Consider the following 112,244-nt stretch of genomic DNA (forward strand, 5'->3'; position numbering starts at 1 on the left):
CGACCACGGCGGGCAGGCCCAGGGCCCGGGCCAGGATCGCGGTGTGGGACTGCGGGCCGCCGCCGGAGGTGACCAGGGCCAGGACCCGGGCCGGGTCCAGGGTCGCGGTGTCGGCCGGGGCGAGGTCGTCCGCGGCGAGCACGAACGGGGTCGGGGAGGCCGGGATCCCCGGGGCGGGCAGCCCGCGCAGCTCGGCCACGATCCGGGACCGGACGTCTAGGACGTCGGCGGCCCGCTCGGCCATGTACCCGCCCAGGGACTTCAGCTTCTCCGCCACCGCGGCCCCGGACTCCCACACGGCCCGCTCCGCGGTCCGGGCCGGCCCGTGCGGGCCCGGGGAGAGCAGCTTCACCGCGCCCTTGACCAGCATCGGGTCCGCGGCCATCAGCGCGGTGGCCTCCAGCACGTTCCGGGCGTCCCCCGAGGCCGTCTCGGCCCGGGCCTTCAGCTCCGCCTGGACGGCCTTGGACGCGGCCCGGATCCGCTCGGCCTCCGACTCCGGGCCCACCCCCTCCGGGATCGCGACATTCGCGTGCGGCTCCCGCACCGGGGCCGGCATCTGCCGCACCGGCCCCACAACCCGCCCCGGAGTCACACCAACGCCGTGAAACTGCTGCATCTTCGACCTCGAACTTTCTCCGCTCGTCAGGCGGCGACAGGCTCAGCTTCGACGGCCTCCGGGGCCTTCCTGCCAACGTAGCGCTTGAGGCCGATGGTGGCCAGAGCGGTCACGACCACGCCGACGGCAATCGAGACGACCCACAGGAGGAAGTTGTCGATCGCGAAGAAGACGAAGATTCCGCCGTGCGGAGCCTTGGACGTGATGCCGAAGCCCATGGACAGCGCACCCGTGATCGCGCCGCCCAGCATCGAGGCGGGGATGACGCGGAACGGGTCCGCTGCGGCGAACGGGATGGCACCCTCGGAGATGAACGCTGCGCCCAGGAGCCAGGCGGCCTTGCCGTTCTCGTGCTCCGTTGCGTTGAAGTTGCGGTGGTCGAGGACGGTGGCGAGAGCCATGGCGAGCGGCGGAACCATGCCCGCGGCCATGACGGCGGCCATGATCTGCCAGGGCGCGTGGTTCGTGGCGGACGCGGCGCCGAGGCCGGCGACGGCGAACGAGTAGGCCACCTTGTTGACCGGGCCGCCGAGGTCGAAGCACATCATGAGGCCGAGGATGATGCCGAGGACGATCGCGGCAGCACCGGACATGCCGGACAGCCAGTCGTTGAGGGCCTTCGTGACGAAGGCGATCGGGCCGCCGAGGACCACGAACATGAGGCCCGACGAGATGATCGATGCCACCAGCGGGATGATCGCCACCGGCATGAGGCCACGGAGCCAGCGAGGAGCCGAGAGCGAGGCGAGCCAGTGCGCGGTGTAACCGGCCAAGAGGCCGCCGACGATGCCGCCGAGGAAGCCGGCGCCCATGAAGCCTGCTACCGCGCCGGCGGTGAAGCCGGGGGCGATGCCGGGGCGGTCAGCGAGGGCGTACCCGATGTAGCCGGCGAGGGCCGGGACCAGGAAGCCGATCGAGAGCGCGCCGATCTTGAACAGCACTGCGCCGAGATACGCGCCGAGCGGTCCCCAGGCCTGCGTCCCAAAGTCGGTCGGCAGGTTGAAGAGGTTGTTCTTGACCACGATCGTGTCGGCGTACTTCGTGATGTCGTACCCGCCGAGGAGGAAGCCGAGCGCGATCAGAAGGCCGCCCGCCGCGACGAACGGGATCATGTAGCTGACGCCGGTGAGCAGGGCGCGCTTCAGCTTGGCACCGGTGGACTCGCGGCCTTCAGGAGCGGCCGACGACGGACCACCCGCAGTGCCCGCGAGGCGCCGGCCGTTGGGGTCGGCTGCCGTGGCGAGGGCCTCCTCGATCATGACGCGGGGCTCGTCGATCGCGCGCTTGACCGGCGACTGAACGTACGGCTTGCCGGCGAAGCGCTGCTTGTCGCGCACGTCCACGTCAACGGCGAAGACCACTGCGTCCGCGGCGTCGATGATCGACTGGGCCAGCGGCGTCGCGCCCGCGGAGCCCTGCGTCTCCACCTGGACGTCGATGCCCTGCTCCTTGCCCGCGGCGACCAGCGAATCGGCGGCCATGTAGGTGTGGGCAATGCCGGTCGGGCAGGCCGTGACGGCGACGATCCGCCGAACCGTGGAGGTGGAGGTGGACGATGCGGTAGCGGCAGCGGCCGGAGCGGCTTGTGCTTCACCGCCCGTCAGGCCGAGCGCCTCATTCACGAGCCCGACGACCTCCTGGGAGGTTCGTGCCGCCCGCAGGGCTGCCGTGAAGTCCTTCTTGATGAGGCTCCGGGCGAGCTTCGCGAGGAGCTTGAGGTGCTCCTGGTCGGCCCCGGAAGGCGCTGCGATGAAGAAGACGATGTCTGCCGGGCCATCTTTGGCGCCGAAGTCGACCGGCTGCGAGAGTCGGGCCATCGCGAGGGACGGTACGGTCACGGCCTCGGAGCGGCAGTGGGGGATCGCGATCCCGCCGGGCACGCCCGTGGCCGTCTTCTGCTCGCGTGCATACGCGTCGGCGAAGAGGCCTTCGGCGCCTGTCGCGCGGCCTTCGGCGGCCACAGTCTCGGCGAGCTTCCGGATCACGTCGGCCGAAGCGTCGCCGAGGGCGACGTCCAGCAGGACCAGCTCCGGGCTGATGAGTTCGGTCATGGTCAGTCCTTCGTGAGAGCCGTGACGGTCACGGCAGAGGGGTGGGTCTGGTTGACAGCCGGGACGGTGGATCCCGGCAGGGAGGCGGCAGCCGCACCGTGGGCGACAGCCTGGCGGAGGCGGCCTTCGGCGTCCGCTCCGGAGATGTCGGCCAGGAGGTATCCGGCCAGGGAGGAGTCGCCGGCACCAACGGTGCTGACGGCCCGGATGGGGGCATGCGTGGCGAGCCACGCGCCGTCGGCCGTCACAAGGACGGCGCCTTTTGCGCCGAGGGTGGCGAGCACAGCGCCCACTCCGGCGTTCACGAGGGAGCGCGCGGCGGTAGCCGCCCGCTCCGGTGAGGCCTCGAGCTCCGCCGGGGTGCCGGCGTCGGGGAGGCCCACGAGTGCGGCGAGCTCGGCGAGCTCGTCCGCGTTCGGCTTGAGGAGATCGGGCCGGCCGCCGAGCGACGCCTCAAGGGGCGCGCCGGAGGAGTCGACGGCGATCTTCGGGGCGTCGTCGCCGAACTCGGTGCGGAGCCGCTCGGCGACGAACGTGTAGAAGGAGGCGGGGACGCCTGGCGGGAGGGAGCCCGCGAGCACCACCCAGGAGGCCCCGCTCGACTGCTTCACCAAGAGCGTCAGCAGCTGCTCCTGCTGGTCCGCGGTGAGCTCGGGACCGGGTTCGTTGACCTTTGTGGTCACGCCGCCGGGCTCGGTCAGCGTGACGTTGGAGCGGAGCGTCTGGCCGATGGGGAGCGCCGCGAACGGGACGCCGCGCGCCTCGAGTCCCACGACCACGGGGTCGCCGGGATCGCCGGGGAGGACTGCGAGCGTGTCGAGGCCCGACGCGACGAGCGCGCGGGACACGTTGACACCCTTGCCGCCGGATTCCTGGTGCACTGCGACGGCGCGCTGCACCTCGCCCCGGAGGAGGGGCCCGCCGAGTTCGACCGTGCGGTCGAGGCTCGGGTTGGCCGTGAGGGTCACGATCATCGCTTGCCTGCTTTCACTACTTCGACTCCTGCCTTCTCGAGCGCCGCGGCCAGATCCGGCTCAGGGTCGGCGTTCGTGACGATCGCATCGATCTGATCCAGCCGAGCGAATTGGACGAGGGTTTCGACGCCCAGCTTGCTGGCGTCCGCGAGGACGACGACGCGCCTCGCCGAGCGCACGAACGCCGCCTTCACAGCGGCTTCCTCGCTGTCCGGGGTGCTCAGTCCGAAGGCGACGTGGACGCCGTTCGTGCCGACGAAGGCCAGGTCGGGGCGCAGGCGCTCGACCGCTTCGACCGTCTCCTGTCCCACCGCGGCGCGGGTGAGGCCGCGGATCCGGCCGCCGAGGAGGTGGACGGCGTGGCCAGGGACTCCCGCGAGCTTGTCCGCGAGGGGGAGGGCGTTGGTGATGACTACCTGCTCGTCGCTGGTGCGGCGGGCCGCCAGCTGGCCAAGGAGGACGTCGACGAGCGCCTCGGTCGAGCTGCCGGCATCGAGCAGGACGCTCCCGGGGCGGCTCGCAGCGATGAGGTCGGCGGCGGCTTCCGCGATCAGGCGCTTCTCAGGGAGGTGCTGGACGAGGCGCTCGGAGAGGGTGGTCTCGGTGGTGGAGACGTTGTCAGCGGGGACGGCACCCCCGTGGACTCGCCGGAGGATCCCGGCCTGCTCGAGGGTGGCGAGATCGCGACGCACGGTTTCGGTCGTGACGGCGAAGCGGTCCGCGAGTTCGGTGACGCTCACCCGGCCCGCCTCGGCAACCCGCGCCGCGACGAGCTTCTGCCGCTCCTCAGCGAACATCTGCATCGAACGTCCTTGTCCTCATGTGGCTTGCATCACAACAACTTTGGTTTGATTGACTCTATCTGCGTTTCTGTGGCTTTGTCAACGGTTCCCACATAAACAAAGATCGGCCTAGTCCCAACACAAAAATGGAGCCCGGCACAAAGCCGGGCTCCACGTTGGTTCTCTCGCTGGGGAGGTCACACCTCGGGGGACATCACGCTTCCTGGTCAGACATCGACGTCGTCGACACCCGCGCCGCGATGCCGCACCACAGTCCTGTGGCTCGACGCCATGATCAGGGACACAATGAGGCCCACTGCGCCAACCGCCATGAGGATGTAGCCGATCACGGTCTGGTTGACGTAGGGGATGACTCCTGGCTGCACGGCGAACGTCAGGATGGCGCCCAGAGCGATGAGAACGATCGATGAACCAATTCGCATGATTCACTCCTCTTCTTGTACGGGTGCGGACGTGCACTCGCTGCACCCTCGCTACTACCCAGTGAGGCTTCCCATAAACCCCAGTTAGACTCGGCGCCATGCCGAGACCGCTGGACGTGGTGTGGTCCGATCCCGAGAACGAGCGCCCCGGAAAGCCCCTGATCGTCCTCCTGCACGGCTACGGAAGCTCGCCTGAGCGCATCCTCGCGGCCGCCCGGGGCCTGCCGACCGAATTCACCCTCGCGGCTCCCCGCGGCCCGCTCGACGTGGGCGGCGACCACGGGTGGTTCCTCCTGGACTTCTTCCTCGCCTCCGACTTCGCCGAGGTCGTGGAGACGACGACGGCGGTCCAAGCCTGGGTCGACACCGTTCGGGCGAACCATCCGAGTGTCGCCCTCCTCGGCTTCTCCCAGGGCATGGCCCTCGCAAGCACCCTCGTCCGGCTCACGCCACACGCCTACGCCGCCGTCGTCGGCCTCTCGGGGTACGTGCTCGAGAACGAGCTGCTCGCCCTCACAGAGAATTTCCCCGAGCCGCCGGCGTTCTTCTGGGGGCGCGACGTCGAGGACCCGGTCATCAATGCCGACGCTGTGGCCTCGACATCCGTCTGGCTCGATGAGCACACGCGGCTGACGGCGAGGACCTACCCGGGCATGGGCCATCGAATCGGCAGCCGCGAGATCTCGGATGTCGCAGTGTTCCTCCGGCACTATCTGCGGGCACCGCGGGTCTAGGCTGGGGGGATGGCGAGGAAGAATCGTGCTCTCCGCATCGCCCAGGAATCTGCCCGTGGAGCAATGTTCGACCGCTCGGGACGCCCGCGCCCCGGCCTCCACCGTGCCCTCCTGCGCGCCGTCGACGTCCAGCGCCCGCTCGTCCTGGCAAACCTGCGCCGAATGCGCCGCCAGAATCCGGGCTTCAGCCCCGCGCAATTGAGCCGGCGGCTCGAGCGCGACTATCTGGCAGCGGTGGCCGGGGGAGGGGCAGCAGTGGGCGGGACAGCGGCGGTCCCCGGGGTGGGAACCGTCGCGTCCCTTGGCCTCTCCGCAGTCGCGACAGTGGGCTTCCTCGAGGCCACCGCGTTCTATGCGGCTTCGGTCGCCGAGCTCCACGGGATTCATCTCGAGGACCCGGAGCGGGCACGCACCACGGTCATGGCCATCATGCTCGGCGAGGAGGGAGCTGCTCTGCTCAGCAGCCTCACGGGCCACGCGCTCGGGCCCGGTGCTGGTCCCCAAGCGGCGTGGGGCGCCGCGATCAACCGCTCCGTCTCCGCTCCCGCCGTGCGGCTCATCCAGCGCCAGATCCAGGAGCGGTTCTTCAAGTGGGTCCTGCGCCGCCAAGCCGGTGCCATGCTCGGGCGGGCGCTCCCGTTCGGGGTCGGCGCAGTGGTGGGCGGTGCCGGGAATCTGGCCATGGGGCGCGCGGTCATCCGTGCCACCCGCACCGCCTTCGGCCCAGCGCCGGGCGCTTTCCTTGAGACGGTGCCCGGCGAAGTGGTCGCCGCGCCTTCTGTTGCAGGCCTCGCGGCGGAGTCGCCGCAGCAGGTTGTGGAACGCGAGATCGAGGAGCGTCGGGCTCGGCTGCACGGGAACGGCCGCTGACGCGTTCCTCACCTGGCCAGCCGCTCAGTTTCCTCGCGGGCTAGGCGTTACCCGCCGAAGATGGCGTGCGCGACGGCGTAGATGAGCAGACCCGCGAGGGCGCCGACAATCGTGCCGTTGAGCCGGATGTACTGCAGGTCGCGCCCCACCTGGAGCTCGATCTTCTGCGACGTCTCCTCGGCGTCCCAGCGGGCAATCGTGTCCTCGATGACCCCAGCGATGTCCGAGCGGTAGGTCGAGACGACGTAGCCGGCGGCGTCGCCGATCCAGGCATTGACCTTGTCGGCCAGCTCGTCCTCGGAAACCAGGCGGGTGCCGAAGTCGCGAACCGCGGTCGTGAAACGCCGGTACAGCTCGCTGTGGGGGTCGTTGACGGCGTCGAGGAGGGCGTGCTTGATGGTCGACCACGTGCGCTGCGCCAGGTCGCGCACCTCGGGATCGCCGAGGACCTGCGCCTTGATGTTCTCGGCGCGGGCGATCATCCCCGGATCGTGCTGGAGATCCTGCGCCAGGTCCTTGAGGTACTTGTCGATCGACTGCCGGACCTGGTGGTTCGGGTCGGACTGGACCGCCGCCACAAACTTGGACAGCTCGATGTAGACCTTGTCCCCCACGAGCTCGTTCGCGAAATGGGGAACCCACGATGGCGCGCGATCCGTGACCAGATGGGACACCGTCTGGTAGTTCCCGCTCACCCAATCCGCCGCGCGGTCCACGAGGAGGTCGACGAGCCGGTGGTGATGGCCGGCGTCGAACACGCGCTCGGCGAGGCGGCCGATCGGCGGGCCCCACGGCGGGGTGAGCAGATGCTTCCGCACGAGCCCCTCGATGACCGCTTGGACGTCGTCGTCATTGAGCACAGTGAACGCTCCGCGGACGACGGCGGCACCCTCCTTGGCGACCCGCTTGGCTCCCGCCGGGGTCGCCAGCCAGCCGCCCACCTTGCGCGCGATGTCCACCGAATCGAGCTTCGTGCGGACGACGTCCGCGGAGAGGAAATTGTCCTCCACAAAGCCGCTCAGCGCCGAGCCGATCTGGTCCTTCCGGCGAGGGATGATCGCGGTGTGGGGGATCTTGAGGCCCATCGGGTGGCGGAAGAGCGCGGTGACCGCGAACCAGTCGGCGAGGGCGCCCACCATGCCGCCCTCCGCCGCGGCGCGGACGTACTGGAGCCAGGGCACCTGGCCCTGAAACGCGAAGGCGACGGCGAAGACCACGGCCATCGCAACAAGCAGGCTCAGCGCGAGGGCCTTCATGCGGCGGAGCGCCGCGGCGCGTTCGGCGTCCGCGGGGCTGAGCTCGGGCTTCGGGCGTGCCGAGGCCCGGGTAGGGGTCTCCGATCCGGGATGGAGCGTCACCATACAGCAACCCTACCCGCGAGCGTCGGCGCCCAAGAGGTTCGATAGCGTAGAACCATGACTTCCGAGCGCCCTCTCGTGTACGCCCACCGTGGAGCAAGCGCCCAGTTCGCCGAACACACGCGCGCGGCCTACCTCCAAGCGCTCGCTGACGGCGCCGACGGGGTCGAGTGCGACGTCCACCTCACGCGCGACCAGCACATCGTGCTCCTCCACGACTCCAACCTCGATCGCACCTCAACCGGCACAGGTCCCGTGGGGGATCGCACCCTCGACGAGCTGCGAGAGCTGGACTTCTCGTCGTGGAAGGGCGCGCGCATCCCCGTCGAGTACGGGGCTGTGAGCGAGCAGCTGCTCACCCTTCCGGACCTCCTGGACCTCCTCGAGGCCGCGGACCGGGAGATCGGCCTCGCGATTGAGCTCAAGCATCCGAGCCCTTACCAGCTTCGGCTCGAAGACACCGTCCTCAAGCTCCTCGAGGCCCGCGGCTGGGAACCCGAGTCGTCCCGGCGCGGGAAAGTTCAGGTGAGCTTCATGAGCTTCGACTCGGACGCCGTCCGGTACCTCCTCGGCCACATGCCGCCTGAGCACGTCTGCATGCTCGTGGACGACGTCCAGGTGGAGGATGTTCGGACCGACCTGGCCCTGGGACGCCTGACCGGGGGCGCGGTCGCCAATGTGCTCAAGGCGGCACAGGCCGAGGCGGAGGAGATCCTCGACGGCGGACGCGCGGGCATCGCGGGCCCGGGCATCGGGTACGTGCGCAGCCACCCGAACCGCGTCCGCCAATGGCTCGCCGACGGCAGGCGTTTCCGCGTGTGGACGGTCGACGAGGCCGACGACGTTGAGCACTGCCTCGCCGTCGGGGTTCAGGAGATCACCACGAACCGCCCCGCCGACGTACTCAAGCAGGTGGGCGCGACCGTTGTCTGAGGTGTCCCTCCGCAGGTCGCCCGCGTTCCGGGTGGGTTTGTCCATTGCTGTCGCGACCGGACTCTACGGGGTCTCGTTCGGCGCGCTGGGCGTTGCGGCGGGCCTGAGCGTCCTGCAGACCATCGCATTGAGCCTGCTCATGTTCACCGGCGGGTCCCAGTTCGCGTTCATCGGCGTGATTGCCGGCGGGGGCTCCGGGGCTGCGGCAGCCGCGGCGGCAACGCTCCTGGGCGTCCGGAACGCTGTGTACGGGATGCAGCTCAACGCGCTCCTCGGGCCCCGGGGTTGGCGTCGCTTCGCTGCGGCCCAGATCACCATCGACGAGTCGACAGCAACCGCGTCCGGCCAGAGCGAACACCTCGAGCAGCGGCGCGGTTTCTGGACCGCGGGGCTCGGCGTCTTCGTGCTCTGGAACATCTTCACGGCCGTCGGCGCGCTCGCCGGGGACGCGTTGGGCGATCCCAAGCAGTGGGGGCTCGACGGCGCAGCCGTCGCCGCATTCTTGGGGCTCCTCTGGCCGCGCCTGAAGGGGCGTGAGCCAGCCGCGATCGCGGTGGTCTGCGCGTTGGCAACAGTCCTCGCGGTTCCCTTCCTCCCGCCGGGAGTGCCGATTCTCGTTGCGGCGGTAGTGGCGGCGGTCCTCGGCTGGGTCAGCCACGCTCGGTCGGCGTCCGGCAGGGCCATGGAGATGGAGGGCCTTGAGCCCGACCTTGACCCGTACAGGCATCGGGAGGAGGGACAGTGACGCTCTGGGTCTGGATCATCGGCGCGTCTGTCGCCGCCTACGCCGTGAAGCTCCTCGGCTACCTCGTGCCGCGCCGTTGGATGGACAACGAACGGATGACTCGGATCGCGGGCACCATGACGATCGGACTCCTCGCCTCCCTCACGGCCGTGAACGCCCTCGGGACCGGTCAGGCCCTCGCGATCGACGCCCGGCTCGGTTCCCTCGTGGCCTCGGCGGTGGCGCTCCTGCTGCGCGCGCCGTTCCTCGTCGTCGTGATCGTCGGGGCGGCTGTCGCAGCCGGCCTTCGGCTCCTCGGCTGGGGCTGACGCGGGTCGGCGCAGACGAAAGAAAGTCACCTTCTCGCAGGGAAGTCAGCCTCAAGATGACTTCCTCGCGAGAAGGTGACTTCCCTCGGCGGCTACTGCTGCGATTCGCCCGGCTTGGGCTGCTCAGGCTGGCCCTGGCCCGGTGCGTGGCCCGGTGCCTGCCCGTACCCGGGCTGCTGCCCGTAGGCAGGCGGTTCTCCGTAAGCGGGGGGCTGGTACGTGGGCTGCTGGCCGTACGGGCTCGGCTGCTGGCCGTACGGGCCCGGCTGGCCGTACTGCTGGGGCTGCGGATAGCCCGTTGAAGGGTAGCCCGCATTCTGCAGCCCCATGAGCGCTCCCTTGCCCAGGTAGGGGCTCTGGCCGTAGCCGAGGATGGACACGAAGACCACGGGCAGGAGGACGAGGCCAACGGTCCAGCCGGCATCCTTGCCGAACGACTTGGAGAGGTCGTTCATGACCAGGATCTGAAGGACCAGGAGGCCGATGCCGATGAGGAAACCAATGAACGGGATCCAGGACAGGAGCACTCCGCCGACGAAGAGCCAGATCCACCAGGATGGGCGGCCCACGATGTCGAGGAGCAGGTAGTAGTTGTAGAACGGGACGAAGGCAGCCCACTGCGGCTTGCCGGCCTTCCGGAAGACCCCCATGAACATGATGCCCGTCACCGCGATGGCAATGACGATCGAGATGATGGTGGCGACGAAGAGGAACCCGATAGCGGCCGCGCTCGATGCGCCGTCGTTGTAATAGGAACTCATGGTGCTCATGACGCTGACATTAGCGGGCGCACCGGACAATGACGACGAATTGAGATGAACAATCTCACCGCGTCGGATGAACCTGCAGGTCGGATGAAGCTACAGGGGAAGATCGACTTCCGGGATGGCCTCGAGCGGGGGCAGCGGGCGAGGTTCGCGCCGAGTGCGGATGGCGTCCTCGACGAGCGCCACGTAGCGCAGCCACGCCATGGAGCCCGGCGCCACGGTGTCGCCGACGCCGATCAGCATCGCGACGAGCCGCACCATGTCGAGGAGTCGCAGTTCCTCGCGCAGGGTCCCCTGCTCCTGGCCGCGGCTGAGCAGGACCCCGAGCGATTCGATGAGCTTGCTGGCGAGGCCCACGAGGAGCTGCCGGCGGCCGGCGACGGCGGAGAGCAGATGGTGCTCGTCATTCGCGACCTGCATGATGGCGCTCAGGACTTCGATGAGGCCCGCGGCCGCGTCCGGATTGTCCAGGGCGGACTCGGCGATGGGCTCGACCTTGACCTTGATCTGCCGCTCGATCGCGGCGAGTACGAGTTCTTCCTTGTCGGCGAAATTGCGGAAGAGCGTGGCGGGACCGACACCGGCGCGGTCTGCGACGAGCTTGAGCGAAACGTGCGGTCCGTCTTCGCGGAAGCACTCGAGGGCAGCGGTGATGATCTTCTCGATGTTCCGGGCCGCGTCCGCGCGCATGGGCTTCCGCCAAGCTCCTTCGTACTGCATACCTCCACCGTATCGACCGATACTTTCGCTGTCGTCTATGTGAAGCACGACTCTCAGGGAAAATTCACCTTTGGGCGGCAAGAAGACAAAAACCCGGACGACGGCGGTGGCAGACTGAGCGGATGATCGTCGCCTTCTCTGTGTCCCCCTCTGGCGAGAGGCCCGCTGAAGCCGGGAATCCGCCGTCATCCGCTGCCGCAGACTCCGTGCATGAGGCGGTCGCGGCCGCCGTGAAGATCGTGCGCGAGTCCGGGCTGCCCAACCGTACGAGCTCGATGTTCACGGAGATCGAGGGGGAGTGGGACGAGGTCATGGACGTCGTGAAGCGCGCGACGGACGCGGTGGGCCGGTACGGATCGCGCGTCTCCCTCGTGCTCAAGGCGGACATCCGGCCGGGCCACACGGGCGAGATCGAGGGGAAAGTCGAGCGGCTCGAGCGGGCTCTTGCCCAACATTCCGACTGACCGCCAGACTGGGCCGCATGGTCGAGCACGCACCCAAGCCGAGTTGGATCGACGTCGAGAAATGGCTTACCGAGACTGTGGTGAAGCCCGGGCCGGAGCATGAGCGCGCCCTGAGCACCGCCGTCGAGCGCGGCATGCCGCCCATCGAAGTGCAGCCCACGGCAGGGAAGCTGCTCCACCTGCTCGTGCGGATGAGCGGCGCCCGGCGGGTCCTCGAAATCGGGACCCTCGCCGGGTACAGCACCATCTGGATGGCCCAGGCGCTGCCCGAGGGCGGGCATCTGGACACGCTCGAGTACCTCCCGGAGCATGCTGAGATCGCCCGGGAGAACCTTGCCGCGGCGGGACTCGAGGAGCGCGTGACGGTCCACGTCGGGTCCGCGCTTGAGACGCTGCCCTCGCTCGAGGGGCCCTATGACTTTGTGTTCATCGACGCGGACAAGCAGAACGACAGCAACTACCTCCAATGGGCCGTGCGTCTGGGGCGCCCGGGGACGGCAATCGTCGTCGACAACGCGGTGTGGGAGGGCGCCCTCCTTGATCCTTCGATGGACGAGACGAACGCCCCGGGCATCATCGCGGCGCTCGAGCTGCTCGGCCGGCCGCCCTTCGACGCCACGGTCGTTCAGACCGTCGGAGGGAAGGGCTGGGACGGCTTCGCGCTTGCGCTGGTGAAATAGGTGCCGGCCGAATAGGCCGGCCAAATAGGAGGGGTCAGGCGATCAGAATTGATCCGGTGATTCGATCGAATCGCCCCAGATGATTTCCGGTGGGACGCTGGGGTCACCGCCTGCGGCACTGATGAATTCACGCATTGCGGGATCGCCGAAGAAACTCTGGAAGGCCTCGGCAGTCTCCCATTCATCGTTCACGATGACGAATCCGTCCCCGACGGCGAACCGGTGGTGGAGGGCGCCCTTCTCTTTGGCACGCTCGGCGATCTTGCGGTAGTCGTCTGCGCGTTCGCTGAGCGACTTCTTGAAGACTTCGGTGTCTCCGGTGAGCTTGACCGCGACGATGACCGACATGGCGATTGACCTCCTACTGCTGTGAGACCGCTGACCATGTTAGGAACCCCCCAAAGGGCCCGCAATAGCCCGCGTTGACTCACCGAGCGCTACCGATAGCGTGGTGCCCATGGACACGCGCGCGCCCCGGTTGGCTCCTGGCCTGTACCCGATCGACACGGGCACCGCCGAGCTCCAGCGCGACGGCGACGCCGCCGACGGCTGGCTCCTCAAGATCAACGGCGTGCAGAGCTCGCACATCGTCCTCAGCGATCCGCTCCGCCTCGACTTCGAATACATGCGCTGGATCATCGCGCTCGTCGAGGAGCGCTTCCCGCCCGAGACCACAGGGCGCCTGCGCGCGCTCCACCAGGGCGGAGGGGGGTGCTCGATGCCCCGGTACCTCGCGGCGCGCTACCCCGATGCGCGGCAGGTCGTCGTCGAGCTCGATGGCCAGCTCGCCGAATACGTCCGGGCCTGGTTCGACCTGCCCAAGGCCCCGCTCCTGCGGCTGCGGGTCGGTGAGGCGCGCGAGGTCACGGAGTCGCTGACGCCTGGCACGCGGGACCTCGTCATCCGCGACGTCTTCGCCGGGTCCCGCACCCCGCATCGGCTCACCACGGTCGAGTTCACGCACGCTTCGGCCGCGCTTTTGGACGGCAACGGCCTGTTCGTGGCCAACGTGGGCAGTGCGCCGGACCAGGTCACGGCGAAGGAGGAGGCTGCCTCGATCGCCGAGGTCTTCCCCTACGTCGCCGTCGTGGCCGACCCTGCGATGCTCAAGGGCCGGCGGTACGGGAACATCATCGTTGCAGGCAGCGACACTCCGCTCGACGCCTCGGCCGACCTGCGCCGTCGTCTGCTGGGCGGGGGAGTTCCCGCGCAATTCTGGGATGACGCGCAGGCGCGCGCATGGATCGGCAACAGCCGCTCACGTCACGATCCCGCCTGAATCCTCGCCCATGAGCTGGGGCCGCAGCTCGGCCACCTTCCGCCTGAGTGCCGTCGCGACGGCGGCCACGGCCGGCTGCCGCATCGAATCGGGCCGCAGCACCATCCAATACGGGAGCTGCTCACGGAAATAGTCGGGGAGGAGCCGGACGAGGTCGGCGTGGCGGTCGGCCATGAAGCACGGCAGGAAACCAATGCCCGCGCCCGCGCGCGTCGCCTCGACGTGCACGAACACATTCGTCGAGGTGAGGCCGTCCCGCATTTCGGGGGCGAGGCGGCGGGGCGCGTCGAGGTCGTCGACTTGGAGCATTGAGTCCACGAAATAGACGAGGCCATGGCGGGCCAATTCCTCAGGCGTCTCGGGCGCGCCGTGCCGTGCGAGGTAGTCCCGTGAGGCGTACATGCCGAGCGTGTAGTCGCCGAGCCGGACCGCCTCCGCCCGGTGCACCTGCGGCTCGCCCACCACGACCTCGATGTCCACCCCTGAGCGCTGCTGCATCGCGCGGCGCGTCACCGTGATGAGCTCGACGGCGAGCCCGGGGTGGTCTCGCCGGAGCACGGCGACCGCGGGCGAGGCGATGTACGCGCTGAAGCCGTCCGTCGCCGTCATCCGCACGACTCCGGTCACCGGATCGTCCGCGCCCGGGGCCAGACGGCCGACGGCGTCCGCCACCTGAGCGGCAACGCCCACCGCACGCTGGCCGAGCTGGGTGAGCTCCCACCCGCCCGCTGCTCGAGCGAGGACCCGGCCGCCGAGCGCCTTCTCGAGCGCGGCGATCTTGCGCGCGACGGTGGTGTGGTTGAGGCCCAAGGCCTCGGCCGCCGTCGTGAATTTGCCGCTCCGGGATACCTCGAGGAGCACGAGGAGCTGATCCGGCGAGGGGGACGTCGTCGTCATGCGCCCACCTTATCTGCGAATCTGCACAGCTACTCTGCGGTACTGGTCATTGAGGGAGCAAAAACGCGCAACCATACTTGCTTGGTCAGGTGGCCCGCGTCACAAGCGGGTCCAGTGCCGTGAGGCACGTGTCAGAGCAGACACCGGAGGGAATCCATGAGCTCACCGCAGCGCTCGGGCGGCAGCGCCGCAGACCGCTCGCTCCTCACGAAGATCGTGTCCGCCTCGATGGCCGGGACGGTCGTCGAGTGGTACGACTTCTTCCTGTACGCGACCGCGTCCACGATCGTCTTCAACAAGATCCTGCTGCCCAAGATGGGGAACGAGTATGACGCGATCATCGCCGCGTTCCTCACCTACGCCGTCGGCTTCATCGCACGGCCGCTCGGTGGCGTGATCTTCGGGCAGATCGGTGACCGGCTCGGCCGCAAGCAGACCCTCCAGATCACGATCATGCTGATCGGCATCGCGACCGTGCTCATGGGCTGCCTTCCGACATACCAGCAGATCGGCGTGTGGGCCCCCATCCTGCTCGTGGTCCTCCGCTTCATCCAGGGCCTCGCGCTCGGTGGCGAATGGGGAGGCGCGGTTCTCCTGGTCGCCGAGCATGCGCCGGACCAGGAGCGCGCGTTCTGGGCCTCGTGGCCGCAGGCCGCCGTCCCGGTCGGCAACGTCCTCGCGACTTTCGTGCTCTGGATCATGACGACAGTGCTCCCCGGCGACGGCTTCCTGACGTGGGGCTGGCGGGTGGCGTTCTGGCTCTCGGCTGTCGTGGTGCTCGTGGGGTACTACATCCGCACGAAGATCACGGACGCGCCCATCTTCCAGGCGGCGAAAGAGGAGCTGGACTCGGAGAAGGCCGCGGGCTACGGCGTCATCGAGGTGCTCAAGCGGTACCCGAAGGGCGTGCTCGTCGGTATGGGGCTGCGATTCGCGGAGAACATCTTCTACTACCTCCTGGTGACGTTCTCGATCGTCTACCTAGGCACCGGGCTCAAGATGAACACGGGGGATATCCTCGGCGTCATCGCAATAGCCCACCTGTGCCACTTCGCGGTGATTCCTCTGATCGGGCGACTCGCGGACCGCGTGGGCCGGAAGCCGGTCTATCTCGTGGGGACCATTCTGGGCGGGACGTGGGGCTTCTGGGCCTTCCCGGCGTTCGGCACGAAGAACACGTGGATCATCCTCTTGACGATCATCGTCGGCCTGGTTTTTCATGCCCTCATGTACTCCGGCCAGCCGGCGATCATGGCTGAGATGTTCCCGACCCGCATGCGCTACTCGGGCGTCTCTATCTCGTACCAGGTGACGTCGATCGTCGCGGGCTCGCTCGCGCCGGTCTTCGCGACGGAATGGCTCAAGGCGACCGGCTCCTGGTGGCCGACGGCGCTCTACCTCGCCATTGCCGGTGTGATCACCGCCGTCGCCGTCGTGGCGCTTCGCGAGACCCGCGGTGCCTCGCTCCGCGCCGTCGACGCCGCGGACGCCGCCCGCACGGGTGCTGCCACTCCCGAGGCGGGAGCGCGCGCATGAGTGGACTTTCGGGGCGCAAGGCGCTCATAACCGGCGGCGCCGCGGGCATCGGAGCCGCCGTGGCGAGGGGACTCGCGGAGCGGGGGGCCGCCGTCGTCATCGCGGATCTCGACGGCGACGCAGCGGCCAAGCTTGCCGGCGACCTCGGCGGGGAGGCTTGGCAGGTGGACCTTCTGGACACCGCTGCGCTCGAGGGCCTCAAGCTAGACTGCGACATCCTCGTCAACAATGCGGGCATCCAGAAGGTGGCGCCGATTCAGGAGTTCGATCCGGACGCCTTTCGCCGCATCCAGAAGCTCATGGTCGAGGCTCCGTTCCTGCTGATCCGGGCCGCGCTGCCGCACATGTATGAGCGCGGGTGGGGGCGCGTGATCAACCTCAGTTCGGTGCACGGCCTCCGGGCGTCGGCGTTCAAGAGCGCGTATGTGACGGCGAAGCACGCCCTGGAGGGCCTCTCGAAGGTCACAGCGCTTGAGGGTGCGGAGCACGGAGTGACGTCGAACTGCATCAATCCGGGGTACGTGCGGACGGCGCTCGTGGAGAAGCAGATCGCGGACCAAGCCGCGACCCACGGGATCTCCGAGGACCAAGTGCTCGCGGACGTCATGCTCGCCGAGATGGCGATCAAGCGGCTTGTTGAGCCGGCGGAGGTCGCCTCGCTTGCGTGCTGGCTAGCGTCCGACGACGCCGCCATGGTCACCGGGGCGAGCTACACGATGGACGGCGGCTGGTCTGCGCGGTGACCCCTCCCTCCCGTTGCGCCGTCACGTCCGCAGGGTCCGGGACATGACGGCGCACAAGAATTCGATGATGACGCTTCGACCCCAGTACTTCATTTCTCCCCCCAATGTTCGCTTTTTCTGCGTTCCTTTAACCTGCATAAAGCAAGGACCAGAGATGCGGAAATAAAAATGCCAGCTGCCCAGACGAAGCCAAATGCGGCAAGCGCGCAAAAGGCGACGACGAGAGGAAGTTCCCGGTTCTTCATTCCGAGCTCTTTCATCAGATTCGCTAACTTTGTGCCGTCACGCTACTACCTTCACCACTGAGATGTCATCGGTCATGAGCACTGAATTACCTGCTCCCACCACAAATTTTTTGGGCAATTCGAGCTGAAAATTCCCTCAATACGGAGAAGGGGCCCTGGCGATGAACGGGCACGAGTGAGAAGGCAACCGTAGGTGTTGGATGCAGAAGCGCCGTCAGCTCGCATGGTCGGGCCATGCGAGCTGACGGCGCAAAAGGAAAAGCGTAGCTTTCCCGCACTTCCGCGCCGGGTCCGGCGCGGAAGTGCGGCTAAGGGCGCCCGTAGCGGGGAAGGGCGCCGGATAGGCAGTTAGCTGCAGGTGATCGTCACGCCGCCCTGCTGGTGGACGCCGGGGCCGAGCTGCTGGCACTGCTGGGCAACGGCACCGATTCCCGCGATGATCGTGATCGTCACGATGAGCCCCACGACGACGCTGATGGCACCGAGCACAATCCCGACCACGGCGGGCGTGTTCTTCACGCCGGCCTTCTTGGACTGGACCTTCGCGACGATGCCGAGGATGAGGCCAATCAGGCCGAAGCCGACGAACGGCAGGATGACGGAGACGATTCCCAGGGTCTTGCCAGGAACTGCCCGCTGTGCTGGGTAGGCGGGTGGGGCGGTCGGAATGTTGGAAGCGTGCGACATGAGAGCCTCTCTGGAGCATCAAGGGGTGGAACGGCTGCCCACGGATGCAGGCAGAGTGGTGCTCTCAATTTGACATGTCCAACGCCAGAGCGACACGCGAGTGTGACGCCCCGCGATTTCAGCCCAGCTGCGCCTTCTGACGGCCGGATTCTGCCTCGGCAACCACAGGGATCGGCGCGGTTTCGTCGCGGAGGGCGGGCCGCCGTCGTCCGTCGCCACGGACCCAGAGCGCGTAGGCGGCGGCCAGCAGCCCCAGCCAGATGGCTCCCACCACGAGCGCAACCCGAGTCTCCTCGAACCAGCCGAGCACGCCGATGACGAGCGTCATGAAGGCAATCGCCGCGATCGATGCGGCGGGCCAGAGCGGCGACGGGAACTCGGACGGGGCCAGCGCGTACTTCCGGATCTCGCGCTTCATGGCCACGTGGCTTGCGAGGATCATGACCCATACCCAGACGGTCGCGAACGTGGCAATCGAGGCGATGACGAGGAACACATCCTCGGGAATCACCGCATTGAGCACCACGCCCACCAGCAGCACGCCCGTCATCACGACGACGGTCAGCCACGGCACCCCACGCTTCGACACCTTGCCGAACGACCGCGGCGCGTGCCCCTGCTGCGCGAGCCCGAAGAGGACCCGGCCGGCGCCGAAGATGTCGGAGTTGATCGCGGAGAGGGCTGCGGTGATGACCACGGCGTTGAGCACGTGCGCTGCGCCGGGCACCCCGAGCCCGTCGAAGATCTGGACAAACGGGCTGCCTTGAGTGCCAACCTCGTTCCACGGGAACAGGCTCATGAGCACGGTCAGGGTGAGCACGTAGAAGAGGAGGACGCGCACCGGCACGGTGTTGACGGCCTGGGGAATGGCGCGCTTGGGGTCGGCTGCCTCGCCGGCGGTCACGCCGATCGTCTCGACACCGCCGAACGCGAACACCACTACGGAGAATGCGGCGAGCATCCCGCCGAAGCCGTTCGGCATGAAGCCGCCGTGGTCCACGAGCTGCCCGAAGCTTGGCTGGTGGCCCCCGAGCTGGATGCCGAAGACGATGAGCGCTGCGCCGCCGAGGATCATCGCGCCGATCGCGAGGACCTTCACGAGCGAGAACCAGAACTCGAGCTCGCCGAAGACCCGGACGCTCAGGAGATTGATGCCGGTGAGGAAGAAGATGACGGCCAAGATCCAGATCCACCGCGGGGTCTCGGGGAACCAGAAGCCCATGTAGATGGAGAAGGCCGTGACGTCGGCGATGGCCACGATCGCCATTTCGAAGACGTAGGTCCAGCCGGTCACGAAGCCCGCGAGCGGGCCGAGGTAGCGCCCCGCGTACTGGCTGAACGAACCGGCGACGGGGTGGCGCACGGCCATCTCGCCGAGGGAGCGCATGACCATGAAGACGGCGGCGCCCGCGATCATGTAGGCGATGAGGACGGCGGGGCCAGCGGCTTGGATCGCTGAGGCCGAGCCGTAGAACAGCCCAGTCCCGATGGCCGAGCCCAAGGCCATGAACCGGATGTGGCGGACGTTGAGGCCGCGGCTGAGCGCGGCAGGTGAATGCTGCATGGGGGATTCCTCGCGTCGCTGGGAAGATCCCTTCCACTCTCCCGGGCCGGAAGGGCCTGTGAGTGGCATCACGAGCGCCCTGTGTCTGGCATCGCAGACTTGCGCCTGTCCGCAGGAGGTGCGCTCCGCCGTCGTCCGCCTGCACACTGGAGTTCGGTATTTCAGACAGTCTCCCTCCAAAGGTGCCCCGCATGTCCATCGAAGCCAGCCAGAAGTCCAAGGTCCCCGCCGCCGAGAGCACGCTGCGCATCCTGCGCCTGCTCGCGTCGCGTCGGGGGCCGCAGCCCGCCGCGAGCATCGCCTCGGCCCTCGGGCTGCCGCGGTCCACCGTCTACCACCTGCTCGCCGTCATGGAGGAGAACGGTTTCGTGATGCATCTCGCGGAGGAGCGGCGGTACGGGCTCGGGATCGGCGCGTTCGAGCTCTCGAGCGCCTACTCCCGCCAGGAGCCCCTCTCGCGGCTGGGCCGGCCCATGCTGGCCTCGCTCGTCGACACGCTCGGGGAGAGCGCCCACCTCGCGGTCCTGCACGGCCGCGATGTGCTGTACATCGTCGAGGAGCGGGCCAAGAACCGGCCCTCGCTCGTGACCGACGTCGGCGTCCGGCTTCCCAGCCATCTCACCGCGAGCGGGCGGGCCATCCTCGCGGCCCTGCCGAAGTCGCAGGTCCGCGCGCTGTACCCCAACGCTGCGGCGTTCAGCGAGCGGACCGAGGAGGGCGAGCACATCCGCAGCTACGCGGCGCTCCAGTCCGCGCTCGATCAGGTCCGCCAGCGCGGCTACGCGACGGAGGACGGCGAGGTGACCTCCGGGTTCGCCTCCGTCGCCGCTGCCGTCAAGGATCACGCGGGATGGCCGACGGCGGCCGTCGCCGTGACCTTCCTGGCTGAGAAGGTGCCGGGAGACGAGCGCGAGGAGCTCGCGCGGCAGGTTGCGCGGGTGGCAGCCGAGTTGTCCCACCGAATTTACGGTCGAGGCTGAGGCCGCTGGCTCCGGGGACACGTCTGTAATCCCGGACAGGACCCCTCGAAAGCCTCTGTTTCCGGGCCTCCCAGCGAGGTGTCATGGATGAAGACAATCCATCACCGACGCAGGAGTCACGATGACCACCAACAAGCCCCACAAGGCGGACTTCACCACCGGCGCCCGCCCGGTCCGCGCCCCTCGAGGCACCGAGCTCACCGCCAAGTCGTGGCAGACCGAGGCGCCGATGCGCATGCTCATGAACAACCTCGACCCCGAGGTGGCTGAGCGCCCCGACGAGCTCGTCGTCTACGGCGGCACGGGCCGCGCGGCCCGCTCGTGGAAGGCCTTCGACGCGATCATCGACACGCTCAAAGACATGGACGACGACGAGACCCTCCTTGTGCAGTCCGGCAAGCCTGTGGGCGTCTTCCGCACCAACAAGTGGGCGCCGCGTGTGCTGATCGCCAACTCGAACCTGGTGGGCGACTGGGCCAACTGGCCGGAGTTCCGCCGCCTTGAGGCCGAGGGCCTCACGATGTACGGCCAGATGACGGCCGGCTCGTGGATCTACATCGGCACCCAGGGCATTCTGCAGGGCACGTACGAGACGTTCGCCGCAGTGGCTCAGAAGCGGTTTGGGGGCTCCTTGAAGGGCACGCTCACCCTCACTGGCGGCTGCGGCGGCATGGGCGGCGCTCAGCCGCTGGCCGTCACGCTCAACGGGGGCGCGGTGCTGATCGTGGACGTCGACGAGACCCGCCTGCGCCGCCGGGCCGGCAAGCGCTACCTCGACGAGGTCGAGACGGATCTGGACATTGCTCTGGCGAAGGTCGTCGCCGCGAAGGCCGAGGGCCGGGCGCTGTCGGTCGGGTACGTGGGCAACGCCGCCGACGTGTTCCCGGAGATCCTGCGCCGTCACCGCGCCGGCGAGCTCACCGTCGACATTGTGACCGACCAGACCTCGGCCCATGACCCGCTGAGCTACCTCCCCAGCGAGTACACCGTGGAGCAGTGGCACCACGAGGCCGAGGCCGACCCGGAGGGCTTCACCAAGAAGGCCCAGAACGCGATGGCCCGCCACGTGCAGGCGATGGTCGAGTTCCAGGACGAGGGCGCCGAGGTCTTCGACTACGGCAACTCGATCCGCGACGAGGCCCGCAAGGGCGGCTACGAGCGCGCGTTCGAGTTCCCCGGCTTCGTCCCGGCCTACATCCGCCCGCTGTTCTGCGAGGGCCTCGGCCCGTTCCGCTGGGTCGCCCTCTCGGGCGATCCCGAGGACATCAAGGTCACCGATCAGGCCATCAAGGAGCTCTTCCCGGAGAACGAGCACCTGCACCGCTGGATCGACGCAGCCGAGGAGTTCGTCGAGTTCGAGGGCCTCCCCGCGCGGATCTGCTGGCTCGGCTACGGCGAGCGTCACAAGGCAGGCCTCCTGTTCAACCAGCTTGTCGCCGAGGGCAAGGTCAAGGCCCCAATTGTGATCGGCCGCGATCACCTCGACTCCGGCTCCGTCGCCTCCCCCTACCGCGAGACCGAGGCGATGAAGGACGGCTCCGATGCGATCGCCGACTGGCCCCTCCTGAACGCCCTGACCGCCGCTTCCTCCGGAGCCACGTGGGTCTCGATCCACCACGGCGGGGGCGTCGGCATCGGCCGCTCGATCCACGCTGGCCAGGTCTCCGTCGCCGACGGCTCCGAACTCGCGGCCGCGAAGCTCACCGCCCTGCTCACCAACGACCCCGGCATGGGAGTGATCCGCCACGTCGACGCGGGCTACGAGCGCGCCGTCGACGTCGCCGCCGAGCGCGGCGTCAAGATCCCCATGGCCGGACGCTGACAAAGGAACCTGACATGACCCTCACCGCATCCGAAACCGGCCTTCCCACCGAAGTGACCCTCGCCCCCGGAGGGCTGACGGCAGCCGATGTCGTCGCCGTCGCCCGCTACGACGCGAAGGTGGCCGTCGCGCCCGAGGCCCTCGAGGAGGTGGCGCGAGTCCGAGCCCATGTCGAGGAACTCGCCGCGAGCGAGACCCCTGCCTACGGCATCTCCACGGGCTTCGGCGCCCTCGCGAACCGCCACATTCCGCAGGAGCTGCGCACGCAGCTCCAGAAGTCACTCATCCGCAGCCACGCCGCGGGGATGGGACCGGCCGTGGAGCGCGAGGTGGTCCGCGCGCTCATGCTCCTGCGCGCCAAGACTTTGGCGTCGGGCCGCACGGGCGTTCGGCCTGTGGTCCTCGAGACGTTCGTCAAGCTCCTCAACGCTGGGATCACCCCGGTGATCCGCGAGTTCGGCTCGCTCGGCTGCTCGGGCGATCTCGCGCCGCTCAGCCACGTCGCCCTGGTGCTCATGGGCGAGGGCGAGGCGGTGGGCCCGGACGGCGAGGCGTTCGGCGGCCGCGGCCAGCGGACGACGGCGGAGCTCCTCGCCGAGCACGGCATCGAGCCGGTCACCTTGGCGGAGAAGGAGGGCCTCGCGCTGGTCAACGGCACGGAGGGCATGCTCGGCATGCTCCTCATGGCCCTCCACGACCTCGACGCCCTCGTCAAAACCGCCGACATCACGGCTGCGCTCTCCGTCGACGGGCTCATGGGCACGGACCAAGTGTTCCTGCCCGAGCTGCACGCGCCGCTTCGGCCGCACCCCGGGCAGGCGGCGTCGGCGGCGAACATCCTCGCCGTCCTGCGGGGATCCAAGATCGTCGAGTCCCACAAGACCGGGGATAACCGCGTTCAGGATGCCTACTCGCTCCGCTGCGCTCCGCAGGTGGCCGGCGCCGTCCGCGACACGATCGCGCATGCGCGCGCGGTCGCCGAGCGCGAGCTTGAGGCCGCGATCGACAACCCCGTGGTGCTGCCCGATGGGCGTGTGAGCTCGAACGGCAACTTCCACGGTGCCCCCGTCGCGTACGTGCTCGACTTCCTGGCGATTGCCGCCGCGGACCTCGCGTCGATGGCCGAGCGCCGCACGGACCGCATGCTCGACCCCGCCCGCTCGCACGGCCTTCCGGCGTTCCTCGCGGACGATCCCGGCGTGGACTCCGGTCTCATGATCGCGCAGTACACGCAGGCCGGCCTCGTCTCGGATCTCAAGCGTCTTGCCGTCCCTGCCTCCGTGGACTCGATCCCGAGCTCGGCCATGCAGGAGGACCACGTCTCGATGGGCTGGCACGCTGCCCGAAAGCTCCGCAAGGCAGTGGAGAACGTGCGCCGGGTGCTCGCCATCGAGCTCGTGACCGCGGCCCGCGCGATCGACCTCCGCACGGCCATGTCCGACGGCGCACTCACCCCGGGTCCCGGCGGTCAGGCCGCGCTGGAGGTGCTTCGGCGGACGGTGCCGGGGCCCGGCCTCGACCGCTTCATGTCCCCCGAGCTCGAGGAGGCCGACGCCCTCCTCGCGCGGGGCGAGGTGCTCGCGGCGGTGGATTCCGCCGTCGGGGGTCTGGTCTGACCACACCGCTGGAGGAGTGCACAACGGTTCCTGAGGATCGTCGTATGGGGTTACATGGCGACGCGCCTCAGGAACCGATAGAAACGATGTATCCGCAATGACGCGGGTCACAATGGGCACCAGAGACCGATACCGGAGGGGTTTAGGAACATGAAGGCACGCGAGGCAGTACTGACCAGGCGAGAGGCACATCAGGCGCCGCTCACCAACTGGGGCGAGCTTCGGGCCGATGAGCAGGTCGAGGTGGTCAAGCACGCACAGGTCGTGGCCGCGGGGCGGGTCGAGGAAGTCTCGCTGAGCGGAAATGTGCTCTGGCTGAGCGCGGAGGGCGCCGAGCCGCGCCGACTGTTCCTCAAGTCTGACGGCGTGCTCGTGCGCCGCGCCTGAGTTCCCTCGCTCGCAACGGGGAACGCTGCAAGCCGAGAGGGCCCGCACCGACGACGGTGCGGGCCCTCTTGGCTGTTCCCCAGTGGCTCGGCCTCGGGCTGCGCGTCGGCTAGCCGAGGATCGTGTCCACCAATCGCGCGGCCACGCGGGCGGTGCGGCTGTCGACGTCGTACGAGGGGTTGAGCTCGGCGAGGTCCGCGTGGACCAGCTTGCCGCTGGCCACCACACGACGCACGACGGCGACGATTAAGTCGAGCGGCACCCCGAGCCCGGCGGGGGCGGAGACCCCGGGGGCGACGGCGGCCGGCAGGACGTCGAGGTCGATGGTCAAGTAGACGGCGTCGAGGCCGGAGAGGAAGTCCTCGACGAATGATTCCGCGGTTTCCCGTGTGGCGTACTCGTCGAGGAGATACCGCACGCCGAGCTCGTCCGCACGCCGGAACAGCGCGAGCGTGTTGTTCGGCCGCGAGATGCCGACGACGGCGTACTCGAGCGTGCGGCCTGCGGCCGCTTCCGCCCGGGCCATCTGGAGGAACGGTGTGCCGGAGCTCGCCCGATCTTCCGCGCGAAGGTCGAAGTGGGCGTCGAGGTTGAGCACGCCGACCCGGGCGCCCGCGACGCGTTCCGAGTCCACGACCCCGAGGTAGCTCGCGTACGCCGTCTCGTGCCCACCGCCGAGCGTGACTGTCAGGGCTCCGGCGTCGAGCATCGACGTGATCACCTCGCCGCAGCGCTCCTGTCCGCCCTCGAGGTCGCCCGGGGCACCCTCCTCGCCCAGCTTCACGGTGACGTCGCCGGCGTCGAACACGTCCCGGCCCAAGTGAAAGGCGAGCGGGCCGAGGGCGGCGCGGATCGCGTTCGGTGCGGCAGCGGCACCCACTCGGCCCTTGTTGCGGCGCACGCCCTCGTCGCTGGCGAAGCCGAGGAGCACGGCCGGCCTCCTGCCGCCTTGGGCTTCTGCGGCGGCAACGGCTTCAGTGAGGCCCTCGCGCGTGCAGGGCTGCACCGCTTGCCACCAGCGGCGGTGTTCGGGCGAATCGCCGTCGTGCCGTCCTGTCCAGGGCGCGGGGGAGACGTCGGGCGCAGGGAAGGTATCGCGCGCAGGGAAGACATCAGGCGCAGGGAAGACATCATCGGACAGGGCAGGAGAGGTGGCTTCGCTCATCCCACCAGCACAGCGCACATTGAAGGGGGCGCGCCAGAGTCTGGAGGGAGAGATGTCCGGGGGGCCGTACGGATGGCGCTTTTCGTATCTTTCTGCGAATTGAATCCATCGTCGTGGTAGTATAGGAACATATTTTCTATCTGATGTTGGGGGCATCGATGGCGGGGCTTGCGTTTTCGGAGGGGCCTGAGGGCTCAGGTGCCGTGCTGCTCGAGCCGGCCCCGGGGTCCCTGCTGGAGGGGGCGCTGTGGCACCCGGACCCGTCCACGCTGACCGGGTAGCAGGCCCGGCAGGTGCTGGCGGATGTGGTGGCGATGCGTTCGTTCCTGGCCGCGGTGGAAGCCCTCGCCGTCGAACGGGTGAGGCAGGCCTGCGAGGAAGAAGCCCGCAGGGTTGAAGACGGCCGCCGCGCGGCTTGTGCGGGACCCGAGCGTTTCAGCGGGGACATGGGCCGGGCGCTCGCCGTCTCCGAGGTCGCCGTCGCGGAGGGAATCGGCGAGTTCGCCGCGGCCAGGCTTCTGGCTGCGGCCGAGTCGCTGTGCGGGGTGCAGCTGGCGGTGCTGGACCGGCTCGAGGCCGGGATGCTCACCGAGGCGCACGCATGCGTGATCACCGACGAGACCGCGACTCTGCCCGAGGCCGCAGCGGGGGAGTTCGGCATCGAATGCCTGCGGCGGCTTGAGACGAGGACAGGTCGACGCCGGACCCCGGCAGAGTTCCGCAGGGCGGTGCGAGCGCTGCGGGAGCGACTGCACCCCGAGTCCATCCGTGCACGGCGCGTCAAGGCCGAGAAGGATAGGGGCGTGTGGGTGAAGCCCGAGCCGGACGGGATGTGCACGCTGACGGCCTTCCTTCCGGCGCAGGTCGGGCTCGCGGTGCACCCCCGGGTTGATGCCCTGGCCCGGGCTCGCCGGGATGCGGATCCCCAAGAGGCCAGGACTCTTCCGCAGCTGCGAGCCGACGCCCTCGCCGCGGCCGTGCTGGCCCAGGCCGAGGACGGGGACGTTCCGGTGCCGGCGGCCGAGATCGTGGTGCACATCCCCGTCGGGACGCTGCTGGGCGTCGGGGAGGAGCCGGGGGAGCTGGAGGGCTACGGGCCGATCGACGCCGCCACGGCCCGGGAGCTGGCGGTCGCGGCCCCGACGTGGCAGCGGCTGCTGGACTCGGCCGAGGGAGTGCCACTGTCCCTCGGCCGGGCAGCGTACCGGCCGCCGAAGGGGCTTCGTCGCTACATCGAGTACCGCGACGGGATGTGCCAGTTTCCCTCCTGCACCTGCCCAGGCAGGCGGGGCGAGACCGACCACGTCGTGGAGTGGCAGCACGGCGGGGCCACTGACGCGGCGAACCTTCAGATCCTGTGCCGCAAGCACCACGCGCTCAAGAGCCTGGGCCTCTGGCGGGCCGAGCGCCTCCAGCCCAACCCCGACGGCAGCGCCGGGGACCTCCACTGGACCTCGCCCCTGGGCGGGACCGCCCTCGCTGGCCCTGTCGACCGCGAACTCGGCCCACTCAGGGAGCCGCGCCCAACGCGGGACGACCCCGACCCACCTGCGGATCTGGGTGGATCGGGGGCTGAGGGACCAGGAGCACGCAGCGGTTGCCGCGCGTGAGCACGAGGAGGTCTTCGAGGCGCTCGAGGCCCACGACCCCGACCGCGTGCGGCGCGTCATGGGCCACCACATGGGGTCCGCGAGCGCGCGCCTCCTCTCCGAGTTCGATCAGGGCTCGTCAGAGCCAAGCCGAAAGAGGGCTCGCCGAGCTCTTGCGATCACGCGACCCCATACCTAGATTGTCTAGGCATGGGACGAAGTGCGGTGAACGGACAACTCGACCTCCTGCTCCTGGCCTCCCTCGGGGCGGGCGAGGCGCACGGCTACGCGCTCATCGCGCGTATCCACGAGCGCAGCGGCTCGCGCTAGGAGCTTCAGGAGGGGTCGGTCTACCCGGCGCTCCACAAGCTGGAGGCTTCCGGGAGCGTCGCGAGCCGGTGGGCGGACGACGACGGCGCACGCCGCCGCGTCTACTCCCTCACCGAGGCTGGTCAGGCCGAGCTCGCCCGCAAGGCGGAGGAATGGCAGGGCTTCGCGACGGCGGTGCGGGGCGTCCTCGGAGCGGCGTCATGATCCCGGACGGCCCCATTGAGGCCTATCTGGACGAACTGCTTGCGAGCGCAGGCGACGTCGAGCCGAGGGCCGTGCGCCGCCTGCTGGCCGAGACGGAGGCCCACCTCCGCGAATCGGCCGCCCGCCTCAGGGGTCAGGGCCTCGGCCCCGAGGACGCGGAGCGGGAGGCCGTGCATCGCTTCGGCCCGGTCGGCACCGTGACTGCTGCCCTTCGTCCGCCCCTGAGCGCCCTCGGAAGGATCCCGCTGCGCGCCTTCGTGCGTCCCGTCGTCGGCCTCGCGGCCATCGGGGCGCTGGCCGTCGGCCTCAGCGGGGTGGTGTCGGAGCTGTTCGGGCGCCTCTGGGGCGCGGGGTTCGTGTCAGGCGATCTTCCCGGCGTCGCCTATACGGCGGCGCGCTGCGCTGTGCTCCAGGCTCCGTACCCCGGACTCGACTGCTCCCAGGCCGCCGCCGAGCACCACTGGGGCGAGGTGGTCGAATACCGTGTCCTGGCCGGCGTCGTCGGCCTGCTGCTCCTGCTGGTGTGGCGGCTGCTGCCGCGCGAGGCGCCCCTGCCGGCCGGTCTGGTACCCGCACTCGCGGCCGCCGCATTCCTGCTCGGGGCGGCGGCCACGGGACTGCAGGCCGCGAACGCGGCTGTCCAAGGAGGGCAGGGGACGGGCGCCTGGCTGAGTGGCGCCGTCGTCGCCCTCCCGCTCGCGGTGGTGTTCGCCGTCGTCGCCCTCAGGGGCCTCACGGCCCACGGGCTCACACGCCCAGTGCCTGCTCGATCGGTCCGAGCGCGAAGAAGATGAGGAACGCAGCGGCGACCGCCCACATGAGCGGGTGGATCTCCCGCGCGCGACCCTGGAAAGTCCGCACGAGCACGTAGCTGATGAAGCCCGCGCCGAGGCCGTTCGCGATCGAGTACGTGAACGGCATCAGGGCGATCGTGAGGAACGCCGGGATGGAGATGCCCACGTCGGTCCAGTCGATCTTGGTGACCTGCTGGAACATGAGGAAGCCGACCACCACGAGGGCCGGTGCGACCGCCTCGAACGGGACGAGGTTGATGAGCGGCGTGAGGAACATCGCCAGCAGGAGCATGATGCCCGTGACCACCGACGCGAGCCCCGTGCGGGCGCCCTCGCCGATGCCCGCGCCGGACTCGACGAAGATCTGATTCGAGGAGATCGACGATCCGCCGCCTGCGATCGCGCCGAACGCGTCGACGAGGAGGACGCGGTCCACGTTCGGGATGTTGCCCTGGGGATCGATCGTTCCGGCCTCGCGGGCGAGGCCGACCATGGTGCCCATCGCGTCGAAGAAGATGCTGAGCAGGATCACGAACGCCATGAGGATCGCCGCGAGGGCGCCGAGATGTGCGAACGCGCCGATCGGGTTGGCCTGGCCGATGATGCTGAGGTCCACTGGACGCAGGTCTCCGAGGCCGGGCACCACGAGCGACCAGCCGCCGGGATTCGGCTTGCTGTCGGCTCCCACGCTGGGGCCGACGTGGAAGACCAGCTCGATGAGGTTCGCGAGGATGGTCGCGCCGATGATGCCGATGAGGATGGCGCCGCGGACGCGGCGGACCATGAGCGCGATGGTCAGGACGAGGCCCACCACGAACACGAGCGTCGGCCACCCGATGAGGCGCCCGTCGAAGCCGAGGCCCAGCGGCACGGTGGTGCCGGCGGCGTCCGGGATGCGGCGAACAAAGCCCGCATCGACAAGGCCGATGAGGGTGATGAAGACGCCGATGCCCACGACGATCGCCGTCTTCAAGCCCTCGGGGACGGCCTTGAACACCGCAGTCCGGAAGCCCGTCAGCACGAGCAGGAACATGACGATGCCGGCGATCATCACGAGCCCCATCATGTCCGGCCATGTGACGCCGGGGTGGGTCGCGACGGTCACCGCGACGAACGCGTTGACGCCGAGGCCGGTTGCGAGCGCGAAGGGGTGCTTGGCCCAGAGGCCCATGATGACCGTGAGAATGCCTGCCACCAGCGCTGTCGCCGCGGCGACCCGGGGGATGCCCAAGGTATTGCCTGCGGAATCCGCCCCCGAGAGGATGAGCGGGTTGAGGACCACGATGTAGCTCATGGCGAAGAACGTGGCGAGACCGCCGCGGATCTCGCGGGCTACGCTCGAGCCACGCTCGGTGATCTTGAAATAGCGGTCGACGGCGTTAGTCGACGTTGCTGTTTGTGTCGACACAGAGGTTCCCTTGGAAGTAGTTGAGGGTGTGGTGCCCATATTAGAGCGGGGGAAACGGACTCTCCCCCGGATAGCGGGTAAATGTGATCGAGTACTCTGAATTCTTCGTGAATACGTCAGGTCCCAGCAGTCCTGTCCCCACGCCCCCAGCCATGCAGAGCGCCGTCCCGGGCACCGTCGCCAGCGCGCCGCCGGCTCCCGCGGCTCCGGGCGAACCGTTCCCGTGGGCGTTCGTGGTGTTCGGCGTGCTGGGGATCGCGCTGCTCATCGCGTGGTTCCGCCTCAGCAGGCGCGAGGACTGAGCGCGCTTTCAGGCGGGCTGGTACGACGACGACACCGAGTCCGCGACAAGTCTCGCCACTGACTTCGCCTGCCAGAGGAGCTCCCTCGTCGACGGCGAGGACAGTTCCGCCACCCCGATGAGATAGAGGCCGATTCCGGCGAGCTCCTCCATGAGCTTTTCGCCGAGCGAGAACCCGAGGTCGGCGAGGAAGCGGCGGAGCTGATTGTGGGCGCACCGCGTGAGGACCACGGCGTCGGCGAAGATCACCCCGGCCTCGGTGCGAACCGCCCAGCGGAGGGGCGCCCCAGGTTTGAGCTGCTCGACGAGCGCCAGATGCTGGGCGCGGACCGTCGTGCGGACGTCGAGGGCTTGGCTTGCGACATGCGCCCTCAGATGCCGCATGACCTTCAGGTACTCGACGGACTCGTCGGACGAGAGGTCCGTGACCCGGAGCGTCGTCGTTGCGGTCGAGGGCGCCGCAGATTCGAGGCCGTCGACCGTCACTGTCGCCACCCCGTGGCGGCTGAGCTCTCCGGCTACCGCAAGCCCCGAGAGGCCTGTGCCGATGACGACGGCGCTCGTGGACTCTGAGGTGTTCGGCGGCAGCGTGGACACTTAGTCGGCTCTCCTCCGGTCGGCGGATCTTTGGGAACTGCTTGGGTCCTTCCTTCCCCCACGGCAGGCACCATCGGAACACTACCCGGATTCCCGACGCATCGGTAGGCCGTTGCCATCCGCCGTCGTGGGAGCTTGACCAAGCCAGTAAACCGACCACCATTGTCGGTAAGGGGGCCGGTTCGGCTCCCGCAGTCGAGGAGGATTGCGATGGCAGACCAGCGCGACAGCGAAACGGGCCACACCCTCGGGGGAGACGCCGAGCTGCCCACCGGGATCGTCGTCGGCGTGGACGGGTCGGAACACGGAAGGTGCGCCCTCATCTGGGCCGCACGGGAGGCGCAGCGCCGCCGTCGGCCACTCCACGTGGTCACGGCGTACAGCGTTCCCATCTTCGCCGCATCGGGGCTCGATGGCGGCTACTCCACCATTGACGACACCGTGATCCAGGAAGGGGCCGCGGCGGTCCTCAGGGAGGCCGTGGAATCGGTCGAGGGCTACGAGGACCTCGAACTGACCTCGTCCGTGGAGAGCGGCGACGCCGCCGGCGTGCTGCTGCAGTTCTCCGAGGCCGCCGAGCTGCTCGTCTTCGGCACGCGCGGCCGCGGCGGATTCGTCGGCCGCCTGCTGGGATCGGTGAGCAGCGCCCTGCCCGCGCACGCCAAGTGCCCCACCGTGACCGTGCCGCTGCGATTCGCCGAGCGCCTCGGCGAGCGGGTCGAACGTGAGCGGGCGCCCAAGGAGCCCGTCGTGGTGGAGCCGCTCGTCGCCGTCGGCGTCGACGGTTCTGAGCAGGCGCGTGTCGCGGTGCTGGTGGCCGCGGAGGAGGCCATGCTGCTCGGCGTGCCGCTCCGGGTGGTCTGCGCCGTGCCGCAGTTCAGCGGAAGCCTCGCGTGGGTCCCCGCACCGGTGGACCGCGAACAGCTGTTCCGCGACATCCAGGCGCAGCTCAAGGCGGGCACCGCGTGGCTCCAGAGCCACTTCCCTGATCTCGAGGTGCAGACGAGCCTCATCGACGGCGCCCCGGTGGACGTCCTGGTCGGCGTGAGCCGCACCGTGGACCTCCTGGTGCTCGGCACCCGCGGCCACGGCGGCTTCGCGGGGATGCTCCTAGGGTCGACGACGGACGGCGTCCTCCATCACACGAAGGGGCCCGTCATGGTCGTTCCCGACCACGAGGATCCGCGGCTGGCCGATCGGCCGGCGTTCGGCCCGATGCTCACCACCTAGGAATAGCGGGCGACGGTCGGCCAGACGTCCGACATCCACGCGAGCGGCGTCACGGTGATGCCGTCGCTCGGGTTGAGCGCGTTGACGATCTTCCCGCTGCCCAGATAGATGCCCACATGGTAGAAGTTCCCGGCGCTCCCGAACACGACGAGGTCGCCGGGGCGGGCTTGCGAGAGCGGGACGTGGACGGGCGCCGAGTTGTACTGGTCGGTCGCTGTCCTGGGGACCCAGATGCCCGCGGCGTTGAACGAGTACCAGACGAGCCCCGAGCAGTCGAAGCCGGTGGGCCCCGTGCCGCCCCAAAGGTAGTAGTTGGGCGGGCCGACCTTGGACATGGCCACGTTGATGGCTGCCTGGATCCCGGAACCCGTGGGCTGCGGGGCTGGTGCTGGAGCCGGGGCAGGCGCTGGTGGCGCGGGAGCCGGGGCTGGTGCTGGCGCGGGTGCCGGGGCTGGTGCTGGCGCCGGTGCTGGAGCAGGGGGTGGTGCCGGGGCGGGAGCCGGAGCTGGTGCCGGCGCAGCGGGCGGCTGGTCCGTCGTCGCCAGCGGGACCCCCGCACTGCCGCCGCCGGAAGCAGCGCCCTGGGCCGCCGTCGTCGTCCCTGAGGCGGACGCCGCTGTCTGGGAGCCTCCTGCAGGCGCGGCACCGGCCCGGGCGGCCTGCGCGTTCTGGGTCGAGGCCGCGTTCTGGGTGGAAGCCGCGAGCATCGCCGCGAACTGCTGCTGCTGGCGCTGCTGCTCGAGCCCGGCCACGCGCGCCTGCTCGAGTTCGACCGTGGTGTTGCGCAGGCTGGCGAGCTGGCCCACGAGAGTCGCACGCTGCGCCGTCGTCTGCGTGACCTCCTGGCGATAGGAGGCATTGGCGGCGTCGGCCGCGGCCTTGGCCTGCTCGGCGGCCCGTGCCGCCGCGTCGGCGGCGCGTGCTGCCTCATCGGCCTGCTCGTGGAGCTGCTTCGAGGCCTCCGCCGCCTGTTGGGCCGAACTGAACGCCTCGGCCCGGCGCGCGTTGATCGATTGGAGGGCGGCGGCACGGTCCAGGACGGCGCCAGCGTCGTCGGCGACGAAGGCCTGAACGCTCGGGTTCAGACCGCCGCTTCGATAGAGCTCCCCAGCGAGATTGCCGACCTGCTCACGGGCCGCGCGGTCCGCTGCAGCCGCAGCGTCGGCGGCCGCACGGGACTTCTCAGCCTCAGAGCGGCGGTTACCGAGAGTCACGAGGGCCATGCTGTACGCGTCGTTCGCGCGCATGGCGTCGACCGTGCTGCGCCCTAGAGCATCCTGAGCGCTCGAGATCAAGCCTTCAACTCGGGTGACCTCGGACGCTGTTGCGTCGGCGTTCGCCTTCGCGGCGTTGATTTCCTCAGGGGTGGGGATTCCAGAGTCGTCCGCTGTGGCGGGGGCCGCGGCCAAGCTGAGCACGAGCCCGGCTGCCGCGAACGCAGCTGCCCAACCCGTCGCGACCGACTTCACACGCTTCTCCATGCACACCTCGTAGCCTCAGCGTTTCCCCGCATGAGGCTACGGACCTAGCGTCACAATTGCAACACTAGTCACAGACGTACCTTAAACAACAGCAGTGTCATTAAGGGGGATCTTGGAAGGTATCGGCGTGTCTCACCGCCTCACTGCTAGCCCCAGCCGAGCTCGTGAAGTCTCTCGTCGCTGATCCCGAAATGGTGGGCGACCTCGTGGACCACAGTCACCAGGACCTCCTGCACCACCTCCTCCCGGCTCGAGCACATTTCGAGGATTGGCTCTCGGAAGATGGTGATCCGATCTGGGAGTGAACCGGCGTACCACTGATCCCGCTCAGTCAGGGGAATGCCCTCGTAGAGCCCGAGCAGCACGGTGCGGGGATCCTCGTGGGGGCCGGGGAGATGGCGGTCCTCGATGAAGACGACGACGTTGTCCATGTGGCGCGCCAGCCGGCGAGGGATCCGATCGAGCGCAGCGTCCACCGCTTCCTCGAACTCGTCCTCATTCATCCAGTCATGGGCCATGGCGCCACTGTAGCCACGCGATTTGTGGCCCGCCGCACGCACCCCGTATAGTTTTCTGCGTCGACTTCGACTGGGATGCTCCGCAAGGGGAGTCCCGTGAGGTTCTCAGGCCCCCATCGTCTAGCGGCCTAGGACACCGCCCTTTCACGGCGGCGGCACGGGTTCGAATCCCGTTGGGGGTACAGGATCTGGTTTTGGAGCACGACCTGCGGGTCTGCTAGGATTTAGATCTTGTGAGCGAGGGAAGCCTCGGACATTGCAAGGCCCTGTAGCGCAGTTGGTTAGCGCGCCGCCCTGTCACGGCGGAGGTCGCGGGTTCAAGTCCCGTCAGGGTCGCTTCGGCGACATGGCCCCGGTCAGGTTGCCAACGGTGATTGACTCACCGGGGCTCTGTAGCTCAGTTGGTAGAGCGTTCGACTGAAAATCGAAAGGTCACCGGATCGACGCCGGTCGGAGCCACATCGGAAATCCCGCACCACGAGGTGCGGGATTTCTTGTTTTCGCAGGTCAGGGGCCGGTTCTGCCCCGGCGTCGGGGGCCGAGGCTCCGGCACGGCTAGAAACCGATTGTCGGCGTGGCCCTCAACGCATTAGCTGTCCTATCTGCGATGACCTGCGCCTCGCTCCCGGAGTCAAGAATTGTGTTCCGAGCTGATTCGGAATCGATCATCACCGTCGTCACCGCGAGACGGTCCGCAGCCTCGGTCGTCAACAGGGCGTCCACTTGACCTGAGTAACAGGAGTCGTTCGACGTGGAGCGAACGTCCATCGCCACCACGTGGTTGTTGGAGACGAAGTTGCCGGTACCCTCGACCAGCCGGATGATGACCGGCGTGGCGCCCTGCGGCCGGATGCGTTGCGAGTCGATGATCTGGGAGAAGTGGTTGCCGACGACGGAGTTGTTGCTGCCGCTCATGCGGAGGAGGCCGTTGAGGTCGTCGAGTCCGTTGTCGACTCCGAAGAAGGGCGTCCAGGGCTCATGGTCGCGCAGGAAGTGGTTGGTGGCCACGAGGTTCTCGGAGCTGTTCGCTGCCAGGACCACCATCCCGGGGTAGAAGGAATGCAGGCGGTTATTGGTGACGCTCGAACGCGTGACGCCTTCGAGGCGGACGCTGCTCGCGCCGCGGGGGAAGACGTTGTTCGCGGTGATGAGGAGCCCGCCGTGGTTCTGGGCGTAGATCGAGTGGCCCTTGGGCCCTGCTCCGATGAGGTTGTCGGTGATCTTTGATGCCTGCCCCCACCCGCGCAGCTCGATGCAGCTTCCGCATTCGGCGATGAAGTTGTCGTGGATGGAGAGTGCGTCCGCGTTGTAGATGGTCAGGGCGTTCTCGAGGTAGACGAACCCCATGCCGGTGACGCGGAAGGAGTCGTTGGCGCTCGCGACATAGATGCCGGTCCTGCCGTTGACGTAGGTGTTCTCGGGGTGCATCCCCGTGCCGTCCGGGTCGAAGTGCAGGCCGTCGATGCAGAAGTTGGAGAACTCGACCGAGCTGATCCGGGGGCTCCCGCTCCGGTTGATGTAGAAGGCGGCTCGCTCGGATTCCTCTGCGTCTCCGTCGGGGGGAAGGTCGACGAGGATACGGCTGCCTCCGGGCCATAGCTCGTGCAGGTCGGGCCATTCGTCTTCTGGGACATTGAATCGGATGCTCGAGGACGTGAAACCGTGCCCCGAGCCTTCGATCCTGAGGAAGCTGACGTCGATGACCACCTGGGTGCGAAGGCGGTAGTCGCCGGGCGGGATGTAGATCACCGCGCCGGGCTTTCCGCCGTCGTCCGCGTCGGCGGCGGTCTGCCGGTCCTTGACGTCGGCGATGATGCTGTTGATCACCTCCCCGACGTCCTTGGCCGGGTTGCCGACGGGCCACGTCGTCACGTCGTAGTAGTTGCTGCTTGACATGGTTCTTCCCCTTGCAGTGTGACGGAGCTCAGCCGAGCGGATAGACCGTGCCATTGGCATCGCGGGACGCGAGCGTGGCGCAGCCCACCCGGGGTGCCGGGAAGGCGAGGGCGCCGAAGGAGCCAATGATTTCGACGATGGGACCGTCGACGACCACTCTCACCGGGTCGCTGCACGGAACGGACCACTGCCCGGCGTCGGAGGTCGCCGTGAGGCTGCCTCCCGCGGGCCCCTGGGTTCGCTCAAGCCGGAACACGTTCCGGATGCCCTCGTCGAGCGAGAGGCTGCCTCCATGCGACCACTCCACATCGAAGGCGGCGCCGACCGGCATTTCGCCCCCCTCGAGTGCCGCGAGCGGTCGGCCGAACCCCCGGCGTCCCTTCAGGCCCAGCGGGAGGCGGACCTCGAGGCGGTCTCCGACGAGCGCGAGCTCATGAGGCAGGCTGTGCGCGCCAGCCCAGCCCGCGTCCGCGTCGGAGACGTTGCGGAGCCAGTAGACGATCCCCGGATTGTCGGCTTTGTCGCGGTAGACCGACCCGGCGTAGTAGGAGGGGCCATAGGTGAGCCGGCGCCAGGGCGTCTCGGCGATGAAGCGTCCATCGACGATGTTCCCGAGGGCATAGGCCTCGTAGTGCGGGCGCACCGGCTCCCAGACGGAGACGAGGAGCGCCCACTTGTCCCCGACGCGAACGGCTTGGGGGCACTCCCAGACGGAGCCTGTCCAGACGCCGTCGGTCTCGCTCGTGTGGCGCGAGGCGAAGACGCCCTCGTAGCGCCAGGCGGCAAGGTCCTCCGAGGTCCAGGAGTAGGCGAGTGCGGTCCCGTCAGGGCGGCCGGAGCCGATGATCATGCGCCAGCAGGTCCCGTCGTGGAAGACCAGGGGGTCCCGAAACGCCACCGACTCCTCCCCTTCGGGCAGTTCGGCGACGACCGGGCCCTTGACCCAGTGCTCCCAGCTGACGCCACTGCCCGGAGCCGGACACGCGGTGCGGGCCCTGCCGATCTCGAAGGCGTCGTCGTCAACTGAGGTGTAGAACAGGGTGCCTGTCCCGCCCGGCCCCGTCGCGATGCTGCCGGACCAGCAGCCGCCGTCGCCCTCTCCCGGCTCGAGGGCAATCGGCCCGACTCGCCACGTCAGGAGGTCGTCGGAGGTGGCGTGCCCCCATCGGCATTGCGGGGCCCAATCGGCGGACCCGGGGATGTGCTGGTAGAAGAGGTGGTACTGGCCGCCGTGGAAGGTCAGCCCGAGAGGATCGTTGATCCATCCCGAGGGGGATGTGAAGTGGAAGGCCGGGCGCGAGAGCTTCTGTCCCGTCGCGTTGCTGGGGTCTGTGGTGACGGGACTTTCGTCGGTCGCGGAATGCTGTGGCATGAAGAGTCTCTCTGTGAATCGTTGTGTGTCGTCGGGCTTCTCAGGCCTGCCGGGGAGCGGCGACCGAGTCTCGGGGCACGAGCGGGCAGGGCAGCAGGACGGGCTCGAAGGGCCCCGCAGCGTGGTCGCTTCCCTCGGCGAGCATCTCGGCTGCGGTCTCGAGCGCCCAGGCACCCATCTCGTAGTGCGGCAGGGCGACCGTTGTCAGGGCGGGGAAGATGTTGGCCGCGATGATCTCCTGGTTGTCGAAACCGACGATGGAGATGTCTTGCGGGATCCGCAGCCCGAGTTCGCGGCAGGCGCGGTACGCGCCCATCGCCATGCGGTCGTTGTAGCAGAAGAGAGCCGTCGGGTGGGAGCGGGTCAAGATCTCCTTGGCGAGCTCGTAGCCTTCCGCGGTCTCCGATACCGTCTCGCCCACGAGGTTCTCGTCGTACGGAATGCGGTTTTCGGCGAGGACCTGCCGGTAGGCGGCCAGGCGCCCATGGGTGGCGGGGACGTCGTCGTTGTTGTTCAGGAAGGCGATCCGGCGGTGGCCGGCGTCGACAAGGTGCCGCACGGCGGCGACGCCGCCGCCGACCTCGTCGGGTACGACGGCGGGGAGCGCGCCCGCGGCGTCCGTGGCGTCGATGAGGACGGCGGGCACGGCGCCCAGGTTCGGGGGGAGGGTGATCCTGCGGTGGTACATGGTGGCGTACAGGATGGCATCGACCTGCCGGTCGAGGAGTGCCTGCACGTCCGCTTGGTGCGCTGTGACGCCGTCGCCCCTCTCGGTGCTGACGATGACCAAGGTGAGGCCGTGGGCGCGCGCGGCCTCCTGGGCTCCGAGGATGATCCTGCCCGCGTGGGGCGTGGTCGCGATCTCTTCGCTCAGGAGCCCGATCAGTCCCGATCGTCGGGTCCGCAGAGCCTGTGCGACCCGGTTTGGCCCGTAGCCCAGGGACTTCGCGGCCTCGCGGACGCGGTTCCTGGTCTCCTCGGCCACACGGGTGTGCGGCGTCTCGTTGAGCACATGCGAGACAGTCGTCACGGAGACGCCCGCAAGCTTGGCCACATCTCGGATGCCCGCGGTCTTCACACGGATCCCTTCCCCGGGTTCTCCATGGCGTGATTATTCCTTTCAACCGGCGCGGGGCGTCAGCCCTTGACCGCGCCGAGGGTGAGTCCGGCGACGATGCGCCGCTGGAGGAGGAGAGTCAGCAGGATCACCGGGACCGAATAGACGACCGCGAGTGCCGTCATCGAGCCCCAGTCCAATCCGAACTGGGTCTGGAAATTGGCGATCACCACGGGAGTCGTCTGCGCCCGCACCGCCGTCAGGAGCAGGGCGAAGAGGAACTCGTTCCACGAGGCCAGGAACGCGAAGATCGCGGTCACGGCGACACCCCCGGACGCCACCGGGATGACGACGCGCCAGAGCGCGCCGAGGCGGGAGCACCCGTCGATCTTTGCGGCCTCCTCGAGGTCTGACGGCACTGCCTCGAAGAAGCTGGACATCAGCCAAATCGAAAGCGGCAGCGAAATGGTCGTGTGGGCGATAGCGAGAGCGATCGAGGTATCGGACAGTCCCAGGTTCCGGAAGATGGAGAGCATCGGAACGCCGACCACGATCGGCGGGACCATACGGGTCACCAGGGCCGCGACGATGAAGAACCGGCCCGTCCGGGTCTTGTAGCGCACCACCGCATACGCAGCGGGCAGCCCCAGCGCGAGGGAGAACAGCGTGCTCAGTGAAGCCGTGACGACGCTGTTGACGAACGATGCCACGACGCCGCCCTTCGAGAGCGCGGCGACGTAGTTGGCCACGGTCCACTGGCTCGGGAGCACCTTCGGCGGAACCGCGATGGTCTCAAGCGGCGACTTGAACGACGTCAGCAGCATGTACAGGAAGGGGAAGCCGTACAGGAGCACGACCGCGGCGAGCAGGATCCAGAGGATCGTCTTCGAGCTGAGCTTGCGGACTTCGAGACCGTTCATGGCTTCTCCTCACTTCCAGGACGCCAGATCGAGAGGATCGCGACGAGCGCGACCGCCAGCATGACGACGAGGTATACCGTGCCCATCGCGCTTGCCAGGCCGGGGTCGCCGAAGCGGACCATGGTCCGGTAGATCAGGAGCGAGAGCGTCTCGGTGCTGGATTGGGGCCCGCCGTTGGTCTGGATGAGGATGACGTCGAAGGCCCGGGCGGCGTCGATCCCGCGCACGATGAGCGCGACGGCGATGACCGGGCGCAGGAGCGGCAGCAGGATCCGGAACAGGATCGTCGGGTATCGCGCACCGTCGATGCGGGCCGCCTCGATCACATCGCCTGGGATGTTCTGCAGGCCCGCGAACAGCACGAGCGTGATGAAGGAGGTGGTGAGCCAGATGTCCGGGATGGCAACCGAGAACAGGGCGATGTTCGGGTTGGACAGCCATTGGACGTCCGAGCTCGAGTGCATGATGCCGACTCTGGTCAGCAGTTCGTTGACGATGCCGAAATTGTCGATCAGCAGGAACCGCCACAGGAGGCCCGCCACGATCGGGGCGATCATGAGCGGGTAGAGGAACACCGTCCTGAAGACCCGGGACGCATTGCCCAGTGCCGAGAAGATGAGCGCCACGGCCAGGCCGAGGACGAACTCGAGCGTCACCACGATCACCGCGTACAGCAGCGTCCGCCACGACGCGTTGAGGAAGTCAGCGTCCTGGAAGAGCCGGACGTAGTTCCCGAAGCCGACGAACTCCCGCGAGCCCCCGGCGATTGGCGCGATCTTGTAGAATCCGTCGACGACGAACTGCACGAGCGGCCAGCCGATGAAGACGGTCAGGAATGCCCCGGCGGGCAGCATCAGCAGGGCCGCGAAGCGGCGGTCGGTCAGACGGACCCGTGTCTTTCTTGCCGGCGACCGCCGCGGGTGGCCGGTGAGGCCACCCGCGCGGTCCGCGACTACTTGACTAGCGATTGGACCTGCTCCTTCGCAGCGTTCAGCAGGGCCTGGTCATCGGCCCCTGGCTGGAGCGACTTCTGGATCATCGGCACTAGCACGGTGTCCACGATCTGCTGCCACTTCGGCGTTGCCGGACGTGGGATCGTGTTCGGGGCATTGAGCGTGTCGATCAGCGGCTTGTAGTTCTCATAGCCGGGCTGGTTCTCGTACTTCGAGAACGCCGACTTGCGGGCCACGAGGCCCAGGGAGGTCTGCGCCGCAAGCTCGTTGTGGTCGTAGGCGAACTTCACGAAGTCCGACGCGGCCTGCTGCTGCCCTCTGGCCTTGGGCACCGAGAGGTACCACGCGCCCGGGACACCGGCGACGCCGCCTGGGCCGGCGATCATCTCGGCGACTCCGACCTTGCCGTTGACCGCGGCGTCCTTGGGGATCGAGCGGTACTCGTGGCCCCAGAACAGCGACATTGCGGTCTTGCCTTGGTTGAAGAGGTTCTGGGCGGCAGCCCAGTCGACCTGAGCGGCACCCGGAGGGGCGTACTTGGCCAGGCTGTCGTCGAACTGGAGGGCCTTGAGGCTGTTCGCATCGCCAAGGGTGACCTTCGAGCCGTCGTTGCTCACGACCATCGGCTGCTCGCCCGTCTGCGACAGCATCGCGAGGTACTCGGTCTCTACGGCACCCTTCATGTCGGTGCCGTACATCCCGTCCTTGGTGAAGAACTGCGCCGCATCGAGGTACTGCTGCCACGTCGTCGGCGGCTTGAGGTCATAGCCGTACTTGGCCTTGAAGGCGGCCTGGTTGGCGGAGTCGTTGAAGAGGTCCTTGCGGTAGTAGAGGATCTCCGAGTTGGTCCACACCGGCATTCCGATGTACTTCCCGCCGACGTTCGCCTCCTTGACCAGCGACGGGAACAGGTCGTTCTTCACATCATCGGTGAAGAGGCTGTCCAGCGGCGCGACCCCGTCCTTGAAGGCGGACAGCCACACCGCGTCCAGCGCGGCGACGTCGAACGAGACGCTGCCGGAGGTGAACTCGCTGTTGAGCCTGTTGTACAGGCCGTCGTAGGGCAGCTCGACGAAGGAGACTTTCGTGCCCGTTTCCTTGGTGAACTCGTCTGCGATCGGCTGGAGCTCGGCGTGGCCGCCGGCCTCCACGAGGACCGTGATGGACTTCCCCGACGCCGACGACGTGCTGCCGCCGACGCCGCAGCCGCTCATCGCGATGGCGGCGGTCGTGGCGAGCGCTGCCGCCACGGCGAGTTTCTTGCGAAGCATCCTTACTCCGAATCTTCCTCTGCAGTGGGGGGTCACTGCTGTCTGTGCGAACTTCAGGGGGATCAGACGCTTTGAGAAAACGTATTGGCAAAACGTCTTGGCATGACGCTAGAGCTGCCGGAAGCGCACCGTCAAGTGCCAAAACCAGCCAAAATCTCCGCTCGCTCGGCCAAACTTTTTTGGCTTCCCGAGCCGTCTCGGGGGCGGTTGACGGCCCTCCTTCCCATCCCAAAAGTGACGCATGCCGCAGACAAATCGTTTTGGCATTTTGGCAGTCGAAAGGATGTCGTGCCATTTATGACCGCACCATCAGCGCCACGGGCTTGGGCCAGACGGGAAGTGCTGCAAGCGGCCGTGCTGTCCCTCGCTGCCGTTCCGCTCGCTGCGACGGCGACTGTGCCAGCGGCCGCGGGTGTTCCCGCCACCCCCGCGACGGAGCCGGCAGCTCTCGCTGCTGACTACCGCAGCATCATCGGCGTCCTCTGACCCATCGAGAGATAGGAACATCGACACAGTGACCACCGTCTACGACGTCACGACCTGGAGCGTCCCGGGAAACCCCTCCGCCTCTCCCTACAACGACATCGGCCTCGTGATCAACAGCATCATCGCCGACATCAAATCCCAGCAGACGAGCCAAGCGTCCAAGCCCGGCGGCGTCATCTACATCCCGCCGCGCGAGCAGATGGGTCCTGGTGCGCCGCCATCGCCCGGAGTGCGCCAGGGCTGTTGAGAGTAGGGTGACTTCGAAGGACACCGGCTTCAAAGTAGGCGGGCTACTACAATCGTCTGGGTGACGGACTCGGAGCGCTCTGACCCGACGCGTGAGAGTTCGGTGCTTCTGCGGGGTCTGGCGATTCTGGGGTGCTTCGACAGCCCCATGCCGGTTATTACGGCCGGGGCCATCGTCAAGCAGACGGGCCTTCCTCCGGCGACGGTGCACCGAATTCTGAGCATCCTCATCGAGGGAGGGGCGGTGGAAAGGGTGTCCCGGGGCTCGTACCGGTTGGGTTTGAAGATGTGGCGTCTTGGCTCGTCTGTTCCGCAGGCCCGGGTCCTCCGTGACGTTGCCCTGCCGTTCTTGGAGGATCTCTACGAGACTACTCACGAGGTTGTCCATCTGGCGGTGCGGGACGGTCTTGAAACCCTGTACATCGAGAAGATCTCGGGACGTGGCGCCGTCTCGGTCACGTCCCGCGTCGGTCGACGCCTTCCGCTTCATGCCACCGGTCCGGGAAAGGTCCTTCTGGCCTATGGGCCCCCGGAGGTCTTCGATCAGCTTGTGGCCCGGGGGCTACCCGCGCTCACTCCGCAGACGATCACGGACCCTGACGCGATTCGGCGTTCCATGGCGGAAATAAGGCGGTCCGGCTACGCGCTCTCGCGAGAAGAGTCATCGGCAGGGACCGCCTCGGTCGCCGCCCCGATCTTCGGCTCGCTGCGCGAGATCGTTGCCAGCGTCTCGGTGGTGGTTCCGGCGTCAACGTTCAATCCCCGGACGCTTGCGCCCGTCGTCAGGGCCGTGGCGCTGGGGATATCCCGCGGCATGGGAGCTCCGTCACGCTGAGGTGTCAGACCGAATGCGTGCCGCTGTCCTGGAGCAGCAGGCTCCAGGACAGCGGCGTGGCTGGTCCATATGAGTCGGCGAGCGTCCGGTGCCCCTTCCGACGAACGGGTCACGCTATGGCCGGCGGGCGTCGAGGCTGGGGCTGTCCGCGATGACTCTGGGGAGCAGGAGCATGAGGATCGTCCCGATCAGCAGGAATCCGGCGAGAACGAGGGTCGCGATCGCCGAGCTCCCGGTGGAATCGACCAGCCATCCGACTAGGAAGTTCGCCACGAAGCCTGCCAGATTCCCAAGGGAGTTGATGACCGCCAGGCCCACCGCGGCCGCTCCCGCGGAAAGGAAAGCCGTCGGGAGGCTCCAGAACAGGGGCAACGCGGTGAAGACACCAGCGGCAGCCAGCGCGAGTCCTAGCATCGTGAGGACTGTGTTGGCGGACCCCACGCTCACGATGACCAGGCCCGCACCTCCTAGACAGGCGGCGGCGCCGAGATGCAGCCGACGCTTTCCTGTCCTGTCCGAACTGCGAGCACCAAGGACCATCAAGACCAGGGCGGCAGCCCAGGGGATCGCACTCAGGAACCCGACCTGCAGGGGATCCGCAACTCCCGTGCTCTTGATCACCGCGGGCAGCCAGAACGCGATGCCGTAGGAACCCAGCACGAAGCAGAAGTAGACGGCGGAGAGCAGAAGGACTCGGCCGTCTTTGAAGCCGCTCCATGTGCTGTGGACGGACTTGTGCGACGCTTCTTTGTCGAGCTCTCTCTGGATACCGGACTTCTCTGCGTCGGTGAGCCATTGCGCAGTGGCCGGCCGGTCTGGCAGGAAGGCGAGAACGAGGAGGCCGACGAGGACTGCCGGTGCGCCTTCGATGAGGAAGAGCCACTGCCAGCCGCGCAGGCCGCCGATTCCTGTGAGCCCGTGGAGGATCCAGCCCGAGAGGGGTCCTCCGATGATGCCGGCGACTGGCGTTGCTGTGAAGAAGAAGGCGGTGGCCCGCGCCCGGCGGGGGCCGCTGTACCAGTAGGTCAGGTAGAGGATGACGCCGGGGAAGAAGCCTGCCTCGGCGGCGCCGAGCAGGAAGCGCATGAGGTAGAACTGCCATGGCTCGTGCACCACGAGCATCAGGGCCGAGATCGCGCCCCAGGAGATCATGATCCGGGCGATCCATGCACGGGCGCCGACCCGCTGGAGCAGGAGGTTGCTCGGGACCTCGAGGAGGAAGTACCCGATGAAGAAGATGCCAGCACCGAGACCGTATGCTGCAGCTGAGAAATGGAGGTCCTTGCCCATCTCGAGTTGTGCGAACCCGATGTTGACCCGGTCCAGGTAGTTGCAGATGTATGCCAGGAAGAGCAGCGGGATGAGGCGCAGGGTCACCTTGCGATAGGCACCGCTCATCGCAACACCGGGCGGAGACTGCCACGCCTTCGTGGCACGGTTCAGGCTTTCCATGACGGTTTCTCGCTCCTAGGTGTGAGTAGGGTGCTTGGCGCTGGTCGTTCCAGCCGTTGGTGAGGCTCTGGTTTCCGATGAGATGCTCGCCGAAGTTGGAGGGCCAGAGAGGAGGGCCTAACGTGCTTGAGCTCGATGTGGCCGCCACCGCGCAGGTCTACAGGGCGTCGGTCGACGACGCCGCAGGGACGTCGGCACGAAGGTTCCCGTGCCCTTTCCGAGGGGATTGGGCGGCCGTGACGTGGGTCAGTTTGCGGTTCTGATCCGCACCAGACGGCACAGGGTCTCGAGTACGGGCGTGGGGACGCCTGATTCCCTACCGGTTTCGACCACCGCCCCGCCGATGAAGTCGACCTCGGTGGGGCGCCCGGCCTCCAGGTCGGCCAGCATCGAGGTCTTGTGGGTGGCGTGGTTGGCGAATGCGTTCTCGATTGCTTCGCGGACCCGCTCGATTGAGAGGTCGATGCCTTCTGACGCCGCAACGCTGTGGGTCTCGGCCAGGACGGCCGAGATGAGGGCTCGCGCATCCGGGGACTTGGCCAGGTCGCCGATGACCTTCCCCGTCACGGCCGACAATGAGTTCAACGCTGCGTTGAAGGCGGCCTTCTCCCAGATGGGGATCCGGACATCGCTTTCGACTTTCGCGTTCAGTCCTGCCCTGTTGAACGCCTGGGCCACTTCGTCAGCGTGCCCTTGCGGGCCGAGCGAGCCGATGCGCACCGACCCGCGTTCACTGCTCTTGACACGGCCGACCGCTTCCAGGTCCGCCGGGAAGTCGGTCACCCCCGCCACCGTGTGTTCCGGTCCGAAGAACTCCATCAGGATCTTGGCGTGACCGAGGCCGTTTTGGAGAGTCAGTCCGACTGAACCGGGGCCCAGGAGGTGCTGCACGGATTCGACGGCCGAGCGGGTGTGGAATCCCTTCGTGAAGACCACGAACAGGTCAAAGGGACCGCGTTCGTCTTCGGCCCGTCGCGCCTTCACCGCGACATGTTCGGTGCCCTTCTCGGTCTCCAGGGAGATCCCGGAGGAGTTGAGGGCGTCGATCGTCCGCTGCTGGGTGTCGAACAGCGTCACGTCTTCCCCGGCCAGTTGGAGGCGTGCTCCGAAGAGCTGGCCCATGGCGCCGGCTCCCACGATTGCGGTCTTCACTGCATGATCTCTCTTTCTTCCTTGACCCACGCATTGCTGGGCTTTTCCGTGTTTCCGCGAACACCGCAAACCCCGCCGGATTCGCGCCGTTCTTGGCTGCGTGACCTTGGCTGGGAGACGGAAAAGCGGCGGGGACCGGACTCGGTGCACAGAGGGGTGGCACTCGTCGTCCTGCGCCAGGCGAGGTTGCTAGTGCGTGACCACTCTGGCGTCGATGAGGACGGGGCCTGTGGAGACGAGCGCCTTCTGGTATGCCTTCTCGAATTCCTCGCGGGTCGTGGTCCTCTCGGCGGTCACTCCGTAGCCTTCGGCGATGGCCACGAAGTCGATGCCGCCGAGCTTGAGGCCGGGCACGTCGGGGACGCCCATGCGCTGCGCGAATCCGGCAAGGGCGCCGTAGGCCTCGTTGTTGACGATGATGAAGACGGTCCTGGTGTTCCGCTGGGCGGCTGTGTAGAGGGCGGTGATGCCGTAGTTGGCCGAGCCGTCGCCCACGGTGGCCACGACGGTCTTGTCCGGGTCGCCGATCGACATGCCGACGGCGACCGGCAGGCCGAAACCGAGGCCGCCGGATGCCGGGAAGCTGTACATGCCGGGGCGTTCGATCGCGATGCGCTCGAGGTAGTCGAGGTCGAGCGTGGTGGTCTCGTTGACGTAGGCCACCGTGTCGTTGACGTTGGCGTTGAGCACTTCGAGGATCTCTGTGCCCGTCATGCCCTCGGAGGAGGTTCTGGCTGCCGGCAGCTTCCGGGAGCCGGCAGCACCCCGGCGGCGGCCACGGTCCCGCACGCCCTCGGCGAGGGCCTTGGCCGTGGAAGCGACGTCGGCGACGATGGAGCGTCCGAAGGGAGCGCGGGTGGCCTCGCGCGGGTCCTGGGTGACGTGGAGGACGGTGGTGCCCGGCGCGAGATAGTTGCTCGGCTCCCATCGGTGGTACCGGAACACGGCCGCGCCGAGCACGAGGACGACGTCGTAGCCGGCAAGGCGGTCCCGGACCGACTGGATTCCGGGCACCAGGACGCCCTCGAAGTTCGGGTGCGTGGTGGGGAAGGGGCCACGGGAGGGCGACGGGGCCACGAAGACCGAGGCGTCGGCCTTCTCCGCAAGGGAGACCACGGCGCCGAACACCTCGGGGTCCTGGATCGCGGCGGCGTCCACTTGAGGGCCCACCACGATGGCGAGCCTCTTCGCACTGTCGGCCGCGGAGACGAGCTCCGCCGACAGCTCAGCGGTAAGGGCCCCGGCAGTTGAGACCGAGCGCGCCATGAGGAGGGCGTCGTCCTCGAGCGCGGGCTGGGCCCAGTCGTCCAGGGGGACGGAGACGTAGACGGGGCCCTTCGGGTGGGTCGTGGTCTCGAAGAACGCCTGGGCGACGGTGCGGGGCACATCGGCGGCATCCAGTGGTTCGTGCGAGTACTTCACGAGCGGTGCGGGCAGGAGCGAGGCGTCGGTGCTGGCGAGCATGGTCTCCTGGCCCACGGTGCGGCGGACCTGCTGCCCGGCGAGGATCACCATGGGGATGTGCCCGTAGTGGGCGTTGGTGAGCGCGCCCATTGCGTTTCCGGACCCTGATGCCGCGTGGAGGTTCACGAGGGCGGGCTTTCCGGTGGCGCGGGCGTAGCCCTCGGCCATGCCGACGACGACCTGTTCGTGGAGGCCGAGGATGAAGTCGAAGTCTCCGTCGAGGCCGGCGAGGAAGGTCAGCTCGTTCGAGCCGGGGTTGCCGAAGATCGTGGTCAGCCCGTGCGCCCGGAAGACGTTCAGGGCTGCTTCAAGGACTGTGCTCTGGGTGGTTGCCACTTCTTATTTTCCTCGGAGGGTCTTGGTGTGGAACGTGTCTGTGTGGCGGGGAATGGGACCCGGCGTGCTCAGTGCCTGCCGGGTCCCATTCTCAGCGCGGCGGCGCCTGGCGGGTTGGCCGGGTTCAGAAGGGGACCGGGCCCATCGCGGTGCGCACCCCGACCCAGTGCAGGGTCGTGAAGTCCTCGATCGCCTGCTCGCCGTTGAAGCGGCCGATGCCGGAGTTCTTCTCGCCGCCGAACATGACGTTGGGTTCGTCGTTGACGGTCGAGTCGTTGACGTGGGTCATGCCGGCCTTGATGCCGCGGGCGAAGCGCACTCCGCGCTCGACGTCGCGGGTGAACACGGCGGAGGAGAGGCCGAACTCGGTGTCGTTGGCGATCCGCAGGGCATCGGCCTCGTCCAGGGCCTTGATGATGCCGATGGCGGGGCCGAAGATCTCGTTTCTGGCGATGTCCATGTCCTCGGTGACGTCGGCGAAGACGTGGGGGCCGATGAGGCGGCCGTCGAGCTGGCCGCCTACTACCTCACGGGCGCCCTGCTGCCGGGCCGAGTCGATGAGCCGTGTGACCGTCCGGACCTGGTCGTCGTTGACGAGCGGGCCGAGGAGGACAGCATCGTCCGTGGTGTCCCCGGCGACCAGTTGCTTGGCACGGGCGGCGAAGCGCTCCACGAAGTCGTCGTAGACGGCCGCGTCGACGATGATGCGGTTGGCCGCCATGCAGATCTGCCCCTGGTGGAGGAATTTCGCCATGAGGGCGCCGTTGACCGCTCCGTCGAGGTCCGCATCGTCCAGGACCACGAGCGGGGCGTTGCCCCCTAGCTCAAGGGCCACGTGCTTCATGTGCCCCTGGGCTGCAAGCGAGCCGACTCGCTGTCCGACCGGGGTGGAGCCGGTGAAGGAGATCATCGACGGGATGGGGTGCTGGACGAAGTGGTCGCCGATCTCGGAGCCAGCGCCCGCGACGACGGACAGCAGGCCTGCCGGGAGGCCGGCTTCCTCGAAGATCTCGGCCACGATCAGGCCGCCCGAGACCGGGGTGTCCGAGGCCGGCTTGAGGACCACTGCGTTGCCCAGCGCAAGGGCCGGGGACACGGAGCGGATGGAGAGGTGCAGGGGGAAGTTCCACGGGGAGATGACGCCGATCACGCCGCGGGCCTCGCGGTAGACCCGGTTCTCCTTGCCCGGGAAGGCGGAGGGGTGCAGGGTCCCGTGGGCGCGGTTCGGGAAGGTGGCCGACTCGCGGGTGATGCCGATCGCGGAGCTGACCTCGATGTTGGCCTTGAGCGCGGAAGATCCGGACTCGACCCGCAGCAGCGCGGTGATCTCCGCGCGACGGCGTTCGAGGATCTCGGCGGCCCTGCTGATGACGGCCGCGCGCTCGGCCGGCGGCGCTGCGGCCCATTCGCCCTGGGCCCGCGCTGCGGCATCGTAGGCCTCGTCGACGTCGGCGGCGGAGGCGCCCGGGAACGAGCGCAGCTCGGCACCGTTGACGGCGGAGGTAACGGTGATCTTGCGATCCGATGAGCCGTCGCGCCAAGTGCCGCCGAGGAAGGCCCCGGCCTTGAGCCCTTGGATCACGGAGCCAGCATCGCTGGAGACCTGGGTCGGTGTGGGAGTAGTCGTGGTTGCAGTCATGAGAGCCCCTCTGGGTTCGGTGGAGGATTGGAGTTCAGTTGTGGGTGATCGGTGAAGCGTGCGCCCCGGCCGTCTGCGACTCGGACGCACTGGGGCGCGGTTTGGGCACGGCCGCGATCGCGGCCACTCCGAGCAGGGCTGAAGCGGCGAAGACGTAGAAGCTCATCGGATAGGCGAGGTGCGCCACGACGAGCATGCCTGTGATCCATGGGCCCGCGATGGCACCGAGCCGGCCGAAGGCCGAGACGAAGCCCATTCCGGTGGCAACTGCCGTCCGCGGGTAGATGTAGCCGACGAAGCCGTAGACGAGGACCTGGGCGCAGAAGACGAAGATCCCGGTGACGAATATGAAGCCGTTGAGCACCAGCTGGTTGTCCATCTTGAGGCTCAGGACCATGAGCAGCACCGCTGCGGCCCCGAACCAGAACATCGTGGTGCCCTTGATCCCCCTCCGGTCCGCGACGCGCCCTCCGATCAGCATGCCGGCCACCGCTCCCACGTTCAGGACGAGGAGCAGGACGAGGGAATCGGACACGTTGTATCCCGCGCCGCGCATGAGCTGGGGCAGCCACGTGTTCAGGCCGTAGACGAGCAGCAGCCCCATGAAGGCGGCAATCCAGAGGCCGATCGTGATCCTCAGGTAAGGGGGCCGCAGGAGATCAGCTACGCGGACTGCGCTGCTTTCGCGCTTCACGACGGCGGCGGGAGCCGTCGCAGTCCTCGTCTCCGGGAGCTTGGCCCACATGACCAGTGCTGCCACCACCCCCAGCACGCCGCCGATATAGAACATCACGGGCCACTGCCTGCCAGCCAGGATTGCAACCAGGGACGCGAGGATCGCACCGACGTGGTAGCCCGTCATCGTGATGGTGCTCGAGTGCGCCCGGGCGTTGCCAGGGGCGGCTTCCTGCATCGCCGTCACAGCGACCGGCATACAGCCGCCCAGGCCGATGCCCGCCAAGAAGCGGAGGACCCCCATGATGGTGGTGTTCGGAGCCAGCGGGAACAGGATCGTGAACACGGAGAAGGCCAGAACGCAGGCGATCAAGGGGATGCGCCGACCGTAACGGTCAGAGATCGGGCCGATCAGCGCCGCGCCCACCCCGACGCCCACGGACGAAATAGTGGCGACGAACGTCGCACTAGCGGCGTCGATGCCTCCAAACTTCGTGTCCAGGAGCGTCGGGATGGCAGCGCCGAGCGCAACGAGGTCGTATCCCTCGAAAACAACAGTCAGCCAACACAGGCTGACGATCCAACGGCGATGTGGATCCATGGCATGAACTTCCTTGTCTACGCCAGCCGAAGCCGTCCTAGCGGGTGGGGTGCGGGACCGCCGATCCTCGAATTCGAGGTCCAGGGGCGACCCGCCTGACCGCAAGTAGACCCTTTCCATGATCCACGCCACAGGCCTTGTCTCACTCAGCGGAAAATGGTCTGCCTCCCTCGGCAGGAGGGAGAGGCATCAAGCCTCCCCGTGGCCGGGAGCGTGCATGACAGGACGAGACGGATGGCGCCCCAGTCAGCAGCCGCGGGTGGCAACTCCGCCGCCGAACGGCGGGGCCAGGCGGTGGTGGACTTGGACCTCGGGGCGGCCGCGTACCCGGTCCGTTCGTGGAGCCTGTGCCGCAGGGCCTGGGGCGGTTCTGACACCTGTCGGAACCGCCCGGGCGGAGGTGAATGGTCGCGCGGTACACCTGGGGGTCCCTTGCCAGAAGTGCGAGCCGGAATCCGTGCGCCTTCCGCCCGTCTTGCCCAGAGGGGCTGGAGGGGGACCTGTGGGCGATGTTGACGCGGGCTCGCATAGGCTTGAAGGGGACCGGGAGGGGAGAGGAATGTCGCCACGGGCGGAAAGCATCGCCATCAAGGGTGAACAGACGCGCAAGGCCGTGTTGGACACGGCGATACAGCTGTTCGGCGAGCATGGCTACGACGGCTGTTCCCTCAGCCAGATCGCGAAGCGATCAGGCGTTGTCCAGTCGGCCCTGCACTACCACTTCGGGACCAAGGACAGGCTGCTCGCGGAGGCACTCGAATCCCACTACCCGCGCTCGGCCACCCGGCCGGATCTCGAGGCAATCGAACGCGGTGAGACCACGTTCTCGGAGGAGATCGTCCGGGTGACGGCCAAGAACGCCGCAGATCCGCACCTGGTGAGGTTCTTCTCGGTCATGAGCGGGGAGTCCCTGACCGAGTCCCATCCCGCCGCTCGCTTCTTCCGTGAACGCTATGCCATCGTCACCACCGGTATGACCAATGCGATTGCCCGCTCGCAAGGTGTCACCGATCCGGAAGCGATCTCCCGGCTGGCCCTGCTCGTGCGCACCGTCTACGCGGGGATGGATGGGCTCCAGATGCAGTGGCTCCGGGACCCAGAGGTGGATCTAGTAGGAGGAGTGCGCCTCCTCGCCCGGATGGCAGAAGCGGAAATCCAGCGGATCGCTGGCTAGACGGGAGTAGCCGCCTCCGCAGGCGCTAGTCCATACCGTCAGCCCGCCTGCCTCATCGGACAAGGCGGGTTCGATGCCCGGACAGCCTCCCCGGGATCATTCTGGTTCCAAGGACTCCTTCGCGGGGCTCAGTCAAAAATCCCAAGATTGCGTGAGGCGTCTCACACGGGCTAACATACAGGTCGGTCGACCAGTATGTTCTGGAAGGCCTCGTCGTCGAAAGAACCCGAACACCCGAACACAAAGGAGTGTCATGTCTGAGGCAGCAACGGCGCCAGGCGCGGTCCGCATCGCCGAGACCGTCCCCGAACGGAATCTGAGAGTGACGGGCCAGCGCGTGGGCGCCTGGTTCGTCATCAAGTACATTGCGGCGCTGACCGGGCTCTGGGTCGCGCTCATCACCCCCGCCTCGGTGACACTCGCGCTCCGGGTCGGGCAGATCGACCCGACCGGCAAGGCAGCGTCCCTGGCCCTTGTCGCCAGCGTCGGGGCGGCGTGCGCCCTTTTCGCCAACCCCCTGTTCGGGGCACTGAGCGACAGGTCGACCTCGCGCTTCGGCCAGCGCAAGCCGTTCATCCTCGCTGGTTTCACCATCGGGGTTCTCGCCGTACTCGGCATAGGGCTCGCTCCCACCGTCGCCATGGTGGCCGCCGGTTGGGCCGTGGCCCAGATCGCCTTCAATGCCTCGGTCGCGGCGCTGATAGCGATCCTGCCCGAAAGGGTCCCGGAGGGGCTGCGGGGGCGGGTCTCGGGCTTCATGGGCATGACCGGCCAAGTCGGGGTTGTCGCGGGCACCTTCCTGATCCAGATCGTGGGAACGACCGGGGCAGCGATGTTCATCGTCCCCGCGGTCCTCGGCGGCGCCCTGCTGCTGCCCTTCGTGCTCACGCTCAGGGAGGCCCAACGTACGCGTGAGGAGGTCGGCCGAATCACTGCGGCGAGCCTGATTGGCTCCCTGTGGATCAACCCGTTCCGGCACCGCGACTTCGGATTCGCCTGGATCGGCCGCTTCCTCGTCTGGACGTCGCTGTATCTCCTGACTACCTACAAGACGTATTTCCTCATCGACCACCTTGGCTACACCACTGCCAGCGTGGCGCCCATCCTGACCCTTGCCATGTTCGTCCTGGCAGTCGGAGTCGCGGTCTCGAGCATCTCGGGCGGCTGGCTCTCCGACAGGCTGGGACGGCGCAAGGTCTTCGTCGTGCTGGCGTCGCTGCTGTTCGTCGCGGCCATGCTCGTGGTCGCGTTCTCCGCCACGGTCGAGGGATTCCTCATCGGCATTGCCCTGGCCGGCCTCGGCAACGGGCTCTACATGGGGGTGGACTACGCCCTGGTCGCACAGGTGCTTCCTGACAGCACCTCGGAGGCCGGCAAGGGAATGGGAGTCTTCAATCTCTCCTCCACCATTCCGCAGACCATTGCGCCAATGATCGCCCCGGCACTCCTGGCCATCGGCGCCACAGGAGCCGCCGCCAACTACACGAGCCTCTACCTCAGCGCCGCCGTCCTCGCAATGCTGGGAGCGCTGTTCGTCACGTTCATCCGCCGCGTGAGATAGCAGCCCCGGCCCCCACTCCACAGCCCACCGAAGGACAGACCCTTGAGCCCGAGCACGAACGACCGACTCCTCCTGACCACCGGGGCAGGGTATTGGACCACACACCCGATCCCGGAGGTCGGACTCCGCGGACTCCGCCTCGCAGACGGGCCCCACGGCCTCCGCGTCCAGGACGACGACGACCCCGACCACCTCGGCCTCGGACGGAGCGCTCCCGCGACGTGCTTCCCACCGGCGGTCGCCCTCGCATCGTCATGGGACCCGGAGCTCATCGCCGAAGTGGGCACCGCCCTGGGGGCCGAGGCCCGCGCAGCCGGAGTCGACGTCGTGCTCGGGCCGGGGATGAACATCAAGCGCAGCCCCCTGTGCGGCCGCAACTTCGAGTACTACTCAGAGGACCCGCTGCTCGCCGGCGCCCTCGCAGGGGCCGCCGTCGCCGGGATCCAGTCCCAAGGCGTCGCCGCCTGCATCAAGCACTTCGCCGCCAACAACCAGGAGACGGACAGGCAGCGCGTGAGCGTGGACGTCGACGAGCGGACCCTGCGCGAGATCTACCTGCGAGGCTTCCAGATAGCCATCCGGGACGCCAGCCCCTGGGCGATCATGACCTCCTACAACCGCATCAACGGAACCTACGCCTCCGAGAGCCGATGGCTCCTGACCGAGGTGCTCAGGGGCGAATGGGGCTTCGACGGCGTCGTCGTCTCGGACTGGGGAGCCGTCCACAACCCCGTCTCCTCGCTCGCAGCCGGCCTCGACCTCCGCATGCCCGGCCGCCCGGACGACCCCCGGCCGGCAGCGGCACTCGCCGCCGGTGAGCTCGACGAAACGGCACTGGCCCGCGCGGCCGAAGCCCTCGGGCGGCTCGCGGACCGGACCCGGCCCCGATCCGCCCCTCCCGTCATCGACTACGAGGAGCACTACAGCCTGGCCCGGCGGGCCGCCGGGGAGTCCGCCGTGCTTCTGGCAAACAATCGCCAGGCTCTTCCCCTGCACTTCGCCCAAGGGAGCAGCGTCGCCGTCGTCGGCGAGCTCGCACGCACCCCGAGGTTCCAAGGCGCCGGCAGCTCGCTCGTCAACTCGTACCGGTCGACCTCAATCCTCGAGGCCCTATCGCAGCGGGCCGCGTCGGCGGGAACGGACCTGCAGTTCGCTCCCGGCTACACCCTCGACGGCATGCCAAGCGGCCTCCTCCTCGAGGAAGCGGCCGAGCTCTCGCGCCAGGCCGACACTGTCCTTGTCGTGGCCGGACTTCCTCCCGCCGCCGAGGCAGAAGGCCGCGATCGGAGCGCCCTCTCGCTCCCAGATGACCAGATCGACCTGATCCGGGAGCTCTCGGCCAGCACCCGGGGGACGGTTGTCGTCGCCCTCGTCAACGGCTCAGCCATCACGACCAAGGAATGGCGGGAGAGTGCAGACGCCGTCGTGGAGTTCTGGCTCACCGGCGAGGCGCACGGCGACGCCGTCGCCGATGTCCTGCTCGGCGACGTGAACCCCTCCGGGAAGCTCGCCGAAACCATCCCGCTCCGGCTCGAAGACACCCCCGCCTACCTCAATTTCCCAGGGGAACACGGGCACGTACGGTACGGAGAAGGCGTCTATGTCGGCTACCGCTACTACGACGCACGCAAGCTCGAGGTCGAACACCCCTTCGGCCACGGCCTCTCCTACACTACGTTCGACTACTCCGACCCGACGATCTCGCTGAAGCCCCTCGAGGACCCCGTAGCCTTCACAGCCGAATTCACCCTCACGAACTCCGGCAAGCACCACGGAGCGGAAGTCGCCCAGCTGTACGTGGAAGACCACGGCAGCACCCTCGACCTCCCTCCGCAGGAGCTGCGGGGATGGCGCAAGATACGCCTTGCACCAGGGGAGTCCCGACGCGTCACCATCACAGTGAACCGGGAAGACCTGCAGCATTGGCACCCGTCCGCCAACGCCTGGATCCACGAAGGGGGGCGGGCCACGATCAGCATCGGCTCCTCCTCCCGAGACATCCGCCTCCAGACCGAGGCCGACATCCCGGGAATCATGGTGCGCCCCGAACTCACCCCCTTCTCCACCTTCGGCGAATGGCTCGAGGACCCAGCAGCCGGCGAGAGGATCCGCGCCCTGCTCTCCGAGCGAGGCGGCATGCGCGGCCGCGCGGGCGACCTCTACAACGACGAAGGCAGCCGCGCCAGCATCCTCAGCCTTCCCATGCTCGCCCTCGTCGAGTTCCCGGGAGTTCCGCTCAGCCAAGAAGACCTGAGCCTCGCGCACTAGGGCGATCGACGTGGGCATGATTCCCCATCAGTCTGACCGGGCGTGAGGTTGATGATGGGGCCGCATCGGTGGGACGAGATCGCCGCCTTCGTCCTTCTCGCCGTCGTGCCTGTGTTCTTCATCCTCGCCTTCGTCCTCGAGCGCTAGAACTCCGGAGAGGAGTTGAGTCCCACCCTGTCGAACCTGGTACTCAGGACGCAGCAGCCGTTCGCCTGCGCGACGAACGGCTGCTGCTGCCACTCACGTGAGTTCCTTGGCCCAAGCTTTACCGGGCATCGGAGGTCGGCAATCTAGTCAGCGCCGTTGGCACACCGAGTCCGAAGAGAGGCCGGTGCGCGTCATCTCATCCACGGCCCAGTCAAAGGTTCAATCTCGCCGATGCTGAGAATGCTTGAATCTTTTACTTTACGTAATGGAGATTACGTCAAGCCGCCCGCGAGTGGTGCGGCATCCGTCACCCAGAGTTGCCCCGCCTGGCCCGGCCGTATGTGCGACAGAGTGTGGCGCATCTGTGGGTGAGACACCGCCTACACCTAGGCCGCAACCGTGATGTCGCATCGGTTGCAGCCCTGCCGCCGATGAGGACCGTTGACAGCCGAGGCTTCTGCGAGGTCGCCGAGCGTGCACTTGGAGGAAGGCAGCAAGCGGCGCTTGGGTTCCATTCTTCCGCAGGTTTGCAATTTCGGACTTTATCCCGGTCTGCATGCTCATCGGCATCAGGGCACTCCCGCTGCGTCTTTCTCGCCGGATCGCGGTTCTTGCCGGATCGCGCCGGCTCTCCACTCTTGAGCGGAAGAGCGGTACGGTTGCGGCACAGCGGCGGAAGGACATCCCATGGCCCGCTTCCTCACCGAATACCACGACACGCCCTGCCAACCGACGAACACCGGGGTCCTTCAAGGCGCGCTTTGGCTACGGGCCGAGACGAGCCGGGGTCGATTGAGTGGCGGCTTCGGCCCACCTCTCCTCCTGGACGGCCGGCCCGCTGCGGCCGCTCGATATCGGCTGGCTCCTGTTCGTCGACGCGCGCTCGCTCGCCTACAGAGCAGCTTCCCCGGTGGCCCGCAGTCCATAGCTCCTGGCCATATGACGCAACTCACCGATTGGCTTGAGGTCTGAACGTGCCGCGCTACCTCATCACGTATCACGGGTTCCCCTATCCGGACATCGACACCGCTGCCGAGCAGCGGCGGGCCTTCCGCGCGTGGGCAGAGAAGTCGCTCGGGCGCGCGATGGTGGACTTCGGGTCGCCGCTCTACGATGCCGGGCAGATGTCTGCCACGGGTGCACCGGTCGAGCCGGTGGAGATCGACGGCTACACGATCGTCGAGGCGCGGTCCGTTTCGGAGGTCCGCGAACTCCTCGCCGGCCATCCGTTCCTCTCCCTCGGCGGCACGATCCAAATCAACGAGTGTCTGGACGTGTGAGTCACGCCCTGAGACGACCTCCACTAGGACTCGAGTGGTGCGGACCGAACCAGTGACCCGGCTGGAAGCCGGTTCCGTTGCTCCATGCCGAGTCCGATCTGGGGCATATTTGGGCCATTAAATCCGCGAGAATCGAAAGGTCGCCCGACCGCCGCCGGTGGGAGCCACACCTGGAAGGACCCCCCGCGGGAGCGGGGGTCCGCTCGGAAGGCGCGGCCACCTCGGTCCCAGACCCGCTCGGACGTATGCTCAGAGGCAGAGAAAATCCCTACGGGCGACCACAGGGAAACGTCCGGTCGCCTCCACCGCGGGAGGGGCGCATGATCGACGTGACGGTCGCCGTCGTCATCAGGCGGCCACGGGCCGAAGTCGCGGCCTATGCGGCCAACCCTGATACCGCCGCGGAGTGGTATCAGAACATCATCGCCGCCGAAAAACGGACCTCGGAGCCTCTCGCTCGGGGCAGCGAAGTCGACTTCACGGCCAGATTCATGGGACGCACCCTGAAATACACCTATCGCGTCGAGGACTTCGTCGCCGGGCAGCGGCTCGTCATGGCAACCGCTGAAGGACCCTTCCCCATGCGGACCACCTATGAGTGGAAGGACACCGGGGGCGGCACTCTCATGACGCTGCGGAACGAGGGCGGGCCAAAAGGCATCGGGGCGATCGCCAACCCGCTGATGGCTCTCATGGTCCGGGCCAGCACTGCCAAGGACCTCAGGCGGCTCAAGGCGATCCTCGAGGCGCAGCCCGCCTGACCGCGGGGCGGACCCTGGGGATTGATGTGGCCCCGGGTCTTAGGGTGCCGCCTCGTCGAGGGAGACCGTGCCACGCGAGCCGTCTACGGTCACAATCGTCCCGGTCCTGATCCTTTCGGTGGCCCCCGGGACGCCGACTGCTGCAGGGATCCCGTATTCGCGGGCGACGACGGCCCCGTGGGACATCGCCCCGCCCATCTCCATGACCAAACCGCCTGCCGTGAGGAAGAGGGGGGTCCATCCCGGATTCGTGGAGGGGGCCACGAGGATTTCCCCGGGCTCGAGGCGGGCGCCTTCGGGAGAGAGGATCACGCGCGCTCGGCCGGTGACCACACCGGGTGAGGCCGGTGTGCCCGTGAGGTCCCCGCCTGCACTGGCGCCGATCATCGCTTCGACGTCGGTTCCGTCGGAGAGCAGTACTCGCGGGATGTGCTTCCGCTTCCGTTCACGCGCGAAGACCGCGCGCCTCTCGGCTACGACGGCGCGCAGGTCCTGCCCCGCAAGGGCGCGCCTGGCCTCGGGGACCGTGAGGAAGTACACGTCGGAGGGGTCGTCGATCCGGTGGTCTTCTGCGAGCTGTGCCCCTACAGGCTTCAACAGTTCGCGAGCGGGGCTGGCAAGGAGCCGGATGAGATGGAACTTGGGTGCTTCTCTCATGCCGATGAGCAAGCGCACGCGCCGCAGCGCGAGGCGGAGGGCGGCCCGCCGCGCCCCGTGCACCCGGCCGAGCAGCTCCTCGACCATGGCATCTGCTTCCCGGGCGCCCTTGGCGAACTGAGCCTCGGGGTCGGGCAGCTCGTTGCCGAGGCGCACATAGTTGGCCAGTGCTCCCAGGAGGTGGGTCGGGTCCTCGGACCAGCGTGGCGTGCCGATGTCTATTTCACTGATGCAGCGGAAGCCATAGCGCGACAGGAAGTCGGCGAGCGCTGTCTGCAGCACAGGCGGAAGCGATCCGGCCCGGTAGTCCTGGGCGAGTTCGATGGGCGGGCGATCGATCAGCGCCGTCCTCGATGAAGGGTCGCGTCGTGCTGTGGCGCCGACCTGCCAGAGCGCCAAGTCCATCTCGGTCGTGGGATTCCGCGGCGCGCCGCGCGTCACGGTCCTGAGCTCGTCTGGGCTCGCACGCCCGCCCAGGAGCCGGCCGGCAAGTCCCAGCGAGAGCATCGCCGGGGCGAGCGTGCCGACGAATCGTGGGAACATGCGGGGCGGCGCTTCGACCACCAGCCGTTCCACGGCATCAAGATGAGCGCTCGCATCCCCATCGGTAGGCATCAGGGGGCGCGCGATGGCATCGAGTTCGCGGGAGAGCCGCCTCGGTGCTCGGCCCGGGACAAGGAGGGTGCGGAGGGCCCGGGGCGGTACTCCCAGACGCAGCAGAGGCTCGGCGATTCGCCGCAGGGAGGAAGCCTTCGAGCGGCTCCGAGGACTGAATCGCGGATCGTTGGCGAGGACGGCGAGCAGGGCCGAACTCCGCGATTCGGCGACGCCGGCCACGAGGCGGAGCAATCGGTGTCCGATCGGATCCCGCAGCGGACCCGTGACGTCGACGTGGAGGCGCATCGCGGCTTCGACCACCATCGACGGGCCAGCCGCCACATCCCGCGGCGCGATGGCCCCGCGCGACCGTCCGCCAAGCGCGCCCGACATGCCAGAGCCCAGGAGGCGGAAGAACTGCATCCCCATGGGCGTGATCGGCTCGAAGTACCCCTGGACCACATTCGCGGAGAGATAGACGCGCAGATCGCGCGCGGGGTCGGGCGCCCCGGCGGGCAGCGGGTACAGCGTGGTGATATTCCTCGACTGCACGAGCCAAGGCCGGCGCTCGGCATCGAGTGCGAACTCGATGTCCTGCGGGGCACCGAACAGCCCCTCGACGCGGTCGCCGACGGCGGCAAGCTCCGCGAGTTCGTGCCCGCCGAGGACGGGGACGCTGCCGGAGATCCGACTGCGGACGACTGAGCCCTTCGCAGTGTCGACGGCGTAGTGGTCCGGGGTGACCTCCCCCGACACCAGGGCCTCGGCAAGGCCGGGAACCGCATCGACCGCGGCCCGCCGCCGTGTTCCGGTGAGGGGATCAGCGGTGAACAGCACGCCGGCGGCGGTCGCGTCCACCATCTTCTGGACGACGACCGCCAGGGCGACGCCCCGTGCATCGATCGCGTTCGCACGCCGGTAAGCGACCGCCCGGTCCGTCCAGAGGGAGGCCCAGCATCGGCGCGTGGCGTCGAGAAGCGCGTCGTCGCCGACGATTCCAAGATACGTATCGTGCTGCCCGGCAAAGCTCGCCTCTGGCAGATCCTCCGCCGTGGCCGACGAGCGGACAGCGACGGGCACCGATCCCAGCGCGTGGTAGGCCTCGAGCAGTCCCTCGGCAACGATCGGAGGAACGGCAACCGCGCGGAGCCTCTCAGCGGCACCTTGCGGATCATTGGGGTCCGCGTAGGCCTGAGCGGCGGCAATCCTGTAGGCCGCGGTCGTGAGCACAAAGCCGTCCGGCACCGGAAACCCACCGCGGACGAGTTCGCCGAGATTCGCTCCCTTTCCTCCCGCCAAGGCCACATCTCCGGACGAGAGGTCCCGCAGGCCAACTACGAGGGGGCCAGAATCGCTCTCCATGCCCTCAGCGTCCCACCTGCGATTCCGCGCCGGAAGGATCGGCACCATTGGAGGGTGACCGCTCCCATCGCATAGCCTCGATTCCATGGGCGAAGCACCGCGGACCTGGAAGGGCATGATCGAGTGGAATCAGTCCCTGCTGCTGCGGAAGACGGGCCATGACATCCACTGGTGGGCTGACCGCGCCCGACAGCAGGGCTTCAGGGACAATGCCGCGCTCGGCGCATGGCTCCGGGACGAACAGGGCGTCACCGGCTACGCCCAGTACGCCGTCTCGTGGGAAGTGTTCGGCTATCCCGAGTTCATGCTCAGGGACGCAGACGAGCTCCTCGAGGGCCAGTACGCTGACCGAGATCACCTCAGGCCCCTCGCCGAGGCGATCCTCGCCTGGGCTGAGACGGCCGACGGCGTCGCGATCCAGCTGCGGAAAGGGTACGTCTCGCTTCTCTCGCCCAGGCGGAAGTTCGCCCAGGTCACAGCGGCAACCAAGTCCGCCGTCGACATCACCTTCCGCTGGCAAGGGCCCACACCCGAACGGCTCGAGCCCATCCGCGTGCGCGCCGACGACCCGTTCGCATGGCGGGTCCGGCTGCGGTCCTCAGAGGACGTCGACGACGAGCTGTTCACGCTCCTCAGCGCCGCCCTCAAGCAGAACAGCTGACAGGCCCGCCCGCATCCCTGACAATGAAAGGAGGCAGGCCACCTGCACCGAGCGCATTTTGCCAGCGCATAGGGAAGGGCACGGGTGAATCAGAGCCAGATCGTCAGGCGCCCAGGTGCTTGGGGACCGATCGTGATGTCGCTGACGGTCCTGGTGATGATTGTTGCCACTCTGACCGGCACGGGTGTTTCGCGTCAGTCGGATGAAGGCGCAGCAGCGCACATCTTCCAGATCTGGCTCGTCGTGGAGGTCGTGTTGATCGCAGCTTTCGCGGTCCGGTGGGTGCCCCGGAGACCAAGAGAAGGGCTGATTGTCCTGATTGTCCAAATCGCTTGCGCACTGGCGGCATGCGCACCGGTTTGGTATTTCAGGCTGTGACTTGGAGGGGCATCCGTCGCCGGTCCACCGACTTCACCTGTTAGGGCGGATGCTGATGATCGTCTTTCCCTTGCGGCGGACGGTGGGGTTCAGGGCGGAGACCGCCTGGTCGAGGGGCGCGATGCTGTCGATGTTCGTCCGCAGTCGGCCGTCGCGGACCCGCTGCACGATCTCGACCAGCTCGGCGCGATCAGTTTCGACAACGAAGTCGACCGCCAGGCCGTCGGCCGGGCGGGCCTCGACCGGCCCGACGATGGACACCAGCGTTCCCCCGGGGTTGATCAGGGCCGCGGATCGCTTCTGGATGTCGCCTCCGATGACATCGAAGACCAGGTCGACGCCGCCGAGAGCGTCGAGCGCATCGTTCTCGAGGTCGAGGAACTCGTGCGCTCCGAAGTCGAGCGCCTTCTCACGGTCGGCCGCACGGCCTGTGCCGATGACATAGGCACCCGCCTCACGGGCGAGCTGTGTCACCATCGTCCCGACCGCCCCGGCCGCGCCGTGGGCAAGGACTGTCTGGCCGGCCTGCAGGCGGCCGTGCTGGAACAGGCCCTGCCATGCGGTCAGGCCTGATATGGGCAGGGATGCGGCTACCGTGAAGTCCACGTCGCCTGGCAGCGGGGCGAGGTTGCGTGCTTCGATGGCCACATACTCGGCGAGGGTTCCGTCGCGATGCCAGTCCGCGAGGCCGAAGACGCGCTGCCCGACGGACAGCCCGGTCGTGCCGTAGCCGAGGGCGCTGACCACTCCGGCCACCTCATGTCCGGGGATTGACGGCGTCTTGTCGTGGCCGGCGCGGTCCGTCCAGGTGGACGGCCAGTCCATCTCGGTCGGGACGAACCCCGAGGCATGGACTTGGACGATCACGTCATTGATGGCCGCCGTCGGCTCGGGGCGATCGGCCAGTGTCATCCCGGCGAGTCCTGCAGTCTTGTCTGTTGCCACGATGGCTTTCATTGTTTTCTCCTCTTTCGGTATCTCTGGGTGGAAAGTTGAAGCGAATATGCCGGGTTATCCGGGATGAGCGTCAGCGCACTGACATTCATTGGCGGGGGCTCTCTGCTGCGACGCGCTGGTCGTTAATCGCTGGTGTGCGGGGATTGTGCGCGGAGAGGGCCGTGAACAGCGCGGCGAGGAGCGCGAGGCCCCCGTATCCGAGTGCGAGCTGCGGCAGCGAGAAGGCTCCGGAGAGCTGAGCCGAGATGAGGCTGGGGGCGGTCGCCCCGCTGTAGGAGATGAGGTAGACCACGGCGAGGATCGGTGCCCGGTCGGCCGAGGTTCCGCCGTGCAGGAGGGCCCCGGTGGCGGCGCTGATAGCGATGCCCTGGCCAGCCCCGGCGAGGACGGTTGCCGCGATGAACAGCGGCAGTGCCCCTGTGGCGATCGCGGTGATGAGGCCGATCCACCCCACCAGGAATCCGGCCATGCCGATCCGCTGAGCTCCAGCCTCTGTGAACCGGCCGCCGATGGGAGCCCCCAAGGCGCTCGAGCCCATGTACGCGGCGAACACCAGGCCGAGCACGAGCGGGCTGCTGGTTCGGAGCTGGTCTTGGACCAGTGCGGGCACAAAGGCCTGATAGAAGGCTCCAGTTGCCCAGGTAGCGAGGAAGACCGCGGCCGCAACGGGGAGCAGATGCCTGACTCCGACCGGCAGGCGGACGCTGGGCCGCAGTGACCCCCAACCGCCCCGTGTCCGGGTCACGGTTTCGGGGCTGACAGCGATCATCAGCGCTGCGAGCAGGAGGAAGCCGATGTCGACGAGGTACACGAGGCCGCGCGGCCAGGGTCCGAGCTGGACCAGGGCACCGGATACTACGGCGCCCACGGCCAGCCCGAGCATGACCGTCTGGCTGGAGGCCACGGAGGCCAGCCAGGCCGGCTTCGCCGGGGCCGCGTCGACGATGTAGGAGGTAAGGCTGCTGCTGGCCAGCCCCGCACCGAGCCCCATCAGCAGCCGACCGGCGATCAGGATGCCGATGTGGTGCACGTTCAACAGCGTCAGGGTTCCCGCAACCAGGAGGGCGAGGCTGGCGATGGAAACCGGTCGCCTGCCTGCATAGTTGGACAGCCAGCCCATGACCAACAATGTCCCGAGGGTCCCGACCGAGTAGGCGACCACCGTCAGGGAGATGTCGGCGCTGTTGAACCCGTCCTGAGCCCTATAGATGTTGAACAGCGGAATCGTCGATCCCACCGTGGCGAATGACGCCAGCAAAGCGACCACCGCCGAGGCGAAGGCCGTCCATAGCGATTCGCCCCGGCCAATCCGTGCTTTCCCTGGTCCTAGCTCGACAGGCACGTTCGGTCTTGGCACAGCAGACACCTCCTAGGGGCCGGGAATGAGCGGCGGTCTGTAAACCGTGATCGCGACCCATGGATCCGATTTTTTGGGCTTGCCAGCCCAGTTCCTCCATTAAGCGCCTTAAGAGTGGGCTGTCAAGCCCACTCTTGCCTTACACTAGGAAGCATGAAAGCCAGTGCAGGGGTCCGGGAGCCGCGGAAGCTCACCGACAAGGGGCAGGCGACGCGTGAGCGGATCCTTGAGCACGCTGCCGAGCTCATCTACACCAAGGGTGTTCATGCGACGAACAACGAGCAGCTCCGACGGGCCGCCGGCGTCAGCGGGTCCCAGCTCAACCACTACTTCCCGACCAAGGAGAGCCTCGTCCTAGCGGTCATCGAATGGCGTGCGGAACGGGTTCTCTCGTTCCATCGCAGCGAGCGGTTCGCCAGCTTCGACAGCCTGGACGCGTTGCGGGACTGGGCAGACTTCTATGTCGGCTTCGAGCGCGCGCATCAGGAAGGCTGCACCCTCGGGTCCCTCGCGAGCGAGATCATCAAGACCGACCTCGACGTCCACGATGAGCTCGCAAAGGCGTTCGAGCAGTGGGGGGACATCTTCCGCGACGGTCTCCAGCGCATGCAGAAACTCGGCCGCATCAGCGCCGACGCCGATCCCGTGCGCCTGGCCAACCTGCTGCTTTCGGCGTTCCAGGGCGGCATGCTCCTCTCCCAGGTCCAGCGGAACACGACCCCGCTCAGAGACGCCCTGCAGGCCGCCATCGACTACGTCCAGACCTTCGAGACCTCTCTCGACTCCGCCTCACCCCGGGTTCAGTAGCCGCCGAGCCCGGTCGGCGGGCTGTTCAGCGATCATCGCTTCTGTCTCAGAGCAGGGTCATCGGATCCACGGGTGTCCCGTTGAGCCACGTCTCGAAGTGCGCATGGCACCCCGTGGAGTTGCCCGTGCTGCCCGAGTAGGCGATGAGCTGTCCTTGGGTCACGCTCTGCCCCGGAGACACGACCACGTTCGAGTTGTGGTAGTACACGGTGGTCAGCGCATTCCCCTGGACGACTCCGTGGGAGATCTGGACAGTCCAGCCGCCACCGCCCGTGGTCCAGCCGCCGACCGTGACGGTCCCGGCCGCCGCCGCGTACACGGGGGTCCCGCACGGGGCCCCGAAGTCGATCCCTGTGTGCATGTAGCCGCCGGTGCCGAAGAAGTCGATGGTTCCGGGCGGCGTCGCCCGCCATCCGAAGCCCGAGGTGATCGGGATGTCGTAGGCGAATGGGTGGCGGAGGCCGAATGCGGACGGCGAGCCGAGATCGGTGGACTGGCGGCGGGCCGCCTGCTCAGCGAGCCATTGCTCGCGGAGGCGACGGTCACGATCCGCGATCTGCGAGGCCACGCCGTCCTGCTCCGACTTGACGTTCGCGATCTGCTTCTGGATCGCCGGCCGCTGAGCCTCGAGGTCCTGATTGAGACGGTCTGCGTCCGCGACGAGATTGTCGATGGCGGCCTTCTTGGCCGCGGCGTCATCGCGAGCCGCCTGTTCGCGCGCGAGCGCTGCGTCCGCCTGGGCTTTGAGATCGCGGATCTGCTCCTCGACGGCCTCGAGTCTGGCCTCCAGATTGACGTTGGCCGCGCTCTGCTGGTTGAGGCTCGCGAGCTCCGCGTTCTGCGTTCGGATCGCCTGATCGGCGAGGTCGACGCCGCCCGTGAGGCTTCCGCTGCCCGAGTTGCCGAAGAGGAGACTCAGATCCGAGGGCACCCCACCCGACTTGTAGGCCTGCGTCGCGATCTGTCCGATGAGCTTCTTGGTGTCGTCGGCCTTGCCACGCTCTTCGTTGAGCTGCTGGGTGATTTTGGCCTTGTCCTGCTGGGCCGCGTCAACACGGACGGCGAGGGCTTCCGCCTCTTTGGTGGCGGCGGCTGCACGGCCTTGGGCCTCGAGCAGCGCCTGCTGCGCCCCGGGCAACTGCGCACGGTAGTTGGCGAGGTCCGACGCTGCCTGCGCGATGCGCCCGTCAAGGAATTCGAGCGAGGACTGGACCTGCTGGGCCTGGTGGTCCAGGTTCGCCTTCTGGTTGTCGAGGTCATCCGCGCGGGCTGGTCCGGTCGCAGCAGCAGTCAGGGCCAACGCCATGGCCGCAGCCGCGGCTGCGACCCGCAGCCTGGCCGCGGCCATTGGGCGGCCGATCGCCGCGCGGTTCCTTTCCATGTATTCACTCTCAGAGCCCGCCGTACTCGTTTACCACACTTGCAAGTACTCGATTCTGCGGGGCCCATTCAGCCGAGGCTCAGGACCGTCCAGGAAACAGGCGGAAGCGTGACAGTGACTGAACTGTCCCTGACCATTGCCGTCTTGTTGGGGGATAGCCCCACCCTCTCGGGATTGTCGAGGGTGTTTCGCGCGGAGGGGTCGGGATCCGAGAGCGTTTGGGCGTCCAGCAGGATGGTTCCATCGAACCCGGTCAGGTCGACCGTCATCGCAACTTCCGCGTCCTGGGATCTGTTGACAAGGAAGACGGCGCTGGTCGCGGTCGAGCTGTCGTGTGTTGCGACCGCGTCCACGAGCGGGACGCTTCCGTACAGCTCCGTGTCGTAGTACGGCGACTGCAGCTTCGTGGCGAGCACCTCTCCGGCGGCCAGCTGTGAGGTCAGGGCGAAGGGAAAGAACGTCGTCTGGCGCCACGCCGGGCCCCCAGGTTCCGTCATGATCGGCGCGATCACATTGACGAGTTGTGCCAACGAGGCGGAGGTGACGCGGTCCGCGTGCTTGAGGAGTGAGATGAGGAGATTCCCGACGACGACGGCGTCCGCCACGGAGTAGGAGTCCTCCAGCAGGCGCGGGGCGACCGGCCAGTTGTCGATGCCTGCGATCTTTTCTTCATTCTGGAAGCGGTCGAGGTACCAGACATTCCACTCGTCGAACGAAATACTGATGGTCTTGTCGGAGCGCTTCGCGGCCTTCACGTGGTCCGCCGTCGCAATGACGGATTCGATGAACCTGTCCATATCCACCGCGGATGCCAAGAACGAGCCCAAGTCGCCGTTCTTCTCCTGGTAATAGGCGTGGCACGAAATGTAGTCGACGTCGTCGTACGTGTGGCTGAGCACTTCTCGTTCCCAGTCCCCGAAGGTGGGCATATGCGCGCTCGACGAACCGCAGACGACGAGTTCCACCGACGGATCGAGCTGCCGCATGGCCTTGGCGGTCTGGGACGCGATCTTCCCGTAGTCGGTCGCCGACCGGTGCCCGAGCTGCCACGGCCCGTCCATTTCGTTGCCCAAGCACCACATTGAGATGCCAAAGGGCTCGGCGCGCCCGTTGAACGCGCGCCGCTCGGAAAGCGCGGTGCCCGAGCGGACATTGGCGTATTCCAGGAGGTCCAGGGCTTCGAGGACGCCTCGCGTTCCGAGGTTCACCGCGAGCATGAGCTCGCTGCCGACCTTCTCGAGCCATGCGGCGAATTCATGCAATCCGACTTCGTTCGTCTCGGTCGAGTGCCACGCCAAGTCCAGCCTCCGAGGACGTTCATCGCGCGGCCCTACGCTGTCTTCCCAGCGGAAGCCGGAGACAAAATTGCCGCCGGGATAGCGGACCGTGGAGACTCCGAGTTCGGTGACGAGTTCGATGACGTCCCGGCGGAAGCCGTCGTCGTCCGCGCTCGGGTGGCCCGGTTCGTAGATGCCGTCGTAGACGCATCGCCCGAGATGTTCCACGAACGAGCCGAACAGGCGCCGGTTGACGGGGCCGACCACGAAATGCGGGCTGACGGTGAGACGTGCTGTGATCATGGTCCTCACCGCTATTTCATGGTCGAGACGAGCGTGGCCTGGAGGGTGGTGAGCGCCTCCTTCGGGGTCGCCTTGAGCGAGAGCAGACTCTGCGCGAAGGTCGTCATTGCCGGCGTGCTGTCCACCGCCGAGATGTTGGCGAAGAGGGCGCTTCCGCCCGGCGCGGCCCACGTCTTGCAGATCGGCTGCCATACGTTGACCATCTTGACTGCATTGGGATCCGACATGAATTCCGGGGTCGAGGCGATTGATTTGAGAACGGGAAGGCCCGGGCCAGTTTTCTTGGTCCACAGCACACTCATGTTCTTGTAGTAATACGTCAGGAATTCCTCGGAGCCGCGCTGGCTGGGGGTGTTTGTGTACATCATGATGTTGTTCGGGAAGTACAGCGCGCCTTTGGTGCCCTTGGCGCTGACGAGCGGATCGCCGACCATCATGTCGTTGGCCACGGTTCCTCCCAGTTGCTGCGCGAGGCCAGGACTTTCGAAGCCCATGGCGAACCTGTCGCTCTTCCACTGGGATTGGGCGTTGGTCGTCGAGTAGCCGATACTCCCTGGATCCATGTACCCCTTGCGGACCATCTCCACGATGTAATCGAGGGCCTGGATATTCTCCGGCGTCACGCAATTCGGCTTCTGATTTTCGTCGAACAGGCCGCCGCCGTTGTTGATCATCAGGCCGACGATCACTTGGAATCCATTGCTCTGGGCACCAGCGGCAATACCGAATCCGAACATGCCGGCCTTCTTGAGGGCCTCGCACACGTCAAGGTGCGACTGCCAGTCCGTCGGCGGCTGCACCCCGGCCTTCTCAAGCAGCGACTTCCGGTACCACAGCGCCCGCATGTCGAGGTTGTAGGGCACCGCCACGTGGCCTTGGGGGGTCTTCATGGTGTCGATCAGACCGGGGAGGAAGTCGTCGTAGAGGCCGGACGACTTCCAGGATTCGAGCAGGTTGTCCGCCATCGCGATCTGGTTCTGTCCCGCGAACTCGAAAGCTTGGGTCCCACTGCCGCTGCTGACGGCCGGTCCGGTCTTCGAGGCGACGGCCGACGCGAAGGTGCTGGTGAAGTTGGCCCACTGGACGGACTGATACGAGGCGGCCGGCAAACCCTGCGCTGGCGCGTACTTGAGCGTGATGTCCTTGTCGAGCTGGGTGAACTCGGTATTTCCCCATGGCATGTTCCAGAACTTGATCGTTCCAGAGGATCCTCCCGACGCCCCTCCGCTCGACCCGCACGCCGTCAGGGCAGCGAGGGCAGCAAGTCCCCCCGCCCCGGCGAGAAGTCCTCTTCGCGAAATCATTGCGGTGTGATCGACGGGGGTCATCGTTCCTCCATTCCCGGCGCGGCCGGAGATCGTCGTTGAGCAGATGGAGCTGGTTGGCGGGTAGGTAGCCCAGTAGATATTTGCGCAAATCCTTCGTCCCCAACCACTGGACTTGCCGATCTTCGCAAGCCAGTAACGAAGTCTGCAAGCCATTCGAGGCAACGAAAAATTTCGCAATCAGAAATAGCGCTATGCTCGCTTCATGCCGACTTCCGAGCATCAGCGCCATAAGCAGCCGACCCTCTCGGACGTGGCCGCTCTCGCCGGCACCAGCGTGCCCACGGTCTCGAAGGTGCTCAGGGGCGGGACGGATGTCTCGCCTTCCACCCGAGAACGGGTCATGACCGCGGTGCGCGAGGTCGGCTACGCCAAGGCCGCTTCTCGCCCGCGCTCGAAGTTGCCCGTCTCCTCCGACGCGCCGGCCCTCATTCACCTGGTGGTGAACCACGTCGACGGAAGCTGGGCGAACCGTGTGCTGGTGGGGGTCGAGCAGGCCGCGACGGCGGCCAACGTCGACGTCGTCATCACCATCGCCCGGGACGATGGAGAGTGGGTGTCGCGCCTGCTCCGCCGCCCTTCGCATGGAGCGATCGTGGTTCTCGTCGATCCCACCAGCGTGCAGCTTGCGGTGCTCTCGGCCGCCCGGATCCCCATTGTGCTCGTCACCCCGATGAGCCGGCCGGCCGCGGCCGTCCCCAGTGTCGGAGTGACCAATTGGGACGGTGGTCGGTCTGCGGCCGAGCACCTGCTTGCTCTCGGCCATCGCCGCTTCGGCGTCGTCGGCGGCGGGCGCGATCACCTCTACAGCACCGCACGTATCGACGGGTTCCGCTCCGCGCTGCGCGACGCCGGAGTGGAGGACTGCGAGGTCGCCTACGGGGACTGGAGCCGGGAGCGGGCGGCGCAGGAGACGGCGGTCATGTTGGCTGCCGGAACGCGCCCCACGGCGGTCTTCGCCTGCTCCGATGTCATGGCCCTCGGCGTGCTCGATGCCGCCGCCGAAGCCGGCCTCGGGATTCCAACCGACCTGAGCGTCGTAGGCTTCGACGACGTGCCGGAAGCGGAGTGGGCGAGCCCTCCCTTGACGACGGTGCACCAGCCCATCGCCGAAATGGGAGCTGAGGCGGTCGGCCTGCTGTTCCGGTCCCGCGCGTGGCAGGGGCGGCCGGAATTGGGCTCGACGCCCCCTCGCGTCGACTTGTCGACCAGCATCGTGATTCGGCGCTCCACCGCCGCCGCCCCTGCCTGATGGCAGCAAAGCACCGGGTGCCGAGGATGGGGAACGCTTTTGTCCTCGGCACTGTCGTCCCCGCGTACTAGGGTGGGATCGAGTCCACTGTTCTGCCACGAGCGAGGGAGCCGAATGGAGCAGCATCCCGAGGTGCAGCCCGGTCCGCCCGCGTACGCAGTCGACGTGCCCGAGGCCACTGGACGCACCGTCATCAACGAGCAGGCGGTCGCGAAGGTCGCCGCGGCGGCGGCCCGCGCGGTGCCGGGAGTGCATTCGCTTGGCAGCGGGCCGTCGCGTGCGCTCGGCGCCATCCGGGATGCGGTCGGTGCAGACCACGTGAGCGGAGTGCGGGCCGAGGCCGGAACGAGTCAAGCCGCCGTGGATGTGACGCTCGTGGCGAGGTACGGGGTCCCCCTGCAGAAACTCGCCGACGACGTCCGCGCCGCCGTCTACCGCGCCGTCGAGCAGCTCACCGGGCTCGCGGTCATCGAAGTCAATGTCGAGATCGCGGACGTCTTCATCGGAGAATCCAAGCCTTCCGCCTCCCCCCAGTCGGCCGGACCGGCCGGAATCGAGGTGCTGTGAATCTGACAGTGGTGGGTATCGCGATCGGTGCCTTCGTGGCCTATATGTCCTTCCAGTTCGGCGCATGGGGCTTCATCGGTTCCCTCGTCTTCATGGCCGTCGGCGCGATCTTGGGCCGCGTCGTCGAGGGCAAAGTCGACCTCCGCCGCGTCTGGGACGCGCTGAACGGAAGGCGCTCGTCCTCGTGAGCACCCTCGCCGGGCACAACCGGGTGAGCACCCAGGCGCTCACGAGCCTCGCGCAGGCGGCCACGGCCGAGCAATTCGGTGTGCGTCCCGCCGACGTCCGCGCCTCCTGGGCGGACGACGCCGGCCTCCTCGCCCTGCGCGTCGTCTCGCCCATCGCCGTGCCGGAGTTGGACTCCGTGGCGGGGCCCGAGGACGTCGCCGCCGCGGGCGGCAGCGTGTGGGAGCGGGCGACGGCGGCCAAGGGCGCCATCCTGCGGCGCGTGTCCGGGCTGAGCGGCGCCCAGCTGAGCCGCGTCGACATCCGCGTCGCCGGGGTGCGGCCGACGACGAGCGGGAGGGCCCGCGTCCTATGAGCGTCGAGGCGCCCGACACCACTGAACCTGCCCGATCTCGTGAACCGTCCCATGGCTTGGATTCGGCAGTGCGCCGGGAGACGACTTCCGGCCGCGCCCTCGCCTCGGTCGTCGTCGCCCTCCTCGTGATGCTGCTGTGCGTCTACGCCCTGCTCGAGTCAACCCTCCAAGCCATCGGCCAGCCCGCGTGGATCATCGATCCTGAGTCCGCGGCGCGCTTCGTCGCGGGACTGCCTGGCGGGATCAACGCGGCGATTCTCGCCTTGCTGGGCATCGTCGTCGCGATTGCGGGCCTCATCTTCGTCGTCCTCGCCCTGCGGCCGGGCCGCGCGGGGCGACGATTCCTGCCCAGCCGCCGGATCGCCGTCGTCCTCGACGACGAAGTGCTCGCCTCGGCTCTCGCGCGGCGCGCTCGGGCCGCGGCCACGGTGCGGCCCGAGCAGGTGACGGTGGTGCTCTCGCGGCGTGAGGCGATCGTGAACGTGCGCCCCACCTCCGGGATCCCGGTCCGGGCGGAGGACGTTCTCGCTGCGGTCGAGGACGAGTTGCGCCGCCTGCGGCCTCAGCCGTATCCACTCCTGCGGGTCAGGGTGGCGGGAACGGGGGTGATCGGGGCGTGAATGGGACGCCGCGTGCCCTCAACCGAATCCTGATCTTCGTCTTCGGGATCCTCCTGCTGGCCGTGGGGGTGCTCCTGCTGCTGCTTGCTGCGGTGCCTGCCGTCGGGGCGTGGTGGGCCTCCTGGGCGCCGGCGGCTTCCCTGCGCGCTGGGGACCTGTTCGCCACGACGGTGTTCCCGGGGACGCGCGTGAGCTGGCTCTGGGCTCTTGCGATGGCGCTGCTCGTGGTGATCATCCTGTGCATGGTCTGGTGGATGGCGCATCAGGGCACGGGCCGTCAGGACCTCGTGGCGTGGTCGAGCCCGACGGCGGAGCGCGGCTCCCCGGACGAGGCGCCCGGGCGGGTGGCCATTGCGGCTTCCGCCGTGGACCAGGCGATTCGCGGAGCTTTGATGCCCCGGAAGGACCTCGTGGGCTCGTCTGTGGCCGCGGTGGAGTTCGAGGGGAAGATCGCGCTCAGGGTGCGGGTCGTGGCCCGTCAGGGTGCGGATCCCCGCGCGATTGCCGACGACGTCGAGCACCTCATCGGGGCGATGGACTTGGTCTTCGGTCATTCCTGCCCAGTGCTCCTGCACGTCGCCTCGGGCACGCGTTCCCGGTTCAGCCGGGCCGAACGCGTCCGCTGATCTCAGCTGTAGTCCCTACCTCCCGTGCGCCTTTCGGGACAAATGTGTAAGCGCTTGATCACGGAATGGAAACGTCCTGCGTAAGCGCTTGCACACAGCTCTTGCACAGCCTAGGGTGAACTGCGTCACAACCCCGGGGGCGGTGTAGAGCTGCCCCACAGACAAGGGAGTCGAGCATGAGAAATACGTTCTCCAAGTACGCGGCGCCGTTAGCCACGGCGAGCGTGCTGGCCCTGGCGCTCTCTGCCTGCGGAGGCGGCAGCAGTTCAGGTGGCGGAGGCGGCGGCGACGCCGGATCGCAGAACTTGGATGGCCGTGGCCCGATCACCTACGTCCAAGGCAAGGACAACTCGAACGTCGTCCGCCCGCTGGTCGACAAGTGGAACGCGGCCCACCCGAACGAGCAGGTCACGTTCAAGGAGCAGTCGGATCAGGCCGACCAGCAGCACGACGACCTCGTGCAGCACTTCCAGGCGCAGGATGCGAATTACGACGTGGTGGACGTCGACGTGATCTGGACCGCCGAGTTCGCGGCCAAGGGCTGGCTCCAGCCGCTCAAGGACAAGCTGTCCTTCGATACGTCGGCGATGCTCCCGGCCACGGTCAAGACCGCCACGTACAACGGAACGCTCTACGCGGCGCCGCAGACCTCTGACGGCGGCCTGCTCTACTACCGCAAGGACCTCGTCCCGAACCCGCCGAAGACGTGGGACGAGATGATGAGCATGTGCTCCATCGCGAAGCAGAACAACATAAGCTGCTACGCGGGCCAGTTCGCCCAGTACGAGGGCCTCACTGTCAACGCGGCTGAGGCGATCAACACGTGGGGCGGCAAGATCGTGGACGATTCCGGCAAGGCGGTCGTGAACTCGCCCGAGTCGAAGGCCGGCCTCGGCAAGCTCGTGGACGCCTTCAAGAGCGGCAACATCGCTCAGCAGGCCATCACGTACCAGGAAGAGCAGAGCCGGCAGGCGTTCGAGAACGGCCAGCTCCTGTTCCTCCGCAACTGGCCGTACGTGTACAACCTCGCCAAGACTGACGGCTCGTCCAAGGTCAAGGACACGTTCGGGATTGCACCGCTGCCCGGCAAGAGCGGTCCCGGCGCCTCCTCGCTTGGCGGCCACAACGTGGCGATGAGCGTGTACTCGAAGCACAAGGCGACTGCGCTCGACTTCATGAAGTTCATGACCAGCGCTGAGACCGAGAAGTTCTACGCGACGCAGGGCTCGCTTGCCCCGGTCCTCTCCAACCTGTACAGCGACGCTGACCTCACGGCCAAGCTGCCGTACCTGCCCACGCTGCTGACCTCGATCCAGAACGCCGTCCCGCGCCCGGTGACGCCGTTCTACCCGGCCGTCACCAAGGCGGTCGAGGACAACGCGTACGCAGCACTCAAGGGTGACAAGTCGGTGGATCAGGCTCTGAGCGATATGCAGTCCGCGCTCCAGGCGGCCGGCGCCAAGTAGTCATTGCACCGACCGGGCGGTTCGGCGCCAGACGCCGCCGAACCGCCCGGTTTCCCGGCCAGGGGGAGATAAAGGAGTCATCATGTCCACAGAGGTTCCGGCGAGGACACAGGCCAAGGCCGCCTCAACCTCACGCCATCAGATGCCGGGAAGGGAGAGCGCAGACCGCAAGCAGGTCACCCAGGGTCGCTGGGCGTCCGTCCTGCTGGCCCCGACGCTCATCCTGCTGGCCGTCGTCATCATCTATCCGGTGGTCAACGCCATCATCATGTCCTTCCAGAAGGACGCTGGGCTCGACACCGCGACGGGCTTCTTCGTCCAGGGCGGTGCTGCCGGATTCGACAACTACGCACACTGGATCGCCCAGCAGTGCAACGGAGTCGCGTGCCCGCCAGGCACCCTGGGCTCCCAGTTCTGGGGTGCGATGAGCACCACCTTCTTCTTCGCCATCGTCACCGTGGCCCTCGAAACGGTCCTCGGCTTCTGGATGGCGATCATCATGGCCCGGACCTTCCGCGGGCGCAGCATCGTCCGCGCGGCCGTGCTCGTGCCGTGGGCGATTCCCACGGCCGTGACCGCAAAGCTGTGGTTCTTCATCTTCGCTTTCGAGGGGATCGCCAACAAGCTCTTCGGCCAGCAGATCCTCTGGACCGGGTCCGAATGGCCGGCCCGGTGGGCGATCATCATCTCGGACGTATGGAAGACCACGCCGTTCATGGCGCTGCTGATCCTGGCGGGTCTGCAGCTCATCCCCGACGAGGTGTACGAGGCCGCGAAGGTGGACGGCGCCTCGGCGTGGCAGAGGTTCACGCAGATCACGCTCCCGCTCGTGCGTCCCGCCCTCATGGTCGCGATCCTGTTCCGCATGCTCGACGCGCTCCGCATGTTCGACCTGCCGTACATCATGACCCAGGGCGGCAACAACACGACGACCCTTTCGATCCTCGTGGTCGATCAGATCCGTCAAGGGTTCAACAGCGCCGCGGCGCTCTCGACGATCACCTTCCTGGTGATCTTCATCGTCGCGTTCATCTTCGTCCGCTTCCTCGGCGCCAACGCCGTGGGCGCGGCCACGTCGTCCGGAAAGAAGTGACATGAGCGCCGCCACTGCTACCGCCACGCGGACCGCGGAGATCCCCGTCCGGCACAAGAAGTACGACTGGGGGATGACCCGCACCTACATCGCGGCCGCGGTCATCCTCATCTGGTGCCTCGCACCGTTCTACTGGATGGTCGTCACCGCGTTCCGCGACGTCGGCTACACGTTCGATCCGACGTTCTTCTTCACGCACGTCACGTGGGACAACTTCGCGACGGTCTTCGACGAGAGGCTGGGCAACCACTTCGCCCGCAACCTCCTCAACAGCGTCATCGTCGCCGGCATCACCACCATCGTTGCCCTCGTGGTCGGCGTGTTCGCCGCCTATGCCCTCGCGCGCCTGAACTTCCGGTTCAAGTTCGCCGTCATGGGCTTCATCCTCGGCGCCTCGATGTTCCCGGGCGTCGCACTCGTGACCCCGCTGTTCCAGCTCTTCACGAGCATCGGGTGGATGGGCACGTACCAGGCCCTCATCATCCCGAGCATCTCGTTCACCCTCCCGTTGACGGTGTACACGCTCACGTCGTTCTTCCGCGAGATGCCGTGGGAGCTCGAGGAGTCGGCGCGCATCGACGGGTGCACGCAGGGCCAGGCCTTCCGCAAGGTGATCCTGCCCCTCGCCGCTCCGGCGACCTTCACGACGGCGATCCTCGCCTTCATCTCGGCGTGGAACGAGTTCCTCATCGCGAGCCAGCTCTCGTCGGACGCGACCAAGACGGTCACTGTGGCCATCGCGTCGTTCGCCGGGTCGCAGCCGCACGTGGAGCCGTACACGGCCGTCATGGCCGCCGGAACCATCGTCACGATCCCGCTGGTGATCCTGGTCTTGGTCTTCCAGCGGAAGATCGTCGCAGGCCTCACCGCCGGCGCGGTCAAGTGACGGGCGAGGACGAACACCGGCCCTGGAGCCCCTTCGCGGTCGGAGGAGAGGCGTACCGCCGCTCCTCCGAACCGCGGCGGGCCGTGGTCGAGCAGTTCGAGATCTTCGTAGGATTCCTGGCGTTCTGGGCGCTCTTCCTCTTCATCGTGACCGTATGGCTCGAGGTGACGGGGCAGCCCGCCCTGGGCTGGGCCCTCGGGCTCGCCGCGGTGCTTGCCGCGATGGCGATCCTCTGGGCCGTAAGGCGTAGGGTGCTCCGGGGGCACAAGAACGAACCGGAGCCGTAAAGGAACCGGAGCGCCTTAGAGGCGGTCGAGCTGAGCATTGCCGTGCCCTGAGCCAGCGCCGACTGGGATAGCCGGCGCTGGGGGAGAGGGCTGGGAAGCCGGAGGGGAACATGGTCGGAATCGAGGACGTGGCTGCAGCGGCTGGGGTGTCGACGGCAACGGTCTCGAGGGCCATCCGCGGACTCCCGCGCGTCTCTCCGCCGACCCGGGCCAAGATCCTGGCGAAGGCGAAGGAACTCGGGTATGTGCCGTCGTCGGCCGCGTCCCGCCTCGCCAGCGGCAAGACACGCACGATCGGCGTTCTCGCGCCCTATGTGGATCGGTGGTTCTTCGGGAAGGCGATCGACGGCGTCGACCGCGAATTGCATGGGCGAGGCTACAACCTCTCGCTCTTCAATCTCGGGGGCCGCACTCAGCCCCGAGAGCGGCTGTTCAGCAAGGCGATGGTGCAGAAGCAGATCGATGGCCTGCTCCTGCTCTGCATGTACCTCCATCCGGAGGAGATCGAGGACCTGCATGCCATCGACATGCCGCTCGTGGTCGTCGGCGGTCCCGTGCCCGGCTGTCCAAACGTGGGGATCGACGACTATCAGGCGGCGCGCACCATCACGGAGCACCTCATCGACTTGGGCCACCGGCATATTGCGCTCCTGCACGGCCAGGACGATTCCGACCTGAACTTCAGCGTCCCGCGCATCCGCGTCGAAGGCTTCCACGATGCCGTCCACAACGCCGGGCTCGAGTTCGACCCCGACGCGGCACTGTTCGGGAATTTCACCGTCGAAAGCGGTGTCGAGGCCATGCGCCGATTCATGGAGCTTCCCGAGCCGCGGCCCACAGCGATCGTATGCGCGAGCGACGAGATGGCCTTGGGCGTGCTCTTCGAAGCACGACGGCGGGGCGTCCGGATTCCCGAGGAGCTCTCAGTGGTGGGAATCGACGGCCACGAGATGGGGGCTGCCGCCGGCCTCACCACCGTCTGGCAGGACCCGACGGCCCAGGCCCGCCGCGGAACGCAGATGCTGCTTGCCGAGCTCGGCGGCGACGAGGGCTCGGTGCACGCCGAGCTTGCCGAGCAGCGGCTTGTGGTGCGCGAGTCGACGGCACCGCCGGCTCGCTGAGCGATCCACAGTCAGCCGATTCAAGGGTCCGGGCGGAAACTGAGGGTTGATTGTCTGATCCGGTCTGACACGGGTAGTGGAGGTCTTGTCACATCCACTCGACCAGGTGAGAGGACCGATGATGACCAGTCCGCTGTCAGGTGACACGAACGTGTCCACCGCGAAGGAAGAAGCCAAGGATGTAGCTCGGGAAGCTGCCTCCTCGGCGGGCGCGGTGGGCGACGTCGCGAAGAATGAGGCGGCCAATGTCGCCCATGAGGCCAAATACCAGGCCAAGGACCTGCTGCACCAGAGCAGGCAGGAATTGATGGATCAGGCAACGGTCCAGCAGGAACGAGCTGCAAAGGGACTCCGGTCCCTCCACGAAGAGCTGAACTCCATGGCCGAGAAGAGCGAGGGTTCGGGCGTCGGTGCGGATTTGGTGCGCCAAGCGGCTCAGAGGGCAGGCAGCTTTGCCGAGTACCTCGAGCAGCGGGACCCCGGAAGCCTCGTCGGCGAAGTCACGTCCTTTGCCCGACGCCGCCCCGGCGCCTTCCTCGCGATCGCCGCGGGCGCAGGCCTGCTGGTGGGGCGCCTGACCCGCTCCCTTGCGGCAGGTGCACCGGGGCAGGAAGGCCAGTCTGGAGTCTCGGGCCCCCTCACGGGAACCCCCGCGACCCCTGCCGGCCACGGCGTGTCCCCCACCACCGCCTACCCGGGCGGGTACCCGCAGAACGGTTATGCGCAGGGCACAGGGACGGTCGAAGGCATGGGCTACCCCGAGGGGACCGGCTACCCGGCCGGCTCGACGCCGCCGGTCTCGTCCGACTACGCTGCCGGAGCTTATGAGCCGGGCGCGTACGGCACGCGGGCCGGAGACACGTATGGCTCCGGCGCTCCCGCCCAGTACGACGAGGGGGCTGTCCAAGAAGGCGCCGTCGGCGGCAGCTCTGCCTACGGTGCGCCCACGGCACCCCACGCCACCGCTGCGGGGGCAGACATGATCCCCGAGCGGGATACCGAGGGGCAGGACACGGGTGCCGTCACGGACGGCTTCCCGCCGGTGCCACGCCACTCGACCAATGAGCCGCGCGAGGGTGAGCAGCTATGAGCCAGGGGCCTGGCTATAACCCGGGGGTGACGCCCCCGGCGGAGCAGAAGGCCGCGAACTCGTCGCTCGGGGACCTCCTGAGCGACGTCACGGCGGACCTGTCGACGCTCATGCGGCAGGAGCTCGAGCTCGCCAAGGCCGAGGCGCGGGAATCCGCAAAACGGGCCGGGCGCGGCGGCGGCATGTACGCCGGCGCAGGCATCGCGGGACACTTTGTCCTGCTGTTTCTCTCGATTGCCCTCTGGTGGGCCCTCGGTGCCTACCTCATCGGGCTCGGGTGGTCCGCCGTCGTCGTCGCGGTGATCTGGGCGATCATCGCCGCTGTCCTCTACACGAGGGCCAAGAAGGAAATGGAAGCGGTCAAGGGAATGCCGAGGACCGCGGAGACCGTCAAGAGGATCCCTGAATCCCTCAAGCCGAGTGAGGAGCCACGATGAGCGAGAATCCCGAGGCCATCCGAGCGGACATCGAGCTGACTCGCCGCAGGCTGGGGTACGACGTCGATGCTGTCGCCGACAAGGTGACCCCATCGCACATCGCGCACCGGCAGACGGAGAAGATCAAGGGGGCGGTGACCAACGTGAAGGACCGGGTCATGGGAGTGGCCGAGGACACCGCTGACAACACTCGCGGAGCCCTCTCCGACGCGCGGGGCGCCCTTTCGGACGCCGGCGACTCAGTGGGCCACGCCCAGCAGCGGGTGACCCAGAAGGCGAGGGGCAACCCGCTCGCGGCCGGCCTGATCGCGTTCGGCGCGGGACTTCTGGTCTCGTCGCTCATCCCGCCGAGCCAGAAGGAGCAGGAGCTCGCGCAGACGCTCAAGGAGAAGGCCGAGCCCATGACGCAGCAGCTTTCGAGCGCTGCGTCGGAGGCCGCGTCCCATCTGAAGGAGCCCGCGCAGGAGGCCCTCCAGTCGGTCAAGGAAACGGCGACTGAGGCCACCGAGAACGTCAAGCAGGAGGCCCAGGACCAGAGCTCGAACGTTCAGGACCGGGCGCAGGAGGCACAGCAGAACCTCCAGCAGGGCTGATCTAGCCCGCGCCAAGACGGACGGGACCCCATCACCCTTTGTGGTTGTGGGGTCCCGTCCTTCGTCGTGGGGGTCTAGCTGGCCCGTGCGAGCTGGCGGATGGGGATCCACCGCGACGCCAGTCGGCGGTAGGCGGCCGCCGCACCCGTGAGATCCCCCTCGGCCAGGCATTCGATGCCGAGGCGCACGTCGAGGCAGGACTCGTCGGGGAAGACGCGGTCGGCCACGCGCCCGTAGTCGAGTTCGACGGCCGAGTCCGGGTGGAATTCCTCGAGCCACTCGGTGAGGGAGGTGAGCTCGTCGAGCATGCTCATGTCCGGCGCGGCAAGGGCGAGGTTGGCGACGGCGAAACGGGCCCTTCCGATGGCCTTCGCCCAGGGCGCGACGATCCGAACAGTGCGCAGATGGTCGCCGTCCTCCACGACTTCCGTGGGATCCGACTCCTGGAAGAGGACAAACCAGCTGAAGGGGATTCCCCAGAGGGACTCCCGCGTGTTGATCCGCGGCGAGGCGGTCTCGGAAGCGATCCGATCGACGCGCCGCTGGTGGCGCTCCCTCGCATCCTCGGGAAGCATGAGCTCGGCCAAGATGCGCGGAGCGGTGTTGATCACTGATTCGGCCGCGAGTCCCGAGCGCAGCACGAGCTGGCTCGGGCAGTACAGGACGGTGCCGTTGACGGTCAGCGCGCGCGTGAACTCGCTGCCGTCGGACGGGAAGGGATCCCCTGCGCCGCCCACAATCCGGCCGAGGGCCGCCCCGGTCTCCGCGGCGTCGAGCTCGTCCCGGCCGCCCTCGCCACGGAGGCCAGCCTTGATGCGCTCGCGCTCGGAAGGGTTGAACGCCTCGATCGGCTCATACACCCTCAGGTGGGACGAGAGGGGTCTCCCACGGCCACGTGCCTCGGTCACGTCAGCTCACGCGCCGTCTGCAAGCTCCACCACCACGGGCACGTGATCCGACGCACCCTTGCCCTTGCGCTCCTCGCGCTCGATATGGGCCCCGGTCACACGCGCTCCGAGGGCCGGCGAGGCGAGGACGAAGTCGATCCGCATCCCTTCCTTCTTCGGGAAGCGGAGCTGCTTGTAGTCCCAGTAGGTGTAGACGCCGGGGCCTGGGGCATAGGGCCGCACGACGTCGGCGAAGCCCGACTCCTCGAAGGCTCGGAAGGCCTCCCGCTCGGGCTCGCTCACGTGCGTGTAGCCCTCGGTGCGGAACAGGTCGATGTCCCAGACGTCTTCGTCGCGGGGGGCAATGTTCCAGTCGCCCACCAAGGCGATCTGCGCCTTCGGGTCCTGAGCGAGCCATTCGGACGCGTGCTTGTTGAGGGTCGCGAGCCATTCGAGCTTGTACGGCATGTGCTCGTCGTCGAGCGCCCGCCCGTTTGGCACGTAGAGGCTCCACACCCGCACGCCGTTGCACGTCGCCCCAATCGCGCGAGCCTCCTGCTCGGCGGCCACCCCGCCCTTGCCGAAGGTGGGCTGGTCGGGGAAGGTCCGCTCGACGTCCTCAAGCCCGACCCGCGAGGCGATCGCTACGCCGTTCCATTGGCTGAGGCCGAAATGGGCGACCTCGTAGCCGTTCCGCTCGAACAGCTCCCACGGGAAGTTGTCGTCGCGGCACTTGGTCTCCTGGAGGGCCAGCACGTCCACGCCGCTGCGCAGGAGCCAGCTTTCGACCCGGTCAGCACGGGCGCGCAGGGAATTCACGTTCCAGGTGGCGATCTTCACGTGCCCACGCTATCAGCGCAGGCCGTCCCAACGCAGGGGCGAAGTTTCCCCTACTTGGTCCAGGCGGCAGCGCCCTCCTGCCACCAGGTGTCGAAGCGCGTGACGGGCGTGGCGCGCTTGTGCCGGGTCAGGAGATAGCGCTTCTCGATCGACTCGGCGACCTCGTCCGGGACGTCGCGCCCTTCGAGGTAGTCGTCGATCTGCTCATACGTGATGCCGAGCTCGTGCTCGTCGTGGCGTCCGGGCTGGAGGTCCAGCAGATCCGCCGTCGGGATCTTCTGCGAGACCCGCTCCGGTGCGCCGAGGTGCTGCAGGAGCTGCCGATTCTGCCGCTTGTTGAGCCCGAACAGCGGGAGGATGTCCGCACCGCCGTCACCGAACTTGGTGAAGAAGCCCGTCACCGACTCGGCGCCGTGGTCCGTCCCGATCACGAGGAGCCCACGCTCGCCGGCAATCATGTACTGGGCAATCATCCGGGCACGCGCCTTCGTGTTGCCGCGCGTGAAGTCGCTGAGCTCCTTGTCCGAACTCCGCTCGTACTCCTGCTCGAACCCGTCGACAGCGGACTTGATGTTGAACGTCCACAGGGTCTTCGGATTGATGAACTCGAGGGCGGCGTTCGCATCCTCTTCGTCATGCTGGACGCCGTGCGGCAGGCGCACCGCGACAAAGTCCGCCTCGACGCCGTCCTCGGCCAGCGACTCGACCGCGAGCTGCGCGAGCCGGCCCGCGAGCGAGGAATCGAGACCGCCGCTGATGCCCAGGACAAAGCCCTTGGCGCCGGTAGCCCGAAGGTAGTCCTTGAGGAAACCCACCCTGGCCGTCACTTCCTCGGCCGGGTCGATCTGAGGCTTGACGCCCATCTCCTCGATGATCTTCGCCTGAAGTTCGCGCATGGGCATAGCCTACCCACGTGACCGTGAAGCTTAACAAGAAGGCCTACGAGCACGCCAAGGCGCTCGTTCGGGAGGGCAAGGTCGTCCGCGACAGCCGCGACGACTGGAGCGAACACTCCCCTGACAACCAGCAGCTCAGCGACTTCCTCGACTCCAAGGGTCCCGGCGAATACGCCCTGTGGTTCCTGGGCGTGGACGACGAGCATCCGGACGAGAGCAAGGCCCACTACAAGTTCCCCTTCAGCGACCTCGCGAAGGTCCACCGCTGCGCCATCATCTCGGGCGAGAGCCGCGCGAGCCAGAACGACTACGACGACATCCGCGAGGCCCTCGGCGACCTGCTGAAGCGCATTGACGAGGGGGCGGAATGAGGCGGGCGGCCGTGGTCGGCTGCGGCGACATCTCTGCTCAGCACTTCGCGGGGATCGAGGCGGCCGACGGCGTTGAGCTTGCTGCCGTCGTCGACCCTGACGACGAGCGCCGCTCCGCAGCGGCCGAGGCCCACGGCGTGCCGGGATACGCCACCCTCGGCGAGCTGCTCGACGCCGGAGGGGCCGACGTCGTCCATCTGTGCACGCCCCACAGCACGCACGCGCCGCTCGCCCAAGAGGCGCTCGCGCGCGGCGTCCACGTGCTCACCGAGAAGCCCGTCGCGCACACGCTCGCCGACGCCGAGGCGCTCGCCGACACGGCTCGCGCGGCGTTCCTCGAGCGGGGCACGCAGTTCGGGGTGTGCTTCCAGAACCGTTACAACGCCACCGTCAGAGCGCTCCGCGACCTCCTCGAGCGAGGGACTCTCGGGCGGATCCTCGGAGCGAACGCGACCGTGATGTGGCACCGCACGCCCGCCTACTACGAGGCGCGGCCGTGGCGTGCCACCTGGGCCGGGAGCGGCGGCGGGCTCCTCATGAACCAGGCGATCCACACCCTCGACCTCCTCCAATGGCTCGTGGGGCCGGCGACGACGGTCGACGGCGGCGCGACGACTCGCGCGCTCGCGGGGGCCATCGAGGTCGAGGACACGGCTGACATCCTCCTCGAGCACCAGACGGCCGACGGCGGCACCCTGAGATCCGTCTTCTATGCGACCAACGCGAACGCGATCAACGCGCCGGTGACGCTCGACATCTCCACCGAGCGGGCCGAGCTGAGCCTGCGCGGGGTCCTGACGGTCCGGTATGCGGACGGGACGGTGGATCTCGTCGAGGAGTCCGGGGCCCTGCCGGGGGAGCGGAGCTACTGGGGCGCGTCGCATCGGCTGCTCATCACGGACTTCTACGCGTCGCTCGATTCGGGCGTGCCGTTCTGGATCGGCGCCGAGGAGGCCATTGCCTCGCTCCGCATCATCAAGGACGTCTACGCGCGGTCGTATCCCGAGGGCGCCTGGCTCTGACCTCCCCTCCACCTCCGTCTCGGGTACGCCAACTCCGGCCCAGAACCAGCTCGGGTACGCCAACTGCCGGTGGCAAGTTATGGCAAACGGTTACCATCCGATGCCATCCGTGCCTACGGTGAAGAGCGTGTGATGGCCGTCATAGTACGGCACGGCTGACGACGAGGAGAGCACAGAAATGGCGAGGATCGGCGTCCAGGCGATGATGCTTCGGGACAGCTTCGCAGAGATCGGCCCGTTCGAGACGCTCCGCAAGATCGCGGACATCGGGTACCACGCCGCGGAGATCTCCCAGATTCCGATGAACGACGCGAATGTCGGGGAGCTGGAGCGGGCCCGCGGGGAACTCGGGATCGAGATGGCGGCGCTGTCCGCCCAGATCGAGGGTGATAAGGGTGCGACGCCGTACCCGCTCGCCGTCGACATCGAGCGTGTGGTGGCGGACTGCAGGCGGCTGGGCACCAGCATGCTCCGCATCGGCATGCTGCCCATGGGGGAGCTGCGCAGCGAAGCGAGCGTGGTCGACTACGCCCGTCGCGCAGAGAAGGCCGCCCAGGCGCTCGAGAGCGAAGGGATCTCGCTGTACTACCACAATCACCATGTGGAGTTCGCGAAGATGGGCCGACGCCATGTGCTCGACATCCTCGCCAACGAGGCGCCCACGATGGGGCTCGAGATCGACGTCCACTGGGTTCAGCGCGGTGGTCTCGATCCAGTGCGCACCCTCCAGAAATACGCCGGGCGCACGGCCATGGTGCACCTGAAGGACTACCGCATCGGCGCACTGTCCGAGGAGGGCATCGCGGCGCACCAGTCCGGTGACCATGCAGTCTTCCAGCGGCACTTCTGGGACACGGTGCAGTTCGCCGAGGTCGGCGAGGGCAATCTGGACTTCGCCGCGATCGTGCCGGCGTCGATCGACGCCGGGGCGAAGTACCTCCTCGTCGAGCAGGACATCCTCTACGGGCGCACGGTGTTCGAGGCGCTGCAGATCTCCTACGACAACCTCGTGGCCCTCGGGTTCGGGAACCTCTTCTAGAACAGGAGCAGAGACAAGCATGAGCAGGAAAGTCCGCCTCGGGATCGTCGGATTCGGGACCCAGGGCAGTTCATACGCGAAGTTCATCACCGAGGGCGCGGTGCCGAACGTCGAGCTCGCAGCGGTCGCGGATATCGACCCAGCGCGCCGCGATCTGGTGGCCGAGCGCCACCCCGGCGTGCCGGTCTTCGACGACTTCCTCGCCATGCTCGACTCGGGGCAGGTCGAGGCCGTCGTGACCACCGTGCCGCACTACCTGCACCCGCAGTTCGGGATGCAGGCCCTCGAGCGGGGCATCCACGTGCTCATCGAGAAGCCGGCCGGCGTGTACACGAAGCAGGTGCGGGAGCTGAACGAATTCGCCGCGACGAAGCCCGAGCTCACCTTCGCGATCATGTTCAACCAGCGCACCAACCCGCTGTACCGGCGGCTCAAGGAGATCGTCTCCTCCGGAGAGATCGGCGCGATCCGGCGGACCAACTGGATCATCACGACCTGGTACCGGCCCCAGGCATACTACGACCAGAGCGCATGGCGCGCGACCTGGGGCGGCGAGGGCGGCGGCGTCCTGGTGAACCAGGCGCCGCACCAGCTGGACCTGTGGCAGTGGATCTGCGGCGTCCCCGAGAAGGTCTTCGCGAAAGCAGCCTTCGGCTTCCGCCGGAACATCGCCGTGGAGGACGAGGTCACCGCGCTCGTGGACTATGGCGACGGCGCCACCGGCACCTTTGTCACGGCGACGCACGACCTCACCGGAACCGACCGCTTCGAGATCCTCGGAGACCAAGGCAAGATCGTCGTCGAAAACTCGAAGACCGCCGTCGTCACCCGCCTCAAGCGGCCCGAGCGCGAGATCAGCGACAGCATCCCGCGCGAAGAGGTCGGGAAGATGATGAGCCTGCAGTTCGACCCGGACGAGTACTACTCGCAGGAGACCATCGAGTTCGACTCCGCGTGGGGCAGCCAGCACGCGAAGGTCTTCGAGAACTTCGCGGGGAACATCCTCGACGGCACGCCGCTGCTCGCCTCCGGCAGCGACGGGATCCTCGGCGTCCGCCTTGCCAACGCGATCCACCTCTCCGCGTGGACGGGCAAGGAAGTGCCGATGGAGTTCGACGAGGACGAGTTCCTCGCCGAGCTCAACAAGAAGATCGCCGAGGAGGGCAAGTTCCCGCAGCGCGGCTGAGCGCTCCCTCCCATCGACTGCTCCATAACTGTCGTTTTGAGACCTCAGAACGACAGTTATGGAGCAGTCGTTTCTAGTCGTTTCTAGTGGGGGACGGGGCCGGTCGAGGCGCGGACTTTGAGGTGGGTCGGCATGACGGCGAGCTTGCGCGGCGTGCCTCCGCGGATCGGGTCGAGCTGCGCCATGAGCATGGAGACGGCGACGCGGCCGGCCTGCTCGATGGGCGACGAGATGGTGGTCAGCGGGGGGTTGCAGAAGTCAGCGCCGAAGATGTCGTCGCAGCCCACGATGCTCACGTCCTCGGGCACGCGCACGCCGCGCTCGCGGAAGCGGTCCAGCATCCCGATGGCGAGCAGATCGTTGAAGGCGATGACCGCCGTCGCCCCCGCACTCAAGGCGCCATCCGCCGCTGCCGCCCCGGAGAAGGCCGTCGGGGCGTAGGGGCCGATGCGGGTCGCCTTCATTCCCCGCTTCGCCGCGGCCTCCTCGATCGCCTTCCAGCGGCGATGGTTGGACCATGAACTGGTGGGTCCGGCCGCGTAGACCACCGAGCGGTGCCCGAAGGACCAGAGGTGCTCAAGCGCCTGGACCACTGCCCCCGGCGTGTCGATGAGCACGGTGGGGGCGTCCGCCGTCGCCCGATTGATGGTGACGAGCGGCTGGCGCGCGGCGGCATCACTGAGCTGCTGGTCGGTGAGGCGCGAGGCCGCGAGGATCACGCCATCCGTGGAGCGGCGCAGCTTGCGCAGGGTGTCGAGTTCGACGTCGGTCGCCTCCTCGGTGTCGACGAGCAGCTGAGTGTAGCCCGACGCCTTCAGCTGGTACTGCGTCCCCCGGATGATGTCGAAGTAGAACGGGTTGGTGATGTCCGGGACGAGCACGGCGATGACGCCCGTGCGCCCGGAGCTGAGCCCTCGCGCCTGCGTGCTCGGGACATAGTGCAGCTCGGCGGCGATCCGCTCGATCTTCTCCCGCGTCCTCGCGTTGACGCGCTGGGGATTGGACAGTGCGCGCGAGACGGTGGACGTGGCAACGCCCGCAATCTCGGCAATGTCCCGAATGGTCGGCAGGCGCTCGCCGGACGAGGAGATCTCCTGGGGCATGAAATCCATTGGAGCATTCATGGCAACTTCATGGCAATCGCTTGCCGTGATGTTTGCCACTTTCCTATGCTCGAAGAGCCCGGGCCGCGGCGTGACGCCAGTCACAGCGGCCGAGTGAACTCAAGGAGGAGACACATGCGTTTCGGCACGAAGGCCGTAATGGCCTCGATCGCGACGGCTGCGGCCCTCGCCCTCTCGGCGTGCGGCGGCGGTTCGTCGAGCGGTGGCAGCAGCTCGTCGGGAGGCGCGGTCAACGGGGCGGGCAAGACGCTCGACGTCCTCGTCAACGTCAACACGGCGTACCCCGAGCAGCAGAAGCAGTGGATGGCGGACATCACCACCAAGTTCAAGCAGCAGACGGGGGCCGACCTCAAGTTCGAGACCTTCACGTCGGCCAACGATGAGCTCACGCGCATCCAGACCTCAGTCGTCTCAGGCCAGGGCCCGGACGTCTACTCGCTCGGCACCACCTTCACGCCCACCGCGTACGCGACCAAGGCCTTCGTCACCCTGAGCGACGACGACTGGAAGAAGATCGGCGGCAAGGACCGCTTCAACCAGAACGCCCTCGGCATCTCCGGTCCGGACAAGGATCACCTCGCGGGCATCCCGTTCGTGAGCCGCCCATTCGTCATGGCGTACAACAAGGATCTCCTCAAGGCTGCAGGGATCGACGCCCCGGCCACGACCTGGGACGGCCTCGCAGAGCAGGCCAAGAAGCTCACGGATCCGTCCAAGGGCCAGTACGGCATGGCCATCGCCTACAAGGACAACTTCGATCCGTGGAAGTACATCTGGGCCATGTCCGTCCAGGCTGGCAACAACCTCGTCGACGGCAAGACCGCCAAGCTCAACGACCCGGCCGTCAAGAAGGCGTACCAGACCTACTTCGGCTGGCTCACGAACGACAAGGTCGTGAACCCGGCGTCGGTCGGCTGGAGCAACAGCCAAGCGCTCGCCGAATTCGCCGCGGGCAAGGCCGGCTACTTCCTCATGACCAGCTCTGGCTCGATCCCCACCCTCGACAAGTCCCCGCTCGCCGGCAAGTGGGATTACGCCCTCATGCCGACGGCGGCCCCCGGAGATTCCTCCCCGAAGTCGGGAGCCACGCCGGCAGCGTCGATCCTCTCCGGTGACAACCTCGTGGTCGCGAACTACTCCAAGAACAAGGACCTCGCGTTCGCGTACGTCAACCTCGTGACGAGCAAGGACGAGCAGCTCAACTACCAGAAGATCTTCGGCGACCTGCCCGCCAACGCGGACGCCCTCGCATCGCTCCAGTCCGCTCCGCACATGGCGGCGCTGACCGACGCTGCGAAGAAGTCCTATGCAACACCGTTCACCGGAGCGTGGGGCGACATCCAGCTCGCACTGCTCAACGTCACGGTCCAGAGCATCCCGGACCTCTCGAACGGCAACGTCCCGGATGCGGCGCTCAGCCAGCGGATCCAGGACGCCCAGAACAAGTCTCAGCAGTCCCTCGACCGAGCGAAGTGAGGCGCGGACTCTGATCCGCTAAGGCAATCATGACGACTGCAAGCAATCCTGCGTCCGAGTCCCGGCGCGCCGCCCGTACGGCGCGCCGGGCCTCCGGGCCGGCCTTCGCCGTCGGCCCCGACGTCACCCCAGACGGAACCACCGCCGAGACGGTGCCGGCCATCGCCGCCGGCGTTGACACCCCCGCCGGCCGCGGCCGCGGCCCCTCGGAGCGCAACCGCCCCCTGTGGATGCTGATCCCGGGCGGCCTGCTGATGGTCATCGTGATCATCGTGCCGCTCCTGCTCGGCATCTACATGTCCCTCCTCGACCTGGACCAGTACACGCTGCGCCAGTGGATCGAGGCTCCCTTCATCGCGTTCGCAAACTATGTCGAGGCCGTCACCAGCACCAACCTGTTCCACGGGGTGTGGCTCAGCGTCTCGTACTCGTTCATCTCCACAATCATCGCGATGCCCATCGGCATCGCCGCCGCCGTCGCCACGCAGAACGCCTTCAAGGGGCGCGCCGTGGTCCGCTCGGTGTTCCTCATCCCGTATGTCCTGCCGTCCTTCGTTGTGGCCACCGTGTGGCGCACGATGTTCCAGCCCGGTGGAATCGTGGAGCACGGCTTCAAGTTCTTCGGCGCCGACCCCGGCCTGTTCCTCAACGGGCCGAATACGTACTGGACGCTCATCTTCGTGCAGATCTGGGCGTCGTGGCCGTTCATCTACCTGCTCGCGCTCGCCGGGCTGCAGTCGGTGGACCATGAGGTCCACGAGGCGTCGGCTCTCGACGGCGCGCTGTGGTGGACGAAGCTGCGCTACGTGGTCTTCCCGTACCTCAAGGGGCCCGTGAGCCTCGCATTCATCATCGGGATGCTCAACCACATCAACAACTTCACCCTCCCGTTCGTGCTGTTCGGCATCCCCGCTCCGCACGACGTCGAGCTCCTGCCAGTTCTCACCTATGTGACGAGCTTCCAGAGCTTCCGCTTCGGCCTGAGCGCCGCGATGGCGGTCGTCTCCCTGATCCTCATCGCCATCCCGCTCTTCGTGTACCTGCGCGCCGTCAAGCTCGACGACGCCGAGACCCCCGGAGGCCGCAAATGAGCACCGCCACGGCAACCTCCAACGCCCGAGTCCCCGCCGCCGTCGAACGCCCCGGCTCTCACCAGCAGGCGGAGGTCACGCGCCTGCTGCCCACGTGGCTCCTCGTGGTGGTCATCGCGGCCATCGCCCTGTTCGTCCTGCTGCCGCTGACGTACATCTTCCTGGCCAGCATCAATTCGGACATCTCGGTGGCCCGCGGCGACTTCTGGCCCGCAGTCTTCACGCCGGACAACTACGCGAACATCTGGTCGAGCGTGGGCCTCGCGAACGGCCTGACGAACTCGATCATCGTGGCCGGGTCCACCGCTCTCGTCTCGGCGGCCCTGTCCATCGGCACGGCGTACGTGCTGGTGCGCTACCAGTTCTTCGGGCGTCTCACGATCATGCGCGGCCTCCTGGCCCTCCAGTCGGTGCCCGGCACGCTGCTCGTCCTGCCGGTCTTCGTCCTGTTCTCCTCGTCCGCGACGTACCTCGGCATCCAGGTCATCGGCACCCGGTGGGGCCTGTTCATCACCTACCTGACCTTCGCGCTCCCGTTCTCCACATGGGTCATGGTCACGTACCTGCGCGGCCTGCCACGGGAGCTCGAGGAGGCCGCACGCATCGACGGGGCCTCGAGCTTCGGGATCCTGACCAAGATCATCCTGCCGCTCAGCTGGCCCGGCATCATCGTCTCCGGCATCTTCGCGTTCCTCCTCGGGTGGAACGACGTGCTGTTCGCCTCCGTCATGACGAACCCGGAGAGCCAGACGGCGGCCGTGGCGCTGCAGATCTTCGCGACGAGCACCGAGGGCGGCGCGATCCCGTACTACGGTCAGATGATGGCCTCGGCCCTGGTCTGTGCTGCGCCGGTGGTGTTCCTGTACCTGTTCTTCCAGAAGTACCTAGTGGGCGGACTGACCGCCGGAGGAGTCAAGTGACGATGTCTGAAACGGCCCAGTGGGAGCTGTCCGGTTTCGGCGACGAAATCGACGACGATCCGCGGATCCAAGCTGCGGTGATGCGGGCCCTGGGGGCGGCGCATATCGAGGTCCGCAGCGCGTGGGGCACCAACATCGTGGACATGAGCGAGGAGCAGCTTACCGAGCTCAAGGGCGTCCTCGACGAGGCCGGCCTCAAGGTTTCGGCGATCGCCTCCCCGATCGGGAAGGTCGATGTGGGCCTTCCGGTGGAGCACGAGGTCGAGCGGCTGGGGCGTGCGCTGCGCGCCGCGGAGGTGCTGGGCGCCCCGTTCATCCGCATCTTCTCCTTCTACTACGAGGGGAAGTCGGCCGAGGAGGTGCGGGACGCCGTCGTCGAGCGGATGACGGCGCTGGCCCGCCGAGCCGAGGGAACCGGCGTGACGCTCGTGCACGAGAACGAGAAGGACATCTTCGGCGACGTCCCGTCCCGCGTCGCGGACATCATCGAGTCCGTGAACTCGCCCGCGCTCAAGGTCGCGTGGGACCCGGCGAACTTCGTCCAGGTCGGCGTGAAGCCGTTCACCGAGGCGTATGAGCTGCTCCGGCCCCATCTGGTCTACCTCCAGGTCAAGGACGCACTGTTTGACGGCGGACGCGTGGTCCCCGCGGGCGAGGGCGACGGCGAGGTGCTGAGGACCGTGGAGGCCCTCCGGGACAGTGGCTACACGGGGTTCGCCTCGCTCGAGCCGCACCTCGCAGCCGCGTTCTCGCTCGGCGGCTACAGCGGTCCGTACGCGTTCGGCGTGGCCGCCCGCGCCTTCGCGAAGGTCCTCGACGCGGCTGGCGTCGCCACCGTCTGACGTCGCGTTCCTGCCCGGCCTCGCCGGTTTCCCCAGCTTCCTTCGGCACCCACGTCCTGATCCGAATTCCCCAACTTCACTCCCCGTTTCCCCACATTTCAGTGCACGACGGCATGACTCGCCGCAGCTTCTGAGCGCAACGCCGCGTCCGGGCCCGGGAAGCTGGGGAACTCGGGACTGAGACTGGGGAATTCGGCACTGAAACTGGGGAGGCCGGGGACGCACCCTGACGAGCCCCCTCATTCCCGGATGAATCGAAAGAGACGATGACTGATTCCCTTGCCGCCAACCCGGACAGGCTCCTCCCGGCCGACCCCGGAACCCGCCAGATCGCCCGCGAGCTCTACGCCGACGTCGAGCACCTGCCGATCCTCTCCCCGCACGGCCATGTCCCCGCCGAGTGGATTGCCGACGACGTCCCGTTCACCGACCCGACCTCCCTCCTGGTAAGCCCGGACCACTACGTCACGCGGCTCATCCACGCCGGAGGGGTTCCCCTGAGCGAGCTCGGCGTGGGAGGCGTGGCGGCCGACTCCCGGGCGGCTTGGCGCCACTTCGCCGAGGCCTGGCCGCTCTTCGACGGCACGGCGTCCGGCTACTGGCTGCGCAGCGAGTTCGAGGACCTGTTCGGGCTGCCGGCGGAGATGGTCGACGCGCTCCCGGCCCACGCGGATGCGGCGTATGACGCGATCGCGGCGAAGCTCGGCGAGCCGGGCTTCCGGCCCCGGCAGCTGTTCAAGGACTTCGACATCGAGGTCCTCGCCACTACCGACGACCCGCTGGACAGCCTCGAGGCCCACGAGCGCCTCGCGAAGGACGAGTCCTTTACCGGCCGCGTCATCCCCACGTTCCGGCCCGATCCGTACATCAACCTCGCCCACCCGGAATGGGCGGCCCGGGTCGAGCGGCTCACCTCCGAGGCCTCCGGCGGCGCGGCGGGGTACGAGGGGTATCTCCGCGCGCTCGAGGCGAGGCGACGGTACTTCGTGGAGCACGGCGCGGTCTCCGCGGATCATGGTGTGAGGACCCCGCTCACCCTCAAGCTCGAGCGGTCCGAGGCGGAGGCGCTTTTCGAGAAGGCCCGCCGCGGCGAGGCCACGCCTCAGGACCGGGACGTGTTCGAGGCGCACATGATGTACGAGATGGCGCGGATGTCGGTCGAGGACGGCCTTGTCATGACCATCCACCCCGGCTCGTTCCGGAACCACCACGCGCCCACGTTCCAGAAGTACGGCGCGGACTCGGGCCACGACATCCCCTTCGCGATCAACTACACGGAAGGCATCCGGGCGCTCCTGCAGGACTTCGGCACCATCAAGGACTTCCACCTTGTCCTGTTCACGCTGGACGAGACGGTGTTCTCCCGGGAGCTCGCCCCGCTGGCCGGCTTCTACCCGAGCGTCTACATCGGGGCGCCATGGTGGTTCCTCGACGCCCCGGATGCCATGTTGCGCTTCCGCTCGGCCGTGACCGAGACCGCGGGGTTCTCGCGGTCCTCGGGCTTCATCGACGACACCCGCGCGTACTGCTCCATCCCGGCGCGCCACGACACCTCGCGCCGTATCGAGGCCTCGTTCCTGGCCCGGCTCGTCGCCGAGCATCGGATCACCGAGAAGCGGGCTCACGAGCTCATCGCTGACATCGTCGACGCCGCGCCCCGGCGCGTCTTCAAGCTCTAGGAGGGCACCATGCCGAGCACCACCACCGAGCTTCCCCTCCTGAGCCGGAACGGCGCTCCACCGCCTCCGGTCCGGATCGTCCACCTCGGGCTGGGCGCGTTCCACCGCTCCCATCAGGCCTGGTTCACGGCCCACGCCGGGGACGCCGGGGATTGGGGCATCGCCTCGTTCACGGGCCGCCGCCCCGACGCGGCGCTCGCGCTCGCGCCGCAGGAAGGGCTCTTCACGCTCGTCGAGCGCTCGGCGGACGGGGACAGCTTCGAGGTCATCGGCTCGATCGCCGAGGCCGTCGACGGCGCGGACACCGCGCGGCTAAACGAGCTCCTCGCGGCCCCGGCCACCGCCGTCGTCACCCTCACCGTGACGGAGAAGGTGTACGACGACGCCAGCCCCGACGCGCCGCTGGGTCGCCTCGTGCGCGGGCTGGCCGCGCGGAGGGACGCCGGGGCTGGCGCGATCGCCGTCGTCAGCTGCGACAACCTCGCTGGCAATGGCGAAGTGGCGCGCGCCGCCGTCGTGCGCCTCGCCGAAGCCCTCGAACCAGCCCTGGGGGAGTGGGTGCGGGAGAACGTGAGCTTCGTGGGCACCTCGGTGGACCGGATCACCCCGCGGACGACGGCGGACGACGTCGCCGAGGTTGCCGAGCGCTGCGGGTACCGGGATGCGTCGCCGGTGGTGGCGGAACCGTTCGCGTCGTGGATCCTGCAAGGTGAGTTCCCGGCGGGCCGTCCCGCGTGGGAGGACGCGGGCGCGCAGTTTGTGACAGACCTCGAGCCGTTCGAGAACCGCAAGCTGTGGCTCCTCAACGGCGCCCACACCCTGCTTGCCTACGCCGGCCAGCTGCGCGGGCACGCGACCGTCGCGGAGGCGCTCGGGGACGAGGCGTGCCGCGCAGCCATGGAGGAATTCTGGGACGAGGCCACTCGGCACCTGACCCTGCCCGAGCTGGACGTCCCGGGCTATCGCCGGGCTCTGCTCGAGCGGTTCGCCAACCCCCGGATCGCGCACCACCTCGCCCAGATCGCCCAGGACGGGTCGCTCAAGCTCCGCCTCCGCGCCGTCCCGGTGCTCCGCGCGGAGCGGGCCGAGGGCCGCTCAGGGCGTGGCACGGCCCGGATGATCTCCGCGTGGGTCGACTGGGTCGCGGACAGCGTGGGCAAGGGTGCCGAGATCCAGGACCCGCTGCGCGACAGCGTTCGCGAAGCCGGTTCCCTGTCCGGGCGGGAGCGGGTCGAGGCGCTGCTCCGCCTCGTGGACGCGGACTTGGCCGAGGACGCGGCGGTCGTTGACCTCATCGCCGGCGAGACGGCACATTTTGGCAAATAGTTGGCAAGCGATTGCCAAGGGGGTTTCCCGGAGGACTAGTCTGGGGACCACGCAGTCAGGGGCCAGCCCCCTCCGAACCATCTCGAACAGAGAGAGGACGACATGAAGATCGTTGCCGCTGATGTCTTTGTGACCAGCCCGTCGCGGAACTTCGTCACGCTGAAGATCACCACGGACGAGGGCATCACCGGCATCGGCGATGCGACGCTCAACGGCCGCGAGCTGGCCGTTGCCGCGTATCTGAAGGAGCATGTCGCGCAGCTGCTGGTGGACAAGGACCCGCACATGATCGAGGACACGTGGCAGTTCCTCTACCGCTCCTCGTACTGGCGGCGCGGACCCGTGACGATGGCCGCAATCGCGGCGGTGGACATGGCGCTGTGGGACATCAAGGGCAAGGTCGCCAACCTGCCCGTGTACCAGCTCCTCGGCGGGGCTTCCCGGCGTGGGCTGCGCGCCTACGGGCATGCCTCGGGCACGGACCTGCCCTCGCTGTTCGACTCGATCCGGCACCACCTCGAGCTCGGCTACAAGTCGATCCGCGTCCAGACCGCGATCCCGGGCATCAAGGCTGTCTATGGCGTGGCGGCGCAGGCGCAGGCCTCGGGCGAGCGCTACGACTACGAGCCCGCGGGGCGCGGGGCGTTCCCGCAGGAGGAGGACTGGGACACCCGGGCCTACCTCAAGCACCTGCCGACCGTGTTCGAGGCCGTCCGGAACGAATTCGGCCCGGACATCCCGCTCCTGCACGACGGCCACCACCGCATGACCCCGATCCAGGCCGCGAAGCTGGGCAAGGCGCTCGAGCCCTACGACCTGTTCTGGCTCGAGGACTGCACCCCCGCCGAGAACCAGGAGGGCCTGCGCCTGGTCCGCCAGCACACCACCACCCCGCTGGCCATCGGGGAGATCTTCAACACGGTGTGGGACTTCCAGCTGCTCATCCGCGAGCAGCTCATCGACTACGTCCGCGCCGCCTCGACGCACTTCGGCGGGATCAGTCCGCTGAAGAAGGTCATGGACTACGCGGCGCAGTACCAGATCAAGTCCGGCTTCCACGGGCCCACGGACATCTCCCCGGTCGGGTTCGCCGCGCAGCTTCACGTGGGCCTGGCGATCCACAACTACGGCATCCAGGAGTACATGCAACACTCCGACGCCACGAATACGGTGTTCGAGCAGTCGATGACCTTCATCGACGGCTACTTGCACCCGGGCGACAAGCCGGGCCTCGGCGTCGAGTTCAACGAGGAGGCCGCGAACTCGTACCCCTACCAGCAGGCCTACCTGCCCTACAACCGACTCATCGACGGCACCGTCCACGACTGGTGACCAATGAGCACAGGTGAAGCGGTGAGCTCGGGCGACGTGCTGCACGTGATCGTCATGGGGGTCTCCGGCTCGGGCAAGAGCACGGTCGGGGCGCTCCTGGCCGAGGACCTGGGCGGAGAGTACCTCGACGGCGACGTCCTGCACCCGCAGGCGAACATCGACAAGATGGCCGCCGGCATCCCGCTCACCGACGCGGACCGCGAGCCGTGGCTCCGGATCATCGGCGAGCGGATGGCCGAGGCAGAGAGCACGATCGTGATCGGCTGCAGCGCCCTGCGCCGCGTGTACCGCGACATCATCCGCGCCGCCGCCCCGAACACCCGATTCGTCCACCTCGTGGGGAGCCACGATCTCCTCGCCGAGCGGATGAAGACCCGCCCCGGCCACTTCATGCCACCGTCCCTCCTCGAGTCACAGATCGCCACACTCGAGGACCTGGGGCCGGATGAAAACGGGAAGGTGTTCGACATCGCGGAGCCCCCCGAGAAGATCGCCCAGGCCGCTGCGGAGTGGCTCCGCGGCGCCTGAGGCGGGCAAAAACCAAGGGAGGACGACGACGGAAGGCAGGTTCCGTCGTCGTCCTCCCTTTTGCTGCTCACGTAGCGGGAGATTTCTCCCAGTTTTGCGGCGTGTTAACTGGACATTAAGATTGTGTGCGTTTTTCATGTGTGCACTTGGGGAACACAGAACCCGATCTAGAAGGTTGATATGGGCACCGTCAAGGCCGAGCATCCGCGGCCCCGCCACTTCCTCCTCCACCTCAGCGATACCCACCTGCTTGCAGACGACCAGCTGCACGGCACCGTCGACGCCGCGGCCGAGCTTGAGCGCGTCTTCGAACAGGCGGCCGACGCCGGGGGGTCACCCGAGGCGATTGTCGTCACGGGAGACCTTGCGGACCGAGGGCAACGGGGGGCCTACGAGAGGCTTCGGTCCATCGCCGAGCCCGCGGCAGAACAGCTGGGGGCGCGGCTCATCTGGGCCATGGGCAACCACGACGACCGCGCGGAACTGCGTTCGGCCCTCCTCGGGGAGGCGCCCTCGACCGAGCCCCTCGACCGGGTGCACTGGCTCGGCGGACTGCGCGTGATCACCCTCGACACGACGGTCCCGGGCTACCACCACGGGGAACTCGAGCCGTCCCAGCTCGAGTGGCTCGCCGACGAGCTCGACTTCCCGGCGCCCGATGGCACCCTGCTCGCCATGCACCACCCGCCGGTCCCGTGCGTCCAGGACCTCGCCGTGCTCGTCGAGCTCCGCGGGCAGGCGGCACTTGCTGACGTTCTCCGTGGCACGGATGTCCGCGCGATCCTCGCTGGCCACCTGCATTACTCGACGAGCGCGACCTTCGCCGGCATCCCCGTCTCCGTCGCCTCGGCGACGTGCTACACGCAGGACCTTGCCGCCGTCGTGGATCCCGAGACGGGAATCCGCGGGACGCGCGGCCGGGATACCGCGCAGGCCTACAACCTCGTGCACGTTTATGGCGACACCGTCATGCATTCGGTGGTGCCAGCCTCGGGCGGGGCCACCGTGGGCAAGGAGGTGGCGCCGGAGGAGGTCGCCCGGATCCTCGAGAACGCTGGCATCGAATTCCCCGAGGACGAGGGAGCCTTCGACCGGGACGCGTTCGACGGCGACTCCCACCACCCGACCACCGGGATGCTCCCCATCCTCTAACCGTTTCGGGTGCAGATACTGCCCGGTTTCCGGCGTTTCGGGTGCAGTTACTGCCCACGATGTCCTGAGACAGGGGCAGTTTCTGTACCCGAGACGATTGTGGGGGTGAATTGGTGTACCCGAGACGGTCAGCGCTCCCAGGGGGCCGGGATCGGGAAGTACTTCTCGAGGAATGAGGTCACGCGCTTCTGCCGCTCGTCTGCCGGCACCTCGGGAAATGAGCCGTCGTTGAGGCAGAAGAAGTCCTGGTTCCGCTTCTTGAGGAGCTTGCCCAGCAGGTCGAGGCCGGAGTACATGGTGGTGTCCACATAGAGCACCTTCGCGCCAACGTTTGTGACGGCCCGCCCGGTGAGCAGCGCGTAGTAGTGGTACAGCGAGTTCGTCACGGAGATGTTGTCCTTCGCGCGGAAGCGGCTCGCCGCCGTCGCCGCGAATTCCGCCTCGAACTCGCGCTCCATCTCCAGCAGCACGCTCTTGCGCAGCGGCGCTGCCGTGTGCTCGAGGTGCCGAGTGGTGATGCGGCCGAACCGTTCGTACAGGAGTCTCCGGTTCACCCGTGCCGCGTTCTCGAACCCCGACCTTGAGATGTGGTTGTCCCCGAGCCCGATCCGGGTTGTCGCCTCGATGAACTTCGTGATCCCGCCGGGGGAGAAGAACATGTCGGGGCCGACCGGCCGGCCGAAGAACATGTCGTCGTTCGAGTAGAGGAAGTACTCCGAGAGCTCGGGGATGTGCTGGAGCTGGGCCTCGATGGCCTGCGAATTGAACACCGGCAGCACCGAAGGGTCACGAAAGTGCTCCTCAGCACGCACGATTGTGACCTTGGGGTGGTCGGCGTTGAGCCACTCGGGAACCTTGGAGTCGGTGCAGATGAAGATGCGCCGAATCCACGGCGCGAACATGTGGACCGACCGCAGCGCGTACTTGAGCTCGTTGATCTGACGGTAGCGGGCGTCGGCCTCGTCGCCCTCGCCGAGGACCACCCCGGGGAGGAACGAGGCCCGGTATCGAAGGAAATCGGGGTCGCTCCCGTCGACCCACGAGAACACGATGTCGATCTCGAAGTCGATGTCCGTGGCGTGGTCCGCGAACATGTTCTCAATCGTGGGCCACGTCCTCCCGAAACGCTCGACCGTCCCCCGCACGGCGTCCCCCGAGGGAAGCGTCCGGCGGGTGAGAGAGTTCTCGATCGGCAGGTGGAGGAGGTCGCCCTCCCATTTCCAGAGCTCGATCTGCACGCCCAGGTCCTGGCCGTACTGAAGCCCGCCCTTCGGCTCCAGCCGAGGACGGTACAGCCGGAACATGCGGGAGTTGCCGCTTGCGGCGAGCCGGCCGTCGGCGACGAGCAGGGCGTCGCCCTTCCGGGCGTCGACCGTGATCGAGTAGAAGGGCTCGTTGCGGCACGCTTCTACGAGCGCGCGGCGGAGATCCTTGCGGCGCTTCCAGTCGACGGCGATGACCGGCCGAGCGTCGTTGCCGCGCACGAGGAGATACGGGATCTCTGCACGGTCAAGCACGTCTCCCACAAAGAGCAGGTCCTCGACCATGGCCTCGTGCGGGGTGAGCGTCGTGTTGATGAGCGCATACCCGCGCTTGGTCTTGATGACGTCGTCGCGGTCGGCGAGGCGCTTCCCCGCTTCCGGCGAGGTGACTTCCTGGGCGGGCTGGAGCTCGGTATCGGGGGTGGCGAAATAGACCTCATCAGGGGTCGTGGTGTCCATGAAAGCCTTTCGCGAGCTGGTGCTTGCGGCAGATCCGAGCCTATCGATGCCAGCAACTAGAATCGTAGCCATGACTGCGCCCCTTGACTCTGCACTGCCCGACCTGGCGGCCTCCCGGGCGCGCCTCCTCGAGCTCATCAAGGAGCTTGCGGTGGTGCACGGGCGGGTGACCCTTTCGAGCGGCAAGGAGGCGGACTACTACATCGACCTTCGCCGCATCACGCTTCATCACGAGGCGTCCCAGCTCGTGGGGCGCGTCATGCTGGACCTCATCGACGGCGCGGGCATTGCCGTCGAGGCCGCCGGCGGTCTCACCATGGGCGCGGACCCTGTCGGCACGGCGATCATGCACGCCGCACGGGAAGCCGGCCGGGAGGTCGATGCCTTCGTGGTCCGCAAGGCGCAGAAGTCCTACGGCATGGGCCGGCAGGTCGAGGGTCCTTCGGTCGAGGGACGGAAGGTCGTCGTCGTCGAGGACACGTCCACCACGGGTGGCTCCGCGCTCACCGCCGTCGAAGGGGTCCGCAGGGCGGGCGGCGAGGTGACCGCCGTCGTCGTCATTGTCGATCGGGCGACCGGCGCGAAGGAGCGCATCGAGGCCGAGGCGGGCGTGCCGTACCTCTATGCCTTCGGCAAGGATGAGCTGGGTCTCGACTAAGCAGTCCCCGCCGCGCCCCGCCCTCGATGAGGGCGGCGGCGCCGCACGCCCCGGGTCGCTGCTCCGCACCGCGGACAGGATGCGCCGGGTGTCCCGCCGCGCCTTCCTGACGGGCATGATCGGCGGAGGTCTCCTCGCGGCGGACATGCTCACCACGCGCGCGGTCCAGAACCAGCGCCGCCAGACGGTCATGCTTGCCGCGAACGACGACGACGCCAAGCGCCGCTTCCCCGGCACCTCCTGGGTCTTGTTCCCCGGCTACAAGACGAGCTGGGAGGAAGCGCAGCTCATCATCACGCTTCTTGCGCCGTCGCTCGGGGAACGCGGGCAGATCGCTGCCCTCGGCTACTCCAATGACGGCCTTGATGCGGACCAAGTCATGGCTGCGATCCTGCACCACGCGGCCCAGAACGGGCTCACCGAACTGCACTTCTACGGCCACTCGTTCGGCGGCATGCTCGCGGTCGACGTCGCGTCGCGGCTCCTCCGGCTCGGCGCGGCGGGCAGCAACGTTCCCCGGGTGGGGGCGATCGTCCTCGACTCGACGCCCGCCTCCAAGTACGACGTCAAGGACATCACCTGGTTCGAGGGTGTGGTCGAGCTGTACGAGCTCGGCTTCCGGGTCCCGTCGCTCCTCCGCGGGGGGTACGAGCTCGGCGAGCGGATCATCAACAAGCACGAGCGCACGTGGACCCAGGTGGTGGACCAGGCCCTCGAGCAGCTCACGCCCCTCGCGCCGTCGAGCGTGCTGATCCAGACGGAGTCCGAGTACATCTACAACTGGGACGTGACACGGTTCGCGGGCGAGCTTGATCGGGTCCAGATGGGCTTCATCGGCAATCCGGGGGACCAGACGGTGGACTACGAGTCCGCGCGTTCGCGGTGGGAGCAGAACTTCCGGGACAACCTCGTCTCGTCATCGCTCCAGACGATCGGCGCCTTCCCCGCGCACGCGAGCCCCGAATGGAATGCGTCGCTGTACAACAGCGTGCTCGGGACGCTGCTCCCGCAGCTTCTGCCGCTGCCGCGTCGGCTCGGGGGCTCGGGCGGCGGGGCCGGGTAGGGCTAAACCACTTTCGCCGTCAGGTTTGCTGGGTTCGCGGGACCTAAGCCTCTTCGGCGCGCCCCCTCGGCCCGCGTCTCATGGAGGCATGGCCAGAAGTGGCAGCGCTAGGCCCTCGCGGCGACCCGGCAGCGTGATGTCGATCCTCATCAACGCTGCGCTTCTCTTTGCGATCAATCAGTGGCCCACGTGGCATGCCGCGCCGTTCCTGACGCCGAGCACCCCTGAGGTCCTCGGCCTCGTGAACGCCTCGTTGGTCGTGGGTCTGGTGGTCAACGTGGTGTATCTGGCCGTGAGTTCGCCGGGGGTCTGGGCGTTGGGCCAGCTTGTGATTCTCGCGGTAGGGCTGGCAGCCGCCTTCCGGGTCTGGACTGTGTTCCCGTTCGACTTCGGCGCGAGCACGTTCGACTGGGCCCTCGTGGTGCGGATCCTGCTCGTGATCGGGATCGTCGGCTCGCTGATCGGCCTCGTCGTGCAGCTGGTCATGCTGATTCGGTCTCTCGCGGGCTTCGGCCAGCCCATGCAGCGCACCTAAGGCTTGCGCCGTCAGGTTTCTGGGTGTGGACCCTGCAGAGCTGACGGCGCAACGGGAAATGTGCGATCAGGGACCACGCTGGCGCCCCTGCGTGCGAGCTCCTTGACGATCGCCTCACCGATTCCGGAACCCAGGCTCCAACGAGCCCCAGGTTCAGGACAGCGACGAGAGCGCGCTCAACCCCGCCGTCGGGAACGGCCGCGGGAAGATGCTCGGCACGGGGGCGGGCAGCGCGTCGAGATTGACGACGGCGGTCTCGGCTCCCACGGCAACGATGGCTCCCCGGACGCTCACCTCGAGTGGATCCCCGGATTCCACCGTGAGGGCGAGCACCTCCGACGTGAGCCGCACGTGGAGGATCCGCCCCTGGAGCTGGAGCCGGAACTCGAGATGGTCCCAGCACTCGGGGAGCCGCGGGTCGAAGTACGGCAGTGCGCCCTGATCGCGGAAGCCCGCGAAGCCGTTCACGAGCGCGGCCCAGACGCCGCCCGCCGACGCTGTGTGGACGCCGTCGATCGTGTTGTCGTGCAGGTTGTCGAGGTCGATGAACGCCGCGGTGCTGAAGTGACGCACGGCCTCCTCCGTGTACCCGACCTCGGCGGCCATGATCCCCTGGACGCAGGCTGAGAGGGTCGAGTCGCCTGTGGTGATGGGGTCGTAGAAGTCGAAGGCGCGCTGCTTGTCCTCGGCCGTGAAGTCCTGCCACTGCAGGAGCATCGCGAGCACTGCGTCCGCCTGCTTGAGAACCTGATGGCGGTAGATGACGAGCGGGTGGAAGTGCAGGAGCAGCGGGTACTTCGAGCGCGGCGTCTCCCAGTCCCACGGCTCGAGCGACATGAAGTCGGCGTCCTGAGCGTGGACCTGCATGTCCGGGTCATACGGCAGGGCCATGCGCTCGGCGATGTGGGACCACATGACCCGCTCGGAGTCGGCGATGTCCGGGTGGTTCAACGAGGCCGCGGCGCGCAGATTGAAGCGCGCCATGACATTCGTGTACAGGTTGTCGTTCACCACGGCCGTGTACTCGTCCGGCCCAGTCACGCCGTGGATGTGGAACTGCCCGTTCTTGCCGAAGAAACCGAGTGAGGCCCACATGCGGGCGGTCTGAATCAGGAGATCCGCTCCCGGTCCGGCGAGGAACTCCTTGTCCCCGCTGGCCCACGCGTAGCGGGCGGCGGCGTAGGCGATGGCGGCGTTGATGTGGAACTGGGCCGTGCCGGCCGCGTAGTAGGCGCTCGCCTCCTGGCCGTTGATCGTGCGCCAGGGGAAGAGGACGCCGTCGACATTCAGCTCAGACGCGCGGGCCGCAGCCGCCGGGATCATCTCGTGCCGGAACTGCAGGACCTTTCGGGCCGCCTCGGGGGCGGTGTAGGTCAGGTAGGGCAGGACGTAGATCTCCTGGTCCCAGAAGTAGTGGCCCTCGTAGCCGGAGCCGGTCACGCCCTTCGCCGGGATGCCCGCGACGCCAGCCTGAGAGGTGGCCTGCGCGAGCTGGAACAGGTTCCACCGGACCGCCTGCTGGAGGTCGGCGGGGCCGCCGATGGTGATGTCCGCCGTCGCCCAGTAGCGCTCGTAGTGTTCCGCGCTTTCTGCGAGCAGATCGTCGAAGCCGCGCAGCTCGGAAGCCGCACGCTCGACCAGCTCGCCGCCGTCGCCCGAGCCCACCGCGTAGGCGACGCGCTTTTCGAGGCGGAAGGTCTCGCCCGGGTCGATGGGCAGCACGTAGCGGACGGCGCTGCGGTCGGCATCGGGCTCAGTGGAAAAGGGCGGCATGGGGCTGTTCGTCACATGGTCGGCCGCAAGCGCGACACTTTGTCGCGAGGTCACTGTGGTCCAGGCGAGGCGCAGGCTCCCATTCGTGCCCTCAGCAAGGGCGGGCTCGAGCACCCGCCCCGCGTGCCGACCGGCCCGGCGGGGGTCGTGCTCCGAGTGGTCGTCCCGCGGCTGATCCTGGCGATTGACGACGACGGACGAGACATCCGCGACAATCCTGCGGTCCGCGCTGATCTCGAGTTCGACCCCGATGCTCGAGCGCGAGGCCGCACCGACGACGCGGCGCTCCCGGGTCGTCACAACCGCGCCCGACGTGCACTGCCACACGATCCGGCACTCGTAGACGCCCGTCGCGAAGTCCAGCCGACGGCGGAAGTCCAGCACTTCGGAAGCAGCTAAGGTGAGCTGTTCGCCGTCGACCCTCACCAGCGTCTCGTGGGCATCTGGGACGTAGAGGATGCGCTGGCCCTGCTTCGCGAACCCGTACGCGTTCTCGGCGTGCCGGATGTCGAAGGTTTCGTGGTAGCCGTTGATGAATGTCCCAGGGAGGGCAGCGTCGGCTTCCGCGGCGTGGGCGCCCCGGAGGCCGAGGTGGCCGTTGCCGAGGCTGAAGAGAGTCTCAAGCGTGCCCTCGGTTCCCGGGGCGTGGCTGGCCTCGACCAGGGCCCACTCGTCGAGGGGGAAGCGGTGACGGTCTGCGGTGACAAGAGTCATGGAGGTGCCGTTCTCACAAAGAAGGGGATGGTTCAGGGGTCTGGGCGCTGCCCGGCGCCCCCGGCGGTCTAGAGCAGCTCGGCGAGATCGTCGACGACGTGCGTGGCGCCCGCCGCGCGGAGCACCTCGGCTCCTGCGCCGCGATTCACGGCGACGACCGCGCGGAACTCGCCGCCCGCTCCCGCCTGGACGCCAGAGACGGCGTCCTCCACGACGATGCAGGCCTGCCGCGGCACACCCAGAAGCTCAGCCGCGCGGACGAACGTCGCCGGATCCGGCTTGCCTGGGAGCCCGTCGCGAGCCGCGACGGCGCCGTCCACCACTACGGGGAAGGCGTCCGCCAGGCCCGCCGCACGCAGGACTGCCGGGGCGTTGCGGGACGAGGAGACGACCGCGAGCTTCACGCCGCGTCTGCGCGCCGCCTCGACCAGCCGGGCCGATCCCGGATAGGGTGCAACGCCGTCGTTCTCGATGATCTCGTTGAAGATCCGGTTCTTGCGGTTGCCGAGGCCCTGGACCGTCTCGTGCTCGGGGGCGTCGTCGATGGGCCCCTCAGGGAGGGTGATGCCGCGCGAGGCGAGGAAGTCGCGGACCCCGTCGAAGCGGGGCTTGCCGTCGATGTGGTCGAAGTAGTCGGTGTCCGTGTACGCCGGCCCCTTCTTGACGGACGCGAGGTACTCGTCGAAGAGCTGGCGCCAGGCATGCTCGTGCACGACGGCGGTGGGGGTCAGCACGCCGTCGAGGTCGAAGAGCAGCGCTTCGGTCCCCGTCCAGAGGTCCAGCTGGGTCTGGGAGAGCATCGGTATGGCCTCCGTGGTCTATGCGGTCATCGGGCCGGTCCACGGCGGCATGACCCAGCCGAGGTACCGTCCCGTCGCTGGGCTCGCGGGCGCCCCCGCCCGGCGCCCGCACGAGTCTATGCAGGAGGTGTAAGCGTTTGCAACACGTGCGAGCTATTGCGCGCTATGCAAGTTTCCCCGTGCCGAGGTCGGGCCGGGTGACGCCGAGGTCGGGCGGTGTGGCGCCGAGGTCGGGGCGGGTGGTGCCGACGTCGGGTGGTGTGGCGCCGAGGTGGGGCGGGGTGGTGCCGAGGTCGGGGCGGGTGGTGCCGACGTGGTGGACTTCATCGCAGAGGGTGATGAGGTCTTCGTCGTGAGTAGCGACGACGACGGTCGCGCCCCTCGCCGCTTCGGCCTTGAGGAATCCCGCGACGAGCTCTCGGTTGCCCTGATCGAGGGAGGCCGTCGGCTCGTCTGCCAGAATGACGTCAGCTCGCTGGAAGATTGCCCGAGCGAGGCTCACACGCTGCTTTTCCCCTCCACTGAGACTGGAGCACCTTTCCAGGGCTCGGCCCCCAAGCGCGACCCTCTCGAGAGCCTTCTCGACTGCTGCCACGTGCTTTCTCGCGGACCCGAAGAGGGAGAGCCCGGAGAGCGCAACGTTATAGGCAACCGACTCGTCGTCTACGAGGCCGTAGTCCTGGAAGACGAAGGCCGCGTGCTTTTGCCAGAAACGACGACGCAGATCATCTTTCCAGCGGCAGGTGTCGGTTCCGTCGGCCAGAACGGTTCCTGTATCGGGCTTGTGCAAGAGGCCGAGAATGCCCAGCAGGGTTGTTTTCCCACACCCACTCGGGCCGACGAGCGCCAACGTCCGCCCGGGAAGTGCGCGCACCGTCTCGTGATGAAGAACTGTTCTTCCTCCCACCGCGAGGCTGACGTTCTTTGCATGGAGCTCCATGATTCTCCGTCCGATTCCCGTCAGGCCCTGCGGGCGAGAGTCTTGGCGAATACCGTTCGGGACGCCCTGACATGCAGCCACGTGCTCAAGGTCGCGAAGATCGGAACCGCGACCAGAATCCACCACGTCTCTGCCTTCGCTCCTGCGCCCGATCCGATGAACATTCCAGCCGAGACGATGAGCGCCAGCGCACTGTCCCATGCCAAACGACGGGACAGGAGGTGCGCCCAACGCCAGCCGCAGGTCCGCTGGGCGAAGAGCCTGCGCGCGGCCGATAGTGCATAGACGATCGCCGAAACGGCGATGCTCATCACGAGCGCGAGCACCACCAAGACAAAAGAAAGCGTTTTCATCCACGCGGACTGGTTCTGCAGTTGGCTGTTGAAGAGGGCAGAGTCGGATATCCGGTCGACCGAGAGGATCTTGGTTCCCAGGGGGTGCGTGGCCAGGTAATTGCGAACCCACGCTGCATCGTCAAAATTTGCGTTTCCCGACATCATGAGAGCCCCGAGGTTATGGTCGTTCAAGGTGTTGGCAGGGTCCTTGACCAGCACGACGAGCGGGTTCGCCAATCGATGCATTTCTCCGCGCTTCGATGACAGTACAGGCAGCGGTTGAGCACCCGCATATTGGAAGAGCGATATTTGCTCACCGAAGCCATCAAGGTTCCGGCCCGATCGATTCAGGAGTGAATACTGTTCCTTGATGTAAGTGCCGACAGAATCGGGCATGTCTTCGAGTGAAACCCTCTTCAGGAGTGCCTCGGCTGAGTCCGATTCTCCAACTAAGGGGGCAATGGTACGCAGGTAGTGCCGGTTCACCCACGCGACGCCTCCGTATCCGTCAAGGTCCGTTGCATCGGCCGAGTAGGACAGCGTGAGGTGGCCCGCCTCCTCGGCCGCGGCAGCCATTCTTCCCATGTCTGCTTGCCCCCGGGAAAAGTCTTCCTCCGAGCGGAATGCGGTCCGGACGCTGACATGCTCTTTCAACACGTCCCACTGGGCATCCAAATGGGACAAGGTCAGGGCTTGGGAGATTGAGGCTCCCGCAACAGGAAGAGCGACGGCGACGACCACCAAGGATGCAGCCTTGAGGATTTCGCCGATCGCCCGGAAATGACGCTCCGGGGGCTGACGAGATGCAATTCCTTCGACCGATGGCCAAGTCATAGCGGATGCAAGTGCTGTGAACACCAGGATGAGGAGGAACGCTCCCAAGATGAGGCTGCCAGATACGGTTGCGAAATGGGGAAGCGTGGATTCTCGGCCGGACACGACGACAACCACCAATGCAATTGACCATGCAATCCCCGCCGAACGAGCAACCTCGACCATGAGAGATCCGAGGTCCGCCAGAACGACGCGTCGAGTCGTGACGCCGCAGAGCATCTTCAAAACTCGGACTCGTGCTGTTAGTACGGACCATGAGACAGCCAACGAGACCAGCAACACCGCGCAGGTGAGGAACGCGAGCCATGAGCCGGTTGCCACGACAGCTTGTTGGAAAAGTCCCGGAACTGTCTTGGCTGTGAACTGGTATTGGACCTTGTGCGTATCGAGCCATGGAACGAACTGCGTCAGCGTCGAAGATGATCCCGAGAAGACATAGACACCGCTAAGAGGCGTGGTGCCGAGATCCAGCGCCGGTCGCAGCTCTCCGCGCATCCCCGGCTTGAACCACCCGATTTTGGTTGGACCTGTCGGTGCGCTCTTTCCGAAGACGTAAAGCGACCGTGAATTGTAGAAGTCGTTGGGGTCGGCTACGACTTTTGCCAAGAAGATGCCCGACTGATCGGCTAGATCGGAAAGTCCCGCGATCAGTTCGTCCTTGCCCGTCTCGGTTCGTGAGAAGTCGAAACTGGCCGAGGATTGCGTACCAGCGGGAAAAGCGTCTTCCTCTACCAGGATAAATAACGCCGCCAAGGCACAAAGAAGAACACTCGTCCCTAGTGACGCTGCACGGATCAGGAGTTTCAGCACGATTGCGTGGGACGGGATCAGCAGGTGCGGTAGTAGTACCGGTTATGGGTCCACCAGTTGCCCAAAGCGAAAGCGTTCGACCACCTGCCACCCGCGACATCGATGCTCCTGTCGTTGTCCCAGTCCGTATAGACGGACGATCCATGGCACACCGAGCCGTGGTAGTAGTCCGAGTAGGCCCCCGCACCGTTGAGCCCATAGTTCCAGGTGCCTCCCTGAACCGGATATTGCGTCGCCGCCACCGCGGTCCCGGTCACTGAGCACAGAGCTCCAGTGAGGGCCAATCCTGCGAGAATGCGCTTCGCCGTCATGGTCGTCTCCCTTTCTCGTCGTGAGACGCGGTCGCGTCTTGGGAGACGTCTAGTCCATCAGGGAATTCGTGGTCAACCTGGCTGGGGACAAATGCGTGCATTTGTTCAAAGCGATTGTGACGAGTTTTCGTCGAGGTCCGCGTGTTCGGGCAACCACTACTTGTATTTCTTGCAACAGAATTCACTCGTGAGCAGGGGGAACAGCTCCCAATGACTTGTGGCTCACCTCCATGAGCTTCTTGCCTCAATGGAGCGAAAGGCGCAAGAGCGGCAGGCAGGAAGATGACGCAAGCGGGTGAGACTATTACGCGCACCCGACTTCGGCGTCAGGGGGCCCGACTTCGGGCGTGCACCACCCGATCTCGGCGTGAGGGGGGCCGACTTCGGGCGTGCACCACCCGATCTCGGCGTCAGGGGGCCCGACTTCGGGCGTGCACCACCCGATTTGGGCGTGAGGGGGCCCGACTTCGGGCGTGCACCACCCGATTTGGGCGTGAGGGGGCCCGACTTCGGGCGTGCACCACCCGACTTCGGCGTCAGGGGGCCCGACTTCGGGCGTGTACCCCCCGACTTCGGCGTCAGGGGGCCCGACTTCGGCCTTGGGGTCGGGCGGGTCAGAGCTGCTGCAGCAGGTCTTGGACCGAGTTGAGCACCTGGTTGGGGCGGAAGGGATACGTTTGGATGTCGGCCTGCTGCGTGATGCCGGACAGGACCAGCACGGTGTGCAGCCCGGCCTCCATGCCGGCCACGATGTCGGTGTCCATGCGGTCGCCGATCATCGCGGTCGTCTCGGAGTGGGCGTCGATCTGGTTCATCGCGGACCTGAACATCATGGGATTGGGTTTTCCAATCGTGTACGGCTCGCGTCCCGTGGCCTTCGTGATGAGGGCGGCGATGGCTCCTGTCGCGGGAAGGATGCCCTCCTTCGAGGGTCCGGTGGCATCGGGATTCGTGGCGATGAAGCGGGCGCCGTCGACGATCAGGCGGATCGCGGTCGTGATCGCGTTGAACGAATAGGTCCGGGTCTCCCCGAGCACCACGTAGTCGGGGTCCTGATCGGTGAGGATCATGCCGGCCTCGTGGAGCGCCGTCGTCAGTCCCGCCTCGCCGATGCAATAGACGCGGGCGCCGGGCATCTGGTCCTTGATGAAGACGGCGGTCGCGAGCGCCGACGTCCAGATGTTCTCCTCCGGGATCGACAGCCCCGAAGAACGGAGGCGCGCCGCGAGGTCGCGCGGGGTGAAGATCGAGTTGTTGGTGAGGACGAGGAAGCGGCGTGACGTGTCGACCCATCGCTGGATGAGTTCCGGGGCGCCCGGGATGGGATGGTTCTCGTGCACGAGAACGCCATCCATGTCCGTCAGCCAGCATTCAATCTCCTGGCCGCTGCGGTACACGACGCGCTGCTGGGCTGGCGTTGGCGAAGGCACGGTGTCCCGATCCGGGGGTGTGGAGAGATCCTCGTGTTCTGCCGTGACGGCAGCGGAGTCAGCCATACGGGCTAGTCTTCCACCTCGCTTGGACTCTGAGGCAATGACCTTGCCCACATCCTCAGATGCGGAATAAGGGCCCAACAGCCTCCGCAATTGCGGAATATACTTCCGTCATGCCTCTTATCCGCATCGCGGAGGCCGCGAGCCTCCTCGGCGTCAGCGACGACACCGTGAGGCGCTGGGTCGATTCCGGAGCGCTCAGCGCGACGAAGGACGCCGCGGGGCGTGCCGCGATCGACGGCGCAGAACTCGCCGAGCACGCGCGCCAGCAGGCGAACGCGCCCAAGGACGCGAGCGGCGTTGCCCGGTCGGCGCGGAACAGCTTCGTGGGCCTGGTGACCAACGTGATCCAGGACAAGGTCATGGCACAGGTCGAGCTGCAGTGCGGGCCATATCGCGTGGTTTCCCTCATGAGTTCGGAGGCCGTGCGCGACCTCGGCCTCGAGCCCGGCAGCGTGGCAACGGCCGTGGTGAAGGCAACGACCGTCATCATCGAAACCCCGGGAGGGAAGACCTCGTGAAGCGCTCCCTCTCGGCGGCCGCCGTCGTCGTCCTCGCTGGGCTGCTCACCGGGTGCGGGGGAGGGCCGCGGGCAGGCAATGGCGTCGGCCCGTCGTCAACCTCCGGCGGCGCGAGCCTCACCGTCTTCGCGGCGGCCTCCCTCAGGGCGACGTTCACGGAACTCGGGCACGAGTTCGAAGCCGCCCACCCAGGAACGAAAGTCACTTTCAGCTTCGGCGGATCGTCGGATCTCGTGGCCCAGCTCCAGAATGGCGCGCCCGCGGATGTGTTCGCTTCAGCCGACGAGGCGAACATGACCAAGGCAACCACGGCAGGCCTCACCACCGGCGCCCCTCAGATCTTCGCCACCAACGTGCTCGAGATCGCCGTCCCAAAGGGCAACCCGGCCGGAATCCACTCGTTCCAGGACCTCGCGAAGTCGGGGACCCGGCTCGTCGTCTGCGCGCAGCAGGTCCCGTGCGGGGCTGCCGCGCAGAAGGCGGCGCAGGTCGCGGGCGTCGCTCTCAAGCCGGTGAGCGAGGAGCAGTCGGTCACAGACGTGCTGGGCAAGGTGATTTCCGGTGACGCCGACGCGGGGCTCGTCTACGTCACCGACGCCAAAGGCGCCGGCGGAAAGGTGGACGGCGTGAATTTCAGCGAGTCCTCGGCGGCGGTGAACCGCTACCCGATCGCGGCACTCAAGGGAGTGAAGGACTCGGCGCTCGCGCAGGAGTTCGTCGACTTCGTCCGCGGCAGCCAAGGGCGGAAAGTGCTCGGCGATGCCGGCTTCGGCGCGCCGTAGCCCCCGCGGCTACACGGGCATCCCGCGCTGGGTCTACGTCCCGGCTGCAGTAGGCCTGCTGTTCGTGGTCGTCCCGTTCGTGGGGATTCTGGCGCGCGTCGACTGGGCGCACTTCGTGCCTCTCATCACGTCGGAATCTTCGCTTGCGGCCCTTCGGCTGAGTCTCGAGACGGCGCTGGCGAGCACGGCCGCGTGCCTCCTGATCGGAGTTCCTATGGCGCTGGTTCTCGCGCGCGGACCCGTCCGAGGGCGGCGATGGCTCCGTGGGCTAGTCCTCCTGCCGCTCGTGCTGCCGCCCGTCGTCGGCGGTCTCGCGCTGCTGTACACGTTCGGCAGGGTCGGCTTCGTGGGTCGATGGCTCGAGGTGGCTGGCCTCCAGATCGCCTTCACGACCATGGCCGTCGTCATGGCCCAGGCCTTCGTGTCCCTGCCCTTCCTCGTGGTGAGCCTCGAGGGTGGGCTGCGCACGGCCGGCGGGCGCTACGAGGCGGTCGCCGCGACCCTCGGCGCGGCCCCGAGCCATGTGTTCCGTCGGGTCACCCTCCCCTTGGTCCTCCCGGGGCTGGTCTCGGGACTCGTGCTCTCCTTCGCCCGCAGCCTGGGCGAGTTCGGCGCCACGCTCACCTTCGCGGGCAGCCTCCAAGGCGTGACGAGGACACTGCCGCTCGAGGTGTACCTCCAGCGCGAGGTCGATCCCGATGCCGCCGTCGCCCTCGCGCTCGTGCTGGTGGTCCTCGCGGGAGCCGTGGTCGGGATCGTGTACGGGCGGCGCGCGGCTGGGACGGCAGAACGATGACCTTCAGCCTGCGGGCCGTCGTGCTGGAGCGCAGCCTCGACGCGGAGTTCGACGTGCTGGACGGGGAGACCATCGCCGTCCTCGGGCCGAACGGCGCAGGCAAGTCGACGCTGTTCGGGCTCGCCGCAGGGCTGTTGCGACCCGACGAGGGTCGCGCGGAGCTCGACGGCCGCGTCCTGTTCGACACCCGAACCGGGGCGTGGGTGCCCCCGCACGCGCGGGGGGTCGCGCTCCTGGCCCAGGATCCCCTGCTCTTCCCCCATCTCACCGTGCTCGAGAACGTCGCCTTCGGACCCCGCGCGGCCGGGGCCTCACGCCGGGCGGCCAAGGCAGCCGCGGAGCGCTGGCTTGCCGAGGTCGACGCCGTCGCGCTCGCCGACCGTCGCCCCACGCAGCTTTCCGGCGGGCAGGCGCAGCGCATCGCCGTCGCCCGTGCCCTCGCCACCGAACCCCGGCTCCTCCTGCTCGACGAACCGTTCGCCGCACTCGACGTCGCTGCCGCCCCCGCCCTGCGCCGCCTCCTTCGTCGCGTGCTCGCCGGCCGAACCGCGCTCGTCATCACCCACGAGGTGCTCGACGCGCACCTCCTCGCCGACCGCGTCGTGGTCCTCGAGCGCGGCAAGGTTGCCGAGCAGGGGCCGACGGCGGCGCTCCTCGAGCGCCCCCGCAGCCACTTCGCGGCGGGGCTGGCGGGGCTCAACTTCGTGCGGGGGAGGGCGACGGCGGAAGGTCGCCTCGCAGTGGACGGGCTGGGCGAGGTGTCGGGAACTCTCGGGTCCGACGACGGCGGATCCCCCGCCCCTGGCAGCGACGCCGTCGCGGTCTTCCGCCCCGCGGACGTCGCGCTCTTCCGTCCGGAGAGCGTGCCGCACGGTTCGCCTCGCAACGCGTGGCGGGCGGTGGTCGAGGAGCTCGAACCGAGGGGACCGCAGGTCCGGGTCCACTCTGCGGCCGGCGGGGCCCGCGTCGTCGCGGACCTCACCGCCGCTGCCGCCGCCGACCTCGATCTCGCCCCGGGCACCGCCGTCGTCCTCGTGGCAAAGGCCGCCGCGGTGAGTGTCTACCCGGCGTAGGGTGACCTCGTGTCGCTCCTTCGGTCGATCCTGCTCTTCGTGCTCGCTGCCGTCTTCGAGATCGGCGGTGCGTGGCTCGTGTGGCAGGGTATTCGGGAGCAGCGCGGCTGGGTGTGGGTCGGCCTCGGCGTCATCGCCCTGGGGCTCTACGGCTTTGTGGCGACGCTCCAGCCGGACGCGCACTTCGGACGGATCCTCGCCGCCTACGGCGGCGTGTTCGTGGTCGGTTCGCTCGCGTGGGGCATGGTGTTCGACGGGTACCAACCCGACCGGTACGACATCATGGGTGCCGCCGTCTGCCTCGTGGGCATGGCCGTGATCATGTACGCGCCGCGGCCCTGACGTGAATAGGCTTGACGGGTGACT

The 112,244-nt window shown here is 67.6% G+C and carries 110 protein-coding genes, 3 tRNA genes and 1 pseudogene; 69 read left to right on the forward strand and 45 right to left on the reverse strand.

The genetic code is table 11. The annotated features are described in order from the left end of the window. The 5 genes from E5679_RS15740 to E5679_RS15760 form a co-directional block, all read right to left on the reverse strand. Positions 1-619, reverse strand: a 619-nt coding sequence (locus E5679_RS15740) for a phosphoenolpyruvate-utilizing N-terminal domain-containing protein (RefSeq protein WP_249336172.1), incomplete at its 3' end; no start/stop codon positions are given. A gap of 26 nt (positions 620-645) precedes the next feature. After that, complete coding sequence (locus E5679_RS15745; RefSeq protein WP_138417593.1) at positions 646-2,670, reverse strand: PTS fructose transporter subunit IIABC; 2,025 nt, start codon at positions 2,668-2,670, stop codon at positions 646-648. A gap of 2 nt (positions 2,671-2,672) precedes the next feature. Next, complete coding sequence (locus tag E5679_RS15750) at positions 2,673-3,644, reverse strand: 1-phosphofructokinase family hexose kinase (protein WP_138417595.1); 972 nt, start codon at positions 3,642-3,644, stop codon at positions 2,673-2,675. Next, the gene (locus tag E5679_RS15755) at positions 3,641-4,441 is read right to left on the reverse strand and encodes a DeoR/GlpR family DNA-binding transcription regulator (protein WP_138417787.1); all 801 of its coding nucleotides are present in this window, start codon (positions 4,439-4,441) and stop codon (positions 3,641-3,643) included. Before E5679_RS15755 ends, E5679_RS15750 begins: the two co-directional genes overlap by 4 nt. Positions 4,442-4,653: 212 nt before the next feature. Next, complete coding sequence (locus E5679_RS15760) at positions 4,654-4,869, reverse strand: DUF6458 family protein (RefSeq protein ID WP_138417597.1); 216 nt, start codon at positions 4,867-4,869, stop codon at positions 4,654-4,656. Between the two features lie 98 nt (positions 4,870-4,967). On the opposite strand from E5679_RS15760, the gene E5679_RS15765 reads away from it, so the two are divergent. Both E5679_RS15765 and E5679_RS15770 read left to right on the forward strand, forming a co-directional pair. Next, the gene (locus E5679_RS15765; protein WP_138417599.1) at positions 4,968-5,603 is read left to right on the forward strand and encodes an alpha/beta hydrolase; all 636 of its coding nucleotides are present in this window, start codon (positions 4,968-4,970) and stop codon (positions 5,601-5,603) included. A gap of 9 nt (positions 5,604-5,612) precedes the next feature. Beyond that, positions 5,613-6,473, forward strand: a complete 861-nt coding sequence (locus E5679_RS15770; RefSeq protein ID WP_249336173.1) for a hypothetical protein — start codon at positions 5,613-5,615, stop codon at positions 6,471-6,473. A 47-nt stretch (positions 6,474-6,520) separates the two neighbouring features. On the opposite strand, the gene E5679_RS15775 is transcribed toward E5679_RS15770, so the two are convergent. Then, positions 6,521-7,834, reverse strand: coding sequence for a DUF445 domain-containing protein (locus tag E5679_RS15775; protein ID WP_138417601.1), 1,314 nt, complete (start codon positions 7,832-7,834; stop codon positions 6,521-6,523). Positions 7,835-7,888: 54 nt separating this feature from the next. Between E5679_RS15775 and E5679_RS15780 the strand changes: the two genes are divergently transcribed. The 3 genes from E5679_RS15780 to E5679_RS15790 are packed head-to-tail and all read left to right on the forward strand — an operon-like array spanning position 7,889 to position 9,817. Continuing rightward, positions 7,889-8,764: a glycerophosphodiester phosphodiesterase gene (locus E5679_RS15780; RefSeq protein ID WP_138417603.1), complete on the forward strand. Its 876-nt coding sequence runs from the start codon at positions 7,889-7,891 to the stop codon at positions 8,762-8,764. Between the two features lies 1 nt (position 8,765). After that, positions 8,766-9,509: an AzlC family ABC transporter permease gene (locus E5679_RS15785; RefSeq protein ID WP_138417605.1), complete on the forward strand. Its 744-nt coding sequence runs from the start codon at positions 8,766-8,768 to the stop codon at positions 9,507-9,509. Continuing rightward, a complete protein-coding gene (locus E5679_RS15790; protein ID WP_138417607.1) occupies positions 9,506-9,817 on the forward strand; it encodes an AzlD domain-containing protein in 312 nt (103 codons plus the stop codon). Before E5679_RS15785 ends, E5679_RS15790 begins: the two co-directional genes overlap by 4 nt. A 92-nt stretch (positions 9,818-9,909) precedes the next feature. Here E5679_RS15790 and E5679_RS21085 read toward each other — a convergent pair whose 3' ends face one another. Next, positions 9,910-10,587: a DUF5684 domain-containing protein gene (locus E5679_RS21085; protein ID WP_212746985.1), complete on the reverse strand. Its 678-nt coding sequence runs from the start codon at positions 10,585-10,587 to the stop codon at positions 9,910-9,912. A 90-nt stretch (positions 10,588-10,677) separates the two neighbouring features. Next, positions 10,678-11,304: a TetR/AcrR family transcriptional regulator gene (locus tag E5679_RS15800; protein WP_138417609.1), complete on the reverse strand. Its 627-nt coding sequence runs from the start codon at positions 11,302-11,304 to the stop codon at positions 10,678-10,680. A gap of 122 nt (positions 11,305-11,426) precedes the next feature. Here E5679_RS15800 and E5679_RS15805 point away from each other — a divergent pair, with 122 nt between their 5' ends. Then, positions 11,427-11,768: a thiamine-binding protein gene (locus E5679_RS15805; RefSeq protein ID WP_138417611.1), complete on the forward strand. Its 342-nt coding sequence runs from the start codon at positions 11,427-11,429 to the stop codon at positions 11,766-11,768. 17 nt (positions 11,769-11,785) lie between these two features. Beyond that, positions 11,786-12,448 carry an O-methyltransferase gene (locus E5679_RS15810; RefSeq protein ID WP_138417613.1) on the forward strand — a complete coding sequence of 221 codons (663 nt, stop codon included), beginning with the start codon at positions 11,786-11,788 and terminating at the stop codon, positions 12,446-12,448. Positions 12,449-12,490: 42 nt separating this feature from the next. Here E5679_RS15810 and E5679_RS15815 read toward each other — a convergent pair whose 3' ends face one another. Then, positions 12,491-12,796, reverse strand: coding sequence for a hypothetical protein (locus tag E5679_RS15815; RefSeq protein ID WP_138417615.1), 306 nt, complete (start codon positions 12,794-12,796; stop codon positions 12,491-12,493). Between the two features lie 109 nt (positions 12,797-12,905). Between E5679_RS15815 and E5679_RS15820 the strand changes: the two genes are divergently transcribed. Continuing rightward, a complete protein-coding gene (locus E5679_RS15820; RefSeq protein ID WP_138417617.1) occupies positions 12,906-13,727 on the forward strand; it encodes a spermidine synthase in 822 nt (273 codons plus the stop codon). Here the strand turns inward: E5679_RS15820 and E5679_RS15825 are convergent. After that, positions 13,707-14,624 carry a LysR family transcriptional regulator gene (locus E5679_RS15825; RefSeq protein WP_138417619.1) on the reverse strand — a complete coding sequence of 306 codons (918 nt, stop codon included), beginning with the start codon at positions 14,622-14,624 and terminating at the stop codon, positions 13,707-13,709. The genes E5679_RS15820 and E5679_RS15825 overlap by 21 nt on opposite strands. A 156-nt stretch (positions 14,625-14,780) precedes the next feature. Here E5679_RS15825 and E5679_RS15830 point away from each other — a divergent pair, with 156 nt between their 5' ends. Together E5679_RS15830 and E5679_RS15835 are read left to right on the forward strand one after the other, a co-directional pair. Continuing rightward, positions 14,781-16,160, forward strand: coding sequence for an MFS transporter (locus E5679_RS15830; RefSeq protein ID WP_138417621.1), 1,380 nt, complete (start codon positions 14,781-14,783; stop codon positions 16,158-16,160). Beyond that, a complete protein-coding gene (locus E5679_RS15835; RefSeq protein WP_138417623.1) occupies positions 16,157-16,903 on the forward strand; it encodes a 3-hydroxybutyrate dehydrogenase in 747 nt (248 codons plus the stop codon). Before E5679_RS15830 ends, E5679_RS15835 begins: the two co-directional genes overlap by 4 nt. Before the next feature lie 593 nt (positions 16,904-17,496). Here the strand turns inward: E5679_RS15835 and E5679_RS15840 are convergent. Further along, positions 17,497-17,835, reverse strand: coding sequence for a DUF4190 domain-containing protein (locus E5679_RS15840; protein WP_138417624.1), 339 nt, complete (start codon positions 17,833-17,835; stop codon positions 17,497-17,499). Positions 17,836-17,953: 118 nt separating this feature from the next. Then, on the reverse strand, positions 17,954-19,399 hold the full coding sequence (locus tag E5679_RS15845) for an amino acid permease (RefSeq protein ID WP_138417626.1): 1,446 nt from the start codon (positions 19,397-19,399) through the stop codon (positions 17,954-17,956). A 191-nt stretch (positions 19,400-19,590) separates the two neighbouring features. On the opposite strand from E5679_RS15845, the gene E5679_RS15850 reads away from it, so the two are divergent. The 4 genes from E5679_RS15850 to E5679_RS15865 all read left to right on the forward strand — a co-directional run bounded on the left by E5679_RS15850 (position 19,591) and on the right by E5679_RS15865 (position 24,204). Next, positions 19,591-20,379, forward strand: a complete 789-nt coding sequence (locus E5679_RS15850) for an IclR family transcriptional regulator (RefSeq protein WP_138417628.1) — start codon at positions 19,591-19,593, stop codon at positions 20,377-20,379. 121 nt (positions 20,380-20,500) lie between these two features. Continuing rightward, positions 20,501-22,201, forward strand: a complete 1,701-nt coding sequence (hutU, locus tag E5679_RS15855; RefSeq protein ID WP_138417630.1) for a urocanate hydratase — start codon at positions 20,501-20,503, stop codon at positions 22,199-22,201. A 14-nt stretch (positions 22,202-22,215) separates the two neighbouring features. After that, positions 22,216-23,817 (forward strand): histidine ammonia-lyase, encoded by a 1,602-nt coding sequence (gene hutH, locus E5679_RS15860; RefSeq protein WP_138417631.1) that lies wholly within the window; start codon positions 22,216-22,218, stop codon positions 23,815-23,817. Between the two features lie 150 nt (positions 23,818-23,967). Next, on the forward strand, positions 23,968-24,204 hold the full coding sequence (locus E5679_RS15865) for a hypothetical protein (protein WP_138417633.1): 237 nt from the start codon (positions 23,968-23,970) through the stop codon (positions 24,202-24,204). A gap of 109 nt (positions 24,205-24,313) precedes the next feature. Here E5679_RS15865 and hutG read toward each other — a convergent pair whose 3' ends face one another. Beyond that, positions 24,314-25,369, reverse strand: a complete 1,056-nt coding sequence (gene hutG, locus E5679_RS15870; protein ID WP_138417635.1) for a formimidoylglutamase — start codon at positions 25,367-25,369, stop codon at positions 24,314-24,316. A gap of 314 nt (positions 25,370-25,683) precedes the next feature. Here hutG and E5679_RS15875 point away from each other — a divergent pair, with 314 nt between their 5' ends. From E5679_RS15875 to E5679_RS15890, 4 genes and pseudogenes are all read left to right on the forward strand, one after another. Next, positions 25,684-26,979: an HNH endonuclease signature motif containing protein gene (locus tag E5679_RS15875; protein ID WP_138417637.1), complete on the forward strand. Its 1,296-nt coding sequence runs from the start codon at positions 25,684-25,686 to the stop codon at positions 26,977-26,979. Continuing rightward, entirely contained in the window at positions 26,930-27,157 is a 228-nt protein-coding gene (locus tag E5679_RS21615) for an FCD domain-containing protein (protein WP_171042414.1), read from the forward strand. The genes E5679_RS15875 and E5679_RS21615 overlap by 50 nt, the downstream gene beginning before the upstream one ends. Positions 27,158-27,300: 143 nt before the next feature. Then, a pseudogene (locus E5679_RS21620) lies at positions 27,301-27,492 on the forward strand (PadR family transcriptional regulator); the annotation flags it as partial. Continuing rightward, on the forward strand, positions 27,441-28,286 hold the full coding sequence (locus E5679_RS15890) for a permease prefix domain 1-containing protein (protein WP_138417639.1): 846 nt from the start codon (positions 27,441-27,443) through the stop codon (positions 28,284-28,286). The pseudogene E5679_RS21620 and the gene E5679_RS15890, both read left to right, overlap by 52 nt. Here E5679_RS15890 and E5679_RS15895 read toward each other — a convergent pair. Further along, positions 28,240-29,733, reverse strand: coding sequence for an NCS2 family permease (locus tag E5679_RS15895; protein ID WP_138417641.1), 1,494 nt, complete (start codon positions 29,731-29,733; stop codon positions 28,240-28,242). The genes E5679_RS15890 and E5679_RS15895 overlap by 47 nt on opposite strands. 44 nt (positions 29,734-29,777) lie before the next feature. On the opposite strand from E5679_RS15895, the gene E5679_RS20920 reads away from it, so the two are divergent. Next, a complete protein-coding gene (locus E5679_RS20920; protein ID WP_171042415.1) occupies positions 29,778-29,996 on the forward strand; it encodes a hypothetical protein in 219 nt (72 codons plus the stop codon). 8 nt (positions 29,997-30,004) lie between these two features. On the opposite strand, the gene E5679_RS15900 is transcribed toward E5679_RS20920, so the two are convergent. Continuing rightward, a complete protein-coding gene (locus tag E5679_RS15900; protein WP_138417643.1) occupies positions 30,005-30,592 on the reverse strand; it encodes an FAD-binding oxidoreductase/lyase in 588 nt (195 codons plus the stop codon). A gap of 210 nt (positions 30,593-30,802) precedes the next feature. Between E5679_RS15900 and E5679_RS15905 the strand changes: the two genes are divergently transcribed. Next, a complete protein-coding gene (locus E5679_RS15905) occupies positions 30,803-31,822 on the forward strand; it encodes a universal stress protein (protein ID WP_138417645.1) in 1,020 nt (339 codons plus the stop codon). On the opposite strand, the gene E5679_RS15910 is transcribed toward E5679_RS15905, so the two are convergent. Both E5679_RS15910 and E5679_RS15915 read right to left on the reverse strand, forming a co-directional pair. Beyond that, on the reverse strand, positions 31,819-33,303 hold the full coding sequence (locus E5679_RS15910) for a C40 family peptidase (RefSeq protein ID WP_138417647.1): 1,485 nt from the start codon (positions 33,301-33,303) through the stop codon (positions 31,819-31,821). The genes E5679_RS15905 and E5679_RS15910 overlap by 4 nt on opposite strands. 146 nt (positions 33,304-33,449) lie before the next feature. Next, positions 33,450-33,821, reverse strand: coding sequence for a metallopeptidase family protein (locus E5679_RS15915; RefSeq protein ID WP_249336175.1), 372 nt, complete (start codon positions 33,819-33,821; stop codon positions 33,450-33,452). Between the two features lie 109 nt (positions 33,822-33,930). Here E5679_RS15915 and E5679_RS15920 point away from each other — a divergent pair. The 3 genes from E5679_RS15920 to E5679_RS15930 all read left to right on the forward strand — a co-directional run bounded on the left by E5679_RS15920 (position 33,931) and on the right by E5679_RS15930 (position 34,280). Continuing rightward, positions 33,931-34,003, forward strand: a tRNA-Glu gene (locus tag E5679_RS15920). 80 nt (positions 34,004-34,083) lie between these two features. Further along, positions 34,084-34,157: transfer RNA gene (locus tag E5679_RS15925), tRNA-Asp, on the forward strand. A gap of 50 nt (positions 34,158-34,207) precedes the next feature. After that, positions 34,208-34,280: transfer RNA gene (locus E5679_RS15930), tRNA-Phe, on the forward strand. A 96-nt stretch (positions 34,281-34,376) separates the two neighbouring features. On the opposite strand, the gene E5679_RS15935 is transcribed toward E5679_RS15930, so the two are convergent. From E5679_RS15935 to E5679_RS15960, 6 genes are all read right to left on the reverse strand, one after another. Then, entirely contained in the window at positions 34,377-35,717 is a 1,341-nt protein-coding gene (locus tag E5679_RS15935) for a NosD domain-containing protein (protein ID WP_138417650.1), read from the reverse strand. 28 nt (positions 35,718-35,745) lie between these two features. After that, a complete protein-coding gene (locus tag E5679_RS15940; RefSeq protein WP_138417652.1) occupies positions 35,746-37,089 on the reverse strand; it encodes a glycoside hydrolase family 32 protein in 1,344 nt (447 codons plus the stop codon). Positions 37,090-37,129: 40 nt separating this feature from the next. Beyond that, on the reverse strand, positions 37,130-38,173 hold the full coding sequence (locus E5679_RS15945) for a LacI family DNA-binding transcriptional regulator (RefSeq protein WP_420821081.1): 1,044 nt from the start codon (positions 38,171-38,173) through the stop codon (positions 37,130-37,132). A 53-nt stretch (positions 38,174-38,226) separates the two neighbouring features. Further along, positions 38,227-39,066, reverse strand: coding sequence for a carbohydrate ABC transporter permease (locus tag E5679_RS15950; RefSeq protein ID WP_138417656.1), 840 nt, complete (start codon positions 39,064-39,066; stop codon positions 38,227-38,229). Further along, complete coding sequence (locus E5679_RS15955; protein WP_138417659.1) at positions 39,063-39,920, reverse strand: carbohydrate ABC transporter permease; 858 nt, start codon at positions 39,918-39,920, stop codon at positions 39,063-39,065. The genes E5679_RS15950 and E5679_RS15955 overlap by 4 nt, the downstream gene beginning before the upstream one ends. A gap of 98 nt (positions 39,921-40,018) precedes the next feature. Beyond that, entirely contained in the window at positions 40,019-41,290 is a 1,272-nt protein-coding gene (locus E5679_RS15960; protein ID WP_138417661.1) for an ABC transporter substrate-binding protein, read from the reverse strand. Positions 41,291-41,587: 297 nt separating this feature from the next. Here E5679_RS15960 and E5679_RS15965 point away from each other — a divergent pair, with 297 nt between their 5' ends. The 3 genes from E5679_RS15965 to E5679_RS15975 are packed head-to-tail and all read left to right on the forward strand — an operon-like array spanning position 41,588 to position 42,857. Continuing rightward, complete coding sequence (locus E5679_RS15965) at positions 41,588-41,776, forward strand: hypothetical protein (RefSeq protein WP_138417663.1); 189 nt, start codon at positions 41,588-41,590, stop codon at positions 41,774-41,776. A 28-nt stretch (positions 41,777-41,804) separates the two neighbouring features. Continuing rightward, positions 41,805-42,023: a hypothetical protein gene (locus E5679_RS15970; protein ID WP_249336176.1), complete on the forward strand. Its 219-nt coding sequence runs from the start codon at positions 41,805-41,807 to the stop codon at positions 42,021-42,023. A gap of 60 nt (positions 42,024-42,083) precedes the next feature. Then, complete coding sequence (locus E5679_RS15975) at positions 42,084-42,857, forward strand: IclR family transcriptional regulator (RefSeq protein ID WP_138417665.1); 774 nt, start codon at positions 42,084-42,086, stop codon at positions 42,855-42,857. Positions 42,858-42,971: 114 nt separating this feature from the next. Here E5679_RS15975 and E5679_RS15980 read toward each other — a convergent pair whose 3' ends face one another. The 5 genes from E5679_RS15980 to E5679_RS16000 form a co-directional block, all read right to left on the reverse strand. Next, entirely contained in the window at positions 42,972-44,309 is a 1,338-nt protein-coding gene (locus E5679_RS15980; RefSeq protein ID WP_212746986.1) for an MFS transporter, read from the reverse strand. A gap of 246 nt (positions 44,310-44,555) precedes the next feature. Further along, a complete protein-coding gene (locus tag E5679_RS15985; protein WP_138417667.1) occupies positions 44,556-45,461 on the reverse strand; it encodes a ketopantoate reductase family protein in 906 nt (301 codons plus the stop codon). Between the two features lie 189 nt (positions 45,462-45,650). Next, a complete protein-coding gene (gene mdlC / locus E5679_RS15990) occupies positions 45,651-47,261 on the reverse strand; it encodes a benzoylformate decarboxylase (protein ID WP_138417669.1) in 1,611 nt (536 codons plus the stop codon). Positions 47,262-47,385: 124 nt separating this feature from the next. After that, a complete protein-coding gene (locus E5679_RS15995) occupies positions 47,386-48,900 on the reverse strand; it encodes an aldehyde dehydrogenase family protein (protein ID WP_138417671.1) in 1,515 nt (504 codons plus the stop codon). A 34-nt stretch (positions 48,901-48,934) separates the two neighbouring features. After that, on the reverse strand, positions 48,935-50,176 hold the full coding sequence (locus tag E5679_RS16000; RefSeq protein ID WP_138417673.1) for an MFS transporter: 1,242 nt from the start codon (positions 50,174-50,176) through the stop codon (positions 48,935-48,937). A 559-nt stretch (positions 50,177-50,735) separates the two neighbouring features. On the opposite strand from E5679_RS16000, the gene E5679_RS20925 reads away from it, so the two are divergent. The 5 genes from E5679_RS20925 to E5679_RS16025 all read left to right on the forward strand — a co-directional run bounded on the left by E5679_RS20925 (position 50,736) and on the right by E5679_RS16025 (position 57,367). Next, a complete protein-coding gene (locus E5679_RS20925; RefSeq protein ID WP_171042416.1) occupies positions 50,736-51,350 on the forward strand; it encodes a TetR/AcrR family transcriptional regulator in 615 nt (204 codons plus the stop codon). Positions 51,351-51,603: 253 nt separating this feature from the next. After that, complete coding sequence (locus E5679_RS16010; RefSeq protein WP_138417677.1) at positions 51,604-52,911, forward strand: MFS transporter; 1,308 nt, start codon at positions 51,604-51,606, stop codon at positions 52,909-52,911. A gap of 42 nt (positions 52,912-52,953) precedes the next feature. Next, a complete protein-coding gene (locus E5679_RS16015) occupies positions 52,954-55,179 on the forward strand; it encodes a glycoside hydrolase family 3 C-terminal domain-containing protein (protein WP_138417679.1) in 2,226 nt (741 codons plus the stop codon). 1,121 nt (positions 55,180-56,300) lie between these two features. After that, positions 56,301-56,606 (forward strand): YciI family protein, encoded by a 306-nt coding sequence (locus E5679_RS16020; RefSeq protein WP_138417681.1) that lies wholly within the window; start codon positions 56,301-56,303, stop codon positions 56,604-56,606. 320 nt (positions 56,607-56,926) lie between these two features. Next, the gene (locus E5679_RS16025; RefSeq protein WP_138417683.1) at positions 56,927-57,367 is read left to right on the forward strand and encodes an SRPBCC family protein; all 441 of its coding nucleotides are present in this window, start codon (positions 56,927-56,929) and stop codon (positions 57,365-57,367) included. A gap of 39 nt (positions 57,368-57,406) precedes the next feature. On the opposite strand, the gene E5679_RS16030 is transcribed toward E5679_RS16025, so the two are convergent. Beyond that, positions 57,407-59,983, reverse strand: a complete 2,577-nt coding sequence (locus tag E5679_RS16030; RefSeq protein WP_138417685.1) for a PEP/pyruvate-binding domain-containing protein — start codon at positions 59,981-59,983, stop codon at positions 57,407-57,409. A gap of 85 nt (positions 59,984-60,068) precedes the next feature. Here E5679_RS16030 and E5679_RS16035 point away from each other — a divergent pair, with 85 nt between their 5' ends. Both E5679_RS16035 and E5679_RS16040 read left to right on the forward strand, forming a co-directional pair. Further along, positions 60,069-60,644, forward strand: a complete 576-nt coding sequence (locus tag E5679_RS16035) for a DUF5655 domain-containing protein (protein WP_249336177.1) — start codon at positions 60,069-60,071, stop codon at positions 60,642-60,644. Between the two features lie 132 nt (positions 60,645-60,776). After that, entirely contained in the window at positions 60,777-61,022 is a 246-nt protein-coding gene (locus tag E5679_RS16040) for a hypothetical protein (RefSeq protein ID WP_138417687.1), read from the forward strand. 33 nt (positions 61,023-61,055) lie between these two features. Here the strand turns inward: E5679_RS16040 and E5679_RS16045 are convergent, their stop codons facing one another. Together E5679_RS16045 and E5679_RS16050 are read right to left on the reverse strand one after the other, a co-directional pair. Beyond that, the gene (locus E5679_RS16045; protein ID WP_138417689.1) at positions 61,056-61,979 is read right to left on the reverse strand and encodes an NADP-dependent oxidoreductase; all 924 of its coding nucleotides are present in this window, start codon (positions 61,977-61,979) and stop codon (positions 61,056-61,058) included. A gap of 85 nt (positions 61,980-62,064) precedes the next feature. Next, positions 62,065-63,336 carry an MFS transporter gene (locus E5679_RS16050; protein ID WP_212746987.1) on the reverse strand — a complete coding sequence of 424 codons (1,272 nt, stop codon included), beginning with the start codon at positions 63,334-63,336 and terminating at the stop codon, positions 62,065-62,067. A 153-nt stretch (positions 63,337-63,489) separates the two neighbouring features. Here E5679_RS16050 and E5679_RS16055 point away from each other — a divergent pair, with 153 nt between their 5' ends. Further along, positions 63,490-64,143, forward strand: a complete 654-nt coding sequence (locus E5679_RS16055; protein ID WP_138417691.1) for a TetR/AcrR family transcriptional regulator — start codon at positions 63,490-63,492, stop codon at positions 64,141-64,143. Between the two features lie 46 nt (positions 64,144-64,189). Here E5679_RS16055 and E5679_RS16060 read toward each other — a convergent pair whose 3' ends face one another. The 3 genes from E5679_RS16060 to E5679_RS16070 all read right to left on the reverse strand — a co-directional run bounded on the left by E5679_RS16060 (position 64,190) and on the right by E5679_RS16070 (position 68,432). Continuing rightward, positions 64,190-65,524 (reverse strand): M23 family metallopeptidase, encoded by a 1,335-nt coding sequence (locus E5679_RS16060; protein WP_138417693.1) that lies wholly within the window; start codon positions 65,522-65,524, stop codon positions 64,190-64,192. Between the two features lie 68 nt (positions 65,525-65,592). Next, complete coding sequence (gene arfA, locus E5679_RS16065) at positions 65,593-67,104, reverse strand: arabinosylfuranosidase ArfA (RefSeq protein ID WP_138417695.1); 1,512 nt, start codon at positions 67,102-67,104, stop codon at positions 65,593-65,595. Positions 67,105-67,115: 11 nt separating this feature from the next. Further along, positions 67,116-68,432 carry an ABC transporter substrate-binding protein gene (locus E5679_RS16070; RefSeq protein ID WP_138417697.1) on the reverse strand — a complete coding sequence of 439 codons (1,317 nt, stop codon included), beginning with the start codon at positions 68,430-68,432 and terminating at the stop codon, positions 67,116-67,118. Positions 68,433-68,634: 202 nt separating this feature from the next. Between E5679_RS16070 and E5679_RS16075 the strand changes: the two genes are divergently transcribed. From E5679_RS16075 to E5679_RS16140, 14 genes are all read left to right on the forward strand, one after another. Continuing rightward, a complete protein-coding gene (locus tag E5679_RS16075) occupies positions 68,635-69,681 on the forward strand; it encodes a LacI family DNA-binding transcriptional regulator (RefSeq protein WP_138417699.1) in 1,047 nt (348 codons plus the stop codon). A 114-nt stretch (positions 69,682-69,795) separates the two neighbouring features. Continuing rightward, a complete protein-coding gene (locus tag E5679_RS16080) occupies positions 69,796-70,248 on the forward strand; it encodes an Asp23/Gls24 family envelope stress response protein (protein ID WP_138417701.1) in 453 nt (150 codons plus the stop codon). Then, a complete protein-coding gene (locus E5679_RS16085) occupies positions 70,245-70,436 on the forward strand; it encodes a hypothetical protein (protein ID WP_138417703.1) in 192 nt (63 codons plus the stop codon). The genes E5679_RS16080 and E5679_RS16085 overlap by 4 nt, the downstream gene beginning before the upstream one ends. Continuing rightward, complete coding sequence (locus E5679_RS16090; protein ID WP_249336178.1) at positions 70,433-70,789, forward strand: hypothetical protein; 357 nt, start codon at positions 70,433-70,435, stop codon at positions 70,787-70,789. The genes E5679_RS16085 and E5679_RS16090 overlap by 4 nt, the downstream gene beginning before the upstream one ends. Positions 70,790-70,857: 68 nt before the next feature. Then, positions 70,858-71,409, forward strand: coding sequence for a DUF6286 domain-containing protein (locus E5679_RS16095; protein WP_171042417.1), 552 nt, complete (start codon positions 70,858-70,860; stop codon positions 71,407-71,409). Beyond that, positions 71,406-72,035, forward strand: a complete 630-nt coding sequence (locus E5679_RS16100; protein ID WP_138417708.1) for a hypothetical protein — start codon at positions 71,406-71,408, stop codon at positions 72,033-72,035. Before E5679_RS16095 ends, E5679_RS16100 begins: the two co-directional genes overlap by 4 nt. Positions 72,036-72,211: 176 nt before the next feature. Beyond that, positions 72,212-73,501, forward strand: a complete 1,290-nt coding sequence (locus E5679_RS16105) for an ABC transporter substrate-binding protein (protein WP_138417710.1) — start codon at positions 72,212-72,214, stop codon at positions 73,499-73,501. Between the two features lie 82 nt (positions 73,502-73,583). Next, complete coding sequence (locus E5679_RS16110; protein WP_138417712.1) at positions 73,584-74,594, forward strand: carbohydrate ABC transporter permease; 1,011 nt, start codon at positions 73,584-73,586, stop codon at positions 74,592-74,594. A 1-nt stretch (position 74,595) separates the two neighbouring features. After that, positions 74,596-75,480 (forward strand): carbohydrate ABC transporter permease, encoded by an 885-nt coding sequence (locus E5679_RS16115; RefSeq protein WP_138417714.1) that lies wholly within the window; start codon positions 74,596-74,598, stop codon positions 75,478-75,480. Next, a complete protein-coding gene (locus E5679_RS16120; RefSeq protein ID WP_249336179.1) occupies positions 75,477-75,767 on the forward strand; it encodes a hypothetical protein in 291 nt (96 codons plus the stop codon). Before E5679_RS16115 ends, E5679_RS16120 begins: the two co-directional genes overlap by 4 nt. A 110-nt stretch (positions 75,768-75,877) precedes the next feature. Continuing rightward, positions 75,878-76,888: a LacI family DNA-binding transcriptional regulator gene (locus tag E5679_RS16125; RefSeq protein ID WP_171042418.1), complete on the forward strand. Its 1,011-nt coding sequence runs from the start codon at positions 75,878-75,880 to the stop codon at positions 76,886-76,888. A gap of 121 nt (positions 76,889-77,009) precedes the next feature. After that, positions 77,010-77,978: a hypothetical protein gene (locus tag E5679_RS16130; protein WP_138417719.1), complete on the forward strand. Its 969-nt coding sequence runs from the start codon at positions 77,010-77,012 to the stop codon at positions 77,976-77,978. After that, positions 77,975-78,415 carry a phage holin family protein gene (locus tag E5679_RS16135; RefSeq protein WP_138417720.1) on the forward strand — a complete coding sequence of 147 codons (441 nt, stop codon included), beginning with the start codon at positions 77,975-77,977 and terminating at the stop codon, positions 78,413-78,415. Before E5679_RS16130 ends, E5679_RS16135 begins: the two co-directional genes overlap by 4 nt. After that, the gene (locus E5679_RS16140; protein WP_138417722.1) at positions 78,412-79,008 is read left to right on the forward strand and encodes a DUF3618 domain-containing protein; all 597 of its coding nucleotides are present in this window, start codon (positions 78,412-78,414) and stop codon (positions 79,006-79,008) included. The genes E5679_RS16135 and E5679_RS16140 overlap by 4 nt, the downstream gene beginning before the upstream one ends. 74 nt (positions 79,009-79,082) lie before the next feature. On the opposite strand, the gene E5679_RS16145 is transcribed toward E5679_RS16140, so the two are convergent. The 3 genes from E5679_RS16145 to nadE are packed head-to-tail and all read right to left on the reverse strand — an operon-like array spanning position 79,083 to position 81,631. Then, positions 79,083-79,916 (reverse strand): DUF8083 family protein, encoded by an 834-nt coding sequence (locus E5679_RS16145; RefSeq protein ID WP_138417724.1) that lies wholly within the window; start codon positions 79,914-79,916, stop codon positions 79,083-79,085. A gap of 6 nt (positions 79,917-79,922) precedes the next feature. Beyond that, on the reverse strand, positions 79,923-80,735 hold the full coding sequence (locus E5679_RS16150; RefSeq protein ID WP_138417726.1) for an exodeoxyribonuclease III: 813 nt from the start codon (positions 80,733-80,735) through the stop codon (positions 79,923-79,925). A gap of 50 nt (positions 80,736-80,785) precedes the next feature. Beyond that, positions 80,786-81,631: an ammonia-dependent NAD(+) synthetase gene (gene nadE, locus E5679_RS16155; RefSeq protein WP_138417728.1), complete on the reverse strand. Its 846-nt coding sequence runs from the start codon at positions 81,629-81,631 to the stop codon at positions 80,786-80,788. Positions 81,632-81,648: 17 nt separating this feature from the next. On the opposite strand from nadE, the gene E5679_RS16160 reads away from it, so the two are divergent. The 4 genes from E5679_RS16160 to E5679_RS16175 all read left to right on the forward strand — a co-directional run bounded on the left by E5679_RS16160 (position 81,649) and on the right by E5679_RS16175 (position 85,249). Beyond that, positions 81,649-82,002, forward strand: coding sequence for a hypothetical protein (locus E5679_RS16160; RefSeq protein WP_138417730.1), 354 nt, complete (start codon positions 81,649-81,651; stop codon positions 82,000-82,002). After that, on the forward strand, positions 81,999-83,024 hold the full coding sequence (locus tag E5679_RS16165; RefSeq protein ID WP_138417732.1) for a Gfo/Idh/MocA family protein: 1,026 nt from the start codon (positions 81,999-82,001) through the stop codon (positions 83,022-83,024). The genes E5679_RS16160 and E5679_RS16165 overlap by 4 nt, the downstream gene beginning before the upstream one ends. Positions 83,025-83,202: 178 nt before the next feature. Then, entirely contained in the window at positions 83,203-84,063 is an 861-nt protein-coding gene (locus tag E5679_RS16170; RefSeq protein ID WP_249336180.1) for a sugar phosphate isomerase/epimerase family protein, read from the forward strand. 19 nt (positions 84,064-84,082) lie between these two features. Then, entirely contained in the window at positions 84,083-85,249 is a 1,167-nt protein-coding gene (locus tag E5679_RS16175; RefSeq protein ID WP_138417734.1) for a Gfo/Idh/MocA family protein, read from the forward strand. Positions 85,250-85,332: 83 nt separating this feature from the next. On the opposite strand, the gene E5679_RS16180 is transcribed toward E5679_RS16175, so the two are convergent. Further along, positions 85,333-86,361, reverse strand: coding sequence for a LacI family DNA-binding transcriptional regulator (locus tag E5679_RS16180; RefSeq protein WP_138417736.1), 1,029 nt, complete (start codon positions 86,359-86,361; stop codon positions 85,333-85,335). 126 nt (positions 86,362-86,487) lie between these two features. On the opposite strand from E5679_RS16180, the gene E5679_RS16185 reads away from it, so the two are divergent. The 9 genes from E5679_RS16185 to E5679_RS16225 all read left to right on the forward strand — a co-directional run bounded on the left by E5679_RS16185 (position 86,488) and on the right by E5679_RS16225 (position 96,719). Continuing rightward, positions 86,488-87,849 (forward strand): ABC transporter substrate-binding protein, encoded by a 1,362-nt coding sequence (locus E5679_RS16185; protein ID WP_138417738.1) that lies wholly within the window; start codon positions 86,488-86,490, stop codon positions 87,847-87,849. 29 nt (positions 87,850-87,878) lie between these two features. Further along, entirely contained in the window at positions 87,879-88,940 is a 1,062-nt protein-coding gene (locus tag E5679_RS16190) for a carbohydrate ABC transporter permease (protein ID WP_138417740.1), read from the forward strand. Beyond that, on the forward strand, positions 88,937-89,860 hold the full coding sequence (locus tag E5679_RS16195) for a carbohydrate ABC transporter permease (protein ID WP_138417742.1): 924 nt from the start codon (positions 88,937-88,939) through the stop codon (positions 89,858-89,860). The genes E5679_RS16190 and E5679_RS16195 overlap by 4 nt, the downstream gene beginning before the upstream one ends. Before the next feature lie 2 nt (positions 89,861-89,862). Then, positions 89,863-90,702: a sugar phosphate isomerase/epimerase family protein gene (locus E5679_RS16200; RefSeq protein ID WP_138417744.1), complete on the forward strand. Its 840-nt coding sequence runs from the start codon at positions 89,863-89,865 to the stop codon at positions 90,700-90,702. Positions 90,703-90,968: 266 nt separating this feature from the next. After that, on the forward strand, positions 90,969-92,381 hold the full coding sequence (uxaC, locus tag E5679_RS16205; RefSeq protein ID WP_138417746.1) for a glucuronate isomerase: 1,413 nt from the start codon (positions 90,969-90,971) through the stop codon (positions 92,379-92,381). A 9-nt stretch (positions 92,382-92,390) separates the two neighbouring features. Next, a complete protein-coding gene (locus E5679_RS16210) occupies positions 92,391-93,707 on the forward strand; it encodes a mannitol dehydrogenase family protein (protein WP_138417748.1) in 1,317 nt (438 codons plus the stop codon). A 102-nt stretch (positions 93,708-93,809) separates the two neighbouring features. Continuing rightward, entirely contained in the window at positions 93,810-95,039 is a 1,230-nt protein-coding gene (manD, locus tag E5679_RS16215; RefSeq protein ID WP_138417750.1) for a D-mannonate dehydratase ManD, read from the forward strand. A gap of 3 nt (positions 95,040-95,042) precedes the next feature. Beyond that, on the forward strand, positions 95,043-95,567 hold the full coding sequence (locus E5679_RS16220; protein WP_138417752.1) for a gluconokinase: 525 nt from the start codon (positions 95,043-95,045) through the stop codon (positions 95,565-95,567). A gap of 180 nt (positions 95,568-95,747) precedes the next feature. After that, positions 95,748-96,719, forward strand: a complete 972-nt coding sequence (locus E5679_RS16225) for a phosphodiesterase (protein ID WP_138417755.1) — start codon at positions 95,748-95,750, stop codon at positions 96,717-96,719. A 128-nt stretch (positions 96,720-96,847) separates the two neighbouring features. On the opposite strand, the gene E5679_RS16230 is transcribed toward E5679_RS16225, so the two are convergent. Then, complete coding sequence (locus tag E5679_RS16230; RefSeq protein WP_138417757.1) at positions 96,848-98,440, reverse strand: stealth family protein; 1,593 nt, start codon at positions 98,438-98,440, stop codon at positions 96,848-96,850. A gap of 70 nt (positions 98,441-98,510) precedes the next feature. On the opposite strand from E5679_RS16230, the gene pyrE reads away from it, so the two are divergent. From pyrE to E5679_RS16245, 3 genes are all read left to right on the forward strand, one after another. Further along, positions 98,511-99,098: an orotate phosphoribosyltransferase gene (pyrE, locus tag E5679_RS16235; protein WP_138417759.1), complete on the forward strand. Its 588-nt coding sequence runs from the start codon at positions 98,511-98,513 to the stop codon at positions 99,096-99,098. Continuing rightward, a complete protein-coding gene (locus E5679_RS16240; protein ID WP_249336181.1) occupies positions 99,064-100,161 on the forward strand; it encodes an alpha/beta hydrolase in 1,098 nt (365 codons plus the stop codon). Before pyrE ends, E5679_RS16240 begins: the two co-directional genes overlap by 35 nt. Positions 100,162-100,297: 136 nt before the next feature. Next, the gene (locus E5679_RS16245; RefSeq protein ID WP_249336183.1) at positions 100,298-100,696 is read left to right on the forward strand and encodes a hypothetical protein; all 399 of its coding nucleotides are present in this window, start codon (positions 100,298-100,300) and stop codon (positions 100,694-100,696) included. 153 nt (positions 100,697-100,849) lie between these two features. On the opposite strand, the gene E5679_RS16250 is transcribed toward E5679_RS16245, so the two are convergent. The 6 genes from E5679_RS16250 to E5679_RS16275 form a co-directional block, all read right to left on the reverse strand. Beyond that, on the reverse strand, positions 100,850-103,183 hold the full coding sequence (locus E5679_RS16250; RefSeq protein ID WP_138417763.1) for a glycoside hydrolase family 65 protein: 2,334 nt from the start codon (positions 103,181-103,183) through the stop codon (positions 100,850-100,852). A gap of 68 nt (positions 103,184-103,251) precedes the next feature. Further along, on the reverse strand, positions 103,252-103,983 hold the full coding sequence (locus E5679_RS16255) for an HAD family hydrolase (RefSeq protein WP_138417765.1): 732 nt from the start codon (positions 103,981-103,983) through the stop codon (positions 103,252-103,254). 163 nt (positions 103,984-104,146) lie between these two features. Further along, complete coding sequence (locus E5679_RS16260) at positions 104,147-104,923, reverse strand: ABC transporter ATP-binding protein (protein ID WP_138417767.1); 777 nt, start codon at positions 104,921-104,923, stop codon at positions 104,147-104,149. A gap of 20 nt (positions 104,924-104,943) precedes the next feature. Next, positions 104,944-106,902, reverse strand: a complete 1,959-nt coding sequence (locus tag E5679_RS16265) for a hypothetical protein (protein WP_138417768.1) — start codon at positions 106,900-106,902, stop codon at positions 104,944-104,946. A gap of 17 nt (positions 106,903-106,919) precedes the next feature. Continuing rightward, a complete protein-coding gene (locus E5679_RS16270) occupies positions 106,920-107,213 on the reverse strand; it encodes a lactococcin 972 family bacteriocin (RefSeq protein WP_138417770.1) in 294 nt (97 codons plus the stop codon). 614 nt (positions 107,214-107,827) lie between these two features. Next, the gene (locus tag E5679_RS16275) at positions 107,828-108,709 is read right to left on the reverse strand and encodes an HAD-IIA family hydrolase (RefSeq protein ID WP_138417772.1); all 882 of its coding nucleotides are present in this window, start codon (positions 108,707-108,709) and stop codon (positions 107,828-107,830) included. Between the two features lie 110 nt (positions 108,710-108,819). On the opposite strand from E5679_RS16275, the gene E5679_RS16280 reads away from it, so the two are divergent. The 5 genes from E5679_RS16280 to E5679_RS16300 are packed head-to-tail and all read left to right on the forward strand — an operon-like array spanning position 108,820 to position 112,220. Then, positions 108,820-109,227, forward strand: coding sequence for a TOBE domain-containing protein (locus tag E5679_RS16280; RefSeq protein WP_138417774.1), 408 nt, complete (start codon positions 108,820-108,822; stop codon positions 109,225-109,227). Further along, complete coding sequence (gene modA / locus E5679_RS16285; RefSeq protein ID WP_138417776.1) at positions 109,224-110,009, forward strand: molybdate ABC transporter substrate-binding protein; 786 nt, start codon at positions 109,224-109,226, stop codon at positions 110,007-110,009. Before E5679_RS16280 ends, modA begins: the two co-directional genes overlap by 4 nt. Further along, entirely contained in the window at positions 109,987-110,805 is an 819-nt protein-coding gene (locus E5679_RS16290; RefSeq protein ID WP_138417778.1) for an ABC transporter permease, read from the forward strand. Before modA ends, E5679_RS16290 begins: the two co-directional genes overlap by 23 nt. Next, the gene (locus E5679_RS16295; protein WP_138417780.1) at positions 110,802-111,878 is read left to right on the forward strand and encodes a sulfate/molybdate ABC transporter ATP-binding protein; all 1,077 of its coding nucleotides are present in this window, start codon (positions 110,802-110,804) and stop codon (positions 111,876-111,878) included. Before E5679_RS16290 ends, E5679_RS16295 begins: the two co-directional genes overlap by 4 nt. 9 nt (positions 111,879-111,887) lie before the next feature. After that, positions 111,888-112,220 carry a YnfA family protein gene (locus E5679_RS16300; protein WP_138417782.1) on the forward strand — a complete coding sequence of 111 codons (333 nt, stop codon included), beginning with the start codon at positions 111,888-111,890 and terminating at the stop codon, positions 112,218-112,220. Positions 112,221-112,244 lie beyond the last annotated feature (24 nt).

It is taken from the genome of Sinomonas gamaensis (assembly GCF_005876955.1).
Classification (GTDB): domain Bacteria; phylum Actinomycetota; class Actinomycetes; order Actinomycetales; family Micrococcaceae; genus Sinomonas; species Sinomonas gamaensis.

What these genes read in the sequence shown, in the direction of transcription:
- pyrE (WP_138417759.1), top strand. Translation starts at nt 98,511, where the DNA reads ATGACTGCGCCCCTTGACTCTGCACTGCCCGACCTGGCGGCCTCCCGG.
- E5679_RS15845 (WP_138417626.1), bottom strand. Translation starts at nt 19,399, where the DNA reads ATGCAGCATTCACCTGCCGCGCTCAGCCGCGGCCTCAACGTCCGCCAC.
- E5679_RS15955 (WP_138417659.1), bottom strand. Translation starts at nt 39,920, where the DNA reads ATGCTGCCCGCCGGGGCATTCCTGACCGTCTTCATCGGCTGGCCGCTC.
- E5679_RS15960 (WP_138417661.1), bottom strand. Translation starts at nt 41,290, where the DNA reads ATGCTTCGCAAGAAACTCGCCGTGGCGGCAGCGCTCGCCACGACCGCC.
- E5679_RS16190 (WP_138417740.1), top strand. Translation starts at nt 87,879, where the DNA reads ATGACGACTGCAAGCAATCCTGCGTCCGAGTCCCGGCGCGCCGCCCGT.
- E5679_RS16130 (WP_138417719.1), top strand. Translation starts at nt 77,010, where the DNA reads ATGACCAGTCCGCTGTCAGGTGACACGAACGTGTCCACCGCGAAGGAA.
- E5679_RS16110 (WP_138417712.1), top strand. Translation starts at nt 73,584, where the DNA reads ATGTCCACAGAGGTTCCGGCGAGGACACAGGCCAAGGCCGCCTCAACC.
- nadE (WP_138417728.1), bottom strand. Translation starts at nt 81,631, where the DNA reads ATGCGCGAACTTCAGGCGAAGATCATCGAGGAGATGGGCGTCAAGCCT.
- E5679_RS15950 (WP_138417656.1), bottom strand. Translation starts at nt 39,066, where the DNA reads ATGAACGGTCTCGAAGTCCGCAAGCTCAGCTCGAAGACGATCCTCTGG.
- E5679_RS15905 (WP_138417645.1), top strand. Translation starts at nt 30,803, where the DNA reads ATGGCAGACCAGCGCGACAGCGAAACGGGCCACACCCTCGGGGGAGAC.
- E5679_RS15765 (WP_138417599.1), top strand. Translation starts at nt 4,968, where the DNA reads ATGCCGAGACCGCTGGACGTGGTGTGGTCCGATCCCGAGAACGAGCGC.
- E5679_RS15750 (WP_138417595.1), bottom strand. Translation starts at nt 3,644, where the DNA reads ATGATCGTGACCCTCACGGCCAACCCGAGCCTCGACCGCACGGTCGAA.
- E5679_RS16175 (WP_138417734.1), top strand. Translation starts at nt 84,083, where the DNA reads ATGAGCAGGAAAGTCCGCCTCGGGATCGTCGGATTCGGGACCCAGGGC.
- E5679_RS16170 (WP_249336180.1), top strand. Translation starts at nt 83,203, where the DNA reads ATGGCGAGGATCGGCGTCCAGGCGATGATGCTTCGGGACAGCTTCGCA.
- E5679_RS16070 (WP_138417697.1), bottom strand. Translation starts at nt 68,432, where the DNA reads ATGACCCCCGTCGATCACACCGCAATGATTTCGCGAAGAGGACTTCTC.
- E5679_RS15830 (WP_138417621.1), top strand. Translation starts at nt 14,781, where the DNA reads ATGAGCTCACCGCAGCGCTCGGGCGGCAGCGCCGCAGACCGCTCGCTC.
- E5679_RS15745 (WP_138417593.1), bottom strand. Translation starts at nt 2,670, where the DNA reads ATGACCGAACTCATCAGCCCGGAGCTGGTCCTGCTGGACGTCGCCCTC.
- E5679_RS15815 (WP_138417615.1), bottom strand. Translation starts at nt 12,796, where the DNA reads ATGTCGGTCATCGTCGCGGTCAAGCTCACCGGAGACACCGAAGTCTTC.
- E5679_RS16055 (WP_138417691.1), top strand. Translation starts at nt 63,490, where the DNA reads ATGAAAGCCAGTGCAGGGGTCCGGGAGCCGCGGAAGCTCACCGACAAG.
- E5679_RS16080 (WP_138417701.1), top strand. Translation starts at nt 69,796, where the DNA reads ATGGAGCAGCATCCCGAGGTGCAGCCCGGTCCGCCCGCGTACGCAGTC.
- E5679_RS15800 (WP_138417609.1), bottom strand. Translation starts at nt 11,304, where the DNA reads ATGCAGTACGAAGGAGCTTGGCGGAAGCCCATGCGCGCGGACGCGGCC.
- E5679_RS15965 (WP_138417663.1), top strand. Translation starts at nt 41,588, where the DNA reads ATGACCGCACCATCAGCGCCACGGGCTTGGGCCAGACGGGAAGTGCTG.
- uxaC (WP_138417746.1), top strand. Translation starts at nt 90,969, where the DNA reads ATGACTGATTCCCTTGCCGCCAACCCGGACAGGCTCCTCCCGGCCGAC.
- E5679_RS16220 (WP_138417752.1), top strand. Translation starts at nt 95,043, where the DNA reads ATGAGCACAGGTGAAGCGGTGAGCTCGGGCGACGTGCTGCACGTGATC.
- E5679_RS16260 (WP_138417767.1), bottom strand. Translation starts at nt 104,923, where the DNA reads ATGGAGCTCCATGCAAAGAACGTCAGCCTCGCGGTGGGAGGAAGAACA.
- E5679_RS15995 (WP_138417671.1), bottom strand. Translation starts at nt 48,900, where the DNA reads ATGACTGCAACCACGACTACTCCCACACCGACCCAGGTCTCCAGCGAT.
- E5679_RS16200 (WP_138417744.1), top strand. Translation starts at nt 89,863, where the DNA reads ATGTCTGAAACGGCCCAGTGGGAGCTGTCCGGTTTCGGCGACGAAATC.
- E5679_RS16115 (WP_138417714.1), top strand. Translation starts at nt 74,596, where the DNA reads ATGAGCGCCGCCACTGCTACCGCCACGCGGACCGCGGAGATCCCCGTC.
- E5679_RS15910 (WP_138417647.1), bottom strand. Translation starts at nt 33,303, where the DNA reads ATGGAGAAGCGTGTGAAGTCGGTCGCGACGGGTTGGGCAGCTGCGTTC.
- E5679_RS16280 (WP_138417774.1), top strand. Translation starts at nt 108,820, where the DNA reads ATGCCTCTTATCCGCATCGCGGAGGCCGCGAGCCTCCTCGGCGTCAGC.
- E5679_RS16290 (WP_138417778.1), top strand. Translation starts at nt 109,987, where the DNA reads ATGCCGGCTTCGGCGCGCCGTAGCCCCCGCGGCTACACGGGCATCCCG.
- E5679_RS15780 (WP_138417603.1), top strand. Translation starts at nt 7,889, where the DNA reads ATGACTTCCGAGCGCCCTCTCGTGTACGCCCACCGTGGAGCAAGCGCC.
- E5679_RS15935 (WP_138417650.1), bottom strand. Translation starts at nt 35,717, where the DNA reads ATGTCAAGCAGCAACTACTACGACGTGACGACGTGGCCCGTCGGCAAC.
- E5679_RS16230 (WP_138417757.1), bottom strand. Translation starts at nt 98,440, where the DNA reads ATGGACACCACGACCCCTGATGAGGTCTATTTCGCCACCCCCGATACC.
- E5679_RS15875 (WP_138417637.1), top strand. Translation starts at nt 25,684, where the DNA reads ATGCGTTCGTTCCTGGCCGCGGTGGAAGCCCTCGCCGTCGAACGGGTG.
- E5679_RS16255 (WP_138417765.1), bottom strand. Translation starts at nt 103,983, where the DNA reads ATGCTCTCCCAGACCCAGCTGGACCTCTGGACGGGGACCGAAGCGCTG.
- E5679_RS16180 (WP_138417736.1), bottom strand. Translation starts at nt 86,361, where the DNA reads ATGGATTTCATGCCCCAGGAGATCTCCTCGTCCGGCGAGCGCCTGCCG.
- E5679_RS16025 (WP_138417683.1), top strand. Translation starts at nt 56,927, where the DNA reads ATGATCGACGTGACGGTCGCCGTCGTCATCAGGCGGCCACGGGCCGAA.
- E5679_RS21085 (WP_212746985.1), bottom strand. Translation starts at nt 10,587, where the DNA reads ATGAGCACCATGAGTTCCTATTACAACGACGGCGCATCGAGCGCGGCC.
- E5679_RS16275 (WP_138417772.1), bottom strand. Translation starts at nt 108,709, where the DNA reads ATGGCTGACTCCGCTGCCGTCACGGCAGAACACGAGGATCTCTCCACA.
- E5679_RS16195 (WP_138417742.1), top strand. Translation starts at nt 88,937, where the DNA reads ATGAGCACCGCCACGGCAACCTCCAACGCCCGAGTCCCCGCCGCCGTC.
- E5679_RS15770 (WP_249336173.1), top strand. Translation starts at nt 5,613, where the DNA reads ATGGCGAGGAAGAATCGTGCTCTCCGCATCGCCCAGGAATCTGCCCGT.
- E5679_RS15895 (WP_138417641.1), bottom strand. Translation starts at nt 29,733, where the DNA reads ATGGGCACCACACCCTCAACTACTTCCAAGGGAACCTCTGTGTCGACA.
- E5679_RS15980 (WP_212746986.1), bottom strand. Translation starts at nt 44,309, where the DNA reads ATGGAAAGCCTGAACCGTGCCACGAAGGCGTGGCAGTCTCCGCCCGGT.
- E5679_RS16035 (WP_249336177.1), top strand. Translation starts at nt 60,069, where the DNA reads ATGGGCGAAGCACCGCGGACCTGGAAGGGCATGATCGAGTGGAATCAG.
- hutG (WP_138417635.1), bottom strand. Translation starts at nt 25,369, where the DNA reads ATGAGCGAAGCCACCTCTCCTGCCCTGTCCGATGATGTCTTCCCTGCG.
- E5679_RS15865 (WP_138417633.1), top strand. Translation starts at nt 23,968, where the DNA reads ATGAAGGCACGCGAGGCAGTACTGACCAGGCGAGAGGCACATCAGGCG.
- E5679_RS15810 (WP_138417613.1), top strand. Translation starts at nt 11,786, where the DNA reads ATGGTCGAGCACGCACCCAAGCCGAGTTGGATCGACGTCGAGAAATGG.
- E5679_RS16105 (WP_138417710.1), top strand. Translation starts at nt 72,212, where the DNA reads ATGAGAAATACGTTCTCCAAGTACGCGGCGCCGTTAGCCACGGCGAGC.
- E5679_RS16000 (WP_138417673.1), bottom strand. Translation starts at nt 50,176, where the DNA reads ATGGATCCACATCGCCGTTGGATCGTCAGCCTGTGTTGGCTGACTGTT.
- E5679_RS16135 (WP_138417720.1), top strand. Translation starts at nt 77,975, where the DNA reads ATGAGCCAGGGGCCTGGCTATAACCCGGGGGTGACGCCCCCGGCGGAG.
- E5679_RS16240 (WP_249336181.1), top strand. Translation starts at nt 99,064, where the DNA reads ATGCCTTCGGCAAGGATGAGCTGGGTCTCGACTAAGCAGTCCCCGCCG.
- E5679_RS16185 (WP_138417738.1), top strand. Translation starts at nt 86,488, where the DNA reads ATGCGTTTCGGCACGAAGGCCGTAATGGCCTCGATCGCGACGGCTGCG.
- E5679_RS16125 (WP_171042418.1), top strand. Translation starts at nt 75,878, where the DNA reads ATGGTCGGAATCGAGGACGTGGCTGCAGCGGCTGGGGTGTCGACGGCA.
- E5679_RS15760 (WP_138417597.1), bottom strand. Translation starts at nt 4,869, where the DNA reads ATGCGAATTGGTTCATCGATCGTTCTCATCGCTCTGGGCGCCATCCTG.
- E5679_RS15775 (WP_138417601.1), bottom strand. Translation starts at nt 7,834, where the DNA reads ATGGTGACGCTCCATCCCGGATCGGAGACCCCTACCCGGGCCTCGGCA.
- E5679_RS16225 (WP_138417755.1), top strand. Translation starts at nt 95,748, where the DNA reads ATGGGCACCGTCAAGGCCGAGCATCCGCGGCCCCGCCACTTCCTCCTC.
- E5679_RS16010 (WP_138417677.1), top strand. Translation starts at nt 51,604, where the DNA reads ATGTCTGAGGCAGCAACGGCGCCAGGCGCGGTCCGCATCGCCGAGACC.
- E5679_RS16140 (WP_138417722.1), top strand. Translation starts at nt 78,412, where the DNA reads ATGAGCGAGAATCCCGAGGCCATCCGAGCGGACATCGAGCTGACTCGC.
- E5679_RS16295 (WP_138417780.1), top strand. Translation starts at nt 110,802, where the DNA reads ATGACCTTCAGCCTGCGGGCCGTCGTGCTGGAGCGCAGCCTCGACGCG.
- E5679_RS15915 (WP_249336175.1), bottom strand. Translation starts at nt 33,821, where the DNA reads ATGGCCCATGACTGGATGAATGAGGACGAGTTCGAGGAAGCGGTGGAC.
- E5679_RS16060 (WP_138417693.1), bottom strand. Translation starts at nt 65,524, where the DNA reads ATGGAAAGGAACCGCGCGGCGATCGGCCGCCCAATGGCCGCGGCCAGG.
- E5679_RS15940 (WP_138417652.1), bottom strand. Translation starts at nt 37,089, where the DNA reads ATGCCACAGCATTCCGCGACCGACGAAAGTCCCGTCACCACAGACCCC.
- E5679_RS15755 (WP_138417787.1), bottom strand. Translation starts at nt 4,441, where the DNA reads ATGTTCGCTGAGGAGCGGCAGAAGCTCGTCGCGGCGCGGGTTGCCGAG.
- arfA (WP_138417695.1), bottom strand. Translation starts at nt 67,104, where the DNA reads ATGATCACAGCACGTCTCACCGTCAGCCCGCATTTCGTGGTCGGCCCC.
- E5679_RS15890 (WP_138417639.1), top strand. Translation starts at nt 27,441, where the DNA reads ATGGCAGGGCTTCGCGACGGCGGTGCGGGGCGTCCTCGGAGCGGCGTC.
- E5679_RS15805 (WP_138417611.1), top strand. Translation starts at nt 11,427, where the DNA reads ATGATCGTCGCCTTCTCTGTGTCCCCCTCTGGCGAGAGGCCCGCTGAA.
- E5679_RS16210 (WP_138417748.1), top strand. Translation starts at nt 92,391, where the DNA reads ATGCCGAGCACCACCACCGAGCTTCCCCTCCTGAGCCGGAACGGCGCT.
- E5679_RS16270 (WP_138417770.1), bottom strand. Translation starts at nt 107,213, where the DNA reads ATGACGGCGAAGCGCATTCTCGCAGGATTGGCCCTCACTGGAGCTCTG.
- E5679_RS16245 (WP_249336183.1), top strand. Translation starts at nt 100,298, where the DNA reads ATGTCGATCCTCATCAACGCTGCGCTTCTCTTTGCGATCAATCAGTGG.
- E5679_RS16165 (WP_138417732.1), top strand. Translation starts at nt 81,999, where the DNA reads ATGAGGCGGGCGGCCGTGGTCGGCTGCGGCGACATCTCTGCTCAGCAC.
- E5679_RS15840 (WP_138417624.1), bottom strand. Translation starts at nt 17,835, where the DNA reads ATGTCGCACGCTTCCAACATTCCGACCGCCCCACCCGCCTACCCAGCA.
- E5679_RS20925 (WP_171042416.1), top strand. Translation starts at nt 50,736, where the DNA reads ATGTCGCCACGGGCGGAAAGCATCGCCATCAAGGGTGAACAGACGCGC.
- hutH (WP_138417631.1), top strand. Translation starts at nt 22,216, where the DNA reads ATGACCCTCACCGCATCCGAAACCGGCCTTCCCACCGAAGTGACCCTC.
- E5679_RS15835 (WP_138417623.1), top strand. Translation starts at nt 16,157, where the DNA reads ATGAGTGGACTTTCGGGGCGCAAGGCGCTCATAACCGGCGGCGCCGCG.
- E5679_RS15820 (WP_138417617.1), top strand. Translation starts at nt 12,906, where the DNA reads ATGGACACGCGCGCGCCCCGGTTGGCTCCTGGCCTGTACCCGATCGAC.
- E5679_RS15850 (WP_138417628.1), top strand. Translation starts at nt 19,591, where the DNA reads ATGTCCATCGAAGCCAGCCAGAAGTCCAAGGTCCCCGCCGCCGAGAGC.
- E5679_RS16250 (WP_138417763.1), bottom strand. Translation starts at nt 103,183, where the DNA reads ATGACTCTTGTCACCGCAGACCGTCACCGCTTCCCCCTCGACGAGTGG.
- E5679_RS15825 (WP_138417619.1), bottom strand. Translation starts at nt 14,624, where the DNA reads ATGACGACGACGTCCCCCTCGCCGGATCAGCTCCTCGTGCTCCTCGAG.
- E5679_RS16075 (WP_138417699.1), top strand. Translation starts at nt 68,635, where the DNA reads ATGCCGACTTCCGAGCATCAGCGCCATAAGCAGCCGACCCTCTCGGAC.
- E5679_RS16045 (WP_138417689.1), bottom strand. Translation starts at nt 61,979, where the DNA reads ATGAAAGCCATCGTGGCAACAGACAAGACTGCAGGACTCGCCGGGATG.
- manD (WP_138417750.1), top strand. Translation starts at nt 93,810, where the DNA reads ATGAAGATCGTTGCCGCTGATGTCTTTGTGACCAGCCCGTCGCGGAAC.
- hutU (WP_138417630.1), top strand. Translation starts at nt 20,501, where the DNA reads ATGACCACCAACAAGCCCCACAAGGCGGACTTCACCACCGGCGCCCGC.
- E5679_RS16030 (WP_138417685.1), bottom strand. Translation starts at nt 59,983, where the DNA reads ATGGAGAGCGATTCTGGCCCCCTCGTAGTTGGCCTGCGGGACCTCTCG.